The sequence below is a fragment of the Caballeronia sordidicola genome (genome assembly GCF_001544455.2).
Taxonomy (GTDB): domain Bacteria; phylum Pseudomonadota; class Gammaproteobacteria; order Burkholderiales; family Burkholderiaceae; genus Caballeronia; species Caballeronia sordidicola.
In genome coordinates this window covers 401,319-516,171 of the sequence record NZ_FCOC02000003.1, presented here as the reverse complement: position 1 = coordinate 516,171, position 114,853 = coordinate 401,319, and the positions used below count along the sequence as shown (strand labels likewise).

At 59.9% G+C, this 114,853-nt stretch carries 104 protein-coding genes and 1 pseudogene (2 of these 105 only partly in view); 42 read left to right on the top strand and 63 right to left on the bottom strand.

Annotated elements, in window-relative coordinates; translation table 11 throughout:
- Positions 1-676: the 5' portion of a LysR substrate-binding domain-containing protein gene (locus tag AWB64_RS08645; protein WP_060818266.1), read on the bottom strand. 203 nt of this gene lie to the left of the window's left edge; the window shows 676 of its 879 coding nt (coding positions 1-676); the start codon lies at positions 674-676; its stop codon lies off the left edge, out of view.
- Positions 677-813: 137 nt separating this feature from the next.
- Between AWB64_RS08645 and argH the strand changes: the two genes are divergently transcribed.
- The 5 genes from argH to AWB64_RS08620 all read left to right on the top strand — a co-directional run bounded on the left by argH (position 814) and on the right by AWB64_RS08620 (position 5,625).
- Entirely contained in the window at positions 814-2,247 is a 1,434-nt protein-coding gene (gene argH, locus AWB64_RS08640; protein WP_060818265.1) for an argininosuccinate lyase, read from the top strand.
- Positions 2,241-3,137, top strand: coding sequence for an amino acid ABC transporter permease (locus AWB64_RS08635; RefSeq protein ID WP_060818264.1), 897 nt, complete (start codon positions 2,241-2,243; stop codon positions 3,135-3,137). Before argH ends, AWB64_RS08635 begins: the two co-directional genes overlap by 7 nt.
- 29 nt (positions 3,138-3,166) lie before the next feature.
- Complete coding sequence (locus AWB64_RS08630) at positions 3,167-3,931, top strand: amino acid ABC transporter ATP-binding protein (RefSeq protein ID WP_060818263.1); 765 nt, start codon at positions 3,167-3,169, stop codon at positions 3,929-3,931.
- 64 nt (positions 3,932-3,995) lie between these two features.
- Positions 3,996-4,844 (top strand): ABC transporter substrate-binding protein, encoded by an 849-nt coding sequence (locus AWB64_RS08625; RefSeq protein ID WP_060818262.1) that lies wholly within the window; start codon positions 3,996-3,998, stop codon positions 4,842-4,844.
- Between the two features lie 142 nt (positions 4,845-4,986).
- Complete coding sequence (locus AWB64_RS08620; protein ID WP_060818261.1) at positions 4,987-5,625, top strand: FMN-binding negative transcriptional regulator; 639 nt, start codon at positions 4,987-4,989, stop codon at positions 5,623-5,625.
- On the opposite strand, the gene amaB is transcribed toward AWB64_RS08620, so the two are convergent.
- The 3 genes from amaB to AWB64_RS08605 all read right to left on the bottom strand — a co-directional run bounded on the left by amaB (position 5,626) and on the right by AWB64_RS08605 (position 9,552).
- Entirely contained in the window at positions 5,626-7,140 is a 1,515-nt protein-coding gene (gene amaB, locus AWB64_RS08615) for an L-piperidine-6-carboxylate dehydrogenase (RefSeq protein ID WP_060818260.1), read from the bottom strand. It abuts the gene before it with no gap.
- 223 nt (positions 7,141-7,363) lie between these two features.
- Positions 7,364-8,608, bottom strand: a complete 1,245-nt coding sequence (locus AWB64_RS08610) for an aminotransferase-like domain-containing protein (RefSeq protein WP_244163992.1) — start codon at positions 8,606-8,608, stop codon at positions 7,364-7,366.
- Positions 8,605-9,552: a DUF1338 domain-containing protein gene (locus tag AWB64_RS08605; protein WP_374728609.1), complete on the bottom strand. Its 948-nt coding sequence runs from the start codon at positions 9,550-9,552 to the stop codon at positions 8,605-8,607. Before AWB64_RS08605 ends, AWB64_RS08610 begins: the two co-directional genes overlap by 4 nt.
- Before the next feature lie 257 nt (positions 9,553-9,809).
- On the opposite strand from AWB64_RS08605, the gene AWB64_RS08600 reads away from it, so the two are divergent.
- The 3 genes from AWB64_RS08600 to AWB64_RS08590 all read left to right on the top strand — a co-directional run bounded on the left by AWB64_RS08600 (position 9,810) and on the right by AWB64_RS08590 (position 14,228).
- Positions 9,810-10,721, top strand: coding sequence for a LysR substrate-binding domain-containing protein (locus AWB64_RS08600; protein ID WP_060818258.1), 912 nt, complete (start codon positions 9,810-9,812; stop codon positions 10,719-10,721).
- 73 nt (positions 10,722-10,794) lie between these two features.
- Complete coding sequence (prpF, locus tag AWB64_RS08595; RefSeq protein ID WP_060818257.1) at positions 10,795-11,961, top strand: 2-methylaconitate cis-trans isomerase PrpF; 1,167 nt, start codon at positions 10,795-10,797, stop codon at positions 11,959-11,961.
- Positions 11,962-12,281: 320 nt separating this feature from the next.
- Complete coding sequence (locus tag AWB64_RS08590; protein WP_060818256.1) at positions 12,282-14,228, top strand: SMP-30/gluconolactonase/LRE family protein; 1,947 nt, start codon at positions 12,282-12,284, stop codon at positions 14,226-14,228.
- Here AWB64_RS08590 and AWB64_RS08585 read toward each other — a convergent pair.
- Positions 14,176-14,637 carry a hypothetical protein gene (locus AWB64_RS08585; protein ID WP_060818255.1) on the bottom strand — a complete coding sequence of 154 codons (462 nt, stop codon included), beginning with the start codon at positions 14,635-14,637 and terminating at the stop codon, positions 14,176-14,178. The genes AWB64_RS08590 and AWB64_RS08585 overlap by 53 nt on opposite strands.
- A gap of 179 nt (positions 14,638-14,816) precedes the next feature.
- Here AWB64_RS08585 and dinB point away from each other — a divergent pair, with 179 nt between their 5' ends.
- From dinB to AWB64_RS08570, 3 genes are all read left to right on the top strand, one after another.
- Positions 14,817-15,971: a DNA polymerase IV gene (gene dinB, locus AWB64_RS08580; protein ID WP_060818254.1), complete on the top strand. Its 1,155-nt coding sequence runs from the start codon at positions 14,817-14,819 to the stop codon at positions 15,969-15,971.
- A gap of 9 nt (positions 15,972-15,980) precedes the next feature.
- A complete protein-coding gene (locus AWB64_RS08575; RefSeq protein WP_341845205.1) occupies positions 15,981-16,559 on the top strand; it encodes an alpha-ketoglutarate-dependent dioxygenase AlkB in 579 nt (192 codons plus the stop codon).
- A gap of 104 nt (positions 16,560-16,663) precedes the next feature.
- Positions 16,664-17,443, top strand: coding sequence for a hypothetical protein (locus AWB64_RS08570; RefSeq protein ID WP_060818252.1), 780 nt, complete (start codon positions 16,664-16,666; stop codon positions 17,441-17,443).
- Here AWB64_RS08570 and AWB64_RS08565 read toward each other — a convergent pair.
- On the bottom strand, positions 17,440-19,155 hold the full coding sequence (locus tag AWB64_RS08565) for a methyl-accepting chemotaxis protein (protein ID WP_075643258.1): 1,716 nt from the start codon (positions 19,153-19,155) through the stop codon (positions 17,440-17,442). The genes AWB64_RS08570 and AWB64_RS08565 overlap by 4 nt on opposite strands.
- Positions 19,156-19,356: 201 nt before the next feature.
- Here AWB64_RS08565 and arsC point away from each other — a divergent pair, with 201 nt between their 5' ends.
- Positions 19,357-19,779: an arsenate reductase (glutaredoxin) gene (arsC, locus tag AWB64_RS08560; RefSeq protein WP_060818251.1), complete on the top strand. Its 423-nt coding sequence runs from the start codon at positions 19,357-19,359 to the stop codon at positions 19,777-19,779.
- Positions 19,780-19,817: 38 nt separating this feature from the next.
- On the opposite strand, the gene AWB64_RS08555 is transcribed toward arsC, so the two are convergent.
- Positions 19,818-20,606, bottom strand: coding sequence for a class II aldolase/adducin family protein (locus AWB64_RS08555; RefSeq protein ID WP_060818250.1), 789 nt, complete (start codon positions 20,604-20,606; stop codon positions 19,818-19,820).
- A gap of 35 nt (positions 20,607-20,641) precedes the next feature.
- On the bottom strand, positions 20,642-21,592 hold the full coding sequence (gene speB, locus AWB64_RS08550) for an agmatinase (protein WP_060818426.1): 951 nt from the start codon (positions 21,590-21,592) through the stop codon (positions 20,642-20,644).
- 187 nt (positions 21,593-21,779) lie between these two features.
- Here speB and AWB64_RS08545 point away from each other — a divergent pair, with 187 nt between their 5' ends.
- The 4 genes from AWB64_RS08545 to AWB64_RS08535 all read left to right on the top strand — a co-directional run bounded on the left by AWB64_RS08545 (position 21,780) and on the right by AWB64_RS08535 (position 24,976).
- The gene (locus AWB64_RS08545; protein ID WP_060818249.1) at positions 21,780-22,670 is read left to right on the top strand and encodes a LysR family transcriptional regulator; all 891 of its coding nucleotides are present in this window, start codon (positions 21,780-21,782) and stop codon (positions 22,668-22,670) included.
- Positions 22,671-22,833: 163 nt separating this feature from the next.
- The gene (locus AWB64_RS32515) at positions 22,834-22,968 is read left to right on the top strand and encodes a hypothetical protein (RefSeq protein ID WP_279616251.1); all 135 of its coding nucleotides are present in this window, start codon (positions 22,834-22,836) and stop codon (positions 22,966-22,968) included.
- Between the two features lie 26 nt (positions 22,969-22,994).
- Complete coding sequence (locus tag AWB64_RS08540) at positions 22,995-24,581, top strand: FAD-binding oxidoreductase (RefSeq protein ID WP_060818248.1); 1,587 nt, start codon at positions 22,995-22,997, stop codon at positions 24,579-24,581.
- Positions 24,578-24,976 carry a hypothetical protein gene (locus AWB64_RS08535; RefSeq protein ID WP_060818247.1) on the top strand — a complete coding sequence of 133 codons (399 nt, stop codon included), beginning with the start codon at positions 24,578-24,580 and terminating at the stop codon, positions 24,974-24,976. Before AWB64_RS08540 ends, AWB64_RS08535 begins: the two co-directional genes overlap by 4 nt.
- 23 nt (positions 24,977-24,999) lie before the next feature.
- On the opposite strand, the gene AWB64_RS08530 is transcribed toward AWB64_RS08535, so the two are convergent.
- The gene (locus tag AWB64_RS08530; protein WP_244163991.1) at positions 25,000-25,401 is read right to left on the bottom strand and encodes a hypothetical protein; all 402 of its coding nucleotides are present in this window, start codon (positions 25,399-25,401) and stop codon (positions 25,000-25,002) included.
- Positions 25,402-25,843: 442 nt separating this feature from the next.
- Here AWB64_RS08530 and AWB64_RS08525 point away from each other — a divergent pair, with 442 nt between their 5' ends.
- The gene (locus AWB64_RS08525; RefSeq protein ID WP_060818245.1) at positions 25,844-26,698 is read left to right on the top strand and encodes a helix-turn-helix domain-containing protein; all 855 of its coding nucleotides are present in this window, start codon (positions 25,844-25,846) and stop codon (positions 26,696-26,698) included.
- A gap of 26 nt (positions 26,699-26,724) precedes the next feature.
- Here the strand turns inward: AWB64_RS08525 and AWB64_RS08520 are convergent, their stop codons facing one another.
- The 4 genes from AWB64_RS08520 to AWB64_RS08505 all read right to left on the bottom strand — a co-directional run bounded on the left by AWB64_RS08520 (position 26,725) and on the right by AWB64_RS08505 (position 31,500).
- Entirely contained in the window at positions 26,725-28,533 is a 1,809-nt protein-coding gene (locus tag AWB64_RS08520) for an ATP-binding response regulator (RefSeq protein WP_060818244.1), read from the bottom strand.
- Positions 28,530-29,030 carry a putative pterin-binding protein gene (locus tag AWB64_RS08515; RefSeq protein ID WP_060818243.1) on the bottom strand — a complete coding sequence of 167 codons (501 nt, stop codon included), beginning with the start codon at positions 29,028-29,030 and terminating at the stop codon, positions 28,530-28,532. The genes AWB64_RS08520 and AWB64_RS08515 overlap by 4 nt, the downstream gene beginning before the upstream one ends.
- Positions 29,031-29,035: 5 nt before the next feature.
- On the bottom strand, positions 29,036-30,673 hold the full coding sequence (locus tag AWB64_RS08510) for an ATP-binding domain-containing protein (protein ID WP_060818242.1): 1,638 nt from the start codon (positions 30,671-30,673) through the stop codon (positions 29,036-29,038).
- A gap of 155 nt (positions 30,674-30,828) precedes the next feature.
- A complete protein-coding gene (locus tag AWB64_RS08505) occupies positions 30,829-31,500 on the bottom strand; it encodes a glutathione S-transferase family protein (protein ID WP_060818241.1) in 672 nt (223 codons plus the stop codon).
- A 193-nt stretch (positions 31,501-31,693) separates the two neighbouring features.
- Here AWB64_RS08505 and AWB64_RS31905 point away from each other — a divergent pair, with 193 nt between their 5' ends.
- Positions 31,694-31,864, top strand: coding sequence for a hypothetical protein (locus tag AWB64_RS31905; RefSeq protein ID WP_167353910.1), 171 nt, complete (start codon positions 31,694-31,696; stop codon positions 31,862-31,864).
- Positions 31,865-31,910: 46 nt separating this feature from the next.
- On the opposite strand, the gene AWB64_RS08500 is transcribed toward AWB64_RS31905, so the two are convergent.
- The 3 genes from AWB64_RS08500 to AWB64_RS08490 form a co-directional block, all read right to left on the bottom strand.
- Positions 31,911-32,324: a response regulator gene (locus AWB64_RS08500; protein WP_099050499.1), complete on the bottom strand. Its 414-nt coding sequence runs from the start codon at positions 32,322-32,324 to the stop codon at positions 31,911-31,913.
- A gap of 374 nt (positions 32,325-32,698) precedes the next feature.
- Entirely contained in the window at positions 32,699-33,520 is an 822-nt protein-coding gene (locus AWB64_RS08495) for an AraC family transcriptional regulator (protein WP_060818425.1), read from the bottom strand.
- A 174-nt stretch (positions 33,521-33,694) separates the two neighbouring features.
- Positions 33,695-34,657: a 4-hydroxyproline epimerase gene (locus tag AWB64_RS08490; protein WP_060818239.1), complete on the bottom strand. Its 963-nt coding sequence runs from the start codon at positions 34,655-34,657 to the stop codon at positions 33,695-33,697.
- A 242-nt stretch (positions 34,658-34,899) separates the two neighbouring features.
- On the opposite strand from AWB64_RS08490, the gene AWB64_RS08485 reads away from it, so the two are divergent.
- From AWB64_RS08485 to AWB64_RS08475, 3 genes are all read left to right on the top strand, one after another.
- The gene (locus AWB64_RS08485) at positions 34,900-35,805 is read left to right on the top strand and encodes a dihydrodipicolinate synthase family protein (protein ID WP_060818238.1); all 906 of its coding nucleotides are present in this window, start codon (positions 34,900-34,902) and stop codon (positions 35,803-35,805) included.
- A gap of 269 nt (positions 35,806-36,074) precedes the next feature.
- Positions 36,075-36,578, top strand: coding sequence for a hypothetical protein (locus AWB64_RS08480; protein WP_060818237.1), 504 nt, complete (start codon positions 36,075-36,077; stop codon positions 36,576-36,578).
- Between the two features lie 164 nt (positions 36,579-36,742).
- Positions 36,743-38,122, top strand: coding sequence for a DUF2325 domain-containing protein (locus AWB64_RS08475; RefSeq protein WP_060818424.1), 1,380 nt, complete (start codon positions 36,743-36,745; stop codon positions 38,120-38,122).
- A 6-nt stretch (positions 38,123-38,128) separates the two neighbouring features.
- Here AWB64_RS08475 and AWB64_RS08470 read toward each other — a convergent pair whose 3' ends face one another.
- Both AWB64_RS08470 and AWB64_RS08465 read right to left on the bottom strand, forming a co-directional pair.
- Positions 38,129-38,452: a winged helix-turn-helix domain-containing protein gene (locus AWB64_RS08470; RefSeq protein ID WP_341845204.1), complete on the bottom strand. Its 324-nt coding sequence runs from the start codon at positions 38,450-38,452 to the stop codon at positions 38,129-38,131.
- A 117-nt stretch (positions 38,453-38,569) separates the two neighbouring features.
- Positions 38,570-39,124: a nitrogen fixation protein NifQ gene (locus AWB64_RS08465; protein WP_060818235.1), complete on the bottom strand. Its 555-nt coding sequence runs from the start codon at positions 39,122-39,124 to the stop codon at positions 38,570-38,572.
- Positions 39,125-39,354: 230 nt separating this feature from the next.
- Between AWB64_RS08465 and AWB64_RS08460 the strand changes: the two genes are divergently transcribed.
- Positions 39,355-40,530 (top strand): porin, encoded by a 1,176-nt coding sequence (locus AWB64_RS08460; protein WP_060818234.1) that lies wholly within the window; start codon positions 39,355-39,357, stop codon positions 40,528-40,530.
- A 75-nt stretch (positions 40,531-40,605) separates the two neighbouring features.
- Here the strand turns inward: AWB64_RS08460 and AWB64_RS08455 are convergent, their stop codons facing one another.
- Positions 40,606-41,094: a molybdopterin-dependent oxidoreductase gene (locus tag AWB64_RS08455; protein ID WP_060818233.1), complete on the bottom strand. Its 489-nt coding sequence runs from the start codon at positions 41,092-41,094 to the stop codon at positions 40,606-40,608.
- 189 nt (positions 41,095-41,283) lie between these two features.
- On the opposite strand from AWB64_RS08455, the gene AWB64_RS08450 reads away from it, so the two are divergent.
- The gene (locus AWB64_RS08450; RefSeq protein WP_063493173.1) at positions 41,284-42,225 is read left to right on the top strand and encodes an NHL repeat-containing protein; all 942 of its coding nucleotides are present in this window, start codon (positions 41,284-41,286) and stop codon (positions 42,223-42,225) included.
- 28 nt (positions 42,226-42,253) lie between these two features.
- Here AWB64_RS08450 and AWB64_RS08445 read toward each other — a convergent pair whose 3' ends face one another.
- The gene (locus AWB64_RS08445) at positions 42,254-42,682 is read right to left on the bottom strand and encodes a TOBE domain-containing protein (protein WP_060818231.1); all 429 of its coding nucleotides are present in this window, start codon (positions 42,680-42,682) and stop codon (positions 42,254-42,256) included.
- A gap of 291 nt (positions 42,683-42,973) precedes the next feature.
- Here AWB64_RS08445 and AWB64_RS08440 point away from each other — a divergent pair, with 291 nt between their 5' ends.
- On the top strand, positions 42,974-43,849 hold the full coding sequence (locus tag AWB64_RS08440; protein ID WP_060818423.1) for an extracellular solute-binding protein: 876 nt from the start codon (positions 42,974-42,976) through the stop codon (positions 43,847-43,849).
- Positions 43,846-45,669, top strand: a complete 1,824-nt coding sequence (locus AWB64_RS08435) for an ATP-binding cassette domain-containing protein (protein WP_060818230.1) — start codon at positions 43,846-43,848, stop codon at positions 45,667-45,669. The genes AWB64_RS08440 and AWB64_RS08435 overlap by 4 nt, the downstream gene beginning before the upstream one ends.
- 75 nt (positions 45,670-45,744) lie before the next feature.
- On the opposite strand, the gene AWB64_RS08430 is transcribed toward AWB64_RS08435, so the two are convergent.
- Positions 45,745-46,476, bottom strand: coding sequence for a response regulator transcription factor (locus tag AWB64_RS08430; RefSeq protein WP_060818422.1), 732 nt, complete (start codon positions 46,474-46,476; stop codon positions 45,745-45,747).
- Positions 46,477-46,833: 357 nt separating this feature from the next.
- On the opposite strand from AWB64_RS08430, the gene AWB64_RS08420 reads away from it, so the two are divergent.
- Both AWB64_RS08420 and AWB64_RS31525 read left to right on the top strand, forming a co-directional pair.
- Entirely contained in the window at positions 46,834-48,276 is a 1,443-nt protein-coding gene (locus AWB64_RS08420) for an MFS transporter (protein ID WP_060818228.1), read from the top strand.
- A gap of 116 nt (positions 48,277-48,392) precedes the next feature.
- A complete protein-coding gene (locus AWB64_RS31525) occupies positions 48,393-48,563 on the top strand; it encodes a hypothetical protein (RefSeq protein WP_157766600.1) in 171 nt (56 codons plus the stop codon).
- A gap of 77 nt (positions 48,564-48,640) precedes the next feature.
- Here the strand turns inward: AWB64_RS31525 and AWB64_RS08415 are convergent, their stop codons facing one another.
- A complete protein-coding gene (locus tag AWB64_RS08415; protein WP_060818421.1) occupies positions 48,641-48,913 on the bottom strand; it encodes a hypothetical protein in 273 nt (90 codons plus the stop codon).
- A gap of 128 nt (positions 48,914-49,041) precedes the next feature.
- On the bottom strand, positions 49,042-49,662 hold the full coding sequence (locus AWB64_RS08410; protein WP_060818420.1) for a hypothetical protein: 621 nt from the start codon (positions 49,660-49,662) through the stop codon (positions 49,042-49,044).
- Between the two features lie 316 nt (positions 49,663-49,978).
- On the opposite strand from AWB64_RS08410, the gene motA reads away from it, so the two are divergent.
- From motA to AWB64_RS08395, 3 genes are all read left to right on the top strand, one after another.
- Complete coding sequence (gene motA, locus AWB64_RS08405) at positions 49,979-50,848, top strand: flagellar motor stator protein MotA (protein ID WP_060818227.1); 870 nt, start codon at positions 49,979-49,981, stop codon at positions 50,846-50,848.
- Positions 50,849-50,883: 35 nt separating this feature from the next.
- A complete protein-coding gene (gene motB / locus AWB64_RS08400; RefSeq protein WP_060818226.1) occupies positions 50,884-51,891 on the top strand; it encodes a flagellar motor protein MotB in 1,008 nt (335 codons plus the stop codon).
- Positions 51,892-52,170: 279 nt separating this feature from the next.
- The gene (locus AWB64_RS08395) at positions 52,171-53,346 is read left to right on the top strand and encodes a porin (protein WP_060818225.1); all 1,176 of its coding nucleotides are present in this window, start codon (positions 52,171-52,173) and stop codon (positions 53,344-53,346) included.
- Between the two features lie 84 nt (positions 53,347-53,430).
- Here AWB64_RS08395 and AWB64_RS08390 read toward each other — a convergent pair whose 3' ends face one another.
- On the bottom strand, positions 53,431-55,086 hold the full coding sequence (locus tag AWB64_RS08390) for a bifunctional aspartate transaminase/aspartate 4-decarboxylase (protein WP_060818224.1): 1,656 nt from the start codon (positions 55,084-55,086) through the stop codon (positions 53,431-53,433).
- 542 nt (positions 55,087-55,628) lie between these two features.
- Here AWB64_RS08390 and AWB64_RS08385 point away from each other — a divergent pair.
- Positions 55,629-58,274, top strand: a complete 2,646-nt coding sequence (locus AWB64_RS08385; RefSeq protein WP_060818223.1) for an excinuclease ABC subunit UvrA — start codon at positions 55,629-55,631, stop codon at positions 58,272-58,274.
- 48 nt (positions 58,275-58,322) lie between these two features.
- On the opposite strand, the gene AWB64_RS08380 is transcribed toward AWB64_RS08385, so the two are convergent.
- The 3 genes from AWB64_RS08380 to AWB64_RS08370 form a co-directional block, all read right to left on the bottom strand.
- Positions 58,323-59,384, bottom strand: a complete 1,062-nt coding sequence (locus AWB64_RS08380; RefSeq protein WP_060818222.1) for an alkene reductase — start codon at positions 59,382-59,384, stop codon at positions 58,323-58,325.
- Between the two features lie 56 nt (positions 59,385-59,440).
- Complete coding sequence (locus tag AWB64_RS08375) at positions 59,441-59,737, bottom strand: ArsR/SmtB family transcription factor (RefSeq protein WP_060818221.1); 297 nt, start codon at positions 59,735-59,737, stop codon at positions 59,441-59,443.
- Positions 59,738-59,843: 106 nt separating this feature from the next.
- Positions 59,844-60,527 carry a RibD family protein gene (locus tag AWB64_RS08370; protein WP_060818220.1) on the bottom strand — a complete coding sequence of 228 codons (684 nt, stop codon included), beginning with the start codon at positions 60,525-60,527 and terminating at the stop codon, positions 59,844-59,846.
- A gap of 138 nt (positions 60,528-60,665) precedes the next feature.
- Here AWB64_RS08370 and AWB64_RS08365 point away from each other — a divergent pair, with 138 nt between their 5' ends.
- Positions 60,666-61,568, top strand: coding sequence for a LysR family transcriptional regulator (locus AWB64_RS08365; protein WP_060818219.1), 903 nt, complete (start codon positions 60,666-60,668; stop codon positions 61,566-61,568).
- A gap of 4 nt (positions 61,569-61,572) precedes the next feature.
- Here AWB64_RS08365 and AWB64_RS08360 read toward each other — a convergent pair whose 3' ends face one another.
- From AWB64_RS08360 to AWB64_RS08320, 9 genes are all read right to left on the bottom strand, one after another.
- Entirely contained in the window at positions 61,573-62,946 is a 1,374-nt protein-coding gene (locus AWB64_RS08360) for an MFS transporter (protein WP_060818218.1), read from the bottom strand.
- 85 nt (positions 62,947-63,031) lie between these two features.
- A complete protein-coding gene (locus AWB64_RS08355; RefSeq protein ID WP_060818217.1) occupies positions 63,032-64,768 on the bottom strand; it encodes a GMC family oxidoreductase in 1,737 nt (578 codons plus the stop codon).
- Between the two features lie 29 nt (positions 64,769-64,797).
- Complete coding sequence (locus AWB64_RS08350; RefSeq protein WP_060818216.1) at positions 64,798-65,604, bottom strand: enoyl-CoA hydratase/isomerase family protein; 807 nt, start codon at positions 65,602-65,604, stop codon at positions 64,798-64,800.
- Positions 65,605-65,607: 3 nt separating this feature from the next.
- Complete coding sequence (locus AWB64_RS08345) at positions 65,608-67,158, bottom strand: AMP-binding protein (RefSeq protein WP_060818215.1); 1,551 nt, start codon at positions 67,156-67,158, stop codon at positions 65,608-65,610.
- The gene (locus tag AWB64_RS08340) at positions 67,151-67,687 is read right to left on the bottom strand and encodes a (2Fe-2S)-binding protein (protein WP_060818214.1); all 537 of its coding nucleotides are present in this window, start codon (positions 67,685-67,687) and stop codon (positions 67,151-67,153) included. Before AWB64_RS08340 ends, AWB64_RS08345 begins: the two co-directional genes overlap by 8 nt.
- On the bottom strand, positions 67,684-68,499 hold the full coding sequence (locus AWB64_RS08335; protein WP_060818213.1) for an FAD binding domain-containing protein: 816 nt from the start codon (positions 68,497-68,499) through the stop codon (positions 67,684-67,686). The genes AWB64_RS08340 and AWB64_RS08335 overlap by 4 nt, the downstream gene beginning before the upstream one ends.
- On the bottom strand, positions 68,496-71,543 hold the full coding sequence (locus AWB64_RS08330) for a xanthine dehydrogenase family protein molybdopterin-binding subunit (RefSeq protein ID WP_060818212.1): 3,048 nt from the start codon (positions 71,541-71,543) through the stop codon (positions 68,496-68,498). Before AWB64_RS08330 ends, AWB64_RS08335 begins: the two co-directional genes overlap by 4 nt.
- The gene (locus AWB64_RS08325) at positions 71,540-72,184 is read right to left on the bottom strand and encodes a UbiX family flavin prenyltransferase (RefSeq protein WP_279616250.1); all 645 of its coding nucleotides are present in this window, start codon (positions 72,182-72,184) and stop codon (positions 71,540-71,542) included. Before AWB64_RS08325 ends, AWB64_RS08330 begins: the two co-directional genes overlap by 4 nt.
- Positions 72,185-72,189: 5 nt before the next feature.
- Complete coding sequence (locus AWB64_RS08320) at positions 72,190-73,674, bottom strand: UbiD family decarboxylase (protein WP_208603252.1); 1,485 nt, start codon at positions 73,672-73,674, stop codon at positions 72,190-72,192.
- Positions 73,675-73,924: 250 nt separating this feature from the next.
- On the opposite strand from AWB64_RS08320, the gene AWB64_RS08315 reads away from it, so the two are divergent.
- Entirely contained in the window at positions 73,925-74,839 is a 915-nt protein-coding gene (locus AWB64_RS08315; protein WP_060818209.1) for a LysR family transcriptional regulator, read from the top strand.
- A gap of 16 nt (positions 74,840-74,855) precedes the next feature.
- On the opposite strand, the gene AWB64_RS08310 is transcribed toward AWB64_RS08315, so the two are convergent.
- The gene (locus AWB64_RS08310) at positions 74,856-75,251 is read right to left on the bottom strand and encodes a VOC family protein (protein ID WP_060818208.1); all 396 of its coding nucleotides are present in this window, start codon (positions 75,249-75,251) and stop codon (positions 74,856-74,858) included.
- A gap of 155 nt (positions 75,252-75,406) precedes the next feature.
- Between AWB64_RS08310 and AWB64_RS08305 the strand changes: the two genes are divergently transcribed.
- Together AWB64_RS08305 and AWB64_RS08300 are read left to right on the top strand one after the other, a co-directional pair.
- Positions 75,407-75,817, top strand: coding sequence for a DUF6232 family protein (locus tag AWB64_RS08305; RefSeq protein ID WP_060818207.1), 411 nt, complete (start codon positions 75,407-75,409; stop codon positions 75,815-75,817).
- Between the two features lie 125 nt (positions 75,818-75,942).
- Complete coding sequence (locus tag AWB64_RS08300) at positions 75,943-76,287, top strand: hypothetical protein (protein ID WP_060818206.1); 345 nt, start codon at positions 75,943-75,945, stop codon at positions 76,285-76,287.
- A gap of 3 nt (positions 76,288-76,290) precedes the next feature.
- Here AWB64_RS08300 and AWB64_RS08295 read toward each other — a convergent pair whose 3' ends face one another.
- From AWB64_RS08295 to phnS, 8 genes are all read right to left on the bottom strand, one after another.
- Entirely contained in the window at positions 76,291-78,747 is a 2,457-nt protein-coding gene (locus AWB64_RS08295) for a glycogen/starch/alpha-glucan phosphorylase (protein WP_060818205.1), read from the bottom strand.
- 284 nt (positions 78,748-79,031) lie between these two features.
- Positions 79,032-79,595, bottom strand: coding sequence for a phosphonate degradation HD-domain oxygenase (locus AWB64_RS08290; protein ID WP_060818204.1), 564 nt, complete (start codon positions 79,593-79,595; stop codon positions 79,032-79,034).
- 1 nt (position 79,596) lies between these two features.
- Complete coding sequence (phnY, locus tag AWB64_RS08285) at positions 79,597-81,051, bottom strand: phosphonoacetaldehyde dehydrogenase (RefSeq protein WP_060818203.1); 1,455 nt, start codon at positions 81,049-81,051, stop codon at positions 79,597-79,599.
- Positions 81,048-82,316, bottom strand: coding sequence for a phosphonoacetate hydrolase (gene phnA, locus AWB64_RS08280; protein ID WP_060818202.1), 1,269 nt, complete (start codon positions 82,314-82,316; stop codon positions 81,048-81,050). Before phnA ends, phnY begins: the two co-directional genes overlap by 4 nt.
- A 140-nt stretch (positions 82,317-82,456) precedes the next feature.
- Complete coding sequence (gene phnV / locus AWB64_RS08275; protein ID WP_060818201.1) at positions 82,457-83,296, bottom strand: 2-aminoethylphosphonate ABC transport system, membrane component PhnV; 840 nt, start codon at positions 83,294-83,296, stop codon at positions 82,457-82,459.
- The gene (locus AWB64_RS08270) at positions 83,286-84,185 is read right to left on the bottom strand and encodes a 2-aminoethylphosphonate ABC transporter permease subunit (protein WP_060818200.1); all 900 of its coding nucleotides are present in this window, start codon (positions 84,183-84,185) and stop codon (positions 83,286-83,288) included. The genes phnV and AWB64_RS08270 overlap by 11 nt, the downstream gene beginning before the upstream one ends.
- Positions 84,163-85,251, bottom strand: coding sequence for a 2-aminoethylphosphonate ABC transport system ATP-binding subunit PhnT (gene phnT, locus AWB64_RS08265; protein WP_374728606.1), 1,089 nt, complete (start codon positions 85,249-85,251; stop codon positions 84,163-84,165). Before phnT ends, AWB64_RS08270 begins: the two co-directional genes overlap by 23 nt.
- A 39-nt stretch (positions 85,252-85,290) precedes the next feature.
- Entirely contained in the window at positions 85,291-86,394 is a 1,104-nt protein-coding gene (gene phnS, locus AWB64_RS08260; protein WP_060818198.1) for a 2-aminoethylphosphonate ABC transporter substrate-binding protein, read from the bottom strand.
- A 272-nt stretch (positions 86,395-86,666) separates the two neighbouring features.
- Here phnS and AWB64_RS08255 point away from each other — a divergent pair, with 272 nt between their 5' ends.
- Positions 86,667-87,782 (top strand): 2-aminoethylphosphonate--pyruvate transaminase, encoded by a 1,116-nt coding sequence (locus AWB64_RS08255; RefSeq protein ID WP_060818197.1) that lies wholly within the window; start codon positions 86,667-86,669, stop codon positions 87,780-87,782.
- 48 nt (positions 87,783-87,830) lie between these two features.
- Here AWB64_RS08255 and AWB64_RS08250 read toward each other — a convergent pair whose 3' ends face one another.
- A complete protein-coding gene (locus AWB64_RS08250; RefSeq protein WP_060818196.1) occupies positions 87,831-88,586 on the bottom strand; it encodes a DeoR/GlpR family DNA-binding transcription regulator in 756 nt (251 codons plus the stop codon).
- A gap of 209 nt (positions 88,587-88,795) precedes the next feature.
- Here AWB64_RS08250 and AWB64_RS32050 point away from each other — a divergent pair, with 209 nt between their 5' ends.
- Positions 88,796-89,059: a hypothetical protein gene (locus AWB64_RS32050; RefSeq protein WP_208603251.1), complete on the top strand. Its 264-nt coding sequence runs from the start codon at positions 88,796-88,798 to the stop codon at positions 89,057-89,059.
- Between the two features lie 160 nt (positions 89,060-89,219).
- Here AWB64_RS32050 and AWB64_RS08240 read toward each other — a convergent pair whose 3' ends face one another.
- Together AWB64_RS08240 and AWB64_RS08235 are read right to left on the bottom strand one after the other, a co-directional pair.
- Positions 89,220-89,702, bottom strand: a complete 483-nt coding sequence (locus tag AWB64_RS08240; protein WP_060818194.1) for an aconitase X swivel domain-containing protein — start codon at positions 89,700-89,702, stop codon at positions 89,220-89,222.
- Complete coding sequence (locus AWB64_RS08235; RefSeq protein WP_060818193.1) at positions 89,695-90,942, bottom strand: aconitase X; 1,248 nt, start codon at positions 90,940-90,942, stop codon at positions 89,695-89,697. The genes AWB64_RS08240 and AWB64_RS08235 overlap by 8 nt, the downstream gene beginning before the upstream one ends.
- Positions 90,943-91,362: 420 nt before the next feature.
- Here AWB64_RS08235 and AWB64_RS08230 point away from each other — a divergent pair, with 420 nt between their 5' ends.
- Positions 91,363-92,601: a metal-dependent hydrolase family protein gene (locus tag AWB64_RS08230; protein ID WP_060818192.1), complete on the top strand. Its 1,239-nt coding sequence runs from the start codon at positions 91,363-91,365 to the stop codon at positions 92,599-92,601.
- A gap of 139 nt (positions 92,602-92,740) precedes the next feature.
- On the opposite strand, the gene AWB64_RS08225 is transcribed toward AWB64_RS08230, so the two are convergent.
- From AWB64_RS08225 to AWB64_RS08205, 5 genes are all read right to left on the bottom strand, one after another.
- Entirely contained in the window at positions 92,741-93,559 is an 819-nt protein-coding gene (locus tag AWB64_RS08225) for a GntR family transcriptional regulator (protein ID WP_341845203.1), read from the bottom strand.
- On the bottom strand, positions 93,560-94,798 hold the full coding sequence (locus tag AWB64_RS08220; protein WP_060818191.1) for a metal-dependent hydrolase family protein: 1,239 nt from the start codon (positions 94,796-94,798) through the stop codon (positions 93,560-93,562).
- 57 nt (positions 94,799-94,855) lie between these two features.
- Positions 94,856-95,854, bottom strand: a complete 999-nt coding sequence (locus AWB64_RS08215; RefSeq protein ID WP_060818190.1) for a 4-hydroxyproline epimerase — start codon at positions 95,852-95,854, stop codon at positions 94,856-94,858.
- Between the two features lie 194 nt (positions 95,855-96,048).
- Positions 96,049-96,948, bottom strand: coding sequence for a dihydrodipicolinate synthase family protein (locus tag AWB64_RS08210; RefSeq protein WP_060818189.1), 900 nt, complete (start codon positions 96,946-96,948; stop codon positions 96,049-96,051).
- Positions 96,949-97,024: 76 nt separating this feature from the next.
- Positions 97,025-98,299 carry an NAD(P)/FAD-dependent oxidoreductase gene (locus tag AWB64_RS08205; RefSeq protein WP_060818188.1) on the bottom strand — a complete coding sequence of 425 codons (1,275 nt, stop codon included), beginning with the start codon at positions 98,297-98,299 and terminating at the stop codon, positions 97,025-97,027.
- A 428-nt stretch (positions 98,300-98,727) separates the two neighbouring features.
- On the opposite strand from AWB64_RS08205, the gene AWB64_RS08200 reads away from it, so the two are divergent.
- The 3 genes from AWB64_RS08200 to AWB64_RS08190 all read left to right on the top strand — a co-directional run bounded on the left by AWB64_RS08200 (position 98,728) and on the right by AWB64_RS08190 (position 102,475).
- Positions 98,728-100,050: an MFS transporter gene (locus tag AWB64_RS08200; RefSeq protein WP_244163987.1), complete on the top strand. Its 1,323-nt coding sequence runs from the start codon at positions 98,728-98,730 to the stop codon at positions 100,048-100,050.
- A gap of 69 nt (positions 100,051-100,119) precedes the next feature.
- A complete protein-coding gene (locus AWB64_RS08195; RefSeq protein ID WP_060818187.1) occupies positions 100,120-101,358 on the top strand; it encodes a metal-dependent hydrolase family protein in 1,239 nt (412 codons plus the stop codon).
- Positions 101,359-101,443: 85 nt separating this feature from the next.
- Positions 101,444-102,475: a proline racemase family protein gene (locus tag AWB64_RS08190; RefSeq protein ID WP_060818186.1), complete on the top strand. Its 1,032-nt coding sequence runs from the start codon at positions 101,444-101,446 to the stop codon at positions 102,473-102,475.
- Positions 102,476-102,603: 128 nt separating this feature from the next.
- Here the strand turns inward: AWB64_RS08190 and AWB64_RS08185 are convergent, their stop codons facing one another.
- The 4 genes from AWB64_RS08185 to AWB64_RS08170 form a co-directional block, all read right to left on the bottom strand.
- Positions 102,604-103,407, bottom strand: coding sequence for a pyrroline-5-carboxylate reductase (locus AWB64_RS08185; protein WP_060818185.1), 804 nt, complete (start codon positions 103,405-103,407; stop codon positions 102,604-102,606).
- Between the two features lie 110 nt (positions 103,408-103,517).
- Positions 103,518-104,057 carry a GAF domain-containing protein gene (locus AWB64_RS08180; protein ID WP_060818184.1) on the bottom strand — a complete coding sequence of 180 codons (540 nt, stop codon included), beginning with the start codon at positions 104,055-104,057 and terminating at the stop codon, positions 103,518-103,520.
- A 2-nt stretch (positions 104,058-104,059) separates the two neighbouring features.
- Entirely contained in the window at positions 104,060-105,472 is a 1,413-nt protein-coding gene (locus AWB64_RS08175) for an MFS transporter (protein ID WP_060818183.1), read from the bottom strand.
- Positions 105,473-105,655: 183 nt separating this feature from the next.
- Positions 105,656-106,795 (bottom strand): porin, encoded by a 1,140-nt coding sequence (locus AWB64_RS08170; protein WP_060818417.1) that lies wholly within the window; start codon positions 106,793-106,795, stop codon positions 105,656-105,658.
- 274 nt (positions 106,796-107,069) lie between these two features.
- On the opposite strand from AWB64_RS08170, the gene AWB64_RS08165 reads away from it, so the two are divergent.
- Positions 107,070-108,086 carry an Ldh family oxidoreductase gene (locus AWB64_RS08165; protein ID WP_060818182.1) on the top strand — a complete coding sequence of 339 codons (1,017 nt, stop codon included), beginning with the start codon at positions 107,070-107,072 and terminating at the stop codon, positions 108,084-108,086.
- Between the two features lie 187 nt (positions 108,087-108,273).
- Here AWB64_RS08165 and hutG read toward each other — a convergent pair.
- The 6 genes and pseudogenes from hutG to AWB64_RS08135 all read right to left on the bottom strand — a co-directional run.
- Positions 108,274-109,099 (bottom strand): annotated as a pseudogene (gene hutG / locus AWB64_RS08160) (N-formylglutamate deformylase).
- A gap of 232 nt (positions 109,100-109,331) precedes the next feature.
- Positions 109,332-110,864, bottom strand: a complete 1,533-nt coding sequence (gene hutH / locus AWB64_RS08155; protein WP_208603257.1) for a histidine ammonia-lyase — start codon at positions 110,862-110,864, stop codon at positions 109,332-109,334.
- A 74-nt stretch (positions 110,865-110,938) separates the two neighbouring features.
- Positions 110,939-111,727 carry an ABC transporter ATP-binding protein gene (locus tag AWB64_RS08150; protein WP_060818180.1) on the bottom strand — a complete coding sequence of 263 codons (789 nt, stop codon included), beginning with the start codon at positions 111,725-111,727 and terminating at the stop codon, positions 110,939-110,941.
- Positions 111,728-111,910: 183 nt separating this feature from the next.
- Positions 111,911-112,882: a cucumopine synthase-related protein gene (locus tag AWB64_RS08145; protein WP_060818179.1), complete on the bottom strand. Its 972-nt coding sequence runs from the start codon at positions 112,880-112,882 to the stop codon at positions 111,911-111,913.
- Positions 112,883-113,040: 158 nt separating this feature from the next.
- On the bottom strand, positions 113,041-113,829 hold the full coding sequence (locus tag AWB64_RS08140) for an amino acid ABC transporter permease (RefSeq protein WP_060818178.1): 789 nt from the start codon (positions 113,827-113,829) through the stop codon (positions 113,041-113,043).
- Positions 113,830-113,880: 51 nt separating this feature from the next.
- Positions 113,881-114,853, bottom strand: the end of a protein-coding gene (locus tag AWB64_RS08135) for a hydantoinase B/oxoprolinase family protein (RefSeq protein ID WP_060818177.1). Its footprint extends 1,010 nt past the window's final position; the window shows 973 of its 1,983 coding nt (coding positions 1,011-1,983); the start codon falls outside the window, past its right edge; its stop codon occupies positions 113,881-113,883.

The following is a 114,853-nucleotide window of genomic DNA, read 5'->3' as shown; positions in this document are numbered from 1 at the left end:
TTCCCACGTGCGCAATGCCGATCTCCAGAATGCGCAGTCCCGCCAGCTTGTCCGCGGAGGCTTCGGCGAGCCAGCGCATCCATGAACTGGCGTGCTCGCAGAACAAGGTCCGGTTCGCCAGGTCCTGCACCGTGCGCAACGCGCGCGGACCATTCATCAAGGCAGGACTCACGACCGGGAACAAGACCGGATGTGTGATCAGCTTTACGTCACGATCCCGCCAGCGGCCTTCGCCGTAACGCATGCAAAGGTCGACATCGGAGGAATAGATTTCCTTGTCGTCATTCGATGGAATCACCTTGAGGTTGACCGCTGGAAAGTGCTCCAGGAAGTCGCCGATATGCCGTGCAAGCCAGCGCGAGGTGAACAGCAGCGGCGCCGATACCACCAGATCGCCCGCAATTGCCGGGGAATCGAGCCTGACCACGGCGGTTGCGATCATGTCGAACGCGGCCTTGACCGGCTGGAGCAACGCTTCTCCCGCAGGCGTCAACTTTACGCGCGCCTTCGACCGGACGAACAATGCCACGCCCAGCGTGCTTTCCAGCACCCGCACCTGATGACTGACGGCGCTCGCGGTGACATTGAGTTCGTCGGCGGCGGACGCGACCGTGCCATGGCGGGCCGTCGCTTCGAAGGCGCGTAACGGGTTGAGCGGCGGCAATCTATGGCGCATGGGAAGTCCGGAGATGCTGAGAAAAATTTGATTGGAAGCGAATTAAATTCTCTGTACAAGCAGAAAATTTGTATGTTTAAGCTGGACGTAATCCTTGGACGCATCCACTCAGACTCGACCACATTCAGGCAAAACGCATGAACACGACCGCAGCAACCGAACGCCTCTGGGGCGGCCGCTTCAAATCAGGACCGTCGCTGGCGCTGGAAAATCTTTCGCGCTCGGACCCGAGCTTCTTTCGCCTTGCGCCCTACGATCTGGCCGGCTCGCGCGCCCACGCGAACGAACTGGAACGCGCGGGAATCCTGAACGCCGCCGAGCTTGAGCAGTTGCTCAACACGATGGATCAGATAGAGAAGGAGTTTCTGGCGGGAAAACTCCCACCCATCCTCGCCGATGAAGACGTCCACACGTTCCTTGAACGCGAGTTGACTCAGCGCCTGAAGGCGGTCGGCGGAAAACTGCGCGCGGGACGATCGCGCAACGACCAGGCCGCGAACGACCTGCGTCTGTATCTTCGGGACAAGGCGCGGAAACTCGCGGTGTCGGTGAACGAATTGCAGGATGCGCTGATTGCCCAGGCCGAAGCGCACGTGGAAACCGTCACGGCAGGCTTCACGCATTTGCAGCCGGCACAGCCGATTGTGTTCGCGCATCAATTGCTTGCACACGCGCAGTCGATCTATCGCGACGTGGACCGTCTGGTCGACTGGGACCGGCGCACGGCGCGCTCGCCACTAGGCGCGGCGGCGTTGGCGGGCTCCGCAATCTGCTTGCGCGCCGATCTGTCGGCCGCCGAACTCGGCTATGACGGCCCGTGCGAAAACTCGATCGACGCCGTTGCATCGCGCGATCACGTCGCCGAATTCACGTTCATCCTGAGCATGTTGTCGGTGAATCTTTCACGGCTCTCGGAAGAGGTGATCCTGTGGACATCGCGCCAGTTCCGCTGGGTCGAACTCGACGACGGCTACGCGACCGGCAGTTCGATCATGCCGCAGAAAAAGAACTCGGATATCGCGGAACTGACGCGCGGCAAGGCGGGCCGTTTGATAGGAAACCTGAGCGGTTTGCTTGCGACGCTCAAGTCGTTGCCGCTCGCGTACAACCGCGATCTGGCGGAAGACAAGATCGCGGCGTTCGACAGTATCGATACACTTGAACTCGTGCTGCCCGCCATGGCCGGTATGATCCGCACCATGCGCGTGAACGTGGACGAAATGCGGCGGCAGGCGCCGCTCGGGTTTACGCTTGCAACGGAAGTGGCCGACTGGCTCGCGCTGCGCGGCGTGCCATTCAGCGAGGCGCACGAGATCACCGGCGCACTGGTGCGCGCGTGCGAGCAGCAAGGCATTGAACTGGGCGACGTATCGGTCGCGACGCTTGCTCAAGTCGATGCACGGCTGGAAGCCAGCGTGCTCGATCACGTGACGCTCGACGCCGCGGTTGCAGCGCGCAGCGGTCATGGCGGCACGGCGCCCATTCGCGTGAAGGAGCAGATTGCGCGGCTGCGCGGTGCTATCGACAAACAGGCAGCCTGGGCGGCCGACTACAAGGGACCTTCATGCTGAGTGCCTCAAACGACCGTTCATCGAGTAGCCGCACCGCGCAGGATAGCGCTGGCGCCTTCGCCGATATCTCGCATTTCGAGCACGTTCCGCGACGTTATTACGGGCGCTACCTGGCGTCCGCCGTGATCCTCGCGATAGTCGGGTATATCGTCGTGGCGTTTGCGCGCGGGCAAATCGAATGGGCGGTCGTGGCGCGCTTCCTCACGGCCAAGTCGATCCTGACCGGCCTCGTCAATACCATCGTCATGACCGTCCTTGCGATGGCGCTTGGCATTGTGCTCGGCGTGATCGTGGCGATCATGCGTCTCTCGACCAACCCGGTGCTGCGCGGTGTCGCGCATGCCTATGTGTGGCTCTTTCGCGGCACGCCCGTGATCCTGCAGTTGCTGTTGTGGTTCAACCTGGCGCTGGTGTTTCCAGTCGTGGGCATTCCCGGATTGATCGAATTTCGCACCGTCGACATCATGACGCCGTTCCTCGCCGCATTGCTCGGGCTTGGTATCAACCAGGGGGCGTATACGTCGGAAGTCGTGCGCGCGGGTCTGCTTTCCGTCGATACCGGCCAGTACGAGGCCGCGAAGTCCATTGGCATGCCGAGATTGCAGGCGCTGCGCCGCATCATCCTGCCGCAGGCCATGCGCGTGATCGTGCCGCCCATTGGAAACGAATTGATTGGCATGGCTAAACTAACGTCGCTCGCAAGCGTGATCCAGTACGCCGAAATGCTGCACAACGCGGAGAACATCTACTACGCAAACGCACGGGTGATCGAGTTGCTGATGGTCGCGGGCGTCTGGTATCTCGTGATCGTCACCGTGCTTTCCATGCTGCAATCGCGCGTGGAAATCCGTTTTGCGCGCGGCGCCGGCCGTGCTTCCGCCAAGCAATGACGCAACCGAACACGGGAACCCACACAGTCATGAACCCTTTGGTCAAAGCCGTCGATCTGCGCAAGTCCTATGGCGAATTCCAGGCGCTGCACGGCGTTCATCTCGATGTCGAGCAGGGTGAAGTGCTTTGCATCATCGGGCCGTCGGGTTCTGGCAAGAGCACGTTCCTGCGCTGCATCAACCAGCTTGAAACCATCAGCGGCGGCGCGTTGTGGGTGAACGGCGAACTGGTTGGATACCGGCGCGTGGAGAACAAGCTCTATCCGCTGTCGGAAAAGCAGATGGCGCGACAGCGGCTTGCGACCGGCATGGTGTTCCAGCGCTTCAACCTGTTTCCGCACATGACCGCGCTGGAGAACGTGATCGAAGGGCCGGTCCAGGTGCTGAAGAAGAAGAAAACCGAGGCAATTGAAGAAGCGCGCGCGCTGCTGACGCGCGTTGGCCTCGGCCACAAGTGCGATGCGTTTCCGGTCGAATTGTCGGGCGGCCAGCAGCAGCGCGTGGCCATTGCGCGGGCGTTGGCGATGCATCCACAACTCATGCTCTTCGACGAACCCACTTCCGCGCTCGATCCCGAACTCGTGGGAGAAGTGCTGAGCGTGATGCGGGACCTCGCCAAAAGCGGCATGACGATGATCGTCGTTACGCACGAACTCGGCTTCGCGCGGGAAGTGGCGAACCGCGTGGTCTTCATGGATCAGGGCAGGATCGTGGAAACGGGCACGCCGGAACAGGTGCTGTCCCAACCGCAACAGCAGCGCACGCAGGACTTTATTTCGGCCGTGCTTTCCTGACAGGAAGAGCACGCGAGCAACGCAGTTCAACCTCAAACTCAATCCCTAGCTCAGGCGACTACTCATGATCGACTCCTTGTTCAGGCGCACCGTTGGCTGTTTCATGTTCGGGGCCATGACGCTGGCCGTGACGTTGACTGCGCCGTTTGCACACGCGCAGACGCCCGTAGGCGGCAAAGGCACGCTCACCGCCGCGATCGTCCCGAACTATCCGCCGTTCGAATACAAGGACCCCGCCACCGACGAACTGACCGGCTTCGACGTCGACCTCGGCCAGGCGCTCGCCGCCAAAATGGGCGTTAAGCTGAAGTGGGAAGAAACCAGTTTCGACCAGATGATGAGCGCGCTCACCACGCATCGCGTGGACGCAATCCTGTCGGGCATGACCGACTTGCCGGCGCGGCGCGAGTCGGTGAACTTTCTCGATTACATCAAGACCGGGCCGCAGTTCTATACGTTGAAGGCGCGTGGCGGCGAGTACGCGCAAATGGACGCGGTATGCGGCAAACGCGTGGGATCGAGCCGGCGCACGTCGTTTCCCGACGACACGAAACATTGGAGCGACGAGCATTGCGTGAAAGCCGGCAAGCCGGCGATCGTGGTAGTAGGCACGGACGGTTCAGCCGATGCCCGCCTGCAACTGCGTCAAGGACGCCTCGACGCCGCGGTGCAAGGCGGCGAGACCTTGCCATATCAGAACACGCTGGAAAAAGATGCATACGCGCCCATCGGGCAGCCGTTCCTCCTGCAATACACGGCCATCGGCATGGCGAAGGACAACGCCGCGTTGAGCGACGCCATGACGCAAGCATTCGGCAAACTGCTCGCCGATGGCACCTACAAGAAGATCCTGACGAAATGGGGCTTGCAGGACCATGCGGTAACGAAGGTGGTGATCAATTCGCAGGAGTGAGCGCTCGCACCCGGACAAAGTGGCTTGGTGAATTTTTCGAAATTGGCTCTTTTTCCGCTTTCCATAATTGGCGCATCATGGGTGATCGGCTTCTGGATTGCATCTGGAGCCGATTCAAGCCGCTACGGAAACAGGAGCCCGAATGTATTTACCCGCCCACTTTGCCGAAGATCGCGTTGAAGCGCTTCATCGGTTGATGAATGAGTACCCGCTTGCCGCGCTCGTGACCCATGGGCCGAATGGCCTCGACGCCAATCATGTGCCCTTTGAACTGGATACGTCGGCGGGCGGTCACGGCGTGCTGCGGGCGCATGTCGCGCGGGCGAATCCGGTATGGAACGATGTGACGGACGGCGCCGAAGTGCTGGTGATTTTTCGCGGACCCGAGCACTATATTTCGCCGAACTGGTATCCGAGCAAACACGAAGCGCATCGGCAGGTGCCCACCTGGAATTATCAGGTAGTGCATGCCCACGGAACGATCACGATCCGCGACGACGAGAAGTTCCTTCGCGGACTCGTCGGGCGGCTCACGAAAGTGCATGAAGCCGGCGAGGAAAAGCCCTGGAAAATGGGCGATTCGGCGCGCGATTATATCGATGCGATGCTGCAGGCGATCGTGGGTATCGAAATCGGGATTACGCGGCTTGTCGGCAAATCGAAGCTGAGCCAGAACAAGGAGCGGCGCGATCTTCAGGGCGCCATAGACGGATTGCGGAGCAACGGCGAACAGCCGCTCGCCGATGCAATGTCCGAAGCGCTTGCCGCCAAACTGGAGTGATCAGACGTCGAACCTGACGCCTTGCGCCAGCGGCAATTCGCGGCTGTAGTTGATCGTGTTGGTCGCGCGGCGCATGTAGCTTTTCCACGCATCGGAACCCGATTCGCGGCCGCCGCCCGTTTCTTTTTCACCGCCGAACGCGCCGCCAATTTCCGCGCCGCTCGTGCCAATGTTCACGTTCACGATGCCGCAATCGCTGCCCGCCGCCGACATGAATTGTTCGGCTTCCCGAATGTCGTTGGTGAAGATCGCCGACGACAAACCCTGTGGCACGCCGTTCTGCAACTGCAGCGCATCGGCGAAGTCGTCGTAGGTCATCACGTAAAGGATCGGCGCAAACGTCTCGCGTTCGACCACCGCCGTCTGCGCCGGCATGCGCACGAACGCCGGACGCACGTAATACGCATCGGCGTGGTCGCCCACTTCCACGCGCTCGCCGCCCTTCACGTCGCCGCCTTGCTCACGTGCATCGCGCAGCGCTTTTTGCATTGCATCGAATGCGGCACGGTCGATCAGCGGACCCACGAGCGTATCGCTTTCCAGCGGACTGCCCACCTTCACCGACGCAAACGCTTTCTCCAGACGCGGCAACAACGTGTCGACCACGCTGCTGTGAACCACCAGACGACGCAGCGTCGTGCAACGCTGGCCTGCCGTGCCGACCGCCGAGAACGTCACGCCGCGCACGACGAGATCCAGGTCGGCGCTGGGCGCCACGATCACCGCGTTATTGCCGCCAAGTTCCAGGATGCTGCGGCCCAGGCGCTTCGCCAGCACTTGCGCCACTTCCATGCCCATGCGCACGCTGCCGGTCGCGCTGACGAGCGGCACCTTCGCAGACTCGGTCAGCGCCTGGCCGATATCCCGCTCGCCGATCAACAACTGGCTCAGGCCTTCAGGTGCAACGCCGGGGTGGGTTTTATCGAATTCGCGGAGGGCTTTTTCGAAAAGCGCATGACATGCGATCGCCGTCAGCGGCGTTTTCTCCGATGGTTTCCAGACCACCGAATCGCCGCAGACAAACGCCAGCGCCGCGTTCCACGACCACACGGCAACCGGGAAGTTGAACGCCGAGATCACGCCGACCACGCCAAGCGGATGCCATGTTTCCATCATCCGGTGCCCCGGGCGCTCGGACGCGATGGTCAGGCCGTAAAGTTGCCGCGACAGGCCCACGGCGAAGTCGCAGATATCGATCATTTCCTGCACTTCGCCCAGGCCCTCTGACGTGATCTTGCCGGCTTCCAGCGTGACGAGACTGCCCAACGCCGCCTTGTGCTCACGCAGCACGTTGCCGAACACGCGCACGAGTTCGCCGCGCTGCGGCGCGGGCACGGTTCGCCACTTGAGAAACGCCGCGTGGGCTGCGTCGATCTTGCGGGCGGCACTACCGGGGTTGTCGACAGCGAGCTTGGCGAGCGTTGCACCGTCTAGCGGCGAGCGCGCCACGAGGGCGTCGCCCTTCCATTGGCCTAGGTCCACGCCGAGCGCGCCGAAAATATCGTTCAGTTCCATCACTTCCTCTCCAAGTCGGGTTGCTGCGGCGGGCGTTGCGCGCGGCGTGTCGCCACCGCGTCAATGCCCTTTTGAAACCTGCGCCAGCATGTCGATACATACACAATGGCACAGAGTTTCAAGGCCAGAAAAACCTGCTAAATACGGTTAAACCGGTTTGATCCAGTGCTTAAGCCTCACCCAATTAGAACGCGTTTCCGTTCATATGGCGAGACGCAAATGGTCAGCGGCTTGCCAGCGCGAGTTTGAGGCGGCGCACGCCCTCGAACACTTCAGCCTCGCCCGTTGCGGCGGCAAACGACAGGCGCATGCTGGATGCATCGGCGCGATGCACGTAAAAGGCCGGACCCGGCACGTAGATCACGTTCTGCTCGATTGCGCGCTTGAGAAGCTCGGCGGCGTTGCGTCCGCCCTTCAGCCGCGCCCACACGAACATGCCGCCTTGCGGCACGACGTGCTCGATGTCATCGGGAACAAACTGGCGCAACGCGCTCGACAGCGCCTCGTAGCGCTTTTTATAAGCCTGCACGATAACCGGCACATGCTCCGCCAGCCTTCCGCTTTCCAGATAAAACCGCGCCGTTTCCTGTGCGAGCGGCGACGTGCAGAGATCGCTCGTCTGCTTGGCAATCAGCATGCGGCGCGTGATGGCAGGCGGCGCAATCGACCAGCCAATGCGCAAGCCGGGCGCAACGATCTTCGAAAGACTGCCGAAATACACGACCCAGTCGCTCGCGCCGGGAATGGTATCGGCGAGTGCGATGACCGGCTTGACCGGCTCGCCGGAAAACCGCAGTTCGCCGTAGGGATCGTCTTCGACCAGCACGAAGCGAAACCGCATCGCAAGCCGGGCGAGCGCCTCGCGGCGCGCAGTGGTCAACGTCGCGCCAGTCGGGTTCGCGAAGGTCGGAACGGTGTAGAGCAGCTTCGGGCGCGCGACGGGATCGAGCGCTTCGAGTTGTTCGCTAAGCGCATCGACGTCGATACCGTGCACGTCCGTGCGCACCGCGATCAATTGCGCGCCGGCGAGACGCAGTGCCTGGATCGCTGCCGGATACGCCGGCTCTTCGATCAGCACCGCGTCGCCCGGTGCAACGAGTATCTTGATCAACAAATCGAGCCCTTGCTGCGAGCCTGTGGTCACAATCAGATCGTCGATTTCGCGATTCACGCCGCGTTCGTTCATCAAACGCACGATCGCGCGGCGCAAGGCGGGTGCGCCGGCGGTGTCGCCATATTGCAGACATGCAACCGGGTCCGAGCGATACGCCGCGTCCATCGCGTGCCCGATTCCCGCGCGGTCGAACAGATCCTTCGAGGGATATCCGCCCGCGAACGAAATCATTCCCGGCCGGCTAAGATACTTGAACAGCTCGCGGATCGCCGAACCTCGCGGCGACTTGAACGGCTCCGTGAAATCGCAAGGATCGGGTGTGGAGTTCGCGTCCGGATTCAGGCTCGCCGTCACGCCGCCGCCGTCATCTTGAAGATGCCGGTCGCGTTGCCGGCATCGAAACCGAGATCGAGCACGCTGCGGCCGGTCGCATCGTCCAGAACCGTATCGCGGCTGATGAATTCATAGAAGGAACCGGGCACGTCGCGCTCGATCCGGGCGCCGGTTGCATCGATAAAAGAACGGCGCACCGGATCCGCGCGGAACGCCGTCTGGCGCACGCGGCCCGACTTCGAGACTTCCACCGAATCCTTGATCGGACGGCCGAGCGCGCGCTGGGCATCGGCAACCGCGAAGACGTCGTCCACGCGGTCCGTTGCGTGATTGAACGCGTTGCCTTCGGTCGCGATCCACGCCATTTCCGCCGATTCCGCGCGCAGCATCTCATAGTCGGCAAGATGCGCAACCGCGTGCTGGCGCTCGAAACAACGCACGATGACCGGCAACAACTCGCACGCCATGGCGAGCGGCAGCGCGCCATCGCGCTCGAGTTCCGCTAGCGACGCCACCGCTTGCGGTGTCAGCGGGTCCACGCTTGCGCCGATCACGCGTGTCACCGCCTGCTGGAATTCCGGGCTGAAACGCTCCGGGTGCAGTTCGCTGACGAAATACTGGGCGATGTCATCAGGAGCATCGAGGTGCTTGTACGAACGCCCCGTCATCTTGATCCGATCGAGCGGATACGTGCCGTTCAGGACGAAGCCGAGCGGCCGCAGAATTCGCGTGAACGCGGCTTCTCCGGGCGGCAACGCGCCAGATTCGCTCCACCGCACCGTGCGCAGCGCGCCGTGGTCGAACTGCACGCGCGTTTGGGTGTGCTGCAAGTCGGCCGTGTAGGCACGGCCACTCGGCACACGCTCGAGCAAGCCGGCGAACAGCGCCATGTTCATTGCCTGCGCCAGTTCAGCCCGCGTAACCGCTCCCGGTGTGAAAATGTTGATTGCAGCGGGCAAGTTCATCAATTGCACTAACCCGGCAATTTCCGCTTCGGGAACAACAGTGGCGAGCAATGCGGCGAGGTTCGGATTCATTTTCTGGAGTTCCTGCTGGTCGGGCAATGCACATGCCTCAAAGCTTGATCGGGCGCGGTGCGCGATCAATAGCGGTCGATTCTGAGCCGCGTCAAAAAGCCATGCAATTGATATAAACTCATGACTTGGTTCCAAAAACGCACTAACTGGGCTTTTTATCGCCTTAGTGAGGCAACTAAAAAAACATGAGAAAGGGCATCCCCAACCTGGTCGCGTTGCAGATTTTCGAGGCAGCCGCGCGCCACGAGAGCTTCACGCGCGCCGCCAACGAACTTTCACTTACGCAGAGCGCGGTGTGCAGGCAAGTGGCGTCGCTGGAGAGCCGGTTGGGCGTCGCCTTGTTCCTGCGGATCAAGAAGCGCATTGTGCTGACCACGCACGGGCGGCAGTACGCGGCGCTCGTGCGCAAGAATCTCGACCGGATCGAACGTGACACACTCGAACTGATGGCGCAGCGCGGTGTCGGGCGGATTCTTGAAATTGCGGTGGTTCCGACGCTCGCGAGCCAATGGCTGATTCCGCGTCTGCCGCAATTTCGCGCGCGGCGCCCGGATATCACGGTGAACCTGTCGATCCGTACCGAACCGTTTCTCTTCAGCGATTCTCCGTTCGACGCCGCGCTGTACTTTGGCGACTCCGTATGGCCCGGCACGCAAGGCAAGCTGCTGTTTCGCGAAGGCAAGGTCGTGCCTGTGTGCAATCCGTCATTGCTGCCGGCCGCCGCACCGGTATCGCTCGATCAACTGACTGAATTGCCGCTGCTGCATTTATCGACGAGACCGGACGCGTGGCGCACATGGTTTCGCCTGAACGGGCTTGAACACGACGTGCGCGCGGTGCGTGGCGCACGTTACGAACTGTTCACCATGCTCACGAGCGCGGCGCAAGCTGGCTTGGGCGTGGCGTTGTTGCCGGAAATCCTGCTCGCGGACGAATTGTCGTCGGGAAGGCTGGTCGTGCCGCTCGATAAACCGATGACTGGCGAATCCGGCTATTACCTCGTTGCGCCCGATGAAATTGCGCATGACGAGCCATTCGTGGCGCTGTCGGAGTGGCTGAGTTCGGTTGTTCCGCGAGGACAGGAAGTCGCGGCGTGAGAACATGAAAACAATTAAGGCTTCAAAATAAGCGTAAGGGCACGCACTGCATCCCGCTTACCGGAGACTCATCTTGGCGCAAACAAAAATCCCCGCTGTCTACATGCGTGGCGGCACGAGCAAAGGCGTATTTTTTCGTCACGACTGGCTGCCTGAAGACGCGGCCTTGCGCGAGCGCATCCTCATGCGCGTGATCGGCAGCCCCGATCCCTACGCCCAGCATATCGACGGCATGGGCGGCGCCACCTCCAGCACAAGCAAGGTCGTGATCATCGGGCCGTCGTCGCGCGGCGATTGCGACGTGGACTATCGTTTCGGGCAGGTCGCCATCGATAAACCCGTGATCGACTGGTCCGGCAATTGCGGCAACCTGACCTCGGCGGTCGGTCCTTTTGCCATCGCGCAGGGTCTCGTCGACGCCCCGCGCGACGGACTCGCCATCATCCGGATCTGGCAAGCCAACATCAACGCGAGGATCATCGCCCACGTCCCCATGCGGGACGGCGAAGTAATGGAAGAAGGCGATTTCGAACTCGATGGCGTCGCTTTTCCAGCGGCGGAAATCCGGATCGAATTTCTGGACCCGGCGGGCGACAGCGAGCATTCGAATGGCGGCATGTTCCCGACCGGAAACGCACTGGACGTGCTGGAAGTGCCGGGCGTCGGGCCGGTCGAGATGACGATGATCAACGCCGGCAACCCGGCCATTTTCATCGATGCAGCGAGCCTGCAGCTCAACGGAGCCGAGTTGCAGCGAGACGTGAACGGCAACAGCGCGTTGCTTCAAAAGGCCGAAGCGATTCGCGCGCATGCGGCGGTCCGGATGGGTCTCGCGAAAACGCCTGACGAAGCCACGCAGTCGAGGCCGCATACGCCCAAGCTCGCGTTCGTTGCCAAGCCGAGCGATTACGTGGCGTCGAGCGGCAAGCAGGTCAAAGCCGCAACGCTCGATATCAACGCGCGCATTTTTTCGATGGGCAAGCTTCACCACGCAATGACCGGAACGGGCGCAGTCGCCATAGCCGTCGCGGCTGCGATTCCCGGTACGCTAGTCAACCGGCTCGTGCCAGATTCAAAAGGTGCGGTTCGCTTTGGGCATCCGTCGGGCAGCCTTGCGGTCGGCGCTGAAACCGTGCAGATAAACAATGACTGGGTCGTGACAAAAGCCATCATGAGCCGAAGCGCGCGCCGGTTGATGGAAGGCTTTGTGTTCGTACCGGCAACGATGTTTGCTTCGTAAGCATCCAGTCATACGATCGCAATTAGGTTGACTAAGTATTACCTGATAAGTGTTACCTAATTACCTGCATCGGCTCTGCAAATGGAAAGATTTCCTGTATTCCCTCGCGCCGATAGCCTCAAATAAAGCCGCGCCATTTATTTTTGATTTTTATCCGCGGCGCTTTCCAATATTTTCCCCGTACGATCAGCCATGGCGTGATCGCGGTTTCTGCATCACTCGCCTCGATCACAACGCCTTCGCCAGACGCCGCCCAAGGCACCCGGGCGCACTACGCGCCTTTGCCCCCGCCACCCGACACGTCCCGGAGAACATCGCTCATGGTCATGAAACGCATCCGCAATCTGTTTGCAGCCAGTGCGCTGTTTGCTGCGATTGCAAGTCCCATTCAGGCGCAATACACCACGGACTGGCTGGCAAACACGTATGGAACGAGTTCCACTTACGTGGGCAACGGCGCCCGCTCGATGTGGATAGCGCCCGAAGGCGTCATCTACACGGCGTCGCTCTGGGATGAAAACGAAGGCGGAATCGCAATCTACCAGAACCGCAAGAGCGCGGGTTCCATCGGCATTCACAACGAGTTCCAGGGCAGCGCCATTACGGGCAATGCAACCTCGATCTTCGCCGCCATGCAATACGACAGGAACAAGGGCAGCGGACTCGTGGGCCGATACAACCGCGCCACCAAGACCCGCGATTTTGTAATCGCCGTCAGCGCGACCACGACCGAAACGCGCGCCGATGTCATCACCGGACTCGCCACCGCCGGTTCCCTGCTCTACGCGAGCGACTTTCCGGGAAATCGTGTGCGCGTCTTCACGACCGACGGCGTCTGGCAACGCGACATCAACGTGACAGGCCCCGGCGCGCTCGCCCTCGATAACGCCGGCAACCTCTGGGTCGCGCAGAAAGATGCGGGCGCCATCGTGGAATTCAGTCCGGACGGCGCTGCGTTGAACACAATCCAGATGCCCGCTACATCGCGTCCGTCCGCATTGTTTTTCGACGCCACCAACGGGCAGCTCATGGTCGGCGATCAAGGGCCCGACATGAACATCAAGCTCTACCAGACCGCGGGCGCACCCGCCCAGGTCGGCACGTTCGGCATTCAGGGCGGTTATCTCGACACCACGTCGGGCATCAAGGGGCAGGTCGGCGACCGGCGTTTCACGCGCGTGGTGGGTATCGGCAAGGACGCGGCCGGCAATCTCTACGTGCTCAGCAATCCCTGGGGCGGTACCTGGGACCTCGCACGCAACGGCAACACGGACATCTACGTCTACGACACTTCAAGCATCCTTCGGTGGAGACTTCAGTCGCTCAACTTCGAAGGCAACGGCGAGCCAGACCCGGGCACAGACGGCGCGTACTTCTATGGCGGCTTCAACGTCTATACCGGCACTGCCGGAGGCACGTTCGTTGCGAACACGGTGAATCCGTTCGACTTTCCGTCCGATCCGCGAATCGACATCAACGATACCCAACGCGGCCAGCACTTCGCGCAAGTCGCCACGGTCGGCGCGAACCGCGTGATGGTCGCGGCCGGCCAGAACCCGGGCGTGTTCAATTTCTATCACTTCAATACGGCCAACGGTTACATCGCGATTCCGGACGGATCACTGCCGGGCGCGCTGTTCAACACGAGCACGCTGATCACGGGCGGATTCTCCCTCGACAGCAACGCGAACATCTGGGCGGGTCCGGACAGGACAAACCGCATTTACTACTATCCGCTGACCGGATTCGACGCCAACGGCAAACCCTCGTGGGGTCCCGGCTTCGCGTACGCCACGCCGAGGTCCATCCTGCCTCTGACGCGGATCATCTATCTTGCTGGCAGCGACACCATGATCCTCGCGCAAGGCATTATCGGCAGCACGGACTGGACGTCCATAGGAAAGCGCGTCGAGGTGTATCACGGCTGGCGCGCGGGCAATCAAACAGCGCCGAATCCGGTGATCAATCTCACGAGCGCCAATCCGAAATCGATCGCCGCCGCAGGCAATTATCTGTTCGTCGGATATGTGCACACGGCGCCGAACATCGACGCATTCAATCTCGCGACGGGCAGCCTCGACATCACGTTCACCAACAGCAATCCCGGGAATGTGGACGTGGGCAACGACGTGGATTCCATGTATGGCTTGCGGGCATATTTGCGCTCGACCGGCGAGTACGTCGTCACCAAGGATAACTACAACGAGTCGAGCATCATTGTTTATCGATGGACGCCCGGGGCCGCGGCGAATGCGGCTCAACGGTAGCGGGCGGCTGCGGATTGTTCGCCGGATTGGTGTCGAACTTGACGACGCGCTCTATGCCAACCGTGCCCGCGAGCGCCGACAATTCCGATTGCAGCGTGTCTGCAATGTCCCTGGCATAGACATCCTCACCGTTGACGTACGCCGTGAACGAGCGCAGATATCTGGCTTTTTTCTCGGGATTCTCAATCGTGTCCCGCGTCCATTGGTACAGCGGATACTTATCGGCGCCCGATTTTTCCGCCTCGGCCACATAGCCGGCAAATGCATCGAACTGGCATACAAGGGTGGCGCCATGCCGCCGCAGCACCTCGTCCAGTTGCGGCGGCATGCGCTGCGGATCGTCGCGCACGGTTCCGGCCAGTTCGGGTGAGGCGGTGATCCTGATCTGGAAGAGCCACGTGTCGACCATGCTTGCCTCGCTACAGGTGTGAAAGTTGAACGATCATGGCGCAAAACCCGCGCCAATTGGTACGCCATTACTCCCTGATTAGCGCAATCCAGTTTTCGATGTAAAATACTGTACATCCATACAGTTATTGATGCCATGTCCGATCCTGGCGGAAAAATCGGTGCACGCGGGGCGCCGCCATGACCACGCGCCGTATTGCGCATCTCGACATGGACGCGTTCTATGCGTCGGTCGAACTCCTGCGCTATCCCGAACTGCGTGGCCAGCCCGTGGTAATCGGCGGCGGAAAGAACGCCACGCCCGAAACCCTGCCAGACGGCTCCCGCCGTTTCGTCAGGCTGCGCAATTACGCCGGCCGGGGCGTGGTGACGACCTCGACCTACGAAGCGCGCGCGCTCGGCGTGTTCTCGGCCATGGGCATGATGAAAGCGGCGCAACTCGCGCCGGACGCCATCCTGCTGCCCACCGATTTCGACTCGTATCGGCATTATTCGCGGCTTTTCAAGGCGGCCGTCGCCACGTTCACCACGCAAATCGAGAACCGCGGTATCGACGAGATTTATATCGATCTCACCGCCCTGCCGGGAGATCCGGCGGAGATCGCCACACGCATCAAGCAGGCCGTGCGCGACGCGACCGCCCTGTCGTGTTCGATCAGCGTCGCGCCGAACAAGCTGCTGGCGAAAATCGGCTCCGAACTGGACAAGCCGGATGGCCTGACCATTCTCACCGCCGCCGACATCCCGGTGCGGATCTGGCCGCTGGCGGTGCGCAAGGTCAACGGCATCGGGCCGAAGGCGACCGAAAAGCTGGCGGCTATAGGCATAGAAACCGTCGGCGATCTCGCGCGCGCCGATCCGCAACTGCTTCAGGCAACGTTCGGGCGCAGCTATTCGGCGTGGCTCGTGGAAGTGGCGCAAGGTGTCGACGAGCGGCCCGTCGTGGTCAGTTCCGAGCCGAAGTCAATGAGCCGCGAAACCACCTTCGAGCGCGACCTGCATCCGCGCCAGGATCGCAGCGCGTTATCGGCGGCGTTCACGGATTTGTGCACGCGCGTTGCGGACGACTTGCGGCGCAAGGGCTACGAAGGGCGCACGGTCGGAATCAAGCTGCGCTACAACGACTTCAGCACGGTCACGCGCGACCTGACGGTGCCCGCGCCCACGGCCGACGCCACCGAAATCCGCCGCGCCGCCACCGAATGCCTGCGGCGCGTGCCGCTCGACCGGCGCCTGCGGCTCCTGGGCGTGCGCGTGACGGCGCTGGTGCCGGCGGGGTCGTATATCGCCGGGCCGGCGCCCGTTCAAGGCGAACTGCCGTTTGCCGCCGACTGAGGAAACATCGTGTATCAAAGCGATCTGTTCGATCCCGCGCCGCTCGATCTCATCACTGACGCCGAGTGCGGGATCCGCTATCTCCCGGATGTGGTCCCGGCCGCCACGGCGCAAGCGTGGTTCGAGCAAGTGCTCGGCGGCGTGATCTGGAGCAACCAGCGCCGCATGATGTACGAGCGCGAAGTCGATGTACCGCGCCTGACAGCGCATTTTTCGCTCGGAGCCGCGGACTTGCCCGAGCCACTGCAAGAGGCGGCGGCTGCGGTCAGCGTGGCGGCCGGCGCGGCGTTCAACAGCGTGGGACTGAACCTGTATCGCGATGGCAATGACAGCGTCGCGCCGCATAACGATCACACCCAGGAACTTGTGCCGAAAGCGCCCATCGCCATTCTTTCGCTGGGCGCAACGCGCCGCATGACGGTCCGCGCAAAATCGGGCAAAGGGCGCACGCTCAATGTGGATCTGCACGCAGGCAGCGTCCTCGTGATGAGTCATGCATCGCAATTCACGCACAATCACGGCATCCCGAAGATGGCGGAAGTCGCAGGTCCGCGCATCAGCCTGGCGTTTCGCTGCATGAGCACCTGAGCGCCGCAACGGCTGCTCAAACGGCGCGCGTGGGCGTACAGTCTCTACAGCGTCCATTCCGGGTGCTTGCCCAGACAACACTCGACGCACCGGGCCCAATTCTCATGCAGAAAGCGTATCTGAACCGTCTCGCCCCCGATGTTCGCGCGCTGGCCGAAGACCTTGAATACGCGCTTGGCTTCGAGATCATCGTGAAGGTGAACCAGCACTTGCCGCGCCGCGCCGCCGACGAACCCGGCGGACTGGAGTGCGAAGTGGATCAATCGGGCGCGCGCATTGTCATCCCGGACCCGGACTGGTTTCCGGATGGCTCCGTGCTGCACGAACTGTTTCACGTGCGCCGCTTCCTGCTCGAAGGAATCCCGCTTCTGGTCGACAACAAAGCGTACGTACGATGGAATCCGTGCGTGAGTTCGGCCGTGACGTATCACGACAACTGCATGGAGCATCTCGTGATCGTGCCCGAGGAATTGGGTCGGCGTCCTGAACGCTTGGCACATTGGGAGCGCGCGATAAAACAGGTTTGGGGCACGCTCGCCGTCACTGCATCGCACGAAGCCGATTGCCGGCAAGGCGCGCTGGTGAACTGGGCGTTCATTGAACATGTTCTGCCGGACAGCGCAACGCGGCGCGAAGCGGTGACAGTGCTCGACCGCCTCGGCTTCAGGGAAGCGGCCGCGTGTTTCGCGGATGCGCTAGCGCCGGTTCTCAACGATAAAGAAAAGCTCGTGAAGCGCTGGTTCGAGCATCTGCACCTTCAGCCAGAGATGGCGTCGCTCCGATATCTGAACGTGTGGGACAACGCGTGCCGGGAAACGCCGCTGAACATTGTTGCAGCAGCGGCGCGCTCAGGCGCGCAGCGCAACCAGCGCCCTGCCCGTTAAAACGCTTCCCAGTCGGCGGCGCCTGCCAATGCGACGGGCTTCGCCTTCTCGACGCCCACGAGCGGCGTTTTCAACCGGGCAAGCCGTTCGCTTGCAACCGCGCGGGTCGTCTGCGCGAGCGCCGCTGCACGAGCGGGTTTCGCCGCGGGCTTCACAAATTCCGCACCACCATCGTTCAACTGAAATACCGCCACCGCCGCTTTCAACGCGCCCGCCTGATCTTCCAGCGACTGCGCGGCAGCAGCCGCCTCCTCCACCAGCGCCGCGTTTTGCTGCGTCACTTCGTCCATCTGCGTCACGGCCAGCGCGACTTGCTCAATCCCGCTGCTTTGCTCGTGCGATGCCGCTGCTATCTCGCCCATGATGTCGGTCACACGCTGCACGGCGCCGATGATTTCGGACATCGTGCGGCCGGCGTCGCCCACCAGCGTTGTACCCGTCTGCACGCGCGCCACCGACGTGTTGATCAGTTCCTTGATCTCCTTGGCGGCCCCGGACGAGCGCTGCGCCAGGCTGCGAACCTCGGCGGCCACGACCGCGAAGCCCCGGCCCTGCTCGCCGGCCCGCGCGGCTTCCACGGCTGCGTTCAACGCCAGGATGTTGGTCTGGAACGCAATGCCTTCGATGATCGTGATAATGTCCGCGATCTTCGTGGAACTCTGGTTGATGTCGCCCATGGTATCCACGACTTGCGAGACCACCGTGCTGCCCTTGTTCGCAATCTCCGACGCATTCGCGGCGAGCGAACTTGCCTGACGCGCATTCTCCGCGTTCTGCTTCACCGTCCCCGTCAGTTCGTCCATGCTCGACGCGGTTTGCTGCAGCGCCGACGCCTGCTCTTCCGTGCGCGACGACAGATCGATATTGCCCGCCGCGATCTGCTTGGTCGCCGACGCAATCGACTCGCTGCCCGAGCGCACCGTGCGCACGGTATCGATCAGGCTTGCCTGCATCTTCGCCAGGCCGGTGAGCAACTGGCCCATCTCGTCACGCGATGTCACGACCAGTTCGCGGCGCAGGTCGCCGGAAGCGATAGCGTCGAATTGAGCGAGCGCTTCGTCAAGCGGACGTCCGATGGCGCGGCGCAACGACAGCCACGAAAACGCGGCGGCAATCAGCCCGATAATGATCGCCACCACGCTGATGGTCTGGAATTCGCTGAACTTCTGCTGCGAGAGTTCGAAGTCGCTCTTCGCAGAATCGAACTGGTACTTGCGCAGCGACTCGCCAATGGCCGCCATTTCGTTGAACTTGACCTGCATGGCTTCCGCCGATGCAACGATCTTTTCGGCGTCGTTCGCGCGCACGTTCGCATAACCATCGTCGAGCATCTTTTGAAGTTCGAGCCGCTTCGCCTGGAACGCCTCAGCCATCTCGTGCTCGCCGGGTCCCTGCGGCAGTGCGGCGTAACGCGCCCATTCCTTGTTCGCACGATCGCGCATCAATGCGCCGCGTCCGATCGCCGTCTCCGCCGCAGCCGGCTTGCCAACCAGCAAGGCCGCGCGGTCGAAACTCAGCCGCTCGCGCGCCGTGAACATCTCCGCATTGCCGGCCGCTACCGCGCTGGGCATTTCGTTGGTGAAAAGGCCGCGCGTGGTCTCGTTGCCGCGGTTCATGCCCCACAGGCCCAGGCCGCCGATTATCACCAGCAACACGCCCAGAAAGGCCATGGCGATCCCGAGGCGCCCCTTGATCGTAGAAAGTATGTTCATGTCTCACTTGTCTCAACACCGTTATTCAAGCGGCGGCGCATGTGGATGGCAACGCGCAAACCGGAGCCGGATAAGGTTGTCGGCCCATATGCTTTAACGGCAATCGCCCCTCTCACTTGAGCAAATTGTCATAGCATCGTGGTATGCAGCGTCAATGCACATGCTTTCATTTTTATTACTGGCAATACCGGAGACACACCCATGGACGTCACGATTTACCACAACCCGTCATGCGGAACGTCGCGCAATACGCTCGCGCTGATTCGCAACGCCGGTATTGAGCCGAACATAATCGAATATCTGAAGACGCCGCCGGATCGCGGCACACTGATCAAGTTGATTCAGGACGCGGGGCTTGGCGTTCGCGACGCGCTTCGTGAAAAGGAGGCGGTGTTCGTGCAACTCGAACTCGCCGATGCAACGCTTGCCGACGAGCAATTGCTCGACGCCATGCTCGCGCATCCCATTCTGATCAATCGTCCGTTCGTGGTGACGCCGGAAGGCACGCGGCTATGCCGGCCATCGGAAAAACTGCTGGAGATTCTTTCGGTCGCCCAGCAAGGTCCGTTCGCCAAGGAAGACGGCGAACGGATCATCGATGAAAAGGGCAACAGGGTTCGCTGATAACCGCGAGCCAGGTCACGCGAATCTCGCGGCGGTTGTCAGGAACGGTAGTCGGGTTGTGTATCGGCGATAAGACGCAGCGCCGCCTGCCATGCAAGTTCCGTGATGCCGTCCGACCCTTCGGATTCGAACTGGCGCGCCGTGAGCTCGCGCACATGTTCGGGCGGAAAACGCAATTGCGCGCCGCCTGCCATGGCCTGCACTTGTGCCTGACACGCGCGCTCGAGAAAGTAGATTTCATGGAACGCGTGTGCGGCCGTCGCGCCGCCCGCGAGCAGACCATGGTTGCGCAGGATCATCGCCTTATGCGGACCCAGGTCTGCTACAAGACGATCCCGTTCGCCAAGATCGAGCGCGATGCCTTCGTAGTCGTGGTAACCGAGCTTGCCGTAGAACTTCAGCGCATGCTGGCTGATGGGCAAGAGCCCGTGCTCTTGCGCGGATACGGCCGTGCCCGCCGCCGTATGCGTGTGCACGACAAACGCCAGATCGTGACGCGCCATGTGCACCGCCGAGTGAATGGTGAATCCCGCCGCGTTGACCCGGAAAAGCTCCGGCATGTCGCGCGCTCGGTCATCGATAACCTTGCCCTGATAATCGATCTTCACCAGATCCGACGCCCGCATTTCATGGAACAGCACGCCGTAGCGGTTGATCAGGAACGCAGGTTTTTCATCGGACTTGCCGGGCATGACGGGCAAGCGCGCGGTGATGTGCGTGTCGATCATGTCGGTCATGCGAAAGTGCGCCACCAGCCGATACAGCGCGGCAAGGTCCTCGCGAACTTTTTGCTCGGCGGCGGAAAGAGAGGTCGGGACGGGCTGCATCGTGAGGTCCTTTTTTGGGGCATCGAAACGCGAGCTTAACGCCGTATGACGCCCGGCAGCACGCACAGCATTTCATACAGCAGGTTGGCGCCAAGCAATGACGTGTTGCCGGTCGTATCGTAAGGCGGCGACACTTCCACCAGATCGCATCCGATCAGGTCCAGCCCGTGACAGCCGCGAATGATTTCCATGCCTTGAATCGTGGTCAGGCCGCCGATTTCCGGCGTGCCCGTACCGGGTGCCCAGGCGGGATCGATGCCATCGATATCGAAACTAAGATACACCGGCCCGCCTTCCACCTTGCGCCGCACTTCGGCCATCAGCGGGTCCAGCGATTTATGCCAGCATTCTTCCGCCTGCACGACGCGGAAACCTTGCCTGCGGCTCCAGTTGAAATCGTCGGCGGTATACCCCTGCGCCCGCAATCCGATCTGCACCACGCGCTCGCAATCGAGCAAACCCTCTTCCACCGCGCGGCGAAACGTCGTGCCATGCGCAATCTTCTCGCCGAACATATGGTCGTTGACGTCGGCATGGGCGTCCACGTGCACGAGCCCGATCTTGCCGTGCTTGCGGTGCAGGGCGCGCAGGATCGGCAGCGTGATCGTGTGATCGCCGCCGAGCGTGAGCGGTTTGACATCGTGCTTGAGAATGCCGTTGTAATGCTCTTCGATGATCCGCACCGCGTCGAGCAGATTGAACGTGTTGATGGGCACGTCGCCGATATCCGCCACCGACAGCGAATCGAAGGGCGCCGCGCCCGTCGCCATGTTGTAAGGCCGGATCATCACCGACTCCGCGCGAATGCCGCGCGGGCCAAACCGTGTGCCGGCGCGCAACGACGCGCCAATGTCGAGCGGCACGCCTATGAAGGCGGCGTCCAGTCCTTCTGCCGATTGCAGATGCGGCAAGCGCAGCATGGTCGCAATACCGCCAAAGCGCGGCATCTCGTTACCGCCCAGCGGCTGATGAAAGATCTTTTCCATGGCATATCCCTCGCATTCGTTCATCGAATAGTCTGCGTCCGATTCTGAAGGCATGCGCCACGCGAACAAAGTGCTGGCATGAAATATTTAGTTCAGGTATTTCTAAAGTATCGGTGCGCAGCCCTTCTTGCTTAACGGTTTCTTGCTGCGCACGTCCACCTCTTGTTGTCTTAGAGGAGCGCTCGTCGTGGCCACAGTTCTGCCTGAAGCACGCTTGCTGCGCATCTTTGCCTGCGTGGTGCGGCATCAGGGATTCGCCGCGGCGCAGCAGGAACTGAATCTCTCCACATCGGCAATCAGTACCTATATGAGCCAACTGGAATCGCTGGTCGGCGTGGTGTTGTGCCATCGCGGACGCGGAGGATTCAGCCTGACGCCCAAGGGCGAGGAGTTTCATCAGGAAGCGTTGCGGCTGCTGGGCGAAGTCGATGGTTTTGAGCGTTACGCCGCCGGCTTGCGCGGCGAGTTGCGCGGCAGCATCAAGTTGGGCGTGCTGGATTCGACCGTCAGCGACAAGGCGTTGCCCCTGTCCGAAGCAATCGGCGCATTCACGCGCGAACATCCCGCGCTGCATTTGCATCTGCATGTGCAAAGCCCTTACGAATTGCAACTCAGTGTGCTTGGCAACCGGCTCGATCTCGCGATCGGCGCGTTCCACCTGCGCATGAACGGCCTGATTCACCATGCGCTTTATCGCGAGCAGCATTGGCTTTATTGCAGCAACACACATCCGCTTTTCAACGAACAGCAGATCCCGCACGAAACCATCAGCCAGCAGCGGATGGTCGGCCGCGCTTACTGGAGCCAGACCGAGCTTGCACGCCACGGCTTCAAGCGCAGCGAGGCGACGGTCGACAGCATGGAAGGACAGTTGATCCTGATTCTGTCCGGCGCGTTCATCGGCTTTTTGCCTGAGCATTATGCGCAGGCCTGGGTCGAAAACGGCCGCTTGCGGGCGCTCGAACCCGCGGCGTTTGGCTACCAGGCGCCATTCGGATTGATCCTCAGGCGCGGGCGTTCGAAGGAACCGCTGATCCAGAAATTCCGCGAAACGCTCAAGGGTTATCTGCCTCGGTAGATCCAAGACCCGCAAACTCGGCTCACGCGTCGGATGCTTCCCGATTCGCCAGCCGCTCGATTCTTCCAGTCCTGCGCGGAATAAATCGAAATCTCCATCCGTTAAGACTTCAAGCGCCGCGCACGGAACGCAGCGCGTTTTAATCAACCCTTGGAGAATTCACATGAACATCAAACGCATCGCCTCGATGCTGCTCGCCGTCCTGACCGTCTCCCTCGCCATGTCGCTCGCCGGATGCCAGACCGACGGCACGGGCGGCGGCTCGGGATCGGGCTCGAGCAGCAGCGGCGGCTATTGAACCGGGTCGAACACGTTGATGGAGCCATGAGCGGACCGGCGCGTCCGCCGGGAATGTCCGAGTCCGATTTCCAGCGCGCGCTTGGAGAATTCGCCGCCGTCGTGGGCCGCGCTGCCGTGCTTTCCGGAGAGGGGGCGGCGCAGCCGTATCTCGATCCGTTCGATCCCTTCCCACCCGGCGACACTCGCGCCCATGAGGCATCGGCTGTCGTTCTGGTGGCGGACATTGAACAGCTTCGCGCCGTGCTGAACGTGGCGAACCGGTATGGCGTGCCTTTGTGGAGCGTGTCGACCGGACGCAATTTCGCCTATGGCGGCGCCGCGCCGCGGCTCAAAGGCTGCGTCGTGCTGGACATGCAGCGCATGAACCGCGTGCTCGAGATCAACGAGACGCTGGGCTTTGCGCTCGTCGAACCGGGCGTGAGCTACTACGATCTTTATCGCGAGCTGAAGGCAAGAGACAGCAAGCTCTGGCTCGATCCGCCTGCCGCCGGCTGGGGCAGCGTGATGGGCAATACGCTCGAGCGCGGCTTCGGCACGACGCCTTACGGCGACCACGCGTCGGCGCAATGCGGCATGGAAGTGATGCTGGCAAACGGCGACCTGGTGCGCACCGGCATGGGCGCAATGAGCGGCAGCCGCGAATGGCAGGTCTTCAAACCCGGTTTCGGGCCGTCTTATGACGCCATGTTCATGCAATCGAATTTCGGCATCGTCACGAAGATCGGCGTGTGGCTGATGCCGCGTCCGGCAGGCTATCTGTTGTGCCGCTATATGTTCCGTCATGACGCCGATCTGGAAAATATCGTGGAGACATTGCGCCCCCTCAAGCTCGACGAAACCATCCAGAGCAACGCGGTCATCGAAAGCGCCGTGCGCTGGGCCGCGGGCGTTTCCACGCGAAAGCAATGGTATGACGGGCCGGGCGCCATGCCGGATGCGCTGATCGACAAGATGGCACGGGCGCTTGGTATCGGCCGATGGAACCTGCGCTTTTGCCTGTATGGCCCCGAGCGTCTGGTCAAGGCGCGGCGCGATGTGATCCACGAGCGTTTTTCACGCATCGCGGACGCGCAGCTGATCGAGTTGCCCTATATCGATTCCAGCGTCGAACCGAAAGGCGGCGGGGACCGCAGCCAGGTCGGCATTCCGAACCTCGACGCGTTCAACCTGCTCAACTGGCGCGGCGGCTCGGGCGCGCATATCGACTTCTCGCCGGTGTGCCCGCCGGTAGGCCACGACGCCGTGCAGCAGGTGCGAATGGTGCGGGACCGGGCGGCGCAATACGGCTTCGATTACTACGGCGGGTTCACCGTCGGAGCACGCAGCATGCATCACATCTTCGCGGCCATTTTCAATCGCGACGACGCCGGGCAAACCACTGGCGCGCGCAACTTGCTCGAAACCTTGATAAACGACTTCGGCGCGGCGGGTTATGGTCAATACAGGACGCATCTGGAATACATGGACCTCGCGGCGTCGCAGTACGACTTCAACAATCATGCGCTGATGCGCCTGAGCGAGACTATCAAGCATGCGCTCGATCCGAACGGGGTCCTGTCTCCGGGGAAACAGGGAATCTGGCCCGGCAAGAACGGAGGCCGCGCACAATGAAACACACGCGGCGTGATTTCCTGGCGGCAAGCTCGCTGGCGGCTGGCGTGCAAACGCTATGGTCCACGAGGGCGCTGGCGTTGTCGCAACCGTACGAGCCGGTCGTACAACCGCTCATCGTCATATTCGATGAAGATCTCGCCGACAGCCGCGCGTTCGCCTTGAGAGCACAGGTAACAGGTGCGCGCAGCGTGCCGCTGAGCCGTGACGTCGGCGAACTCTGGTTCCAGCTTCAAAAGCGCAACCCGGACTCGCCGCAGCAGGGGTTCGCCGGACTGACACAACACGCCGATGCGTTCCTGCTTGCCCGCTTCGCGCAGGACGCAGGCATGCAGGTAACGCAACACGCCGTGGGCCCGCTGATCATGTGGCGCCTGGACCCGCCTGCCGCCTGAGACCGGTTGAACTCGGGCCGTCCTCACTCCGACTTGCAGACTATTGCAGTCGTCACGGGTGTTATTTCACGGACGATTGCGCTGCTTCCCGACTGGCGCACGCGTTCCTTGACATCGTCGGAAGGTCCTGTCACGACCACGCCATAAGCAGAATCCGCGATAGGCGTTCCCTTGCCTTGAGCGAAAAGGGGATCGTCCTTCTGATAGCCGAGCACGACAAACACCTTGAAGTCGTATGCCGTGAGCTTGACGCCGTGAGCCGGCCGGAACGCGTTGACGGAGTTGGCCTCGACGCGCATCGGCTTGCTCTGGATTTCGCCGCTTGCCAGAAGCGCGCTGATAAACGTATGCCCCGACGATTTGCAGTCGAGCTGTTCCTCGATCGCCTCAGCATGCGCGAGCGTGGGCAAGAGTACTGACAGCACGCATAGCGCAGTCGCAGACTTTGTCGCCATTCTGAGAGACTTGGTGATGCGCATCCCTGCCCCCGTTTTTTCGACATTGCATTAGGCAGCCACCAAGGTTTTTGGCCGCTGCTTCCGAATGTACATGCACGCCGGTTTTATTGCCGAGACGATGCGTGCCCTGCCGCTCACACGCCCGGGCGACCAGGCGCGCCGCATGACCGGAACCGCTCCAGGCGCACGGCAAAGGTGCAAGTCCGAAAACCTCGCCAACGTTTGCATGTTTTAGCGTGCTCCCCCGCCCGGCTCAAGGTCCTTCCCGCCATCCGAAATAAAACGCGCCAACATGTGGGCTACCCCATTTATCGGCTCAAGAGTTTTTTAAACAGGCTCGCGCTTGCGCCTACAATAGCCCCCTCGCAGCCTCTTGACACCTCAAGCGCTTTAACCGGTAAGCAGCAGCATGGTCACTGAAACCTCATCCTCTGATTCCCTCGCTGTCGCCCAGCGCGTACGCGACCTGATGAATCGCCACGGCATCGGCAAACGGCAGCAGACCGCCGAGCTCTGCCGCATTCTCGACCTGAGTTTTTCCCAGGGCCACCGCAAACTGCGCGGCAACAGTCCATGGACGCTCGCACAGATTCGCCGCGTGGCGGAAGCCTTCGACGAACCCGCGCTGCAGCTTTTCGACGCCAAGAATGCCGACGTCGACGACACCGAGGGCACGGCGCAGGACGCCGTCCTCAAGCTCGGCGCAGCCGAGATTGCGTGCGTTGCGTGGATAGGCGACGCGCTCGAACCCGGCAGCCGGCCGGATTTCATCGCGCAGAACATGAACGGGCGATGGCTCGTGACCACACACGAAGGCGTGTTGCTGCAGGCCGCTCATGACGTGCACAAGATCGAGATCCAGCCGCGCCGCACGGACATGGACAAGCCGCTGATCGCGGTCGTGGACGACGACCAGACTTCTGCTGACAATCTTCACGACTATCTTGAGCGCAGCGGTTTTGCGGCGGTGGCCCTTTACGGGCTCGACGGTTTTGCCGAAGCGCTGCAAACGCAAGTCTTCGACGCCGTGGTCATCGACTGGCTGTTCGGCTCGCACACGTCGGCGGAAGCGATTCGTGCGGTGCGCAATTCGGACAATCCGGATGCACCCGTGTTCGTGCTGACGGGCGAACTGACCACCGGCAAGGCCAGCGAATCCGAAATCAGCGACATAATTCAGCGCTACAACGTGACGTGTTTCGAGAAACCGGCGCGCATGGCCATTCTCGTTGCGGACCTTTCGAAGCGATTGTTGAGAGCGTGATGCTTGATCCGGACGCGGCACAGCGCTCAATGAATCCGCCGCGTCGCCGATAACGCCCGCGCCAGCGCGCTCTTCAACACTTCATACCGCACTGGCTTCAGCAGGTAATCGAAGAACAGGATTGCAGCGCTCGGGTCCACGAGATCGGGCGCATACGCGCTGACCGCGATGACCGGCAGACTCGCGCCGGAGGCGCGCCGCGCCCGGTACTCGTTGACAAACGAATATCCGTCCTTACCCGGCATGTGCAGATCCGCCAGGATCACGTCGACCTGATTTGTCTCCAGCCACGCGAGCGCGCTGTCCACGTCGCTCATCGCCACGCTTGCATAACCCAGATGCGCAAGCATTTCCGATAGCGACTCGCGAATCGAATTGTGGTCGTCTATCACCAGCACGCGCGCCTTTTTTAGCGGCGGCAAGTCGGCCGGCGCTCGCTCGCGTTCGGGCACATGCGCGACGGGCGCTGCTGGCAAGCTCACGCGAAACGCCGCCCCCTGTCCAATGTCGCTCGATACGTTCACCACGCCGCCCAGCAATTCGACCAGGCCGCGAACGACGGCGAGGCCCATGCCCGCGCCATCGAAACGGCGGGTCGTCGACGAATCCAGTTGCGTGAATTCCTTGAAGATGAGCGGCAACTGTTCGCGCGCAATGCCAGGGCCCGTATCCACCACGGAAATGTCGAGGCGCTCTAGCGTGCGCTCGAAACGGACATCAATGGAACCGGAATCCGTGTACTTGATGGCGTTCGTCACCAGGTTGGTCACGATCTGCCGCAGCCGGTGCTGATCCGATTCGATCAGCCCTGCTTCCCCTGCGAACTGCCCGCGCAGCACCAGGCCTTTGGCGCTCGCGGCCGGCGTGTTCGCATCGACGATGGAATCGAGCAGTTCCATTGGATCGAACACGGTCAGGCGCAATTCCAGTTTGCCCGCGCCAAGCCGCGCGAAGTCGGTGAGGTCACGCATCTGCGCCTCGAGATGGCGCGCGCCGGTTTCGAGCCGCTGGATGATCTTGCGGTCGCTTTCGCTATGCAGGTTCAGTTCCAGCAGTTCCACCGACGAAACAATGGCGTGCAGCGGCGTGCGCAGTTCATGACTGATCATGCCGAGAAACGCGTCCTTCGCCTGCGATGCTTCACGTGCGGCACGCGTCGCCTGATGCTGCGCCTCAAGCGCGGCACGTTGCTGATGAATCAGCCGCGAGCGGCGATACCCGTTGAGCAGCAGCATGGCCGTGGCGACCATGGAAAGCAGCGCGAGCAACATGCCGCCCGCGAACAGATAACGGCGCTTGGAAACGAAATCACGCACGATGTAGTCGCGCTCCGCCACATCCACCACACGGCGTCCGTTCGCCAGTTCGTTCACGGCATCCTGGTTCTGCCGCAACACGCCAATGATCCTGAGCGTGCGTGACGGGTCGGTACTCAATGCATCCATATCCGGTTCGATGGATGCAAGCGCGGCGTCGAGTTGCCGCAGGATTTCCTGCTGCCTGTTGCGAAGCGCTTCGCGGTCGGCAAGCATCGACGTGGAGGACGTGACAATGGCAAGCTTCGATTGCAGGATCTCGAAGCGAAGCTGAATCTCATCGACATTGGCGTCAATCCCGCTTCGGAACAGCAATACCTGATTGCCAAAGCGGCCATAGGCTATCTGGAATTGCGCGCCGTCCCAGTAAAAACCATCGTATGGCAAGGCGAGTTGCGCCGTACTCTGGTTGGCGAGCAAGCCCGTGTAAAGCAGATAACCCACGCCCGCGAGCGGCGGTGCAATGGCTGCCGCGAACAGCAACGCAACCTTCAGGCGGCGAAACGGCGCGCCGATCATTTAAGGACAAGCGCCTTGATTTGCCATACGAACTTCGCATCAGCCACTGAACCCGTCAGTTCGCGCGGGTACGCATCGCGTGGGTAGATCAGGAACAACGGACCGAAGTTGCTGACCTTCAAACGCGTGCCGTTCATGCTGTACGCGAGGATTGCGCCGTAGCGTTCGGCTTCCGAAACACGCACGGTGTAAGCGTAGTCGTCGAGCGTGCGAAGCTCCACCCACTCGGCATGCGCGTCCACGAGTTGCAGGATATCGGCGAGCCTGGGACCTGAAAACGTGGACTTGGGTGTCCATCTTGTCGAGGTCGTGATGGTGTGGATCGGCAACTTCATGAACTCGGCCTCGCTGATCCTGTACACGGTATGGTCGGGATCATTCGTGCGGCCAATCTTCCCCTCGACTTCCAGCGTCAATGGCGCTGCATGCGCCATGAGCGGCGCGCATGCAAGCGCCAGCAGCAACAAGATGCAACGGATCACGTCGAACTTTTTCATTACCGTCAGTGTTGTTCCTCGAAGGCGCGCGCCGCACGTTCGGACGCCACCACGATCAGCTTCATGGTCGCGCGCGTCGCGCCGACAAAAAACTTCCGCGCAACCTGTTCGTCGAAGGCGTCGAAGTCGACTTCCGTAAAGATCACGCACGGCGCGGACTGGCCCTTGAACCTGTAGATGGATTCGAGCAGCACGTCGCCTTCACGATATTCCGGATTCCCGAACAAATCGTAAGTCCCAGTAAAACTGCGCAAGCGATGCGGCCCGAGATGTTCGACCGAAGTCAGCACGGACCCCTCTCTGCCGCGAAACGACAGCACCGCAATATCCTGCTTGCGATACCCGAGCGCGAGCGCCTGCGTGATGGCGCGCTTGGTCGCTTCGATCACTTCGTCGGGATGACCGTTTTCATACGTCGACAAACTGACCTCCGAGCCGTCGAACGGACTGCCTGCGTCAAGCCGCACCTCGCGCCCGACAATCCGGCGGATGTACGCAAGCAAGTCACGCGGACTGCGGTAATTCGTGGTCTCGCGTAGCGTCGTCCATCCCGGCAGCGGCACGGGGTCGCGAAAATAGAGATTCTGCATCGGGTCTTCGAGCCACCACCACGCGCCTTCCGGCTTGAGAAGACGCGCGAGCGCGTCGACCCAGACCGCATGAAAATCCTGGCCTTCATCGACAATCAGCACGTCGAACTTCCAGTGCTCCGCAATATCCACATTCGCGAAGCGCTCTTCCAGCGTGGTGAACACGTTCGGCTGGCTGAAGTCGGGCGGCGCACCCGCGTCGCGCGTCACGGCGGCGCTCAGCTGGTGATAGTTGGCAATTCGCGCTTCGGGCGGCGCCACCAGCCGGATATGATCCGCGAGCGGCCGGTTGAAGCAGACGTAGAGCACGCTGCGGCCTTTCGCTACCGCGTCGCGCATGACCTGCACGGCAAGCTGCGTCTTGCCCGAGCCGGCCGTGCCGATCACGCGCAACCTGAACGGCTCGAACTCGAGGCGGCGCGCCCATGTCGCGAGGCCGCCCGACAGCCGGGTGACGAGCATGTCGGCCTGTCCGACCAGCGCGTTGGTATCGGGCGTGAGAGCGAGTTCGTCGGAGAGGAAATGGTGAATCCGCGCGGACGCTTCGAAGCGCGGCTCATCCGGCGGAAGAATCTCGAGGACGACCGAAGGCAATTTTGCCTTGCGGCTTGCATCGACGATCCGCGATGCCGGAACGCCTGCAATCGATGCATCCTTGACCGTATAGTCCGGGCAATAAAGCAATTCCTCGATGCGATACGTGCCCGCCCCAAACGCCGCCGTGAATCGCCGATGCAGGTTTTCAAGCGTGCGCGCCAGTTGAATGGCGACGTTGCGCTCCTTCTGCATGTAGACCTTCATCAGGCCGGCCGGCGTCTCGCGCAGGAACCCGGCTTTTTGTTCGATCACGAGCACGCGGCCCGAGGGCGCGACCACGACGAAGTCCGCTTCACCGAATACCGAAAAGCCTTCGTTGATACGCGTCCAGTGCACGCCGTGATACACGGTGTAGTCATCGGGAAGCCGGGCAAGCAGCGCGAGCGTGTCGAGCTCGCGCACGGCTGCGCCGGTCGCTTCCATATTCTTCCAGTCGTCGGGGACGATTCGAGCCATGCTTCGCCTTCGCGCTAAATACGGGGTTCGGGTGCTTGATCAAGGCCATCGGCGGACGTTTGCCACGTGACGCGCGCCGCCTGATTCAAGCCGGAGTCGGGATATCTGCGGCCATTGTACGCAAGCCGCGCGGGCACCCCGCACCGTGCGCCGTATCAGTCCGCGAAGTCATATTTGCCGCCGCGTTCGAGCGCGCGCTGATAGGCGGGACGTGCGTGAATCCGCTGCAGGAACGCCGCTACATGCGGCAGGGATTTGGCCCCGGCGCGCTGGCTGGCGGCTTCGAGCGGGAAGCTCATTTGCACGTCGGCGGCGCTGAACGTGTCGCCTGCAAACCATTCGGACTTCGATAACTCGCCTTCCACATACCCGAAGTGCAGCTTCAACTGCGGATCGATGAAGCTGTCCTGCATGGTCTGCGCGATCCGGCGCGCTATTGGCTTCACGAAGAACGGCATGGGCGCGCTGCCAATGCGCAATGCAACCAGCTTGAGCAACAGTGGCGGCATGGCAGAACCTTCGGCGTAGTGCATCCAGTAGTCATAGCGCAGCCGCTCGGGCGAGATGCCGTGCGGCGGCGCAAAGCGGCCCTCGCCATAACGCTCGTTCAGATACGCCAGGATGGCGCCCGATTCCGCGAGCGTGCGGCCGTCGTCGGTAATGACAGGGGACTTGCCAAGCGGATGCACGGCCCGCAGTTCCGGGGGCGCGAGCATGGTCTTTGGATCGCGTTGATAACGCTTGATGTCGTACTCGACGCCCAATTCTTCCAGCATCCAGAGCACGCGTTGCGAGCGGGAATTATTGAGGTGATGAACTGTAAGCATGTAGGCTTGGCCGTAAGGGTTGAGGTCCGGGCGCGACGCGCAAAGAATACAACACGGCGGCACGCGCGGGGCGCCACGCAAACCGAGCGGGTCCTCGGTTTCACGGTGTGTTGCCGGGCTGGGCCCGGTTTATGCGTGGGCGCAGTTCCGGCTTACAGCATTCATACCAACACGCAAATCAAAGGACAATTCAATGACCCTGGTAATTTATCTCGCCGGCTGGCTGATCCTGATCGGTGGCGTTTCGTGGGCGCTCGTCGCCATGCACGTGACGCAGCACACCATCCTGATCGTCGATGTGATCCTGCTCGGCATTGCGGTCATTACAGGCGCGACGCGCGCGCGCAACCGGGACCGGTCGTAGGTTCGTATCGCGTGAGCCAATGCCCGTCGCGCGCCAGAATTCGCTGCTAGGACAACACGCGCGCGCTGAGCGATTGCTGAATCAGCGTCACAAGCGCATCGGGATGTGCGGGCTTGGTCATGAAATGCTGGAACCCTTCGCCGATACTTCGCAACCGGTACTCTTCGCCGTCGTGGCCGGTCAGCGCGATCGCAACCGATGGAATCAGGTTGCCCCGTATTTCATGATCCCGCAAACGTTGGATCAGGTAGAAGCCATCCATCGCCGGCAGGTCGATATCGCAGATCACTGCATCGGGCAGCACGCGAATGGCGGTCTCCGCGCCCTCTTCGGCATCGGCGACGGCAACTACATCCGCGCCTTCTTCTTCCAGCAACATACGCAGTGACTCCCTGCTTTCCAGATCGTCCTCAATCAGCACAATCCGGGCATGCCCCAGTCTCGCTACTTCGTTCATCATTATCTTTTCGTACAGCTCAAACAGGATTCCGGTGCCAATGTCGCTACTGCGGTTTCTCACTCACTGCTGGCATTGGACTGCCACAGCACAACGGCGCGAGATCCATGCGACACCGTGTTATAAGCCGCGCACGCCGGTGTCGAACGGTACGCGGTTCAAGATTTTCAACGGGCGCAGTATGCCTCATTGCTTTCGAGCATCGATACAGCAAAAAACAGACCGACCACAGAAAGTGCTTGAGCAACTGCCGCGAAAAGCTTGCTGCACAAGCGTTTTCACCAGCGCAATTTTCGCCAGCGAAGATTCAGAAGTACGGGGCGCGAGGGCAAGCAGGTAACTTTTGGTGCACCAATTTGCATCGGCAAAAATCAGACCTATTGATTCGATCGCGCCGATGTAGAACTTTTGCCAACCGGCCCATGTGCGCGAAGCAGCGCGCGATACTCCGTTGGCGTGAGACCCACAGTCGCCTTGAACTGACGCGTGAATGCGCTGTGATCCGTGTATCCGCACAAGGCCGCCACGTCCGTTACCTTGTCACGCGTGACGAGCAGCGCCGTGGCTGCATCCAGCCTCGTCTTGAGCAGCACCTGTCGCGGCGTCAGGTGAAACACCTTGTGAAAATAGCGCTCGAGTTGCGCAATGGACATGTTCGCCATGGCCGCCAGATGCGGCATGTTCAACGGCTGCACAAAGTTGCACTGGATATGCTGGACTACCGCGGCAAGCCGGCTATATGCGGGGTGCGTGCTTTCATCCGCTTGCAGGTCGCGCGAGATGCCCGCGAGGCCGACCACATTGCCATTTGCATCATGCAGCGGCTGTTTCGATGTCATGCACCACCCAGGCTGCCGCGCCGGATAGAGATGCAGTTCGAGCTGGTCGATCATGGCGTTGCCCTGCGCCAGGACCGCCCTGTCCTGCGCCGTGTAGATGCGCCCGAAGCGCTGCGGAAACACCTCTTCGGCGGTCTTGCCCAGCAAGCCGAACTTGTCTTTCAGGCCACAGCGCGAAGCGAGCGCACGGTTCACAAGGGCGTAGCGCGCCTCCCTGTCTTTCACGAAAAACACAATGTCGGGCATCGCGTCGAAGACCGGTTCGAGCAGCCTGAAATGCTCCAGCATGGAATCGAGCGTGGGCGCGCCCGCGGGAGACCGCAGCGCGGCATGCAGGCCCGGCTGCCCGCTCCCGCTCATGTGCCCGTTCTGTTGCGCGCGCGGCGCCGGACGGTCTGTCGTGGTGATCATTCGCGTCTCGCTGGCGTCGTCGATGTCCGCGAGTGGCGCCTTCAGCACACTGCGTTGCGACCGATTATAGAGTCGGCTCGCGCGCGTCAAAATTGGTATTGACCGCAAGCGGCTCAGGTAGCCTCAGGCGGCCGCAATGCCCCGGACAAACGGATCGGTATCATCGAAACACAGCTGGCCTTGCGCCATGATGTGCGCGCGGCCCGTGATGACCGGAATCACCGCCGTTTTGTCCATGTCGTTCGTCTCGTTCGTGCGCCGGTAACTCGCTTCGAATACGCTGCCGATAATGCTTTCCTGCCGCCATATCTCTCCCTCGGCAAGCTTGCCGTCTTCCGCCAGACACGCGACTTTTGCGCTCGTGCCCGTGCCGCACGGCGAACGATCATAAGCGCTGCCCGGACACAGCACGAAGTTGCGGCTGTCGATGCCTTCACGCGGCGAGTCCGCAAACAGTTCGATGTGATCGATCAGCGCGCCATTTGCGCCGGTAATGTTCTGCGCTTGCAGCGCATTGCGTACGGCATTCGTAAATACGGTCAGCCTGCCGATGTTGCTTGCAGTAATTTCCTGGCCGTGGTCCGCTGCAAGGAAAAACCAGTTTCCTCCCCATGCAATATCGCCGGTTATGGATCCATGACCCGGAACATCTACAGTGAGCGCGTGGTGAAATCTATACGCGGGGACATTGCGCACGCTTACGCTGCCGTCGTGATTGAGCGTGGCTTCCACAACGCCCGCCGGCGTCTGGATTCTATGCGATCCAGCCCGAATTTTCCCAAGATATGCGAGCGATACAACCAGGCCTATCGTCCCATGGCCGCACATGCCGAGATAACCGACGTTATTGAAAAAGATGACCGCTGCCGCGCACTCGGGAGCATCCGGCTCGCACAACAATGCGCCGACGAACACGTCGGAACCGCGCGGCTCCGTGACAACGCCTGTGCGCCAATCGTCGTGTAGTTCCCGCAGGGTATGGAAGCGCTCGGCCAGCGTGCCGGCGCCAAGCTCCGGTCCTCCGGATACGACCAGGCGCGTAGGTTCGCCACCGGTATGGGAATCGATGAATTCGAGGGTTTTCATGCTGTCATCGTAGGAATTGGGGTGCGCGGCGTCTTGGTCGCACTAGGCGCGTTCCATGCCGATTTCAGCATAATTATTAGACTAGCCTGAATTCTTTAGCACCTTGCGAAGCATGCGTTTTATTGGATCGCCAACGAATTTTATTATGCCGAAATCGGCACTTTGCCTGCGTGCATGATGCAAGACGAGCCTTGATGCAATGCTTAGACTCGTTTCAATTCATTATTGTCAGGAGCGCTGCCGTGGCACATATCTGGGAAGGCGTCATGCCTGCCGTAACAACGAAGTTCAATGCCGATTTCAGCATAGATCGAGCGTGGACTGGGAAGAACATTGAAGCGCAAATTGCAGCGGGCGTAGATGGGATCATCGTGTGCGGATCGCTTGGGGAAGCCTCCACGCTGTCGCTCGACGAAAAGCTGGACGTGCTTGATATCGCCGTCGATGCAGCACGGGGACGGGTCCCCGTGCTGCTGACTATCGCCGAGAACAGCACGCTCGACGGATGCCGCCAAGCTGAGCTCGGCGTGAAGCATGGCGCAGCCGGGTATATGGTCTTGCCGGGCTTGCGCTACATATCGGATCGGCGCGAGACGTTGAATCATTATCGTGTGATCGCAAGCGCCAGTCCCCTGCCGATCATGGTCTACAACAATCCGCTCGCTTACGGCGTGGACGTGACGCCTGACATGTTCGCCGAACTCGCCGACGAAAAGAAGTTCGTCGCGATCAAGGAGTCGGCTGGCGACGTGCGCCGCTTCACCGACCTCATCAACGCAGTCGGCGATCGATATGCCCTCTTTTGCGGCGTCGATAACCTTGCGATGGAAGCCGTCCTGATGGGCGCGCACGGCTGGGTTGCCGGACTCGTGTGCGCCTTCCCTGAAGAGACGGTAGCCATTTTCAAGCTTCTCAAGGCCGGCCGCCTGGACGAAGCACGCACTATCTATCGTTGGTTTGCGCCAATGCTCGCACTCGATGTCTCCACGAAACTCGTGCAGAACATCAAGCTGGCGGAAGCAATCGCAGGTCTCGGCACCGAACCGGTCCGTCCTCCGCGCTTGCCGCTTGCGGGCGACGAACGGCGTGAGGTCGAAGCGCTGATCCGTCGCTCGATCGAGACACGCCCGGTCTTGCCCGCTTGTTAAACATCGCAGCGCCGGACAACTTCCGGCGCTTTTCCTGGATTAAGACACCGCACTTTCCCCTGCGCCCGCCGCACCTCGAAACGTCTTCATCATGAAGACGGCTTAAGCAACGATATCCCCGTCCCCAAGCTGCAAGAAACAAACAAGCGAGGCATAAAAATCGCTTTCGTTATATTCTTCCATATATCACGGTACTATCTCGCGAGCCGGATATCGTTCTTCCGGCTCGACGAAACATACGCTATCCAAAGCACTACAAGGAGTTCCCGATGTCCGGGCAACAGGCACGCTCACCTCGCATCGCAGCGTCGATATCAATCCCGCATGGTCTGTCGGGCGCAATCACACCGCTCAATACGGCGCGCGATCCGGAGCACACAGCGGCGATCAGGGAAGTTGTCGATGCGTTCCGGAACCTTCATGCAAGCGTCGCCCGCTTTGTACTGATGCTCGAAGACTTGCTCGGCGACGCCCGCTCGCTCGAAGCGACAACGGGGCAGTCACTGGGCGAGCTTTTATCGGTGCTCTACGATCATGCCCAAGCACTCGGCTTTGTGCGCCTCGACGATTTGCGCTTTGCCATAGAGACGGCGCGCTCGGCTGAACAGCAACGCGACCTGGTCTTCCAGATCATGCCGGGAAGCGGGACCGAAAGCCTGCAGCGCGTGGCCGCCAGCTTTCAACGTCTCGACGCAACCTTCGTCGGCCTTTGTGTCGAGCACGTGCTCGAGCAGCATTACCGCGACCGCGTGAACAGCGGCGCGTCTGTCTAGCAGCAATCCAGCGTCGTTTGATTTTTACCAGTACGGTCACGCCAGCACGGCCGTTCAGATTCGCACCGTTATATTCGATGGTATATTTCGATATCCATGCTTTGGACAGACATCATGTCAATTTTTGTCCAGACGCCTGAAATCCAGATCGATTCGAGGTGAATGTGCAATCCGTTCCCCCTTTCCGCCTTGCTCGTACGCCTTCCAGCGAATCCGGCAGCAGTACAGGCGCTTACAAAGGCTTGTCGGCTGACGCATGCTGCGCGCCTTCGGAAGCACAGCTTCGCAGCGCGAACCGCCGCGCGCGCCTGGTCGATCTGGATTCGCATTTGCATTGCTCGATCATTGGAACTTGCCTTAGCACCAACGAACTGAGGAAGCTCGTTCCCAAATTCACCGATCTCGACAAACAGCACGCAAGCGATCTGGAAATTCATCACGCGGCGGTCGAACTCGCCATAGACGGCGGTCCGGGCGCGAAGGCCTTGCAGAAAGCACTCGATACGCGTTATTCGGGCGCAGTGCGGCGCTTCGAAGTGGCGAAGAGTCCCGAAGCGTTATTGGCGCTGTGGAAAGAAGCGCTCAAGAGCGGCGACATTCCGCCCGCTTACTGGGCGTTGATGACGCATCCCCAAGCCATCATGAGTGTGCGGCAAGTCGCGTTCGGCGACTTGCACATGCTGTCGCATCTGGTCGGCGCCGCCAACCGGGCGGACATTCGCCGGCTGGTTGCACTGGAGGAAGAAAATGCGGCGCTCAAGGACAAGATCGAGCGCCAGCAAAACAAGCTGCACGAACAGAGCCGCGAGCGCGATGCCACCATCCGCGAACTGACGGAACAACTCGCGGAGTTGTCGGCAAAGGCACAGCGTGCACCCGATGTATCGGAGGGAAGTCTGGAAGCCGAAGTCCAGGCGCTTCGCGAAGCACTGGTTGCTCGCGACGAAAAGCTGGCAATCCACACGAGCCGGCGCGAAGCCGCAGAACAACGGGCAATCAGCGAGCAAAATTACGCGCGCACGCTCAGCGCGCGCCTTGACGACACCATTGCGACGCTCAACATCGTGCAGGCCGAATGCAGCGCACTGGAGCGCGCCGTGCTCGCCCAGGGAGACGACGCAGGATCGCGCGGCGCGGACCTCGACAATCTGGCAGGCAAGCGTGTGGTTTATGTTGGCGGCCGGCCAGGATCGAATGCCGCGCTAAGGCAACTGGTCGAATCGGCGGGTGGCGATTTCGTCGTGCATGACGGCGGGATAGAAGACCGAAAGGGCATGTTCGCGGCCGCGCTGCCGCGAGCGGATATCGTAGTATTTCCGGTCGATTGCATCGATCACGATTCCATGAACCTGCTCAAGCGCGTCTGTGATCGCCATCAGGTGGACTACCATCCGGTGCGGACCGCAAGCGTGGCAAGTTTTATGGAATTGATGGCGCGCCTGGGGCGAACCGCCGCCAGAAAGGACTCCCGAAGCGACTCCCGTAACGACTTCCAAACGGCCTCCCAACCGCCGGCTTCCCGCTTTTGCCTGAAGCACGGCTAGGGTCCGTCAGCGCTTCATCATCCGGATCAGCGAGGAAATCTGCGGTGAGCAGCTCCTTGCGGCTTCTTCTTCAATCTCGCGATAAAGCCGCACGATCTTTTCACCGACCGGGGTCAACACGCACCCACCACCCGACGACCCGCCGGTTTCCGAGGACGTCGCCGGCGTCTTTAGCGTGCCGTTCAATTCATCGATAAGCAGCCAGGCCCGGCGATAAGACATGCCAAGACTGCGTGCAGCGGCCGAAATGGAGCCATGCTCACGCACAGCCTCGAGCAGATCGATTTTTCCCGGTCCTATCGCAACTGCGTCCGCCTGGCGAATGCGCATGCGAAAACGCACCTCGGGGCGACCGGACGCGGATCGGGTTGGGTCTTTCGTGGAATTGGCCATGCGCGAAAGCATACACGAGCGAGGCATGACCGGCCCGCTACATGAGCGTTCGCGCTACGGGCCAGAACCAAAACAGTATGAAAAATCCTCGCAGTCCGGGCATCCAGGCGCGGGGCGGGGCGGCACGCCCAAAGACAACGCAAGTTCTCGCGCGAGAAATTTTTTCCATCGTGTCCCGTCGGTATTGCGGGCTACGAGCACTGGAAAATACCGTTGCAGCATGACGGTCACTTCATCACGTCCGCTCAATCCCAGATCGCGCCATAAATGATCGGGCCGCAAGCACGCATGCGCGATGATCGTGGCGAGGCATCGCGCCTCAGTTAAATCAGCGGAATCGGCAATTCGACTTAGCAAAAAACCGCTAAGCGCTTTAACGAATGCCGCATGTTCTTCGGAGTAGATCGGCATATCCGCGGCAGGCGCTGTCATTGCGCCGAAATGCCTGCTATAGAGCCACGACCTTTGCTCATTCGATAAGCCCAGTAAATGCGGTTCTTCGTGTGCACCAAGCAGCGTTGCAAATAGAACCGTGTCTGGAGAATGCGGATTCGCCGAGGCGGCAAGCAACTCGGCGCGTGTCGTACGCATTGAATGCAGAGGTGCCATTAATGAGCGTCAAGCATGAGTTAAGCCGCGCGGGCAACTAGTATGCCACGCCATGCGCGTCGTCAAGCGATTGTGTCGTGAACCCTACAAACTCAAAAATCACGTTTACCAATTGCTGACCCATCGCTATATTCCGGTCGATATTTCGTAATTGAAATACACCTGCACTAGAAAGCCTGATCGCTGCACACCTAAGCAGCATCGACCTAATACAAAACCAGGAAAAGACAATGAACAAGAAGATTGTTGCGGCCGCAGTACTGAGCACATTCGGGATAGCCGCACATGCACAAAGCAGCGTGACGCTATATGGCTTGATCGACGCGGGCGTGAGCTACGTCAGCAATGCTGCGACGGCGACGGGACATGATCATTTGTTCCGTTATGGCGATGGTGTCGCTCAAGGCAGCCGCTGGGGCCTGCGCGGTGCGGAAGATCTGGGTGGCGGCCTGCAAGCCATCTTCACCTTGGAAAGCGGCTTCAGCTCCGGTGACGGCACGCTCGGCCAGGGCGGTGCGCTGTTCGGCCGCCAGGCTTATGTAGGTATTGCAAAGAAAGACGTGGGCTCGTTCACGCTCGGCCGGCAGTATTCGTTCTCGACCGACTATCTTGGCGGCAGCTATTCAATGGGCGGCCAGACGCCAGCCGGCAACTATGCTTACCACATCAACGACCTGGACCAGCTCACGTCTAGCCGTATCAACAACTCGGTCAAGTTCAGCAGCGCCAATTTCGCGGGCCTGACCTTCGGCGCCTTGTACGGCTTCTCGAACCAGGCGGGATCGTTCGCAGGTTCGCCGACCACCACCGCCGGCACCACGACCACGCAAGGTTCGTCGAGCACGGTCAGCGCGGGCGTCAACTATGCGCAAGGTCCGTTTGGCATTGGCGCGGCGTACACGAATATCCGCTTCCCGAACGGCGCGACACCTGCGTTCAGCGTGAGCATCGCGAACGTGAACACCGGCGGCTTGCGTGACCTCGAAACCTTCGGCGTTGGCGCACGATACATGATTGGCGCCGGTACGGTCTGGGGTCTCTGGACGCACACCAGTTTCGAGCCGATCACCGGAGCGCAATCGAAGCTGAACAACTATGAACTGGGCGGAAAGTACGCATTTACGCCGGCATTGAGCGCAGGTCTGGGCTATACGTTCTCGAAGCTCGACGACAACTTCGAAGGCAAGTGGCACCAGATCAACAGCATGATCGACTACGCGTTCTCTAAGCGTACCGACGTATACGGGATCGTGGTTTATCAGAAGGCGTCGGGCAGCAATACGGTCAACGGCCGTAACGTTCCGGTGCAGGCAGAAATTGGTTCAAGCTCCAGTTTCCTTGGCAACTCGGGAACCGGTGCGAACAATCAGGTCGCGGTGCGTATTGGCTTGCGCCACAAGTTCTGATTAATGGTTCAAAGGCGAGCGCCACAACTGGCGCTTGCCCTTAATTTCCGCTTGCTCTCAAGTTTATTACGTAGCCTAGACTGTCAAAACACGGGCTACGATTCGCGCAAGCCGTTTCACATGACGCGGAGCAGGAAGAATGTCAGCGCCCGAAAACAATATGGGTGCGCCTTCCTCGCTGGTAATCGTCCGGCCGCCACATTCGTAAGCCACGATCACGCGCTCTCCCACGGGCGTATTGAACAATTCGTGCCACGAGAAAGTCACCACGTAGCCATCCTGCGCCACTGCCATGAATACCGTCCGCTTGAATTCGCCCGGCGGCTCGGGCCGCAAGCCGGCTTTCAGGATCAGATCCTTTAATAACACCCCACGATACGTATCCACGCTTCGAATAAAGCGATTGGTCGTATAGCAGCGAAGGTCGAAGGGGTCTGAGACAACAGTAGGCTGGTCCCTGAATTCCCCGAGGTCGACGCTCAAGGGACGCAGGAAATCACCCTCCAGCGAAATGACAATCCTGGCGTCTTCGACCACGAGTGCCTGAGCATTGGCATCACTCATTTTTTACCCTCCCCGGTTGCAGGCGACTGACATGCATTATATCCACGCGAATATTACGCCATCAGAATGCGGCGCCAACATTTGCCTGGACCATATTGACCATACAGGTTCTCGCATATGCGCCTTGTGTCCGGGAACGGACCCGCGGCCACGCGTTATATTAGGGGTCCCGTCGGAATGAGAACCACAATGGCATCTCCAAATTTACCCAAGCGCTTTGTCAGTTTCCCGAGTCCCTTTTCTTGCGCCTTGTCGGCAGCAGCGGCGTTATTCCTTGCGGGCTGCGGATCTGCGCAAGTCGCCAGCGCTCCTCAACGAATAGCGCTCGATGCTCGGCCAAACAGCGTTGCCATTGCCCCGGTCAATGGCCGTATTTTCATCACCGACGACAAAACCAACAGCGTGCTTGCATCGACCGATGGCAAGAACTTTGCACCGTACGCGGTCATTCCGGAAAACCCGGGGCAACCGAATGCCTTGAGTCAAGTAACCATTTCGTCTGAGGGCACGTTACTGGCCGGACGCTTCGGGTTTGGGACGTCAGGCGCCGTGCTTGAAATCGGCGCGGACAAATCCGTGTCGGCACTGACCGGGTTGGATCCCGCGCGGCGAAGGCTTGGACTGGCCTCTATCGGGCCGGGAAAACTGCTTTCTACATGGTTCGTCAAGAAAGCCAACGCGCCGGGAACAGGTGGCGTGAGTCTGATCACATATGATGAATCCACGCACGCGGCATCCGAACGCACCCTGTTATCCGGGCTGGCCAAGCCCGTGGGCGTTGTCGTGCAGGGTGACGCGGTGTTTGTTTCGGATCAGACGAACAACATGATTCTCAAGACCAGTCTTTCCGGCTTGCTAAATCACACACAGCCGGGCGGTCTCCACACCCAGGTCATCAAGATCAACGGTCCCGATCTGTTGGCTATCGATACGAACGGAACGCTCTACACAAAATGCAACGTGACAGCGGTGTGCCGGATCACTCCGGACAGCACCGTGACCGAGGTCGCAAACGATTTCGCCGACGCGCGCGGCGTGGCGCTCGACCCCACGCGCCACCTGCTTTATGTGGTGGACCGCGCAAAAGCCGCTGGCGAAGCCAGCAGCCTTGCGATCATTCCCCTGAACTAAAGCGCTTGCGGCCGCCGATTAATTCCGCTTAGTCATCTACGCCAATGATCACGCTCGACGCCTTGAAGATCGCCGTAGCCAGCTTGCCGGTTGCAAGCGCGAGGCGTTGAGCGCTCTCGTTCGTGACGATCGCCGCGATCTGCGCGCCGCCCGCGACCGTGATCACGACTTCGGTGTTCACGGCGCCCGGCGTCACGGCCGAGATAGTGCCGGCGAAGCTGTTTCTCGCCGACGTCTGGCTATTCGCCACGTCGACCATCACGATCACCGAAGACGCCTTGACCAGCGCAAACGCCGCCTTGCCAGCCACAAGTCCAAGCGATGTCGCGCTGCCATGCGTGATCACCGAGACGATCTCCAGGCCGTCTTTGGCGCGCAGCAGGATCTCGTCGTTCACCGCGCCATGTTTTACATCCACTACTTCGCCAACAAACTGATTTCGGGCGCTGGTACGCATATTCATCTCCGGTTGCGGCGTCCCTCGCCGGCATGAACGGCGCGACACAAGGACGCACGTTGTGCTGTGGTTGCCTCTGCAGGCAAGCCGTAAGTTTAACGGGGCGATGTGGCTGGCGCGAGTCAATTTGCACGTAAAACGCGCTTGCGCCGTGACGATGGCGTTAGCGAAATTCATAAGTCTCAGCGTAATATATCGCCCTTTATCACGCACTCTGTCATGCGCGCGATCAAGCAAGGTGCCACCCTGCTTGACACCCCTCAATCAACCTGGAAGAAAGTGGAGAATCAGATGATCCGTAAGGTGATGATGTCCGTTGCAGTGTCAGCCGCCGCCCTGTTCGCGCACGCCGCGGCAGCGGACGACAATGTGGTGAATGTTCTGTATGCGGGGTCGCTCGTCAACTTGATGGAGCGCAGCGTCGGCCCTGCGTTCGAGAAGGAAACCGGGCTGCATTTCCAGGGCTACGCGGCCGGTTCCAACAAGATCGCCAATGAGATAAAGGGCAAGCTGCGTCGCGGCGATGTCTTCATCAGCGCAAGCCCGAAGGTCAACACAGGCTTGATGGGCGCCGCCAACGGAGACCATGTCGCGTGGTACGTGACCTTCGCCGAGTCGCCGTTGATGATCGGCTATAACCCGCGCAGCAAGTTTGCCGGCGAATTCAAGACCAAGCGTTGGGACCAGGTGTTGCAGGAGCAGGGAATCAAGATTGGCCGCACCGACCCCAAGCTGGATCCCAAGGGCGCATTCACGGTCGAGATGGTGACGAAGGCGGCCGATCTCTATCACCAGCCGGATCTCGTCGAAAAGACGCTTGGCGCCGCCGAGAATCCCGATCAGGTCCTGCCTGAGGAAACGCTTGTGGGCCGCCTGCAATCCGGACAACTCGACGCCGGCTTCTTCTATTCCACCGAAACCTCGGACCTGAAGATTCCATCCATTCGTCCCGCGCCTGAATTGCAGGCGAAGGCAAGCTACACGCTGACCATCCTGAGCGACGCGCCGAATGCAACGGGCGCCACGCGTTTCACCGACTTCCTGCTGAGCGCGAAAGGACGTGAACTGCTCAAGGAACATGGCGTGGATGTGGTCAAGCCTGCCATAACCGGCAATGCGCAAGCCATGCCGCCGTCGCTCCAGGCCGTGATCGACGCCACTCGATGAAACACACTGCGGCGCGCCCTTTGTCATGGCTCGCAGCGCTGCTCGCGGTCTATTTATGCGCGCCGTTTCTGGCCAGCATTCCGCAGGTCGGCGCGGCGGACTGGCACGGCGTCGACTGGAACGCGACGTTATCCGCTGTCGCGGTATCCGCAGGAAGCGCCAGCGTCGCGTCGCTTGTTATCCTGATAGGCGGTGTACCGCTCGGTTATCTGCTCGCACGATCCACGTCGCGCCGGGCGGCGTTGCTGGGCTTCATCGTGCAATTGCCGCTTGCTTTGCCACCGCTTACCAGCGGCGTCTTGCTGCTGTTTCTTCTCGGGCCCTATAGCTGCGTCGGACAACTGACCGGCGGCGCGCTGACCGACTCGTTCGCGGGCATCGTGCTGGCCGAGACATTCGTGGCCGCGCCGTTTCTCATCATCGCGGCACGCTCGGCGTTCGCCGCCGTCGATCCCATGTTCGAGGACGTGGCGGCGACGCTCGGCCATCGTGCAGGAAGCCGCTTCTTTCGCGTGACGCTGCCGGTCGCGTGGCCTGCGATCAGCGCCGGTCTCGCGCTTGCGTGGCTGCGCGCGTTCGGCGAATTCGGGGCGACCGTGATGGTTGCGTACCACCCGTATTCGTTGCCGGTTTATACGTACGTGGTTTTTGGCGGACAGGGCTTGCCCGCCATGATGCCGCTGCTGCTGCCCACGCTCGCGATCGCCATTGTGTGCGCGGCGATTTCCATCTATAGCCGCAACGGGCGCGCCACGTCGAACGTGCAACGCGTCAATGCGGACGACGCCGACGAAACCCGCCAGGCGCACACCTTGATCGATACAGACGACCGCCGCTTGAGCGTCGCGTTGAAAAAGCGGTTGGGCAGTTTCAATCTTGACATCAATTGGGCGCCGCAAACGCGGCGTCTTGCGATCATCGGAACCTCGGGCTCGGGCAAGTCGATGACGCTGCGCCTGATCGCCGGGCTTGAGACGGGACAGCAGGCAATGGTGTCGATCGGCGGCACTTCCCTTGACGACCTTCCGCCCGAGGCCCGCAAAATCGGTTATATGCCGCAGGACTATGGCCTTTTTCCGCACATGACGGTGGCGCAGCAACTCGCGTTTCCGTTGAACGCGGATGCCGCCAGCGCCAGGCAATGGGTGGATCATCTAGGACTTTCAAGCTTGCTTGGACGCTTGCCGCACGAGCTTTCGTTCGGTCAGCGACAGCGCGTGGCGCTTGCCCGTGCGCTGACGCAACATAGCCAGCTCCTGCTCTTCGATGAACCCTTTGCCGCGCTCGACACGCCGCGCCGCCGACGCCTGCAGCAATCGCTGCGGGAGTTGCAGCGGGAAATATCGGCGGTCACGATCATCGTCACGCATGACCCTGATGAAGCAGCCCTTCTCGCCGACGAAGTCCTGTTGATCGAACACGGCCGCGTGCTGCAGGCAGGTAGCGTCATCGATGTCTTCGAGCGTCCAGCAACGCTGCGCGCGGCGGAGCTTCTGGGCTTGCATAACATCGGGCAAGGCACGCTCGTGGAACCTGGTGTAATTGAACTTGGCGGGTCGCTGCGTCTGCGCGTTGCGCACGCCATTCCAACAGGATGCGAAATCATGTGGCGTGTTCCAGCGCTTGCGATCAGCCGCGCGGAAAACGGCGCGTTCGAGGGCGTTGTGGAGCGGATCGAATTGCGTCGCGGCGAGCGCTACGCACGACTGAAGATCCTGGGTGTTGGGTTCGACATTCCCACCGATGATCCACAACTGAAAATGGGCACTTCACACCGCTTTTCCATCGACACAAACCGATTGACCGTCTGGTCCGTTTAGAAAATATCCGCTGCGCCCGCGCAATAAAAAAGCCGTCAGTTAAATTGACGGCTTTCTCATTTCCAGCAACACCGCTTAAGCGGTAGCTTCCTCTTCCAGCATATGTTGTGTGGCTTGTTCATCGCCATAAAGATGCAGCAAGCGATAGCCGCTCTTGTACACCGGCTGCAATCTAAAATGATTGATCGGCTCTATGCTCAGCGCAAGCCTCAACCGCGACACATGGCTGTCGATGGTGCGCGTGCTTTCGCGGAACTCGCGCCCCCAGACCATGGCGAAGATGTGATCGCGCGACAGCACGCGGCCGATGTTCGAAAAGAACAATAACGCGAGCCGGAACTGCGTGCCGCTCAACTGGACCGGTTGTCCGCGCACCGTCACGCTTTGCTGGCGCGAGTCGAACCGGTACGGACCGAGTTCCGTGATGGCCGCCGCGTTCGCCGGATAAGCACGCCTCAGCAATGCCTCCACGCGCGCGCCGAATTCCGCGCTGCGCACCGGGTGCGTGACAAAGTCGTCGGCGCCGGCGGTCAGCGCCCGCACGATGTTGCTCTCGCCGCCGTCGGCGGACGCAAACATGACGGGAACGCGTTCGCCAATGCCGGAACGCATGGACTTGAGCAAGTCCAGGCCGGACAAGCCCGTGCAATGCCAGTCGAGGATCAGCATGTCGACGGTTGAGCGCGACAGCGATTTCGACATCGCCAGGCCGTCGCTGAAGGGAATGCACACGTGGCCGAGCCGCTCGACGATTTCGCCGATGACATAACGGTGCTGGGGATCGGACTGCAGGATTGCGATACGCATGATGACGACGCCGGTGACGCTGCGCACGATGACTTCGGCCTGGTCGATCGAAGGCATCGCAAAAGGTCTCATGAAGCTCTACGAGACCGCTATGAACGCGCGAATTCTGCAGAGCGGCATCACCTTGTCCTATCGGATAACTCCCAATTTATCGTCCGATACAGTCACAAATGCTTTCGATATGTCGCGCGAAGTCACTGTTTGTGCCGACACGTGCCTGTATCGGTTCGTAGCGACGCGTGCCTGGCCTGTTTAATCGGGATGCACGAAAGCAACACGCGGGCGCCCGAAAAACCGCGCATGCATATTTCACGATCCGCGGAAACGTCGCGCGTTTCAGGCCGCTAAGCTGGTTGCATGAACTCGAACCTTCACGCCTCCCGCGCCGGGCTGAGCACACGCCAGGCGCTGATCGTCACCACGGCCAGCATGGGCTTCGTGGTCTCCCAACTCGATGTCACCATTGTCAACGTCGCGCTTGCGAGCATGGGACGCGACCTGCACGCGAGCGTCGCGAACTTGCAGTGGACCGTGGACGCCTACGCGCTGGCGTTCGCCGCGCTGATGCTCTCGGCAGGCGTGCTCGGCGACCGCTTTGGCGCACGGCGCCTGTTTGTGGCGGGGCTGGCGCTGTTCGCGCTGGCGTCGGCGGCGTGCGGCTTTGCTGTCGACGCCAGCCAGCTCATCGCCGCGCGCGCGTCGCAGGGCATTGGCGCGGCCGCCATGCTGCCGAACTCCCTCGTGCTGCTCAACCAGTCGTGCGGCCACGACGACGGCCTGCGGGCGCGCGCCGTGAGCCTGTGGACAGCGGCTGGCGCTGTCTCCATTGCGGCGGGTCCGGTTGCTGGCGGCGCGCTGATCGCGGCGTTCGGCTGGCGCAGCATTTTCTGGGTCAACGTGCCGCTGTGCGTGGCGGGTATTGCCGCGACCTACGCATGGATCGCCGATAAAAAACCAGCGCAAAACGCGCTTGGCATCGACCTTGGCGGCCAGTTGCTGGCAGTCGTGGCGCTCACGTCCTTCGTGGGCGCGATGATCGAGCTTCGGCCTTTGGGAGTGGCGCATCCGGTTGTTATTGGCGCGATGGTGCTGGCGCTGCTGAGCGCCGCCGGCTTCGTCGCGGTCGAGCGGCGCACTCCAGCGCCCATGCTGCCGCCCGCGCTCTTTCGCAACCGCACGTTCAATTCGGCAATTGCATTTGGTATCTGCGTGAATCTGACTTATTACGGCATGGTGTTCGTGTTGAGCCTTTATTTGCAGCGCGTTCTGGGGCTCTCGCCGCTTCACGCAGGCTTCGCGTTCCTGCCGCTGACAGGCGGTTTTCTGTTGTCGAATCTCGCGGCAGGTCCGGTCGTGGCGCGCTTCGGTTCCAGGCGCCCGATGATCGCCGGCGCATTGATCGATGCGATCGGATTCGCCGCGCTCTGTTTCGTCGATGCCGGCACGCCCGTGGCGCTGTTGCTGCTGCCTTTCCTGTTGATACCGACCGGCATGGGACTCGCTGTCCCCGCCATGACCACCGCGATGCTTGGGACCGTCGAGCCAGCGCGGGCGGGCACGGCGTCGGCGGTGCTCAACACGGCGCGGCAAGCAGCCGGCGCGATTGGCGTGGCGGTTTTCGGCGCGCTGGCGAGCCACGCCGCGGCGGCCGAAACCGCTCAGATCGTAATGGGCGTGGAGTTGTCGGCGGCGATCTCGGTCGCGCTGCTGTTGCTGGCAGCGGTGATGGCGCATCGAGTAAAGGAAAATAACCGCAAGGACGCGAGAGAAGGAAAGCCAGCGCAGAACATATCGCGCTGAACAAGCGCTGAACGGGCGCTGAACACACTGACACGCGCCGGGAACGCGCATTGCGAATTCGACCCTGCACCTCTCGTGCAACGCGCGGTCCGCAGGCCGCCTGTGAGGAATCGATCATGTCCACGCCGCCGGTAGACCCGACCCAATTGCCAATAGAACCCGATCCCGACGAACTGCTCGATCCCGACGCGCCGCCCAATCCCGACGATCCGGATCTCCCCGACGGCCCGGATTCCGCAACGCCTCTCGTTCCAGCCGATCCGAATAACGGCTCGCCACGTCTATAGGAAATACAGCGGCCGCCGTAAAAGAAATGCCCGTCTGCGCGAAAGCACAGGCGGGCATTTTCAAGCGTGGCAACTGATCAAAGCGTTACGGTCAGTACATCGCCGGACTTGAGCGCTTTCTCGATCAACCCGTCTTCCTGCGCACGGCGCACGGCGTCCGCGACGAATGACTCCGGGGCTTCGACCTCTGCCTTTATTGCGCTGATGATTCCCGATGCCTCGACGATCACCAGCGATTTCGCTGAATCGGCGCGGCTGATGATCACGCGCTGCGGGCTGCCGCCGTCTGCAATGCTGGCGCAGAACTGCATCGGCGTGCCGTCAATGGTTTGCTCGAAGGTCTGGATCATATTGAAGGTTCGCCTCTGATAGATGAACAATGGTTGTTTGCGGAGCGCATCATCCATGCCAGCTTGCCCTTTGCGCGCCCTCTCTGCAGTTATTGAACGTCAGGCGCGCGAAAGGTTCACGTCGAACTTCAAAACCGGTACGTCACGCCGAGTTGCACGACCGGATACCAGCGATACTTTTCCACGCGATCGGTAATGTTCTGCTTTTCCTGGTCGATATTGGCCTGCGTCGTAAACAGGCTATACACCTCCGGCACGAAGTAGGACACGCGCGGACGGCCGTACGCCACGCCAAGATCGAACATGAAACCAAATCCCTTCGATACCGGCTTGTGCCCGTATCCAACTCCCAGATAGGGCATGACGCTCGGCAAACGCACCGTTGCAGAGGGCGCGCCTCCAATGGCGGGCACAACGTCATCGCCAATTTTGAAGTTGCCTTGCGCGTCGGGAACGGCGTGCGCGTTGAGTTTGTCGTCGTTGATCAGCGCTCCGCCTGTTAGCCGGAAACCGCTGTTTGCAAATGGAAAAAGGTCGAGATAAAGGCCGCCTTGCTTAAGACTGAGATGACCGTCGTATTTATTGCCGCTGACGTTGAACGAGTGAGAAAAGCCAAGACCCTCCACTTCCGCGTGGACGCCGGCCCATGAGTTGAGCGAGTACGCGGCGCCCAAACCCGCGCCGAGCGTGCCGCCTTGTATATAGACCTCTTGTGCATGGGTCGTCTGCGTTGCCAGCATGATGATCATTGCGGCCGCCGCCGCGCTCAGGACTGTCTTCACTGCACCTTCTCCGTAAGTAGCCGGGCTCCATCCCGTGCCGGAACTGTACGGTTTCGTTAAGCGATTCAATGGAATGAACAGTGGCCTTTATTGGCATCAATTCGATATCTCGACCGACATCCCGACTAAACCAAACGGTGCAATTTTCAGCGTAAATTTTTCTGATTTACACAAATCGGTAAGAAAAGATTCCTCATGCCTACCCTAAATGTGCGAGGCCGCCTGCCGTTAAGTTCCATGACAGCTTCATTTAACCGAGGCACGAAAATTACGCGGAGAGAGCATGTTTGTCGTTATCGGATGGGTCCTGGTGATTGGGTCGGTGATCGGCAGTTTCATGGGTGTGGGCGGCCACTTGAAAGCGCTGCTGCAGCCCTTCGAGCTGCTGTGTATTTTTGGTGCCGCAATCGGGGCATTCGTCGTATCAAATCCGGTTGCCACGCTCAAGAAGACGCTCAAGGTCATCCCGACCGCGTTCAAGGGCGGCGGCTACTCGAAAGAGAAATATGTGCAACTCATCGCGCTGCTTTACGAACTGCTTCAAAAGGCGCGCAAGGAAGGCATGATGGCGCTCGAAGTGGACGTGGAAGCGCCGGAAAAAAGCCCGACTTTCATGAAGTACGAACACGTGCTCAACGATCACCATCTGCTTGAATTCATCGTCGATTATTTGCGCATGATGTCGAGCGGCAACGTCAACGCGCTCGAGATGCAAGACCTCATGGACGAAGAGCTCGAGACGCATCACGCGGAGGCGTCCGTCGCATCCGGCGCGATTCAGAAAATGGCCGATGGCCTGCCTGCGTTCGGCATTGTCGCGGCCGTCATGGGCGTTGTTCACACAATGGGGTCGGTCGGCGCAGCCCCCGCCATTCTCGGCGAAATGATTGCCGGCGCGCTCGTGGGAACCTTTCTTGGCATTTTGCTCGCCTACGGTTTCTTCGGACCGCTCGCCGATCTGCTCGCCGCAAAAGGACAGGCGGAGTCCAAGCCGTTCCAGTGCGTGAAGTCGGTATTGCTTGCATCGATGAACGGCTATGCGCCCGCCATTGCCGTGGAGTTCGGCCGCAAGGTGCTGTTCACCGCCGACCGTCCGAGCTTCAAGGAACTCGACGAAGCCGTGCGCGCCACCAAGCAGCCAAAATCAGCTTGATGCACGGCTTGCACGGCCAACTCACGGACTAGGACATGGCTGAAAAACCCAATCGCGATCCCTTGCAGTCGGTCCTTGCGCCGACCATTGTGGTGCGCAGGAAAAAGAAGTCGGGACACGCGGGTCATCATGGCGGCGCGTGGAAGATCGCCTACGCCGACTTCGTCACGGCCATGATGGCGTTCTTTCTGTTGATGTGGTTGCTCGGGTCGACGTCGAGATACGACAAGCAGGGCATTGAAGACTATTTCAACGCGCCGCTCTCCACGCTCTTCGGCGGCAACGACGGCAGCGGCGCGGCGCGTTCGAGCGTGATCAACGGCGGCGGCCGCGACCTTGCGAGTTCACGTCCTGGCGAAGTCACCAAGAGCCAGACCGAGCCTGTCTCCAAGACGCCCGAGCGCATCGCAGCCGAGAACGATGCCCGCCGCCTCAAGCAGCTTAAGGAAAAGCTCACGGCGTTGATAGAAAATACGCCGGCGCTGCGTGCGTTCAAGGACCAGATTCGTATCGATATCACGAGCGAGGGTTTGCGCATCGAGATCGTGGATTCGCTCAGGCGTCCGATGTTCGCATCAGGCAGCTCGAAGCTCGAGGGTTATGTGGGCGTGATACTCGCGCAGATCGGGGCATCCATGAACGATGTGGACAACCGCGTATCGATTGCGGGACACACCGACGCCGTGCCCTACTCCGGCGGTCAGGCCGGTTACTCGAACTGGGAGTTGTCGAGCGAGCGCGCCAACGCCGCGCGCCGCTCATTGATCGCGGGCGGCATGAGCGAAGGCAAGATCCTTCAGGTGCGCGGACTCGCCGACGTGCTGCCGCTGAACAAGGCGGTTGCCGACGAACCCACCAACCGGCGCATCAGCATTCTCGTGCTGAACAAGGCCGCCGAGCAGGCGTTCTTCGCCGACGGCGGCCGCACCTCGGTAGACGATTCCCAGCCTGCGAGCGCCGTGATTCCGCCGAAGGTCGCGCAACTGCAGCTCAAGCCGCGGCCGCCGCTGTCCACAGACGCCGAAGTCTCGTCTAAAGGCTAGCAAGCCGCGTTGTGCGCGGCGATACGCCATCCGCTCGCGGTTTCCATCCGCACGCTCACAGCGCTCAGTCTGCTTGAAACGGCACGCCGCCAAGCACCGCTCGTACCACAAGAGCGGTGCTTGTAAAGCAGTCGTCGCGTCAAAACAACTGTCATGGACCTTACATACGTGTCCGATAAAGTCCGCCCGTCGCAAGTCAATGGCCCGCAAGAGTCCGACGTACCAAAGCACTTGTTGCACAGACCACTCACGCTACCACCCACGCTCAGGGAGATTGTTTTGAATCGTAAATCACTGCTCGCCATCGCCGCGCTCGCTGCGTTTGCCGCATCGGCCGCACCCGCTCAAGCTCAAAGCAGCGTCACGCTGTACGGCCTGATCGACGCAGGTATCAGCTATGCGAACCACAGCGCCGCCGGCACCGGCAGCTCGAAGATTTTCAAGTACGACGACGGCGTATCGCAAGGCAGCCGCTGGGGCCTCCGAGGTGCTGAAGACCTGGGTGGCGGACTGAAGGCCATCTTCACGTTGGAAAGCGGCTTTAACAGCGGCAACGGCACGCTCGGTCAGGGCGGCGCGGAATTCGGCCGTCAGGCTTATGTGGGTATTTCGAAGTCGGACGTCGGCTCGGTGACCCTTGGCCGTCAATACTCGTTCTCGACCGACTACCTGGGTGGCGCGTATTCGATCGGCGGCCAGACGGTTGCGGGCAACTATGCGTATCACATCAATGACGTGGACCAACTGACGTCGAGCCGCATCAATAACTCGATCAAGTTCAGCAGCGCGAACTTCTACGGCGTGACGTTCGGCGGCTTGTATGGTTTCTCGAACCAGGCAGGCGCGTTCTCCGGCTCGCCCACGACCACGGCCGGCGGCGTGACCACGCAAGGTTCGTCGCGTGCATACAGCTTCGGTTTGAACTACGCTGCGGGCCCGTTCAGCATCGGCACGGCTTATACGGACATCCACTTCCCAGCTTCGGCTACGCCGGCGTTCAGCACGAGCATTGCAAACGTGGCGACGGGCGGCACGAAGGACCTGCGCACGTTCGGCATTGGTGCAAACTACAAGATCGCCGACGCAACCTTGTTCGCGTTGTGGACCAATACGCGTTTCGAAGCCATCGGTGGCGCGACGTCGAAGTTCAATACGTATGAACTTGGCGGCAAGTACGCGTTCACGCCGGCCGTGACGGGAAGCCTTGGCTACACGTACATGAAGCTGACGGACGCCGCACAAGGCAAGTGGCAGCAAGTCGACGCAAGCGTGGACTACTCGCTTTCCAAGCGTACCGATGTCTACGTGCTGGGCATTTATCAACACGCGTCGGGCTCGAACAACGGCACCGATGTGCAGGCGCAGATCGGTTCGAGCACGAGCTACTTCGGCACGTCGGGCCGCGGTGCAAACGACCAGATCGCTGCACGCGTGGGTATCCGCCACAAGTTCTAAGCACGTCTCTGAAAGCCAGGAACGGGCCGCTTTTTCCAGCGGCCCGTTTTTCATTCCGATGCTGGTTTCAGCGCGCGATGCACGTCAAAGCACCTTGTTCCTGTCGAGCGACTTGCCCGTTGCCTCGTTGTAGCGTTCGACGTATTCCGACATCAACTTGCGCATCGCGCGGCCAATCTGCTTGTAATCGCTCTCGTTGAGATTCGCGAGCGATACGCGGCCGGAAGGATGCTGCGTGCCAAAACCGCGTCCCGGCAAGAGCACGACGCGTGCTTCCTTCGCGAGGCGGAACAGCAACTCGGACGGTTCGGTGTTCTTGAACAGCCACTGCACGAACTCCGTTCCATAGGCGCGATTGCCGAGAAACTCGAGGTCGATGATCGTGTAGTAATCGACCTGGTTCACGTCGCTGTCGTCGAAGCTGATTCCGATCTCGCGATACAACGCCTCCTTGCGTCCACGAATCAGGCGCTTCAAGGCGTTCTTGTAGGCCTCGGGCGTATCCATCAGCGCGAAGAGCGAGAACAGGACCATCTGCACCTGCTGCGGCGTGGAAAGCCCCGCCGTGTGATTCAGCGCAACAGTCCGGCTGTCCGCCACAAGCCGGTCGATGAACTTGAGGTTCTCGGGCTCGGTGGTGATGGACTGGTAACGCTCGTGCAGTTCCTCGCGTTGTTCCTTGGGGAGCTTGCGGATCAATTCGTCGATCACGTTGTCCTGATGCGTCGCGATCGTGCCGAGCCGCCAGCCCGTGGCGCCAAAATACTTGGAGTATGAATATACGAGGATGGTGTTCCTCGGGCACAACGCGAAGAGCGAAACGAAATCGTCCGCGAATGTGCCGTATACGTCGTCGGTAAGAAGGATCAGGTCCGGCCGTTCCTTCACGATCTCCGCGATGTACTCCAGGCTTTCGGTATCGATCTTGACCGAGGGCGGATTGCTCGGATTGACGAGGAAGAACGCTTTGACTTTTGGATCGCGCAGCTTGTCGAGTTCTTCTTTCGAGTATTGCCAGTTGCGCTCAACGTCCGCATTGAGATTGACCACGTTCAACTGATAGTCGTTGAGCGTCGGGATTTCAATGTAGGGCGTAAAGATTGGCGAACCGAGCGCAATAGTGTCTCCAGGCTTGATCAGATGATTTTCGCGCAGCGTATTGAAAATGTACGTCATTGCCGCGGTGCCGCCTTCGGTGGCGAAGATATCGAAATCGCCAATGAACGGATGTTTGCCGATCATCTCCTTTTTTAGATACTGCGCCACGATCACTTCGGACAATTTCAACATCCGGTCGGGCACCGGGTAATTCGAGGCCAGAATTCCTTCACACATTTCGTACAGGAATTCACCGCCATTCAGACCCAGTTGGTCACGTACATAAGAGAGCGCGCCGCGCAGGAAGTCGATGCCGGGCACGCCCTTGTTGTCGCGCGCGAAAATCTCGAAGCGTTCTTCAAGTCCTTCATGCTTCGGGAATCCGCCCAGCCCTTCCGGCATGTGCGCAAATGAACGCTCGGATTCGCGCATGGCAAAGAGGCCCAATTGCCAGAAGCCGTGACGGGGAATGGTGGCAAGGAAATTCGGGTTGCCGCGGCCTGCATTGAGCATGGCGACGTTGGCGGGCCGGTCAACGGCGCCGCCGCCTGCGGCCTTGATCAGTTCGTCCTTCAATTCGAACGGGCTAAGCGCCGCAATTTTGGATTGCTCTTGCGAGCCCGCTTTCTTAGACTTGGCCATCCAGTACCTCCAGAAATAATTGACTGCTTGAATGAGAGCAGCGCCGGTTGCCCTGCGTTCGCGCCTTGCTCTTCGGGAGAAGCGACAATGAAATTCGGTTAAGCGTGCTGGGCCGCGACTAGTGATCAACGCATTCCACGTCTCCTTGCTGACTAAGTAGAAAGTTTTGCATTAGAGTACATATCCAATCGTCATACACGATCGCGATATTTATTTCTCACTTTGAAATAATCTTCGATCCATCGCGGGAAACAATCGCGATTTATCAGTCTAGGGGACAAAATCGCGGACGCAATTGCTTTAGGTCGTGTTTATGTCTTGTAGTACCGCCTGCGCAAATCCACGCACTTACTAATATCACGTCCGCGTCATGAAAACAGTTTCATCATTGCCGGAAATAAGCAGGCGTTAAATCAATGGATTAAATGCCAGCTTGCAAACCGCCGCAATCGGCTGATGTTGTTCCGTTACCGGGCACACGCTCTGCGTACCGTTTGGACTCATGGCAATGCCGACAAAACCACAAACCATCGAATGGACGCATGACAGCCCGAAACCGTAAATCCGAGCCATCCTCTGCCTATACAGGTTTCGTTCGCGTGCGAGGCGCGCGCGAACACAATCTGCGCAACGTCGACGTCGATATTCCGCGCGATGCCCTCGTGGTCTTCACGGGCGTGTCAGGGTCGGGCAAATCGTCACTCGCATTCGGCACGCTTTACGCCGAAGCACAGCGCCGATACTTCGAGTCGGTCGCGCCATACGCGCGCCGGCTTATCGAACAGGCCGGCGTGCCGGAAGTGGATTCCATCGATGGATTGCCGCCGGCGGTGGCGCTCCAGCAGCAGCGCGGCACGCCGAATGCACGATCTTCGGTGGGCAGTGTCACCACGTTGTCGAGCCTCGTGCGCATGCTGTATTCGCGCACTGGCACGTATCCGCCCAAACAACCCATGCTGTTCGCCGAGGACTTTTCCCCCAACACGGTTCAAGGCGCTTGCCCGGCTTGCCACGGTCTCGGACGCGTGTACGAGGTCACCGAAAAGTCGATGGTGCCCGACGATTCGCTGACCATCCGCGAGCGCGCGGTCGCCGCGTGGCCGCCTGCCTGGCATGGTCAGAACCTGCGCGACATCCTTGTCACACTGGGCTATGACGTCGACACCCCCTGGCGCGATCTGCCCCGGAAAGACCGCGACTGGATTCTCTTCACCGACGAAACGCCGACCGTACCCGTGTATGCGGGACTCACGCCGCAGGAGACGAAAGCCGCCCTCAAGCGCCGCGCCGAGCCGAGCTATCAAGGCACCTTCACCGGCGCGCGCCGCTATGTGCTGCATACATTCGCCAACACGCAGAGCGCTCTGATGAAAAAACGCGTCTCGCGGTTCATGGTAAGCAGCGCGTGTTCAACATGTCATGGCAAGCGGCTTAAGCTCGAAGCGCTGTCAGTCACTTTCGCCGGACTCGATATTGCGGAGCTGTCGCAAATGCCGATGGCGCGTGTCGCGGAAATTCTGCGTCCCGTTGCGCGCGGCGAATTGCCGTCTGACGTGCAGACTGGCGAAGTGCTGAACAAGGAGGAGATGCGTGAAGCGGTGCAACGGCGGGTTGCAGCGGGTGGATCGGCGCACAAGGCGTCACCCGATATCAGACGGACAACGAATCAATCGCGCGAGAAGCAGGTCGCAGCGCAACGCATGGCAAGAGAACTGCTGGAACGGCTCTCCACGTTGATCGATCTGGGTCTGGGTTATCTGGCGCTGGATCGGAGCACGCCGACGCTGTCGTCGGGCGAACTGCAGCGCTTGAGGCTCGCAACACAACTGGCGTCGCAGTTGTTCGGCGTCATCTATGTGCTCGATGAACCGTCCGCGGGCCTTCATCCGGCTGACGGCGAAGCGCTTTATAGCGCGCTGCAACGCTTGAAGGAAGCCGGCAATTCACTGTTCGTGGTCGAACACGATCTTGAGATGATGCGTCGCGCGGACTGGCTGGTCGACGTCGGACCCGCAGCGGGAACGGCGGGCGGAAGCATTGTGTATAGCGGGCCGCCTGCGGGTCTCGCCGACGTGGAAGCGTCGCAGACAAGGCTGCATCTCTTTGGAGAAAACCGGCCTGCTGTAAGCGTCAGGCGCCCGGCCGCAGGCTGGCTACGGCTCGCCAAGGTGACTCGCAATAACCTGGAAGCTCTCGATGTCGCATTCCCGCTTGGATGCTTTACAACGGTCACCGGCGTCTCGGGATCGGGCAAGTCGAGTCTCGTGAGTCAGGCCTTGCCCGAACTCGTTGGAGAGAAACTTGGACGGCCAATCTCAGCCGAACCCGAAGATGAACACGATCCTCTTATGGATGTGGAAGACATTCAAACCGACGGCGAGATCATAGAAGGCATGGAGCACATACGCCGTCTGGTAAGAGTCGATCAAAAGCCGATCGGCCGCACGCCGCGCTCCAACCTCGCCACTTATACGGGTCTCTTCGACCACGTCCGCAAGCTGTTCGCGGATACGCCTCAAGCGCGCCGTCACCGTTACGACGCCGGCCGGTTTTCATTCAACGTCGCCAAAGGCCGATGTCCAACGTGCGAGGGCGAAGGCTTCGTCAGTGTCGAATTGCTCTTCATGCCGAGTGTCTATGCGCCCTGTTCGACATGCGGCGGAACGCGCTACAACCCGGAGACGCTCGAGATTGAATGGAACGGCAAGAACATCGCGGAAGTCCTGCAGATGACCGTCGATACGGCCTGCGAGTTTTTCACCAACGAGCCGCAGATCATGCGCGCGCTTGCCGTACTGCGTGACATTGGACTGGGTTATTTGCGTCTTGGTCAGCCGGCAACGGAATTGTCCGGCGGCGAGGCGCAGCGCATCAAGCTTGCAACGGAGCTTCAGCGTGCGCAGCGGGGCGAAAACCTCTACATTCTCGATGAGCCCACTACAGGTCTGCATTCAGTCGATAGCGACCGCTTGCTGGTTCAACTACAGGGTCTTGTCGATGCAGGCAATACGGTGATCGTGGTCGAACACGATATGCGCGTGGCGGCGCAAAGCGATTGGGTCATCGACATGGGACCGGGCGCGGGAGAAAACGGCGGGAAGGTTGTTGCGAGTGGAACGCCCGAAGACGTGGTGAAGCAGGGAACGCGCGGGCAGACGTCGAAATATTTGAAGGCCTTCCTGATGTAAAAACCGGCGGCCTCAGGCCGCCGGTTTTCGTCAACGCAAACAAAAAAATCAGTCCATGGTTTCCAGCGTCGGGTAGTCTGTGTACCCTTCCGTCCCGCGCGCGTAAAACGTCTCCGGGATCGGCGCGTTCAACGGTGCATCGTTTTCGAAACGCTTTACCAGATCCGGATTTGCAATGAACAACTGGCCCCACGCCACCGCGTCCGCATCACCGCGGTCGAGCGCAGCCTGAGCGCTTTCCTTGGTGAATTTCTCGTTCGCGATATACACGCCGCCAAACTCTTTCTTCAACAACGGTCCGATCGAGTCTTCAGCCACGCGCTCACGTGCCGCGATGAACGCGATCTTGCGCTTGCCAAGTTCGCGCGCCACATATCCAAAGGTCGCGGCGCGATCGCTATCGCCCATGGTGTGTGAATCGGCGCGCGGCGCAAGGTGCATGGCGACGCGATCCGCGCCCCACACTTCAATGCATGCATCGACGACTTCGAGCATCAGGCGCGCACGGTTCTCAATCGGGCCGCCGTAGATGTCCGTGCGCTTGTTCGTGCTGTCCTGCAGGAACTGGTCGAGCAGATAGCCATTCGCGCCGTGAACCTCAACGCCGTCGAAACCGGCCAGCTTCGCGTTCTCGGCGCCTTTGCGGAATGCCGCGACCACGCCGGCGATTTCGTCGAGTTCGAGCGCGCGCGGCGTGACGTATTCACGCTGCGGGCGAACCAGGCTCACATGTCCTTGCGCCGCGATTGCACTCGGTGCAACCGGCAGGTCGCCATTGAGAAAGATCGGGTCCGAGATACGGCCCACGTGCCACAGTTGCAGCAGGATCGTGCCGCCCACGTCGTGCACGGCTTTCGTGACCAACTTCCAGCCTTCAACTTGCTCGTCCGACCAGATTCCCGGCGTTTCAGCGTAACCCACGCCTTGTGGCGTAACGGAGGTCGCTTCGCTCAGGATCAGGCCAGCTGCGGCGCGATCCGCGTAGTACTGCGCCATCATCGCGTTCGGCACGCGTTCTTCGCCTGCGCGCTGGCGCGTCAGCGGCGCCATGACAATACGGTTACGAAGGGTGAAGGCACCTGCTTTGAGCGGATCGAAAAGATTTGGCATGTTGAAAGTAATCCTAAATAGATTATAAGGAACGTCAGCCAATGCACAGGGCGCGATTAAAGCGTCCGGTGCAGCTGTTCGAGAAAAGCGTTGATCAACGCGTCGTTACGCTTGAAAAATACCCACTGGCCGATGCGTTTCGAACTCACCAGCCCTGCTTTGTGAAGCGTGGCAAGGTGAGCCGAGACCGTGGATTGCGACATATCGCAGCGCGCGTAGATTTGCCCTGCGCAAACCCCGTTCTCCAGCGGCAGTTCCTGTTCGCCAAAAAATGCCCTGGGTTCGTTGAGCCACGCGAGTATCTCGCGGCGCACCGGATTGGCCAGGGCCTTGTGAATGGCGTCGATATCCATTGGAACAGCGGCAAGTGCGGGATCGGGTAGGTTCGCCATGGTTCGAAGTATATTTCGTAAAAACCCGAAATACAACAAAGCCACTTACGTCGTTAGGGGTAATCCCTTACCGGGTTTTCCGCGCGTAGCGAAGCCAGACACCATCGTTGGCAACTTGTTCGACAGATGTCAGGGTCAGATAAGCGGGCTGTTGCCATGCGGACATCGCGACTTCGAACGACGATGGATGTTCACTGCGGCCATCGACCAGCGGCAGGATCAGTACGCTCACTTCATCCACGAGGCCGGCGTTCACGAAGGCGCCGCTCACATGGGAACCGCCTTCGACGATCAGCTTCTTGACGCCGAGTTCCTGCGCGAGCGTTTGCACGACATGATCCAGGTCGATGTCTGTCTTGCCGCCAAAAACGTACGACACGCCGATGGACTGAAGATACGCCAGATAGTCGTCGGCAACCTGCTCCGTCACGACTTCAATGACATGCGACTTGAGCGCCGTGTCAGATTTCCACTCGACCAGTCCTTTCGGATCGATAGAGATCGCGTACTGGTCGGCGTCACGTCTCGCGAAATGATTCGCGCGCGGCACGGGTTCCTCGGCGAGACCTTTTGGGTAGCCGTCGCCGTGTGCGATTTCCTGCATCGTGACGCGTCCGCAGATCCAGCCATCGGCCTGGAACGTGGCGGCGGTGTTTTCGTAGAGGTCGGAAGCAAAGTCGAGATGCCAGCCATCGGTAAGGCTGCGGCCGTCTACAGACGACATCATGTGGCAAACAATATAGGGCTTCATGTGGAGGTCTTTGAGTTGGGAGAGAACAACTGCATTGCAGCAAATAGCATTCCGCGATATCCGGAAATCTAGAGTCTGCTGGCATCGCGCAGCCGGTTATGGTTTCATTCGTGCTTCGATTCATCTCGCCGCCCGCTCATGGACCTGAAACAGATTCAATATTTCATCGCGCTGTTTGAAGACGGATCGGTCACGCGCGCGGCGAAGCGGCTCAATATCGTGCAGCCCGCGCTCAGCATGCAGATTTCGAAGCTCGAGGCAGAGTTGAACCAGCCGCTTTTCGAGCGCGGACCGCACGGCATGACGCCGACAGAAGCTGCGCGCCTGATGTACAGGCTATACGTGCCGATCATTCGGGATATCGAGCATGCACGCGAGCAGCTCGGCAGCACTGATGTGATTGTCACCGGACGCGTGTCGCTGGGCATGGTGGCATCGGAAGCTGAAAGCGTATTGCCCGAGTCGCTCGCAACCTTCAATGCCCTGTTTCCGCAAGTGGAGGTGTCGGTGGCCGACGGCTTCAGCGCACAACTGATCGATGCTGTGGAAGCAGGACGGCTCGACGCCGCTGTCATCAACAAGCCGCGCGGGCGCCTCGCGCTCGACACACGCGCGTTACTCGACGAGGAAATGGTGCTGGTCGTGAGCGCGGCTCACGGACGGGTCTTGCCCGAAGAGATCGACCTGTCGGCACTGGACGATCTTGAACTCGTGCTACCCACGCGACGCAACGGCCTGCGCGGTGCGCTGGACGCCGCCCTTCTGAACGCGGATATTGTGATCAAGCCAAAGTTCGAAATCGATCTGCTGACCACGATCGTGCAGTTCGTTGAACAGAGCGCCGTGGCGACCATCATGCCGCGCGTGGTCGTGCAGCGCAAAGTGGACGAAGGCGTGCTGCGGATTCACCGCATTGCGAACCCTGTCATCGTTCGGCAGATCGTATGCGTCAGTCATCCTAAACGACCGTTGAGTGCAGCGGCGAACGCCCTTATAGATATCATCACCGAGGACATCCGCCGCGTGACCACCTTGCCCTGAACGCTCAGCGCGCGACCTGCGCGTTGGTCTCCAGCCTGCCGCGCGTCTCAGGAACAATGAAAGCGCCAACCAGAAAGATCACGCTGATCACGCCCACGAAGATGGCCAGCGTCAACGGCAACTCGCTGGCGTCTTTCGCGACCAGCGACACAGCTGTGGGCATCATGCCTCCAATTGCGAAACCTATATTCCACGACAGGCCCGTACCCGTCGCCCGGATAGCGGTGGGAAAACGCTCGTTCAGAAAAATCAGGATAGGTGCATAGCCGGCACTGCCGAGCGCACTGAGTATCACGGCATACAGGCCGATCATCGTGATGCTTTGCGCGGTCGGCAGCAACAGGAACAACGCAGGCAGGGCGACCAGCCGCACCAGTCCGATCCAGATGAACGCGCTCTTGCGTCCAATGAACGTGCTGAGGTGCCCGGCCGCAACCGATGCCACCAGCACGCCCACGCTTGCGATCATCAGGATGGCAGCAGCCGCGCCGTTGGGCGCGTGGCTGACCACCTTGAGGAACGTCGGGAGATAGCCCGAGGTCAGGTAGTAGCCGCTGCCGCCGCCAATAGTAAGAAGCAGATTGACGAAAAGTATGCCGCGATATTCGCGCGAAAACAGCGTCTTGATCGGCGAACGGATCACTTCAACCGCAACCGACGGATCGCGAGCCAACGCCTTGGCAGCCTTCTCGACCGCGAGTTTCTTCCACAACGGCGACTCCTCGAGCGTGTTGAATACGAACAGGCCAAGGACCGAGCTGATGATTCCGGTGAAGAACATGCAGCGCCATCCCCATACATCGAAGAGATCGCCCGGGAAGATCGCCGACATGGTCAGGAATACGACCGATGCCAGCAACGCACCCAGCCCCGCCCCGCCGCCGCCGATCAGCCCCGACACCGCGCCGCGATACCTGGGCGCAACCGATTCCGTGCCGATGGTATGCGTCGACGCCACCACGCCGCCCACGAAAACGCCCTGCACGAGCCGCAGCAGGAGAAAGAGGATTGGTGCAATGAGACCGGCCTGCGCGACGGTCGGCAGCACGCCGAAGAGCGCAGTCGATATGCCTACGCCAACAACCGCGAGAATCATTGCGCCCTTGCGTCCGTGGCGATCCGCGTAAGAGCCGAACCACGCGGAGCCCAGTGGCCGCATCAGCAACGTCACGGCAAAGGATGCATACACCGCCGCCAATGAAAGCATCGCGTGTTCGGACGGAAAGAACAGCCGGCCGACCACCGGCGCCACGTACAAGAGCACGAACAGGTCGAACAGATCGAGCGCCCAACCCAGGCATGAGGCGACCACCGCACCCATGACCTGCCGCGTGTTGACTTCGGGCACCGCGGTGCTTTCCTGAGCTGCAACGGACATTGTTATCTCCTTGAAGGTCGCGGCGCTTCCTTGTGGAAGCGCTGTGTTTTGCGGCACGTGTCTTGGTTCGTGCTCTTGTTGGCGTTTAAGAAATCGTTGTATGCAAATAGACCGCATCGGGACTCGCAGCGCCGCGTGGCTGCTCGCGCAGCATCGTGTCCGCGATCTTTTCGGCGATCATGATGGTCGGGATATTCGTATTCGCCGAAGGCAGCCGCGGCATCAGCGACGCGTCGACTACCCGCAAGCCGTGGGCGCCGCGCACGCGGCCCTGGGTATCGACGACCGCATGACGATCGCTTGAAAGACCCATCCGGCATGTTCCGCTTGCGTGCCACACGCCGAACACGTTCTCCCGGATAAACGCGTGCAGCGCGTCGTCGCTGGCGAGCAAGGACGCCATGTTCTGGCCGCGCGTGAAAAATCGCCCGATCAGGAATCGGCGCACGGGCGCGGGTGAATCGAGCAACGCGCCAAGCACGGACGTCACGATTGCATTGCCGCGGCTCACGCGGCTCAACGCCTTCACCCGTGGCGAAAATGCTGCTGGAAAAAAATCTCGCCGATCTTCGCCGAGCCCCGATGCCTCGATCACTTTCGCAAGCATGCGAATGCCGGCCGCGAGCCGCGCGGTATCACGTTCATCGTCGAGAAGATTCAGGTCCACGCGCGGGGCAACGCCGGCATCAGGAGAAACGAGCTGCACCCGGCCACGGGAATACGGCCGGTTGCACCACAGGAAAAACAAGCCAAGGCGGTTTCCCAGCGCATGCCACGCCGCACGCGTGGCACTCGATAAATAGAGATCCGAACTATCGCACCCTTGCACGCCCGACGTGAATCGCGCAGCAGTCATGCTCGCGCGCCGACGCGTGAGCGGCATGCGGAACCGCGGCTCGAGGAAGTGGCAAAACGTGAGCGATGGATGGTCCTGCAGATTTCGTCCCACGCCAGGTGAATCGATCAAGCAGCGAAGGCCAAGCGCTTTAAGATCCCTGGAATCGCCAATACCCGCGCGCAACAACATGGCGGGCGATTGCAACGCGCCCGCCGCCAGAACGACTTCGCGTGCATCGAACCTGACCTGCTCGCCATTCTGCGCAACCGCGACCACGCCCTTCGCGGTAACGCCATTCATCACGATGCGCTCCACGCGCAGGTTCGCGAAGATCGACAAGTTGGGACGTCTGAGCGTGGCGGTGTCGAGATAAGCCGTTGCCGTCGTCACGCGGCGGTCATTGAGATTCGAAAACGCAGCGGGAAAAAAACCATCGCCGAATTCCGCATTCTGGTCTTGCAGCATGGCAAGGCCGTTGCTTCTCAAACCCTTTGCAAACGCGTGACAAAACGGCGGCCACTCGTCCGGCATGATGCGACGGATCGCAATGGGACCATGCTTGCCGTGCAGCGGGTTATCGGCAAAATTGACGTCGTGTTCGAGCTTGCGGAAATAGGGCAACACGTCGTCCCACGCCCAGCCATGCGCGCCGTTCTCGGCCCAGTCGTCGTAGTCGCGCGGCAAGCCGCGATTCGCCGATTGCACGTTGATGCTCGAACCGCCGCCCATCACGCGGCCCTGCTCGTACACGCGCTCGGCGGCCTGCTTCGTTGCGCGCGCTTTCAGACTGGGCCATATATAGGTATTGCCGCAGAACACGGGCATGGGATAGCTGTCGAGGATCGCTTCAGGCACCTTGCCCGGTGGCGTATCCGCGCCCGCTTCGATCAACGCGACACGCAACGACGGCACGGCCGACAGCCGATGCGCCAGCACGCATCCCGCCGATCCGCCGCCCACGATCACGTAGTCGAACGCTTCCATGCCCCTCTCCTGTTTATGTTCGTCCGCGATCAAGTGCCGCGAAACACGGGCTTGCGTTTGCCATGGAACGCCTCGACGCCCTCACGGAAATCATCCGATGTACGCAGCCGGCTATAACAATGCCCTTCAAGCTCGATAGCGATCGAAAGCGGCGCATCCTCAGTGTCGTTGAGCAATTTCTTGGCGGTGCGCTGCGCCAGGGGCGAAAACGCGCGCAGTTCATCGACCAACGCATCGGTCGTGGTTTCGAGTTGCGCGTCGGGCACGCACTCCACAGCAATGCCCCACTCGTACGCCTGCTTGCCCGGAATGCGGCGCGAGCGCATCACGATGTCCTTGGTCCTGCCAACGCCTACCATCTGCTGCAAGCGTGCCGACCCACCCGAACCCGGGATCTGCCCGAGCTTCTGTTCGGGCAGCGCGTAGAAAGTGGTATCGGTTGCAATGCGAAAGTCGCAGGCGAGCGACAACTCGAAACCCACGCCGAAGCAAAAACCGCGATTCGCCGCAATCACCGGCTTTGAGCAGCGCGCGGGCGCAGCAATGTTCCATGCAAGTTTTGACACGTGTTCTGGCGATGCTTCAAGAAAGCCCTTGATGTCGCCACCGCTCGAAAAATGCTCGCCATTCGCACGCACGACGATCACGCGAACACGATCGTCTTCATCGAGTGCCTCGAAGGCCGCGCGCAACTGGTCGCGGGCATGCATGGAGATGACATTCAACGGCGGCCGATGCAGGATGATGTCGGCGCGCTCGCGTTGTTCGTCGACTTCAATCGAGAAGCCATCCAGATCCTGCAACAGCGTCTGGCCGCGATGGGTCAGTTCGGTCATCGGTTACTCCTTCGTTGTTTCTGTAGGGTTGATCGTGGTATCCATTTCGTATTCGCCGGCCGAGAGCTTGCGGCGCAGGATCTTTCCGACAGGAGATTTTGGAATGTCATCGACAAAAACATAGTCGCGCGGACGCTTGAAATTCACGAGGTCCGACTCGCGGCACCACGTGTCGAGCATTGCCGCGTCCACATAGTCACGGCGCTTGATGAAGGCCACCACACGCTGGCCCCAGCGTTCGTCCTTGACGCCCGCGACCGCCACTTCATCCACGGCGGGATGCAGCGACAATACCGATTCAATGTCTACCGGCGAGATGTTTTCGCCACCGCTGATGATCATGTCGTCAACCCGGCCGCTTACGAAAAGGTCGCCGTCTTTGTCGAAGAAACCGGTATCGCCGGTGAAGTACCAGCCGTCGCGCAATGACTTCGCGTTCGCATCGGGACGATTCCAGTAGCCTTCGAACGCTTCGTCGCCAAGCAGGTCCGCAATGATCTGGCCTTCCTCGTTCACCGCCGCAAAATCCTCCGGCGAAGAGGCGTCCAGCCGGACAACACGCAGCCGCGTATTGATACCCGCACGCCCCGCGCTGCCGGGTTTGCGCATGGCGTCCTGGTCGATGCTGAACGTGTACACCTCGGAAGAACCGTAGTGATTCACGAAGAGTTCCGGCTTGAACGCCGTCGAAAGACGCTTCAGCAAGCCGTCGCTCATGGGCGCGCCTGCAAAGCCCAGCTTCGTGACGGAGCCTTTTTGTGCCTCGGCAAAACCGGGCGCTGCGAGCAGATCGTGATAGAGCGTCGGCACGAGATACAGGCACGTGAGTTCGAATGCGCTGATCGACGCAAGCGCCTGAGCCGCGTTCCAGCGGCGCACGCAGACGAACAAGCCATCGACCAGCGCCATGGCGAGCAGCGAACGCACGCCCATGGTGTGATAGAGCGGCATGACGCCGAGCGTGCGCTCGTTGTATCGATACAGGTTTTGAGCGACATGCGCGAGCGCCGCCGCCCGTTCATGACGATGCCGCCGTGGCACGCCTTTCGCTCGGCCGGTGGTGCCCGAGGTATAGAGGATCAGCGAGACATCGTCGGCGGTGACTTCACCAGGGATGATTGCCGCGTTCGCATTCAGAAGCGCATTGAAGGAAACGGTGCCTCGTGCATCATCCAGTGCAATGCGCGAGACCTTCTGCGCGGCCGCGCTTGCATGCACGGCGTCGGCGGAAACCGGTTCGAACACGACCGCTTTCGCGCCGGAGTCGGTCACGCAATAGTCCAGTTCTTCGGGCTTCGCGCGCCAGTTCAAGGGCGTCATGACAATGCCCGCGAACTGGCATGCCCAATGCAGCGTCGCCATTTCCCAGCGGTTTTGCAGGACGACAAGAAGACGCTCGCCACGCTTGATGCCGAGCTCACGCAAGCCGCCCGCCACGCGAAGAATGATCTCGTGCCACTGCGCGTAGGTCAGGCGTACGTCGCCATCAACAAGCGCGAGCGTGTTCGGGCTGCGCTCCACGCTCTGCAAGAAGGTTCGGCCGAGATCAAGCATGTTCCGGCTCCTTCGTGCTCTTGTTTGCATTGCGCCGCGCGGCTACGTCGAGCACTGCTGCGACTATTGGCGTATAGCCGGTGCATCGGCACAGATGGCCGGAAAGCATCTCGCGCACTTCGGTTTCGCTCGGGTCCGGTACACGCTTGAGATAATCCGCGCATGACATCAGGATGCCCGCCGTGCAAAAGCCGCACTGCAATGCATGGTGACGTTGAAATGCCTGCTGCAGATCTCCAAGCGTCTGGTCCGGCGCAAGACCTTCCACGGTATCAACGCGCCGTCCTTCCACTTGCACGGCCAGCATCAGGCATGAACGCGCCGCGACGCTGTCCACATGTACCGTGCACGCGCCGCATACGCCATGCTCACACCCTACATGTGTCCCCGTGGCGCCGAGTTCGTGGCGCACAAAATCGGACAACAAGTCGCGCGACTCGCAATATGCGGTGCGCTCGCGGCCGTTGAGCGTCAACGTGATCCGTCTGCGCTCCCCGCGATCCAGCGTGATTGATGATGTGTTGCTCACTTCGCCTCCTCGATTACTTGCCATCCGAGTTGCCGCACCAGATGCCGTCTGTATGGAGCGCTGACATGCGCGTCATCCTGCGCGTTCAGCTTCCAGCTCAGATCATTCAAGGCACCGCGCAGGTCGTCGCCTTGCAGGCGCGGCCATCGTTCGACCACAGGCCTGTCCGATACGCCGCCGATAGCAATGCGGATGGATGTATCGGTGACAATTGCAGCGCATCCGACCATGGCAAAGTCGCCGTGCCGTGCGGAGAATTCGGTGAAGGCGTATCGTTCGCCCGGTTTTTTCAGCGGGAAGCGCACCGCTTCCACAAGTTCATCCGGCTCGCGCGCCGTCATCAACATGCCCTGGAAAAAGTCTTGTGCCTTGAGCGAGCGCTTGCGTTTCTTTGATCGCAGCATCACGTCGCCGCCAAGCACGGAGAGCACGAGCGGCAGTTCCGCGCTCGGATCGGCGTGGGCGATCGAGCCGCAAACCGTGCCGCGATTGCGGATCTGGAAGTGCGAGATATGCGGAAAAGCGAGCGCAAGCAGCGGCACTTCATCGCGCAACGACGCACGCCATTCCACGCTGCCTTGCGTTGCTGCCGCGCCAACGACCAGATAGTCCTTTTCGATACGCACCGCTTCCAGATCCGCCGTGCGCGAGATGTCGATCAGCACACGCGGTTGCGCAAGGCGCATGTTGAGCACGGCCATCAGCGACTGGCCGCCGGCCAGGATGCGCGCGTCTTCTCCGGACTGCGCGAGCGCATCGAGTGCATCATGCGTGGTGGCTGCACGCAGATAATCGAACGGCGCAGGTTTCATGAGCGCCTCCTGAAACGGCCCAACAACCGGCCAAGCCACGATCCGCCGCTGGTTTTCACAGGTTTGCCAGCGGCCTGCCGTCCCAGCGATTCGAACAGTTGCCGCAACACGACCTTCGCCGCCCCTTCGAGCATCCGGCCGCCGACTGCGGCGACCTTGCCCGAGACTTGCGCCTCGTAGTCATAGGTCAACCGCGTGCCATTGTCCGTTGGCGCAAGCTCCACGAGGCCGTTTCCGCGCGCGCTGCCAAGCGACGACATGCCCGCGCCCGCAAGCCGCAATCGATGCGGCGGGTCGAGATCGGACAGGCCAATCTCCGCTTCGAAGCGCGCCTTGATCATGCCCACGCCAACGGTCACATCCGCGCGATACGTATTCTCGCCCTTCGCTTCGAGCGCGTGGCAACCCGGAATGACCTTGGCGAGCGCGTCGGGATTCATCAGTACAGCGAATATCGCTTCCGGCGATGCAGGCAGATCCACGCTGCCTTGCGCGGTCAGCGCCTTCGCGCCCGGCAACGCGGGTTTCTTCTGTTGCATTTCGCGATACTCGGGCCGCGATGGCTCCGGATCGTCGATACCGATCAAGCCCAGCACCTTCGACGGCGTCAGCGGCAAACGAATGTCGTCTACGCCAAGTGCATCGGCAACCGCGTTCGCCACGCACGGCGGCGTGCTCATGTTGTTGCCTTCGCCCAAACCTTTCGCACCCAGCGGCGTGAATGGCGACGGCGTTTCCAGATGCACGATCACCGGATCAGGCACTTCGCATGTGGTCGGCATCAGGTAATCGGCAAGCGTTCCCGACTGAAAGCTGCCGTCCGAGCCATAACGAAACTCTTCCATCAACGCCGCGCCCAGACCCTGCGCGAAGGCGCCGCGAATCTGGCCATCGGCGAGTGCGGGGTTGAGCAACGTGCCGGCGTCGTGCGTGGTTACATAACGGTCGATGCGAATCCTGCCCGTTGCGCGATCTATCTCCACGCCGCACATGTCGAATGCAAAACCATAGGCCGCAGAAGTGTTGATGCGGTCCTGTTCATCCGGCGCATCCATATTCGGCGGCGTCCAGAATACGGTCTCGCGCAAGCCCGGTTCTTCTCCTTCGGGCAGCAGCGCAGGCGCCCAATGCGGCGCATTGCTCGCGACGCGGCCAAAGGGCAGCGCCTCGCCTTCGCGGCCTTCCCTGTAGATACGCCCGCCTTCGAAGCGGATCTCTTCTGGCTTGCATTCCAACTGCGCCGAAACAATGCGCGAGAGCTTGTCCCGCACACGCATGGCCGCAAGATGAACTGTGCCCGCCACTGCGCCGGCGAAGCGGCTCGAATAATTTCCGGCTGCGACCGACCACGCGTCCTTGTGGGTATCGAACTCCACGTTCACCACGATCTCATGCGGCGAAAGACCGAGTGCGTCGGCCACGACCTGCGCGCACACGGTCATATGTCCCTGCCCCGCCGGCGTGGAAGCGATTGTCACCACAACGCCGCCCAGCAAATCGACGGCAACCGTTGCGCTCGCAATCGCGCCGCTCTTGGGGCCAGCCTTCTTGCGCGCCTCGACGGGCATCACCGTCGTGATGTAACCCATGTTGGACACCGACGGTTCCACGATCGCCGCGAAGCCAATGCCATACAGGCGACCCTCCCGGCGAGCGGTATCGCGGCGCGCCGTCAGCTCGTGGTAACCGCCTTCGTCAATCGAGCGCTTCAACGCCTCCTGATAGTTGCCTGAATCGAGCAGGGCGCCGGCCGCCGCACGATACGGAAATGCATCGGCGCGAACAAAATTTCGGCGATACACATCGAAAATATCCAGCTTCAACTCGACAGCAATGCGCTGCATCAGCCGTTCAAGCGCGAAGTAAACTTGCGGCCCGCCAAATCCGCGTACGAGACCCGTAGGCGTCTTGTTGGTCAGCACCACCCGGTTGCGAACCAGCAGGTTTGGAATGTCATAGGCGCCCGTCAAACACCCGTGCATGCGATAAAACGTGGCAGGTTCCGGCGCGCGCAAATAGCCGCCGCAGTCCTCGACCTGATCGTAGTCAAGCGCGGTGATCCGGCCATCGTTTTCGACAGCCGCTTCGAGTGTCGTGAAGCGTGCCGTGGCGGAAGTCGCTGCGCTCAGGTGTTCGAGCCGGTCCTCGACGTATTTCACCGGCGCGTTGGCCTTGCGCGAAGCGAGGCACATCAGCACCACATACGGAAACACGGCCTGCTTCACGCCAAAGCTGCCGCCGGAGTCACGCGGGGCTTTATGGCGAAGGCGGTTTGCCGGCACGTTAAGCGCGAGCGCCATGACGGCGTGCAGCGAAAAAGGGCCCATGAAATTCGACGTGACGTCGTAGCCTTCGCCGCCGGAAAGATACTCTGCAATGACCACGCCGCATTCGATCGGCGCGCACGTATTGCGGGGATAATGCGCCTCAATTTTCACGCGATGCGGCGCGTTTCCGAACGCGGCCTCTGGCTCGCCATAACGGAAGCTGCGGTCGCTGATCACATTGGTCTGCACGTTCGGATGCAGCACGCATGCATCATCCTTCAACGCACCTTCAATCGATGTCACCGGATCAAGCGTGCGATATTCCACCTTGATCAGATCAAGCGCGTCTTCGGCCAGCGCCCGCGATTCGGCCATCACCACCGCCACCGGCTCGCCCACGTAACGCACGCGGTCGGTAGCGAGCGACCATTGCTCCATCTTCGACTTCACACCGACCACGAACGGACGCGACCACGCAGGAAGGTCGTCGCGAGTCAGCACCGCCCGCACGCCCGCCGCATCCACGGCATTGCTCGCATCCAGCGAAACCAGTTCAGCATGTGCATGCGGCGAGCGAAGAATAGCCGCGTGCAAGGTGCCCGGCTTGATGCCGATGTCATCGCCATAACGGCCCCGGCCCGTAAGAATCGCGGGATCTTCCAGACGTTCGAGCGACTGGCCAACGTGACGCTTCGGCAGCGGGTCGTGCGCCGCCTCCACGACTTCTGCCGCGCGCGCGTTGATGGCGGCAAAGCCCGCCGGTTCGCGCTGGTTCATTCGTTGGCTCCGCCATTGCCACGGGCGCCGAATTCATCGGCGAGACCGCTCCAGCGCTTCTCAATCTCACGATGCTCGATACCGAATAAATCCAGGATGCGTCCAACGGTATGGGCCACGACGTCTTCGATAGTCTTCGGATGCGCGTAGAACGCCGGCACTGGCGGCATCACGATCGCGCCCATTTCAGTGGCGTACGTCATGTTGCGAAGATGCGCGAGGTTCAACGGCGTTTCGCGTGCGACAAGCACGAGCCGGCGGCGCTCCTTGAGCATCACGTCCGCGGCGCGCGCGAGCAGGTTGTCGGAGAGACCATTCGCCACTGCGGCAAGCGTTTTCATCGAGCAGGGCGCGATCACCATGCCGCTCGTGACGAACGAGCCGCTCGCAATCGATGCACCCACGTCGCGAACGTTATGCACGACATCGGCGAGACCGTCGAGATCGTTGCGGCCAATGCCAAGCTCCTGCGCGGCCGTCACGGCGCCCGATGCCGAGACGACCAGATGCGTTTCGTGGGTACCGATACGGCGCAGCGCCTCCAGCAGCCGCACGCCGATCATCGCGCCGCTCGCTCCGGAAATGCCGACGACAATGCGCCGTGGCGCTTGCGCATTTTCTTGCGCGTTCATTGGGCTCATCGCGTTCATCCCGCGTGGCCGAGGTAGGTATCGAAGGCGGCATTGTCGGTGGCGACGAGCCCTTGCAGATCGACCGCGTCGTAACCCGGGATACGCACGCGGGTAAACACGTGGCCCGGATACGCAACGGGACGAGTCGCATCGAGTCCCATTTTCGTGCTGATGCCTTGAAGGTGCGACGGCGCGTCGTCGGGTTGACCCACAGTTGTCGACGGATCGAGCGGCGAACCCTGTGCGCCTGAAATCAGCACGAGATCGCGGTCGGCCTGGAAGCGCGTGGCAATCGCCCATTCGATTTCCGAAGGATCGTGAATATCGACATCCGTATCCACGACCACCACTTGCTTGATGTCGTAGTGCGCGCCGAACGCGCACAGGATCACGTTCTTCGCCTCGCCCTCGCGCTTCTTCGCAAACTTCACCCAAAGGTGATAACGGCACACGCCGCCCACGGAAAGATGAACGTCGGTTACGCCCGGATGACTGCGCTGAAGATGCGACAACAGTGTGGCCTCACGCGGGATGGCGCCGAGCAGCAAGTGCTCCATCTCGGCCGGAATGATCGTGTGATAGATCGGGTTTTTCCGATGCGTCACCGCCGTCACTTCAATTACTTCGCGTGCTTCCTGGGCGCTGTAGTACTTGGGAAATTCGCCGAAGGGACCTTCGGCTTCGCGCACGTTCGGCAAGATACGCCCCTCGATCACAATCTCCGAATACGCCGGCACGCGTACGTCGTGAGTGACGCATTTCGCGACCGGCAACGGCACGCCATGCAATGCGCCGGCTATTTCGAGTTCATCGGAGTCGATGGCAGAGATCGCCTGCGACGCGAGCATCGTGAGCGGATCGACACCGATTGCGACAGCGACGTCCAGCGCATCGCCCGCAGCTTCCGCTTCTTTCTGGAACGCATGCAGATGCCGCGGCAATAGCAGGATCGCCATGCGGTCGCGCGCGTGAACCTGGATGCGATTGATCGACACGTTCTGCACGCCCGTGCGTGGATTGCGCGCGATCACGAGACCCGCGGTAATGTAGGGACCGTTGTCGTGTTCGCTATGCGTGGGAATGGGCAGCAATGCATGGAGGTCGATATCCCGGGTATGCCGCACCTGCTGGCAAGCAGCCTCGCCCGTAGCGACTTCCCGCCATGGCAGCGGGTTATCGGCGGCGTCGCGAAAACGCTTCAGCAGGTCGTTCTCGGCCACGCCCATTGCTTCCGCTATCCACGAGCGCTTCGACATGAAACCGCTGACCACCGGTATTTCATGACCGCCGGGCGAGAGGAACACTGCGGCCTGCGTGCCGTCGAGCCGCTTTGCGATAGCCGCGAGTTCATGTTTCAGCGATACCGGCTTGTCGATGGTCGCAACACGGCCCGTCGCCGAAAGATGCGCGAGCCAGCCGCGCAATGACAATGCGTCGAAGGCCCGCTTCGTGACCGGGCTTGTTGCGGTGCCGTGCGTTGCGGCTTCACGTTGGTTCATCTCGCGTCTCCTCATTACTGAAATGAAGCGTAGCGAGATCGCGATATAACTTCTAATATTGTTTTTTGATGTGATCGATCATTGCACGTGATATCCGTGTTTGCCCCAATGTAAGCGCTTCGTTAGTAGGATATCACTGGGGTAAGCCTCTAAAGGAATGATCACATCTAATGTGTCTGATAAAAACGTGCTGCATCATTAGACTTATTGATGACCCGACATCCGGGACCGATGCCTGTGAGCCGCCGACATGGACCTGAAGCAGATCCAGTATTTCATCGCACTATTCGAGGACGGCTCCGTCACGCGGGCCGCAAAGCGGCTGAATATCGTGCAGCCGGCGCTCAGCATGCAGATAGCCAAGCTTGAAGACGAATTGCATCAGCAGCTTTTCGAGCGCGGTGCGCACGGCATGGCGCCGACCGCCGCGGGACGCCTCATGTATCGCCTGTTCCTGCCGATCATGCGCGACCTCGCCCACGCGCGCCAGCAACTCGTGCAGCGCGACGAAGTAGTCACGGGGCATGTGTCGATCGGCCTGATTGCGTCAGTGACCGAGAGCGTGCTCGCCGATTCGCTCTCGCGTTTTCACGCGCGTTATCCGCATGTGGAAGTGACCGTAGCCGACGGTTACAGCGCGACGTTCATCGACTGGGTGTCGGGCGGTCAACTCGACGCCGCGCTCATCAACAAGCCGCGTGCGCGACTCTCGCTCGATTCGCAACCGCTGCTTGACGAAGAGATGGTGCTGGTGACGAGCGCCGTGCACGGTCCTGACTTGCCGCACGCAATCGAGCTTGCGCAATTGCCCGATCTAGAACTGGTGCTGCCCACCAAGCGGCACGGCCTGCGAGGCGTACTCGATACCGCCGCCCAGCACGAGGACGTATTGCTCGCGCCGCGCTTCGAGATCGACGTGCTGAGCACGATCGTCAAACTGGTGGTGAGCACCCGCTTTGCAACCATCTTGCCGCGCATCGTGGTGGAGCGCGCGGTCCGGCAGGGCACGCTGCGCGCCTATCCCATTCTTGCGCCACGAATCGTGCGTCACATCGTGCGCATCAGTCATCCGCGACGGCCGTTGAGCGCGGCGGCCGAAGCGCTGATCGCGACCATCGCGGATGAATTGCGGCTAGTGTCCAGCGAATCGGCAATACACGCTTGAGGCTCTGCTTGAAGCACTATTCGTCCGACTCCAGCACCGAAAGAATATTGCCCGCGGGGTCCTTGAACCATGCGATGACGGGGCCGCCCGAATCGCGGCAAATGCCTTTGGCATCGGTCTTCAACCGCGGCATGTCGTAGTGCTCGAAACGCACGCCGCGCGCGGTCAATTCGTCGACTGCCCGCTCCATCCTCGCGACAGGGAAATTGAGCACGGTGTAGGTCGCGGGTACGTGATCGGGCTTCGGGTATATCAACACACGGTTTCCGCCCGCCAGATGCAACTCAAGCACGTTCATGGAACCGGTGGTGACATCGAGTCCGAGCGTCTCGCTGTAAAACGCTTTGGCGGCAGCCAGGTCCGGCACGGCAAAGCCGCTGAACGCGCGGCTTTCTTTCAATGATGTTTGCATTCGTTGTCTCCAGTAGCGGGTTCACTGACACGACGAACGAGAACCGGGGAATTCGACCGCGAACGCAACATAAACCCCGGTGCGACAACGGGTGAAAGGGTCAAAACGTCCGCGTCTGGTAATCTGCGCCTTTATTCTGCTGAAGACTCCGCCACATGCAACACGATCTGCCCTTCAATGAACGAGGCATTACATTCGCCCGCGCGGGACTGAGCGCCGCGGGCCAGCTTTATCCGCTGCGCGATCTGCGTGGCGCAACCGTCAAAATGATTCCGCGACAAAAGCCGCTGCCCATCACCGTGAGCGTGGTCGGCTTGATCGCTGCAATAACCGGAGGGATTCTCGGATCAGGTCCCGCGCTGCTGCTTGGCGTCATGATCGTAGTGGTCGGGTATCTGTCTTGGATCACGCAGGACGTGATCTATCGTATGTACGTGACAGTGCCGGACGGCGAGCGTGAAGTGTTCACCACCAAGGACGAGGAGTTTGCGCAGCGCGTCGCGGCGCTCGTGCACGAAGCGGTGGCAGCGCAGGCAGCGGCGAAGGCTTCGACCGGGCCTATCTAAGCAACGAAGCGGCTCTTGATACTTTCTTTACGTGCGCGCGTCCGATCAATGCCCCGCGTTGATGCGCCGCTCGCTAAAGTGGTGACGTTTCGACCACCGCCCGTCGCTAGACGGTGCAACATCCGATGCTTCAGGCAAGCGTTGTTCAGGCAAGCGTTGCTTCCCCGTTGCGCTCATCGTCCCAGCCGGTGGCTCAGTCCATTGCACGAGCCACGCGCAAATCCCATACGGTAGTCGCCTTCGACATCACCCTGCCGGGCCTCGATTCCAGCGGACCTCGCCGCATCTTGCAAAGGGCGCTTGGCGGCGATGCACGCATGCAGGTCATGGCGACGGATCGCCGCCATGACTGCGTCACGCTTCATGTGGAAGCGCCGTCACGTTCGCTCGCGGACGTGATCGGCATTGTGACTTCGCGCTTCGAATCAGCGACGCTCGGCCGCGCAACGACCTATAGCCTGCGACGCTAATTGCTACGACGACACCACGAGCGGCTCCACGTGCCAGATATGCTTGGCATACTCCGCGATCGTGCGGTCCGACGAGAAAATGCCCATACCGGCCACGTTCTCGATTGCGCTGCGGGTCCACGCATCTTTATCGAGGAACTTGGCGTCGACCTCCGCTTGCGCGCGATCGAAGCTGTCGAAATCGGCGAGCACCATGTAATGATCGCCCCAGTCAACGAGCGTATGGAAGATGTCGTAGAACCGGTGCGGCTGGTCCGGCGAAAAGTACCCAAGCCGGATCTGGTCGAGCGCCAGCTTCAGTTCGGGATTCTGTTCATAGATCTGACGCGGACGATAACCCGTCGCGCGCAATGCATCGATCTCCTCAGTCGAGTGACCGAAGATGAACATGTTCTCGCGGCCAACGGCGTCGCATATCTCGATGTTCGCGCCATCCAGCGTGCCAATGGTCAGCGCCCCGTTCAACGCAAGCTTCATGTTCCCGGTGCCTGACGCTTCCGTGCCCGCCATGGAAATCTGCTGCGATAAATCCGCGGCCGGGATGATCAGTTCGGCCACGCTCACGCCATAGTTCGGAATGAACCCGACCTTCAGTCGATCGCCCACGAGCGGATCGTTGTTGACCATCTCGGCCACGTCGTTGATCAGCTTGATGATCGTCTTCGCCATCTTGTACGCGGACGCCGCCTTGCCCGCGAACATCACCACGCGCGGCGTCCATGCTTTCTCGGGCGCCTCGCGAATCCGGTTGTAGCGCACGATTACATGCAGGATGTTGAGCAATTGCCGCTTGTATTCGTGAATGCGCTTGACCTGCAGATCGAAAAGCGCGTTCGGGTCGATGATCGCTCCCGTTTCCAGCTTCGCGCGTGCGGCCAGCCGCACCTTGTTGGCCAGCTTGGCTTCGTGAAAAGCGTTCCTGAACTCGGGATCGTCGCGCCATTCGCGCAAGCGCGCAAGCTCGAACAAGTCGGTGCGCCAGCGCGTTCCAAGCCGTTCATCGATAAGAGACGAAAGCTTCGGACTCGCTTGCGACAACCACCGGCGCGGCGTGATGCCGTTCGTCACGTTCGTGAAGCGATCCGGATACATGCGCGCGAAGTCCGCGAAAATATTCTGCGTCATCAACTGCGAATGCAGCTTGGACACGCCGTTCACCGTATGACTTGCGACAATCGCCAGATGCGCCATGCGCACGCGGCGCTGGCCGTATTCATCTACAAGTGAAATGCGCCGGATCAGTTCCACGTCGCGGCCGAACTTCTCCCCGACTTGCTTGAGGAAATCTGCGTTGATGTCGAAGATGATCTCGAGGTGGCGCGGCAACAGGCGCGACAACATCTCCACGTCCCACGTCTCCAGCGCTTCGGGCATCAGCGTGTGGTTCGTGTACGAGAACATCTGCTGCACGAGTTTCCACGCCTTGTCCCAGGGCAGATGATGCGTATCCACGAGCAGGCGCATCAGTTCGGGAATGGCGAGCACCGGGTGGGTGTCGTTCAGATGCACCGCGACTTTCTCGGCGAGCCGCCCGAAATGCGTGTGCGTGCGCTGGTATCGGCGAATCAGGTCCTGCATGGTTGCCGATACGAAAAAATATTCCTGGCGCAAGCGCAGTTCGCGTCCGGCTTGCGTGGAGTCGTCCGGATAAAGCAGGCGCGACACGTGCTCCGAGGTATTTTTTGCTTCAACCGAACGGCGGTAATCGCCTTGATTGAACGCGGAAAGATCGAATTCGTCCGTGGCGCGCGCGGACCAGAGGCGCAGCGTGTTGGTCGCGGTCGTGGCAAAGCCCGGAATCACGGTGTCGTACGCCATTGCGTTCACGTGTTCCGTGTCGATCCATTCGGTGCGATCATCGTGACGAACGGTGCGGCCGCCGAAATGAATCACGTAGTTCACTTCCGGACGTGGAAACTCCCACGGGTTGCCCGCACGCAGCCAGTAATCGGGCGTTTCGACCTGGTTGCCGTCCACGATGGTCTGCTTGAACATGCCGTATTCGTAGCGAATGCCATACCCGAAGCCGGGAATGCCGACAGTCGCCATGGAATCGAGAAAGCAGGCCGCGAGACGGCCGAGGCCGCCATTGCCGAGCGCGGCGTCGGGCTCGAGGTTTTCGAGGGTGTTGATGTCCACACCCAGGCCGTTGAGCGCCTCACGGACTTCCTCGTGAATGCCAAGCGCGAGCAATGCGTTGGTGAACGTCCGGCCGATCAGGAACTCCATCGAAAGATAATAAACGCGCTTTACGTCCTGCTCGTATTGCTGGCGCGTGGTCTTCATCCAGCGGGCGACCAGCCGGTCGCGGACTGCCAGTTCCACCGCATGCAGCCAGTCGCGCGGTTGCGCGGTGACGGCATCTTTACCGACACCGTACATGAGCCGGTTTGAAATGGAGCGCCGCAGCGCATCGACGGTGCTATTGAGCTGTTCGAACTCCAGGTCGACGGATGTCATCGAACTCTCCAGAAAGCATTAATGCACAAAGCCTTGGGGCACACGGGCTGCGTCGGCCAGACCCAAGCGGGACGGCCGTGGGAACAGGCAGATTACGCTATTTTTATTTTTTTGGTAATGCCTGCGCGGGCCGCCCCGGCAGGCGTTGAATCTGCGCGACAACGCCGGGCTGTTCCATTTATTGTCGTATTTCCGTCATTCGCGATCGGATTTTTGCGGCACGCGCCGTGCCTTTATTTAATTCGGTTTCCTTAGTGACTTGTTTTTATCCTGGAGTGGAAATACTAATTCGTTGCGCAGTGCCGCGCGGATAATCTTTCAATTAACTGAATATAACGGTCGAGCGCCGGGGTCTTGCAATCAGGCTGCTTTGCAAGATCGTCCCATAGGCGTAATGAAAGCGCGTCCTGAGCAAAGGGTTTTTTCAGGAACACTTCTGCTTCTTCCTCGCTGAAAATGCCGCCCTGCAGCTTGAGGCTGCGTACGGAATCCGCCGAGAGCATGGAGAAATATTCCGGGTCGATTGCACATAAACAGCGTTTTGCATCGACGTGAAGTCGGATCGGTTCGAGCACGGCGTCGCTAAAAAGCGGCCGCAAAAAAGGCAGCGCGAAATATTGATGCAAGTCGTCAATACCGCGCTGACTTGGCGTCTCGCCCTGCAGGTTCAGCAAATGGCCCAGATCGTGCAGGAAAGCGGCGGCGACAAGCGCTTCGCCGGCGCCGGACGCTTCTGCCAGCGTCGCGGTCTGCAATGCATGCTGCAATTGCGTCACCGGTTCGCCGCTGTAGGCCATTGCGCCGTATGTGTTGAAAAGATGACGAATCTCAGGGACAGTCAAAGCCATGTTATTCCCATGGGAGCGAAAAAGTCTTGAGGCTCGTGAAGCTTTTCATGGCTTCCTGGACGCCTTCCTTGTAGCCGAGACCCGAGTCTTTTATACCGCCGAAAGGTGTCAGTTCTATGCGATAGCCGGGCACCTCCCACACGTTGACCGTGCCTACGCGCAGTTCATTCACGAAGCGCGTGATCAGGTCGGCGCGGTCGGTGCAGATACCGGATGACAAACCGAACGCGGTGCCGTTGCTGATGCGAATGGCGTCGTCGACCGTATCGAATTCGATGATCGGCGAGACAGGCCCGAAGGTTTCTTCGCTCACCAGCGTCATGGCGGGATCGACGCGATCCAGCAGCGTCGGCGAATACAGCGCGCCGTTGCGGCGGTTGCCACAGAGCAGGCGCGCGCCCTGGCGCACGGCCTCGTTCACGCGCGTTTCGAACGATTGCGCGGCGGCCACATCGATCACCGTGCCCATCTGGTTGGCGGTGTCGAACGGATCGCCGTAGCTCCATGCGCGCGTTTTCTCAAACACACATTCCGTAAAGCGCGCCGCTATTCCCTTTTGCACCAGCATGCGCTTGACCGCCGTGCAGCGTTGGCCAGAGTTCTTGTATGAACCTTGCACCGCGAGCGTGGCGGCGCGTTCGACATCCGCGTCGTCAAGCACGATCAGCGGATCGTTGCCGCCCAGTTCGAGCACCACGCGCCGGTATCCCGCCTTGGCGGCAATCGCCTTGCCGATCGCCACGCCGCCGGTAAAGGTGACCAGTTCCGCATGCCGGTGCGTAACGAGTTCATTTGCTATCTCGCGCGGGTCTCCAGTCAGGACCTGCAGCATGGGTGCGGGCAACCCCGCTTCGTAAAGCACGTCGGCGAAGTAGTACGCCGATAACGGCACCTTCTCCGATGGCTTCAGGATCACGCGATTGTTGGTCGCTATGGCAGGCGCTATCTTGTGCGCGACCTGGTTCATCGGATGGTTGAACGGCGTGATTGCAACAATGGCGCCAGCGAGCGGCTCGCGTTGCGAAAATACGCGCCGCGCCTTGCCATGCGGTGTGAGATCGCAGGAAAAGCTCTGGCCGTCATCGCGCAAGGCTTCCATCGCGGCGAATCTCAACACGTCGGCGACGCGGCCTATTTCATATCGCGAATCCTGTTTCGATAACCCCGACTCCAGCGAGATGAGATCCGATGCTTCCTCGGTGCGCTCACGCATGAGTTGCGCCGCGCGTTCGAGGATTTGCGAGCGCTCGTAGCGCGTCAACGTCGCGCGGTATTTCGCGGCGTACTCGAAGGCATCGCGCACGTCTTGCACGCTTGCCATTGGCACCGTGCCAACCCGGGTATTCGTGTAGGGATCGAAGACATCGATAGTGCGTGTACGCGCTGCACATTCGCCCTTCAGGCGCAGTTTTTCCACACGCAACGCGTGCTGTTCGACCGCGAGAACGGCGCTCATGATTCGATCACCAGATGGTTGAGCGCAATGCTGAAGACATCGAAATTACGCAGCCATTTTCCGTTGAGCCGCGATTCGAAACCATCGGTTTTTCGATTGAACAAGAGCGGCACTTCCTGCTCCGATACACCGCCATGCGAGCGCAATGGAACCGTGAGCCCGGACAGGTCGTGTTCCGCGCGACGCGTGCCGAGCGCCGTGTTGCGGCCGCTCACCACAACGAGGTCGCCCACGCGGTCGTTCGGCAGTTCGAAGCGCTCGCACGCGGCGGCGTTCTCCAGCACTATCTCGACGCCTGGCAATTGCGCAATGCGTTTTGCCAGCGCTTTTGCGTCGACGGAACGCGGCAGGTAGATGGTCGCGAACGAGCCGAGCGCGCCATGATGGACAACATACGGATCGGTGATCGGCAGGATCACGCGGGCATTGGGAACATCCAGCGTTTGATCGAGCCAGTCCTGCAGATACACCACGTTCGGCTCGCCCGTGGATGGATCGTGCTTCGCGTTCATGCCGTGGTCGGCTGTCAGACCGATTACCGCGCCAAGTGCGTTCAACCGCGCGAGGTAGCCGTCCATCATTGCGTAGAACGCGTTCGCGCCATCCGTGCCCGGCGCGAATTTATGCTGCACGTAATCGGTCGTGGAAAGATACATCAGGTCGATGTCGCGCGTCTCTGCAAGCCGCACGCCGGCTGCGAACACGAACTCCGAGAGCCCGGCGCTATAGACGTGGGGCACAGGCTTGCCGACGAGTTCCAGCACCTGGTCGATGCCATTTTCCGCCAGCGTCGCGGCGTCGGCTTTCTCGGCCGAGAAACAGATGCCGTCGAGTTGCCAGCCGAGCAAGCGCCGCAGCTTGTCCTTTGCCGTGACCACCGCGACCTTGTCGCCGCGTCGCGCTGCCGCCGCAAGAATGGTCCCGGCGCGAAGGTAGGCGGGATCGTTCATCATGACCTCGGCGCCCTTGCCGCCGTTCGCGTCCGGATCGAAGAAATAGTTGCCGCAGATGCCGTGCACCGAAGGCGGCACGCCGGTCACGATGGACAGGTTATTCGGGTTCGTGAACGACGGAATCACGCAATCCGCACGAAAAGCGGAACCGCCCGCGAGCATGGTGCCAATGAATGGCGCCACGCCCGCGGCGACCGCTGCTTCGAGATAGCCGTATTCGCAACCGTCGACACAGACAACAACCGTCAGCGCGCGCGCCGGGCCGTACACGCGGCCATTAACTTCAATAGACGTTTCGGTGAAAATGGACATGACGTTCCTTTTCAAGCGTGGACCGGTATTTTCCAATCCGGCGCGATCTGCATATTTTGACGTATAACGCCAATATTTGCCACATTTTTCGGCGTGAGAAAATATCCTGCGCAAACAGGATAGTCATCAAAAAGCCGGGTTCAGGTCATGCGCCTGCGCGGCACCTTCGCTGCAATCAGCAACAGCGCGGCCAACGAGACTGCCAGCAAGATCAACGAAAGTGCGGACGCGGGCAGGTAGTAGCCGCGATTCACCTGTCCGACCACTACGATGGGAACCGTTGCAAATCCCGGCGGATAAACGGTCAGCGTTGCGCCCAGCTCACCCAGCGACAGCGCGAATCCAAGCGCGAGGCTTGCGCGAATTGCGGGCACGAGTTGAGGCAGGACTATGCGCGACAGCACCATGGAAGGCGGCGCGCCAAGACTCGCCGCAGCTTCGCGCAACACGGTGAGTTCGGGGCGCAGCGCAGCGGCCGCACATCTATAGCAAAATGGCAGCACCAGCGCCAACTGCACCAGCACCACGATTGCTGCGGACCCCGAAATATCCAGGGGCTTCTTGTGATAAGCAATCAGCACGGCCAGGCCGAGCACGACGCTCGGCACGCCGTTGGGCATCATTGCAATGGTGTCGACCCATGCACCCACGCCGCGGCGGTCGCGGCCTTCGAGCGCCAGCGCCAGCCAAAGGCCCAGCACGGTGCCCAGCACCGCGACGCCAAAGCCGACTTCGAGGCTGGTCGTGAGGGCATCGAAATCGCTCGAGCCGAGACGTTCGAACCAGCGCATGCTGAAGCCATCGGGGAAGACCGTTCCCGACCAATGCGATGCCACGCTGGAAAGCGCCACCACGATCACGGGCAACACGAACAGCCAGAAACAAAGTAGCGCGGCAAAACCAGTGAAGATCCATGCGCCGATCCGCTTCAGCGAATGCGGCTTCGACGCGGTGACGGGCAACGAAAATTCAGTTGCCATCGCGGCCTCCCGTACGCCGGTTCACGCGCCTGTAGAGCGCGTACAACGACAGCGACATCGCGAGCATCACCACCGCGCCGGCCGCTGCTGTGGGCAAGTCGAGATCGACGGTCGCCGAGCTGTAGATCGCCATCGGCAAGGTGATCAGATGCGCGCTGCCGAGCACGAGCAGAATGCCGAATTCGTTGAGCGTCAGCAGGAAACACAGGATGGTGCCCGCCGCGATACCGGGCCATGCCAGCGGCAGAATCACCCTGAACGCGACCATCGATCCGCTTGCGCCGAGGCTTTTAGCGGCTTCTATCAGGCGCATGTCGAGTGTCGCAAACGACGCAAGCGTCGGCCGCACCACGAACGGCGCGTAGAACACGACCTCGGCCAGAATGACGCCGCCAATGCCGAACAGAAAGTCGAGCGGCGGATTCTGCAAGTTGAACAGGCGTTGCAAGCCGATGCTCACCGACCCTTGCGATCCATATAAAAAGATCAGCGTGAACGCGACCAGGAACGAGGGGAACGCCACGAATAATTCGAGAAAACGCGTGATCAGTTTCGCGCCCGGAAAAGGCTTGAAAAACAGCATCGACGCAAGCAGCACGCCAAGCAGAGACGCGAGCGTGGCGCTGGCAAAGAGGATTCCAAGCGTCGTGCCAATCACGCCGCTGGTTTCAGGATTGGTGAAGAACGCGGTGTACGCATGCAGGCTCAAGCCGTGTTTGCCGGTCACGCTCAGCCACAGCAATTGCATGAGCGGGTAGATCACCAGCGGCCCGAGCACGACTACTAGAATGAACCACAACTGCCACTGCGCCCTTCGCTCGCGGCGACGTTTCGCAACGACGTGCGCGGCGTCGTCGACTATGGGTTCACTCGCTGATAAGGACGACATCGTCAACCTCGTGGCGTAGTGAAACACGTGCGCCCTTCTCGGGCATCGGACCATGCGAGCGCTGCATGGCAATCAACACGGGCTGGTTGGGCAACGCGTCGAGCATGACGGAAACCGAAAGCGCCGCGCCATACCATTCAACCGAGAAAATGGTGCCGTGCAGTTGCGCGCTGCCAAGCGGCACGATCGACAAACACTCGGGACGGATGCAAGCAAGCTTGCCGCGTTCGTCATGCCGGGCGTCGCCGATGGGAAACATGATCGACGGCGGCAACAGGTTCGCCGCGCCGAGGTAGCGCGCGACGAACGCGTCTTTCGGATTGTCGTAGAGTTCGCGCGGCGTGCCGAGTTGCGCAATGCGGCCATCGCGCATCAGCAACGTGCGGTCCGAGAGCACGAGTGCGTCGTCCTGATCGTGCGTGACGCAGACAATGGTCAGGTTTGGCAAACGCTCGTGCAACGCCTTGAGCTCGCTGCGAACCGAGGCACGCAGGTTGGCATCGAGCGCGGAAAGCGGTTCGTCGAGCAGCAGCACGTCAGGCTCGATCACCAGCGCGCGCGCCAGCGCCACGCGCTGCTGCATGCCGCCCGAAAGCTGCGCCGGCATCACATGCCCTGCATCGCCAAGCTGCACGAGCTTGAGCGCGTCCGCCACGCGCCGCGCGATCTCGCCTGCTTTGAGACGCCGCGCCCGCAAGCCGAACGCGACGTTATCGAACACCGAGAGATGCGGAAACAGCGCATAGCTTTGAAACAGCAGCCCCAGATTGCGCTTGAACGGCGGCACATGCGTGAGATCGCGTCCCGCCACCGTCAGCCGGCCAGCGAGCCCGTCCGCTTGCACAAACCCCGCAATGAACCTCAGCAACGTCGTCTTGCCGCAGCCGCTGCGGCCGAGCACGGTCAGCAATTCACCCCGCTCGATAGTCAGCGAGAGATCATCGAGCACCGTGCGCGCGCCGAAGCGCACGCTCAGCCGGTCGATATGCACGCCGCCCGGCGCGGGCTTGATCGAGTCGGCTGCGGCGGTTTCACGGGTGGCCGGAGCCAGCGTCAAAGTGTTCACGGTTCGCATCCCTGTGAGCGTCGAAAAGAACGCAAGCGCTTAGGACTTCGGCTTGACCACGTCGAGCTGCTTGCCCGAATTGCCGATCACATCGTTCTTCCAGCGCGTGGTCCATGCTTCTTTCTTTGCCATGACCTGGTTCCAGTCCACCGGAATCAGCTTCACGCCCGCGATGGCCTGCTTGACCGCCTCGCCGTTCTTGCCCGCGAGCGGCACGTCGGTGCGGCCCGGAATGCCGTAGATGTCCGGCACCTTCGCCTGCACTTCCTTCGACATCAGATAGTCCACCAGCTTCTTGCCTTCAGCCTGGTTCGGTCCGCCCTTGATCAGGCCAATGGCGTAGGGCAACTGGAACGTGGTCGGTGCTTCGCCGGCCTTGGCCGAGAGGAAAATCGGCTTGAGCGAGAGGCCGCCATTGGTGGCGTCGTCCAGATCCATCTGCAGGTCGCCGTTGGCGAACGAGATTTCATTGCGCGAGAGCAAAACGTCGAGATAACCCGTGCCTTTCGTATGGAATTTCGCGCTCTTCTCGAGATCGGTCAGATAGGCAAAGGCCTTGTCCTCACCCATCAACGCGCTCGTCAGGATGATCACGGCCATGCCGTCGCCCGCTGTCGCGGGATTCGAATAGGCCACCTTGCCGCTGAAATCGGGATGCAGCAGATCGCCGAACGTCTTCGGCGCCGTCTTGGTGATTTCGGGGTTGATCGCGAACGAAAAATAGTTGTTCACGAAGGTGGCCCATGCACCATCCGGCGCCTTCGCGATTGCTGGCACGTTCTTGTAGTTCACGCTCTGATACGGCTGCAGCAAGCCGCTTTGCGATGCCTGCTGAATGAACGGCGGCAGTGTCACGAGCACATCCGCCTTGGGCGAATCCTTCTCCACCTGCGCACGATTCACTACTTCCCCGCTGCCCGCCGTGACGATGTTGACCTTCACGCCTTCCTTCTTTTCGAAAGCCGGCAAGACGTCCTTGTACAGGTTCTCCAGGCCATCGGCGGTGTACAGCACGACTGCGTCGGCGGCGTCCGCCTGCATGGCCGCCATGCTTGTGAGCGCGGCCACGGCCAGCGCCGGCAGCACGCGCGACGCGGCGAAACCTGAAGCCAGGCGAGCTGCGGAAAAGCGATTTCTTGTCATGTTGCAAGTTCTCCGGGAAGGCGAATTCAACCAGGTGGCGTGAGGACGGACGCACGGTTTTTCCAGATACCGCTTGCGTCCTTTGCGTCCGATGATTCATTGGCGCGGAGCCCGTTTCCGGGGCCATCCGCAGCCGATCGAAGCATCGCAGAACTTCATGACAGCACCATGACGATGCCACATTATTCCAACAAAGAACACATTTCGCCAATATTCGGCTTAGACTCCGGGTTGAACGATTAGCGTCCTTATGAAACCGACTGGAGAAGAACGTGATCAACGGAAGTGATCCGATATTGCTGACACCCGGCCCGTTGACGACCTCGCCCGCCACCCGGCAGGCCATGTTGCGCGACTGGGGATCGTGGGATGCGGCTTTCAACCAGATGACAAACACGATCTGCGTTGATCTGCTCGCCATCGTGTCTGGTCAAAAAGATTTTGTATGCGTACCCATGCAGGGAAGCGGCACGTTTTCGGTGGAAGCCGCGCTGGGTTCGCTCGTGCCGCACGAAGCCGTGGTGCTCGTGCCGAACAACGGCGCGTATTGCACGCGCATCCTGAAGATTCTCGGCCGGCTCGGCGTGGCGGCAATCGAGCTGAACTTGCGCGACGACGAACCGGCGAGCGTCGAACGTATAGAAGACATGTTTTTGCGCGAGCCGCGCATCACGCACGTGGCGCAGGTGCATCTGGAGACAAGCGCGGGCTTGCTCAATCCGCTGGAAGACATTGCCGCGTTGTGCGCGCGTTTTGACAAACGCCTGATCGTCGATGCAATGAGTTCACTCGGCGCATTGCCTATCGATGTGTCGAAAGGCGGTATAGATGCGGTGATTTCAGCGAGCGGCAAATGCCTCGAAGGCGTGCCGGGAATGGGCTTCGTGATCGTGCGGCGGAGCTTGCTGGAAGCATCGGAAGGCATTTCGCGCTCCCTCGCGCTCGATCTCCACGATCAGTATGCATACATGCTGAAGACCTCGCAATGGCGCTTCACGCCGCCCACGCACGTGGTCGCCGCGTTGCGCGCCGCGCTCGATCAGTTCATTGCCGAAGGTGGACAAGCCGCGCGCGGCGCGCGGTATCGCGGGAATTGCGCGACGTTGATCGACGCGATGGCGGTACTTGGATTCAAGCCGTTCCTGGACGCTTCGGTGCAGGCGCCAGTGATCGTCACGTTTCATGCGCCGCGCGATCCGGCCTACGATTTCAAGCGTTTTTATGAAGCCGTGCGCGAGGCGGGTTACGTGCTGTATCCGGGCAAGCTTACGGAAGTGGAGACGTTTCGCGTGGGCTGCATTGGCGCAATCGATGCCAACGAAATGCATAACGCAGTGGCCGCGATCGGCCGTGCTCTGAACGCGCTGCACGTGCGGCTTGCGGCATAAAACATAGGCATAGAGCAAGCCATTCATGCCGCATATGCAATCAGGCGATCAGGCGATCACCAGTTCCGGCCCGCGAGCGGCGATTGCCTTGCGCAACGTTTTATCGGGCGCGAGTTCGGTGATCAGATACCGCGCTTTCTCGAAACCGCGGATGCGCACCGGCGTGACGTTGCCGAACTTCGAATGATCCGCGACGATCACAGCGGCGCTCGCCGCCACGATCATGCGGCTGCGCACTTCGGCGGCGAGACGCGAATAGTCGGTCAGGAACGCGTCGGGCGTGATTGCGCCCGCGCCCACGAACGCAAAGTCCACGTGGTATTGCGAAAGCTGCTGAACGGTATCGAGACCGAGCACGGCGTCTTCATGATCCAGCAGTTCGCCGCCAAGCAGCGTGATCTTGTTGTCATTGCGCCGCCCAAGCAGCATTGCGATGCGCCAGTCATTGGTATAGACCGTCAAGCGATGCCGGTCGCCGAGCGCACGCGCGACCGCCTGTGTCGTGCTGCCCGAATCGATGATCACCGACGCGCCGTCTGGCACGAACTGCGCGGCGCGCTCGCCGATTGCGCGCTTGGCGGAAGCGTTCGCCGCTTCGCGCACGTCGAGGTCAGCCTCCCGGCGGTCGTTGGACAGCGCGCCGCCATGAGTGGTCGCAATCAGGCCGCGAACGGCCAGCGCATTGAGGTCGCGCCGGATGGTTTCACGCGATACGTCGAGCGCGCGCACGAGTTCGGCGACGGACAGCGCGCCGCTCTTCGACAACTCCGACAAGATGTATTGATGACGTTGTTCGGCAAGCATTGACAGCTCTTCCTTCATCATCCCGCGAGAGGCTCGACTCGCAGGGCAGTTTTTGATTAGATGCCCTTTAGATTTAAATCGCCTGCCGGCCTGTAATGGCTGCGACGCCGGAATCATACACGGTGCGAAAGCTATGTGAGGATTTCCCCACGGGCCACGTTGAACGGGTCCGCGATTCGTTTGGCGCCGCGCAGCCACGTCAACGCATCATGACAAAGATCGGCCCAATTGCTGGCTTGCCGGCCGCCTCGATCATGCGAAAACCGGCGTTTGATCTTCCCAATGGGGAGCGGCAGGTCGTGTGCGGCAAACTGAAAAGCGTGGGGCGAAAACGCGACGGAAAGTTGGAGAACGTCAAGCGGGTCAATGCACGAAACCACAACAACTGCGTTATCCGTCTTGAATTCCCGCAACAGCAGGCGCCCCGGCAAGACGCTAGCCGGCCCCAAATCAGGCCTTTTCTTCCCGATTGAAGCAGTCGATGTACCCTTGACGCAAACGCGCAAGCCTGACTTAGTCGATGGATTTGAACGTGTCGAGTTCCGCAGCGCTCCGAGCGTAATGCAGCAATCCTTTTGAGAGGAGATTAAGCGCTCGCGAAGAATGTGTGGGCTCGACCGTTCATAAGGTGTGTCATTCGTCGAGAAAAACCTGCGCGCCGCCCCCTTCAGCCGCCTCGATGCGCAGTGCTCCCTTGGAGCCCGCAATCCGGTCGAAGTCATTCGGCGCGAGACAGACGACGGGTACCACTAGCCCATAGAGCTCAGCCGCGACAATCGCACCTATTGCGATGATCAAATCCCGTTCCCCAAGCACGATTCCAACAGGCCCTGTTCCGTTTCGTATCGCCTCTGCAAGTACGCTGCTGCTGGAACTGGAACCTTTGGCGCGCGCCATGATCATGATTTTCCCTGCGAGACTTTCTCCGCATTGTGGATGTGTCCGGTCGATGATCGTGGCGGCGTTGCAGTCATATCCGCCCCAAAAACTCAAGGGCTTTTCCAGCACTATTTTGTCGGCGCTGGCGACGCCGGGAATCAGGACGTCGCCAAACAGAGATTCCCCTGCCTGTAGATGGGTACTATCCGAAACCGGAACAGGCGGATGCTTAGCCATGGAAAATTACCTTTCCTTTGAAAGCCGATTGCACGCATTCGCTCATGCTTCCATATGCGACACTGACGCCGATGTTCGCTGGCGCATACGACGCCCATTTACCTGAATTGGTCATCACAAGTCCGGTCAGTTTTTTCATGACAGGCGTGATGTACGTGCATGTATCGACGACGATCTGAATGCCACGCTCCTCGAATTTGCTTGCCAGTCCAATCTCGTTCAATTCCCAAAGAATAAACCGGCTTGTATTTACGTAGAAGTCAGTCTTTGGGCGCCCTTCGTGGCGATCGAGCAGATGGCCTAGTTGATGAAACTCAGCCAGAGAGAAATGAGGAGTTCCAAGCGAGACAGCGACGAGATCATCGCCTTCGCGTCCTCCATTGAGCGCTTTTCGTATTTCATCGAGGTCCGAGAACGAAACGCTCACGCTTTTTAGCGGCGCGCGATTTTGCAGCGCAGCTTCAAGCGTCGGCGCTTCCGGCGTGATACCGACAGCGTGAAACAATGCAACCGAGCCGCTTGATGCCGCCGCCGCACCGAGCGCTTTCAATTCGTCCTCGGTCGTGTCTTCGGGAAGGCCGACAATAACCGGAACAAATGCACCCGCGACCTTTCCGACAAAGAGCCCAAGCGCTGCAAAGTAGATATCGCGCGAAGTCACACGCCTGAAGTCCGTCAGTTCAAAAACAATTTGTCCCGCGCGGTTTGCTTCGACATGCAGACCAGCGTACGGTGCGCGACCCGTGATGGCAGCCGCCAGGTCGAGAAAATCGCCGTAACGGCTGGTCCGCGCACCAAGCACGGAATTGGCGAAAACGATCGCATTGGATTCCGCCCACGCAATCTGTTGTCCTTTCCCTGGCCGGTTTTTCGCTTGATAAGGCGCGCAAGTGAAGGTCGGTTCACATCCAAGCAGAAGATGTGCGTCCATCAACCTTTGTGCATCGCGCTGGATAGAAGGGTCACCGTGGTAGAGCTCAGGATGAATCAGGTCCAGCGAACCGACGTTCAGGGTGGTGGGCACCGCAACCCTCGCACCCGTACCCACGAAGAATTCGACGAAATCAAGGCTTGCCTGTCCGTGATAAAGGCAACCGTCAATATGGGCCGACGTAATGTCGATCAATTGATTCGCGACCATGACCTCGGCAGTACGCTTGACAATACGCATTGCGCGCGCCGCGCCCTCTCCCAACTCGCCATTCAACATCGCGTTATCGCGCTCGTTCAACTGCAACATCTGATGTTCCTCACCCGTGCAAGAAAGTCCCAACTGGACTCCAGCTAAAACGTTTAGCCGGAAATCACGAGCACTCATATTGACTTCAATGAAATCCAAATTCAAGTACATTTGGACCGCAGTACGTTTGTATTTTGAACGGACTTCTGATTGCTCACTGCATAGCCCTGAAGTTTTGAACTTGCTTGTTTGTTGATTCCCCATGGACTACGATTGGACCGGGATTCAATTGGTCATCGGCCTCTTGCACTTCTGTTCTGTTTGCAACCTGCAAGGGCTATGTCCGCCGGCATAGTGCCGGTTTTCCAGACAACGGACCGGTGCAATTACATTCAAGCCGGCCGCGTCAGATCTCTTCACATTGGTCCGTCGAGGCACCCTTGCGGGTCTCGGCAATCCGCATTCGCAACCAAGGAAACCATGCTCATTCTTTTTAAAAGTGCTCGCATAGTCGACGTCAATCACAATGAAGACGACCAACCGTACGACGTTTTGGTTGAAGACGGTGTCATTCGTGAAGTCGACACTCACGTTGGCGTCAGCTCGGAAGCAACGGTTCTCGACATAAAAGGTAAAACCTTGATGCCGGGGCTGATCGACTGTCATGTCCACGTAATGGCAAGCATGGCAAACCTTGGAACGAATGCAAAGCTCCCGAACGCCTTCGCATTGTTCCGCGCCATCCCAATCCTTCGTGGCATGCTGGAGCGGGGCTTCACGAGCGTTCGCGACGCAGGGGGCGCCGACTACGCGCTGGCTCAAGCCGTGGAAACAGGACTTGCGGAAGGCCCGCGTCTTTTTACTTCAGGCAAGGCAATTTCTCAAACCGGTGGCCACGCGGATTTCAGAGTCAGGTTAGACCACAGTCCCGATAACTGCCCGTGTTCGCAATACTACGGCGCGATCGGCCGCATAGTGGACGGCGTCGATGAGATTCGCCGGGCCATCCGGCAGGAAATGCGTCAGGGCGCCACGCAAATCAAGATCATGGCGTCTGGAGGCGTATCCTCGCCGAGCGATCCGATTGGCAATCTCCAATTCTCCGAGGACGAGATCCGCGCCGCAGTCGCGGAAGCACGGCAACACCAGACCTACGTCATGGCTCATGCCTATACGGCTCAGGCAATCAGGCGCGCGGTGGATTTCGGGGTTCGCACGATCGAACACGGCAACCTGGTCGACGACGAAACCGCGAAAGTGATGGCCGATCGAGGCGCCTTCGTGGTGCCGACTTTGATCACATACGAAGCGTGCAGGACTGACGGTGCGCAAGCGGGCTTTCCAGAGGATTCACTCGTAAAGAATGCTGCCGTGCTGCAGAAAGGGCTGGATTCGCTGGAAATCTACAAACGAAACAAGGTCAGGATGGCCTATGGTTCCGACCTTCTGGGCACGATGCATCAGCGCCAGAGCGAAGAACTCATGCTGCGAACCCGCGCGTTTTCGAACCACGAGGTAATCTGCCAGGCCACGTCGGTCGCAGCGGAGGTTTTAAACAGGGCACACGAGCTTGGCGTTGTGGCGGCTGGGGCCATCGCGGACTTGCTGGTTGTCGACGGAAATCCGCTGGCGGATATTGGAGTCCTGGGTCAGCAGGGCCGCCACCTCGATGTAATCATGAAACAGGGGCAGCTTTTCAAGAACCGTCTGGCTGCGTAAAGGACGCAAGAACCGCTGATTGCCGGGACGTTCCTGCGTTCTGGCAATCAAGATAGATCACAAAGAACAAACTGGCGCTAAAGCACAGGTTTTAGCAGCACGAGACATAACGAAGAAATCAAGCCGCTTTTTCGATTGCCTAGCGGATATTCTCAGCCTTCGCCATTACACCTTCGACAATTCCCACAATCTGCTGGCTTGCAATTTTCAGATGTGTCTCGAGCCGCTTGATTCCAAGCTTTACGTCGCGATTGCGGCACGCGTCGATGATATGCATGTGTTCTGTATGAGACTGCTCCCGAATAGGTACTTTGACTACCTGGAAGCGGAAATATCGATCACACCTGTCGTGCAATACACGTAGCATCTGCAGCGTGATTTCGCACCGGGCCGGCCGATAAAGCGTCTCATGAAGTTTCCAGTTCAACGAGCCCCATTCTCCGCCCGTCGCCTTGTCCATGTCCTTGACGATTCGCTCTGCCCGGTTGATTTCAGCATCCGTGATCAAAGGGATCGCCTCGGAGAAAACCCAGGGCTCGAGACGAAGCCGAATGTCAAACGTCTCACGCACTTCGTCAACCGACAACTCCTGAACGTAGGCACCCTTGTGCGGTACCACGTTCAGTAACCCTTCGGAGTGAAGCCGCGTGATCGCCTCGCGCACAGGCACCCTGCTCACGCCCAGTTCCTCAGCAAGGACTTCCTGCCTGAGAACACTGCCGGGCGAAATCCGGCCGCTCAGGATCATCTGGCGGATTTCATCAGTAACGAGTTCTACGGCGGTCGGCCGGATGATTTTTCGCGTTAGACGCCCAGCGAATTCAGGATCGGGAACATCCGTTGTCCTGGCAGGTTTTTTCTTCAGCGTTCCCGTGGTCATTGCGGACAGTCTTGTTGGAAAATGGATGTCTTGAATGTACCATAAATCGGCTTTCGTATCCAAAATCCAATCTGCCATTCATGCGAACGCGCTGCGTATCCAGACTCCGTCTTTCATGACCCCTGCAATGCCTTCCCCCTGATTCGAAATCAGAACGCTGATGTCGTCCAGAGGATCGCCATCCACAACCAGCAGGTCCGCGAAAGCCCCTTTCGCCACGATTCCAAGCTTGCCTGCCATTCCGACAATTTCAGCGCCGATCTTGGTGGCCTGGCAAATGGTCTCAAACGCGCCGACGATAGCCGATCGAATCGACAATTCATCGCTTTGAAACTGATGCATGTCACCCAGCAGGTCCGTTCCCAAACCGATTTTGACCCCATGGCGCTTGAGAATACCGAGCGCTCGCAAGCCCTGCGTGCGCACGTCTTCATTTTTCTTCAACGCACTCTCGGATACTCCTGCCCGGGCGCCGACCTTGCTCATCGCGTCGTACGTCACTAGCGTCGGCACCGCGTAAGCGTTGTGCTTCGCCATGACAGCCGCGGCTTCGTCGTCAATCAGATTTCCATGCTCGATCGTGCGAACGCCCAGCTCGACCACGCGCCTGATCGCGGCGCCGGTGTAGGCATGCGCCATCACGTAGGTTTGATGCGAATGGGCCTCTTCGACGGCGGCCTTGATTTCATCGACGGAAAACTGAAAATTGCCGATGGGATCCGTTGGTGACGCCACGCCCCCCGACGCCATGATCTTGACGTGATTGGCGCCTGCGCGCATTTCCTCCCTCACTGCTTTGCGCATCTCATCGACGCCATCCACGATCCGGCCAATCGCGCCAAGGTTGCGGCTGCAGCCGCACGGATCCGGGTCGGAGTTGTCGAATCGTTCGCGGAAGTCGCCGTGTCCGCCCGTCTGGGACAACGCCTTCCCGGCAATGAACAAGCGGGGACCCGCTATGACGCCTTCGTCAATCGCTTTTGCGAGTGCGTAATCCGCACCGCCCGCGTCGCGCACGGTGGTGAACCCGCGATTGAGCATGCCTTCAAGGATGGGAACCGCCTTCAGGACAGCGAAGGTATTGGGCAAGCGGCTGTTCGATCCGAGATGAGCCACCGACGCAATCACATGCGCATGGCAGTCTATTAATCCAGGCATGACGGTGCGGCCGGCTACATCGATAATATCGGCCCCCGGTTGCGAAACCGGTTCACGCGACACGTCCGTGATCAGATTTCCCTCGATCACAATTGAATAAAGACTTTGGTCGGATTCGTGATTCGCATCCAGAACCCGCGCGTTTTTCAGAATGATCATTCCCTGTCCCAGTGAAATATGACCGCTGGGTTCCTGGCGAACGCAGCGCTGTGGATATCATTTGAGCAAAAAGCCTTTCGCAAGCGGATCCCGGTCATCGACGAAGATCGTATTGAAACCCGTGACTCGAGCCCAGCCTTCAACGCTTGGAATGATCGCGTCATACTCGCCGACCTTCGTTGCTTGTGTAGCCACGCCATTGAACAGCGTGCCGATAATGCTCTCGTGAACAAACGTCTCCCCGAGCTTCAGCTTGCCCTTGGCCACGAGCTGCGCCATGCGGGCGGACGTGCCGGTTCCGCAAGGCGATCGGTCGATGGCCTTGTCGCCATAGAACACGGCATTGCGTGCGCTTGCGCCGGCGACGGTCGGTTCGCCGCACCACATCACATGACTCAAGCCGTGGATCTCGGGTTGCTCCGGATGAACGAACGAATATTTCTCGTTGGCCTTCTTGCGCAGAATCGGACTAAGCCGCTGGATATCGCCTGGCCGCAACGTACGCATGTCGGCGAAATTTTCCTGCGGCTCGACAATCGCGTAGAAATTTCCCCCATACGCGACATCGAAGCGGATCTCGCCAAGCCCTTCCACATCAACGCTCAAAGCAGTCGAGTGGAGATACGACGGAACGTTGATCAACTGCACCGAAGCCACGTGGTCGCCATCCAGCTTGTAGCGGGCGACCACGAGACCGGCGGGCGTATCGAGCCGGACGACGCCCGGCTCACGGGGACGCACTAGCCCGTTCTCGATCGCGGTGGTGACCGTGCCTATTGTGCCGTGCCCGCACATGGGCAAGCAGCCGCTTACTTCAATGAACAGGATCGCAATGTCGCAATCCGGCCGCGTCGACGGATACAGAATGGAACCGGACATGACCTCGTGACCACGCGGTTCAAACATGAGGGCGGTCCGGATCCAGTCGAACTCGTGCTCGAAACAGGCGCGCCGCTCGATCATGTTCGCGCCCTGGAGCATGGGTGCTCCGCCCGCTACCACGCGTACGGGATTGCCACAAGTGTGGCCATCGATGCAAAAAAACGTGCTTCTCATGAATGACCTCGAATGCTTCTCAAGCGCTTACCGGCTCTATTGACGACGGGTCCAGACAGTCATTGCGATTTCCGCGAGGCATAGCCGGTTGCGCCCCGAAACCGAGGGGTCGATCAACGGTACGCCCCTCGCCTGTCCAATCTGTCTCTATCGCCAACTCCCGATCGCTTCCATTTCGCTTGCCGGAAAAATGCCTAAGATAACGCTTTCAGGTCCTTCATGGTCTTTTCCACAATGGCGATCACTTTCTGACGCTCATCGCCTTCGAGCTTGAGGCGCGGCGCCTTGACGTTCTCCGAATATCCGGAAGTCATGTTTTCAGCAAGCTTGATGTATTGAACCAGCTTGACGTGCACATCGAGATGGAACAATGGCGTCAGCACGCGGTACAGCTTGCGGGCTTTTTCAAATTCGCCTTTCACCGCCAGATCCAATAACTCCACGGATTCCTTCGGCACCGCGTTGGCCATGCCCGACACCCAACCCGTCACGCCAAGCGCAACCGACTCCAGTACCAGATCGTCAACCCCGCAGAACACAACAAAGCGGTCGCCGAACTGGTTGTAGATATCGGTCACGCGCGTTGTGTCGTAGGTTTCTTCCTTCACAGCGACAATATTGGCTTCGTCCTTCAACTGCTCCAGCAGATCCGGGCGCATGTCGACGCCGTAGCCGCGCGGGTTGTTGTAGATCATGATGCCAAGATGGGTCGAGCGCGCCACCGAACGATAGAACTCGACTGTTTCGCGATCATCGGACTTGTAGGTGAGGCCGGGGAAGACCATCAGGCCCTGTACGCCGATTGCTTCGGCATCCTTCGCAAACTGCGTCGCGCTGGCGGTATTCGTTTCAGCGAGACCCGATACGACCGGAACCCGGCCGTTCACGGTTTCAACCGCAATCTTGAGGACGGTACGCTTTTCTTCCGGCGTGAGCTGGGCGTTTTCGCCAACCATGCCCATCATCACCACGCCGCCTACGCCATTGTCGATAAGGCGGTTCAGGCCGGCCTTGATGGCTTCCTGGTCAAGCGAGCCATCATCCTTCAGCTTCGTCGTCACTGCGGGGAAAACACCCTTCCAATCAACTTTCATGTCAAACCTCCGGGAATGAATATAAAAACATCTAGCGGACTGCACAGCGGGAAACACTGTCGCCGGCACGCCGCGCTTATTTGCGGAATCGCTCGATGGAATACGCGCCGAGCGGCGTGCCGGGCGTCCTGTTGACCAGCAGATCCGCTACCAACGCGCCAGTCGTTGCGGACTGTGTAAGACCAAGATGCCCATGACCAAATGCATAGATCACCGCAGCCGCGGAGGGCGATTTGCCAATGACCGGGAGCGAGTCTGGCGTTGCGGGCCGATGTCCCATCCACTGAACCGCGCCGTGGTCCTGGATCCCGGGCAGGAACCGTTTTCCCAATTCAAGCAGCGCCTCGCTACGCTTGTAATTGGGTTGCGCCTTCAATCCGGCGAATTCCGCGGCGCCGCCAATCCGGATGCCGATATCAAGCGGTGTTGCCACGAACTTGCGTTCGGCAAAGATCACTTCCCGTGACAAGCCGACGCCCGGCTGCGGCAAAGTCGTGTTGTATCCGCGTTCGCTTTCAAGCAGCACCGTGTCGCCGATCGACTCCGCGAGCGATGCCGACCATGCTCCGGCCGCGACCACAATCTGCCGCGCGGCGATTGTCGCGCCCGTATTGAGCACCGCCGATGGGGTGTCGCGATCGTTCGCGTCCAGTCCGGCCACCACGCCTTGAACCAGTCGGGCTCCCAGCGCTTTGACCCGTGTCCTGATCTGCGAGACCAGCTGCCTCGGATCTCCAATATGCGACCAGTCTTCGAGGAACACACCGTGCTTGAATACGGGTGCGAGCGCAGGCTCGAGTTCTTGAACTTCCCGCTGATTTAACGCGCGCCAGCGCACGCCGAGTTCCTGCTTGAGCTTCCACTCGGTCGCATCCGCCCGGAACGCTTTGTCGGTTTCATACAAGGTTATCGCGCCACGACGGTAAAACGTGCTCATTGCGCCAACGTCCTCGAATAGCGGAATCAGATCGTCGTAGACGCGATTGTTGAGTGCCGCAAGCGCCAGCGAAATCTGCCTGAATCTATCGAGATTGCTTGCGCGCCTGAATTCGATGAACCACGGAAGAGCGCTGGGTACATGCCTCCAATCAAGGGACAACGGCCCCAACGGATCCAGCATCCATTTCGTCGCCTTCAAGAAAAGCCCGGGCACCGAAATGGGCGTGCTTTCACTTGCCGCTATGCCCCCGGCATTGCCGTGCGAGGCGCGGTCTCCGTCGAAATCGCGATCGACGATCGTAACGGTCAGCCCTTCCCTCAGCGCAGACCACGCGCAAGCCAGTCCGACAACGCCCGCACCTACCACGAGGACGTCAGGCGTGCTTGCATTAGAGGTAGTCTGGTTTGTCATTGCTTGATCGATTAGTAGCAGCCGCTCGGAATCAGGAGTGTCGTGAACGCTCACGCAGGCGCGGCGCGGTCATCACGCCTTCGACATCACCGCATTGTTCGCACAGAACGCAGGCGTGATCCGATAAGAACATGCCGTACTTCGAACAAACATATTGTATCCAATATCCGCTCATGAAATTATCATGGCGTTCTCGGCGATACGTGTCAAGTGTTTTAAGAGCGCTTGCAGAAGCGTGTTCTTTGATCTTGCACCAGTTTTAGCCGTGCTTCGCCGACTCGCCGATGGCGTGCGCCCCCGAGACTATCGCAATCGAGCGCAGCCGACGCGATATTTCGTACAAGCGAGCATTGACTATTTTTTATGCACTCAATATTCTGGATCCAATTCTTGATACATGAAATGTTCGAACCAATACGGGAGGTCTCATGAGCATGGGAAACGAAATAGGCGCGCAAGGGTTGTCATCGGCGCCGAATGCTTACGCCGGTGCCAGAACCAGAGCGCAGTCAATGCGCGCCGTGCGGGCCGCCATTGTCGGCAACGTTCTCGAGTGGTTCGACTTTGCGACGTATGCTTTTCTCGCTACGTCGATCTCCAAGAGCATGTTTCCGGCGGGCGATGATTTCGTCGCCATGCTCGGCACCTTCGGCGCGTACGGACTTGGCTTCGCTTCCCGGCCACTCGGCGCGATCGTCTTTGGCTGGCTGGGCGATCGCAAAGGCCGCAAGTGGACGCTCTCGTTCGTCATGCCCTTGATGGCGCTTGGAACCCTCCTGATGGCGCTGATTCCGTCGTACGCGTCAATTGGCATTCTCGCGCCCATTCTCCTCGTGCTCGCGAGACTCCTTCAGGGATTCTCGGTCGGCGGAGAACTGGGTAACGCGATTGCCTTTCTGGTCGAATGGGCGCCCAAGGGCAAGCGCGGTCTGTATGGCAGCTTCCAGCAGTGCAGCACGATTGGCGGCAGCCTGCTTGGCTCCGGCGCGGCAGCCTTGATGTCAACGTGGATATCGCCACAAGGCATGGTGGACTGGGGTTGGCGTGTCCCGTTCATTGCGGGTGCACTGATTATTGGGCCGATCGGCTGGTATATCCGCCGCAAGAGTGAGGAGTCACCGCTTTTCGAGGCGGCGCATGACGCTGCCGTCGAACCCGACACGCGTTCGCCGCTGCCCATGGCGCTTCAGGCATGCGGCCTGGTGATGGTGTGGACCGTATCGCTTTATGTAATTCTCAATTACCTGCCGAGTTTCGTGCAGAAGTACGTGGGACTCAGTGCTTCCGCATCGCTTTGGTGGAACACCGGCGGATTGCTTCTGATGACGCTCGCCATTCCTTTCTGGGGTGCGCTGTCGGACAAGGTGGGGCGCAAGCCGCTGTTGCTGCTCGGCTGTCTTGCGTTCATTGTCTTGCCCTACCCGCTCTTTGCCTGGATGCTGGCGACCAAATCCGCGCTGCTCGTTGCGGTCATCCAGTTGGGAAGCGGCATTCTCATCGGCATATTTTCGGGTGTGGCACCAGCCGCGCTGTCCGAGATCTTCCCGACGAAGATGCGCACGACCTGGATGTCGATAGGCTATGGCATTGCTAACGCTATCTTTGGCGGATTCGCCCCGTTCATTGCGATCTGGCTCATCAAGGCAACCGGCTCTCCCCTTTCGCCGGCGTTTTACGTGATCGTGGCTGCCGTCATGTCGACGATAACAGTACTGACCTTGAAGGAAACCGCTCACAAACCTCTGCTTTAACGGTAGGACCCCGGTCGCGGATCAGATCGGCAGCAAGCTTTGGATCACGGGTTCATCAAGGAAAAAGCAATGACAATTACCGTGCTCAGGAATGCAAGACTGTTCGACGGCCTGTCACGGGATATCCGTGCGGGCATGGGCGTGATCGTCGAGGACGCATTCATTCGCGAAGTGTTCGAAGGCGAGCCATCTGTTCAGGGCGACATCGCCATCGATTGCGGCGCGAGGACGCTGATGCCCGGACTCATCGACGCCCACGTCCATATTCTGGCAACGGACGTGGATCTCGCAAGCCTCGACAAGATTCAAAAATCGCTGCTTTACGCGCAGAGCCGCCACGTCCTCGAAGGCATGCTGGCAAGAGGGTTCACGACCATCCGGGACGCCGGCGGTGCCGATGCGGGATTTGCCGCCGCCGTCGAGCAGGGTTTTATCGACGGTCCGCGAATGTACGTGGCGGGCGCCGCGCTCACGCAGACGGGCGGACACGCGGACATGCGCGCCCGGATGAGTTTCGGCTGCGCCTGTCACGGGCTGTCACAGGGCAGCATTCTCGGGCGCATTGCGGACGGCGTACCCGACGTACGGCATGCCGCGCGCGATGAACTGCGCATGGGCGCGACTCATATCAAGGTCATGGCCTCTGGCGGGGCGGCATCGCCCACCGATCCCATCGAGAACACACAGTATTCACTCGATGAACTGCGCGCTATCGTGGAAGAGGCCGAGGCCTGGAACACCTATGTCATGGGGCACGCGTACACACCACGCGCGATCATCCGCGCGATCGAGTGCGGCATTCGCAGTATCGAGCACGGCAATCTTCTCGACGAAAGCGCAGCCATCCGAATGAGGGAACTGAATGCGTTTCTCGTGCCGACACTCGTTTCCTCCGACACCCTCGTGCGCTTTGGCGCCGAGCTGGGCTCGCCTGCGGAAAGCATGCGCAAGATCCGGCAGGTACGGGACAAGGGTATCGAGGCACTCGACATTGCGCGGCGCTGCAAAACGAAAATCGGTTTCGGCACCGATATCCTCGGCCTGAAACTGCACTACTACCAGGGTGAGGAGTTCATGCTGCGATCGCGTGTAGAGGACCCGGTGGACACGCTGATCTCGGCTACGAGCATCAACGCCGACATGATGATGCAAAAGGGCAGGATCGGCGAGATCACGGCCGGCGCCCGTGCCGATATTCTCGTCGTCAACGGGGACCCCGCGAGCGACGCCACCACGTTCAATCAGCAAGGCGTCAATCTCGATGTCATCATGAAGGACGGACGCTTTTTCAAGAACACCCTGTGCTGAGCTCGCGGCCTCGACGTTGCCATTGGCCCATGGCTCGGCTGTCAGCCGCGCCTGCATCGCGGCTTCATCGCTCAAGGAAGGCAGCATGAAACTGGAACGGAACGTGACCGTCGTCGGCGCTCATGCGGAAGGCGAGGTAGGACGTGTGATTACGGGTGGTATCCTGAGCCCTCGCGCCGGCACCATGTTCGAATGCCAGCAGACCCTGATTGCCGAAAAAGACTGGCTTCGCGGCATGCTGCTCTCGGATCCGCGCGGAAGCGTCAACGCTGCCGTCAACCTCATCACGCCACCCATCGACGCCGAAGCCGATTTCGGCATGATCGTGATCGAAGCCGACTATTACCCGGCGATGTCCGGCTCGAACCTGATGTGCACCGTCACCGTCGCGCTCGAAACGGGCATCGTTGCCATGCATGAGCCCGTTACCACGCTGGTCGTCGATACGCCGGCCGGGCTCGTGCGCGTCCAGGCCGAGTGCGCGAACGGCAAGTGCCGCCGGGTCTCGTTTGCCAATGTTCCGTCCTTCGTGATGCATCGCAAAGCCGCTGTCGAAGTGCCTGGCTTCGGCACGCTCACGGTCGATGTGTCCTACGGCGGCATGATCTACGTGATCGTCGACGCAAAAGCCCTCGGCTTCATGCTCGACAGGTCCGAGGCGCGCTCGCTAGTCGAGGCAGGCGAGCAGATCAAGCTCGCCGCGGCCGCGCAATTACCTTCGATACATCCGGAAAACCCCGGCATCCACACCATCAACCAGACGCTTTTTGCAGGCCCGGTCGAACATCGAGGCGATGAAGTCGTCTCCAGGAACGCCGTCGTGGTGTCGCCCGGGCGCCTCGACCGGAGTCCTTGCGGTACGGGAAGTTCGGCACGCATGGCCTTGCTGGGTGCAACCGGCGAACTCGCCGTCGGCCAGACGTTTCGCCACCGGTCGATCATCGACACCGAGTTTCTTTGCCGCATCAATGCAGAAACGATGGTCGGCCAGACCCCCGCTGTCCTGCCGAACGTCAGTGGCCGCGCCTGGCTCACGGGTATTTCGTATTACGGGGTCGATCCCGAGGATCCTTATCCAGAGGGTTATCGACTCAACGACACTTGGTTTGCAACCTGATTTCCAGGGCAATGACCAGGCACAGGAATCATCAGGCATCCGTAATTCACCGGCGCGCCAATTCACGTCCTCCGGGGACCAAGCCAATGCTTTTTGCTCCTCTCGATTCGACAAACCGGGTCGATGATTTACAAGCGCCGATTGGGCTCGCGTGTCGCGACAAGCCGCTGTTCAATGCTGTCATAAGCCGCGTCGATATTCTCGAACAATCCGGCATGCGTCATCAGCGACACGACCTGCTCATTGATGCCCCCGCCAGTCGAATACTGCTGCGATAGTGCGTCGAGCGGAATGTCGCCGAGCAGCGCCGCACTGGCGAGGCCCTTGCATAGCGACATGAGATAAGAACGCGCAACCTCGTAGTCCACACCTCTGCGGCACGCCCAACTACTCTGCGCGTGAGCCGTCGCAAAGAAGAGACCCATGCTTGCGCTCAACGCCAGCATGGTGTCGAACTGGTCTTCCGAGGCGACGCCGAGCGAGCCGCCGATTGAATCGAAGATGTCGCGCACGCGTGCCTCCTTGGGGTAGAGAACCGTTTGACTTGCGGCTTGTGCGACCATTGGCAGCGGCAGCGCCCGCACGATCCGCCCGGGCGCTTTGCGCAACGAATCTCGCACCTTTTCGGTTCCATATCCGGCAATGAGACTCACCGCGTACTGATCAGGGTTGAAACTCAGCGTGCCCAGCACCTCGGACGCTATTTGCGGTCGAACTGCGAGAAACACGATCTCCGCCTGATCGACGACATGCTGATTGTCCCGAGCCACATGAACACCGGGATATCGATCAGCCAGTTCTTTGGAAATGTGCGCATTGCGCGGGGACAGCCAGACTTCATAGCGTTCCCGCGCCTGCGCAAAAATGCCGGTAACGATGGCGTGCGTAATGTCGCCACTCCCGACGAATCCCAACGTTACTGTTTCGGTCATGCTTGATTACTCCAGCCGAAGATGGAATCGAACAACAGGCTCTCGGCAATCTTATATGCGATCTGGGTATCGGGCCGGTTGTCGGGCTGCGTGCCGGACTGGTAACTCAATTAAACGCTTTCCAGACCGCGCGTGTCCGTACTGTCGAGCTGAAGGGTGTCGCGGCACGCTTCCAAAGGCGAGACCGCAAGTTGCGCGAATACATACGCGAGTTCGATACGCGCTTCGTTGTAGTGCCCGGCGCCACTGAGCAGATTAAGCGAGCCAACGACCATTCCTCGCTTGACGACCGGAATGTTCAACACACTCTCGCAGCCTATCGACCACAACACCTCGTAGTCGGAAAATACCGCCTTTATGTCCTCGCGCGTTTCGCCGCGAAATACTTTCCCTTCTTCAAGCACATGCCTGGTCCATCGACTGTCCGTCACGCGCTTTATTCCACCAACGGGGTTGATGTCCAACTGCGTGCTGTACACGCGGCACAGCAGGCGGCTTGAAACGTCATAAGCGAGTACAGTGAACAACTTATGACCGAAGATGTCCTGCAGCGCGCCATCCAGCTTTTTCCAGAACGAATCGGCTGGCTCGTTCCGGTGCAGCGACAACGCTAGCGAACTGAAAATTCCTGTTGGGCGATCGCTGGACATGTTCAGATCCTGGCCTTTGTGTGCGGGAGCCCTGCGGCCGGATCGCGGTCGTCTCCGTATTCGTCGGCCGTGATTTGCTCGAGCGTTTTGCCACTTGTCGAGATGCCCAGGAAGATGACTGCAAGGGCTCCGATCAGCAATATGCCGGTCGTCATTCCAAACACCCCGGCAAATCCCCAGATCGGAAAAACATAGCCCACCAGCATTGGCGAACAGATAGCGCCGATCCGGCCGAACGCCGATGCCGTTCCCATTCCGGTGGCCCTGAGATGGGTCGGAAATACCTCTGGGGTGTATGCATACTCGCCAGCGTTCACGCCATTCATGGCGAACGACATGAAGATCGATGCCGCCACAACAGCGGTATCGCCTTGCGCGTATGCCAACCAGATTCCGGCAATGCACGCGAGCGCCATATACGTAACGATGGTTGCCTTCCGGCCGATCTTCTCGCAAAAGAAAGCAGACGAGTAGTAGCCCGGAATCTGCGCCAGATAGATCAGGATCGACACCGAAAAGCTTTTCGTGATGGTCATTCCGCGCGCCACGAGCAGGCTTGGAATCCAGACGAAGAAAGCATACGAGCAGAAAGTGACCGCGAGCCACAAACACCACGACATGGCGGTCGTCTTCGCGAGAGGCGGTCTCCACAGGAGTTTCAGGTTACTGAAAAACGAACCTGTTTCCCGCATTTCAAAAACATAGCCAGGGACGGGAACGACCGGGGGAAGCGTGACGCCCGTGCGCTCGATCCGGCGTTCAATATCTGCGACGACGGCCGCGGCTTCGCCGTGTCGGCCACGCATTTCCAGCCAGCGCGGCGACTCGTGCAACGACCGGCGCCACCACAGCAGGACGATCACCGGCAGCGAAACCACCACCAGCGCGTAACGCCATCCTTCAGGGCTCAAGGGAATCACGAAATAGCCGATCAACGCCGCGGCAACAAACCCGAACGAGAAAAACCCGGCGAGTGCACCCGTGAAAGCGCCACGGTAGCGGTTGCTCACGAACTCCACGAGAAACGGGGCGATGATCGCGCCTTCGGCGCCCATGCCGATCCCTGAGATTGCCCGCAATACGGCAAACGTGTGCCAGTCATTGACGAATGCGTTGGCGAACGTCAGCACGCAAAAGAAGGTCAACGCCCACATCATCACAACTTTCCGGCCGACCCTGTCTCCGAGCAAGCCGGCAAAAAGAGCGCCTATGAGGAAGCCCACGTAGGTGCTGCTGCCGAGAATTCCTGTTTCAAAACTGGTGAGATGCCACTTGGTACGCACCACCGGAAGGATGAAGGCGATGATGCCGGCATCGACGGCCTCGAACATGAATCCCAGGCCGCCCATGATGAGCAGTGTGAAGTGAAAGCGGCTGAACGGAAGCCGTTCCAGGCGCGCTGCTATAGGTGACATAAAAACTCCGCGTAAGGGAAATTGCTGCCGCCTGCGCAGCAGCGGACGTCAGGCGTTAGATCAGAGTCCAATGCTTGAATCGCAAACACTCCGCTGAACGGGATTAGCCTCGAAAGCGGATCAGGCGATGAGTACGCTCTTGGCCCGGCGTCGCCGATAGTCGAATCGGAAAACGACTCCGGACTAAAATGCGTGACGAACGCCGACGCGCACGGCGACCTGATTGGCTGTGGTCGATGGCGTGAGGAACGACAACGCCGCGACCGCCCGGTTGCCTGTGGAGTCAATGCCAATGGCGTGCTCCCAAACCGAGATTGCATAGAACAGCGTGCGCTTGGAGATCGAATACTCCGTGCCAAAGTTCACCTGGCCATACTTCGCCGTCTCGGCTTTCGTATAGTCATAACTCAAGCCCATCAGCCAGGCGGGCGTCAAGTTATAGGTGCCCAGCGCTTCGAAATTGTTGAACGTCGCCGTCCCGGAAAAGGGGGTCGTCGAGGTGCGGACTACGTCATCGAAACGCGTGTTCGTATAAATGAATCCGAGTTGCGCCGATCCGAGCTTGTAGTTGACACCCGCGCCCGCGACCTGCAGCGTTTGTGCCGATGTGTACCCGCTGAAGGTGGGATTCGTGATCGGATTCGCAAACGCAGCGCCTGTTACGGGTTCGGCGGTTGCATCGTAGATCGACGTGCCCGGGTTCCTGACGCGCGAAAACACGGCGCTGGCGCTCAGTGCGTTGTATGCGTAACTCAAGCTCACAGATTCCTTGCGCCCGTTGGCAAAGTTTCCTGCTACACCGCCAAGACTCAGCAACGCCGACAGCCTGACGCCGCCATATACCGGCGATAAATATTTGATCGAGTTACTGAGCGAATAATCGCCCCACATGTTGTCCACATCGGCCGCGTGCGTGCCGAGGATGCCGGAGAACTTCAGCGCTCCTGACAGAGGAAGCAGCGAATCAAGCACGAGGTCGTATTGACGACCGAGGAGAACCGACCCAAAAGGGCTGCCGATGCCAACATACGCCTGCCGCCCGAATTCGCGTCCCCCATTGTTGAATTTCCCGGTGTTCACATCGAAACCATTTTCCAGGCGTGCGATCGCGCTGTAGCCGCCTCCAAGGTCCTCGTTGATCAGGAAGCCCCACTTGCTGCTGCCTAAAGCGCCGTTGGACGCCTGATAGTTGTGGTGGCCGCCCTGATTGTTAGTGAAGGTAATTCCATCGTCCACGATACCGTAGAGCGTGACCGAACTTTGCGCGTGGCTGGCGGCGGAAGATGCCATCAGCACAGTCAATCCCATCAGCTTCAACTTCACGAAAATCTCCTCGGGATCAGTTAGACAAAAGATGCGCGCCATCTGCGATTGCGTTCAATATCTTGGATCCAATATAAGAGGTCAAGCGTTTTTTACCAAGTGCTTTCTCTCGGGTTTCCGTTGGCAGATCGCACATAGGTGCCTGCCGTGCGCTTTCATGCCGGTCTTTAATGCCTTGGCAAACGGCATCAAGGTGTAATATCCTCGATTGAATATCGTATCCAATATTCTTCAAGAACATTCTTTGAGCGCAGGAACGACTAGTGGACCAGCAATGGACGACATCGCATACTTCAGTTTCTCCGAGCTTCTCGATCTGTCGAATCGAGTCCTTCTCGCGAACGGGATGGCGCCCGACCACGCCCGCGCAGTCGCAAAAGTGGTCGCCGCCGGGCAGCGGGACGATTGTCAGTCTCACGGGATCTATCGACTGATCGTGTGCGTGAATACGCTGCGCAACGGCAAGGTGGTTCCAGATGCACGGCCCGAATTGACCGACGTTTCACCGGCGCTCGTCCGTGTGAATGCCAACTTTGGTTATTCTCAGTTGGCGTTTGAAATGGGCAGCCGAGTGCTTGTTCAAAAAGCCAGGCAGACCGGGATAGCGGCGCTTGCAATCAACAACTGCTTCCACTTCTCCGCGTTGTGGCCAGAGGTTGAGTTCCTTGCCAGCGAAGGCCTGGCTGCGTTGGCAATGACGCCGAGCCATAGCTGGGTAGCCCCGGCGGGAGGCACGAAACCACTTTTCGGCACCAACCCTGTTGCGTTCGCGTGGCCTCGGACGGGGCGCTTTCCTTATGTGTTCGACTTCGCGACAAGTGCGGTCGCGCGTGGCGATATCGAGCTGCACCGGCGCGCGGGCAAGCAGATTCCTACGGACTGGGCGATAGACGAAAACGGCAAGCCCACTGACGATCCCACCGCAGCCATGCGTGGTGCAATGATGACGTTCGGCGGACACAAAGGCTCAGGACTATCCGCGATGGTCGAACTGCTGGCCGGGCCGCTCATTGGCGACCTGACCTCGTCGGAATCGATGGCTTTCGATCAAGGCGCTGGCGCGACTCCCTGCCATGGCGAGTTGATTCTCGCCTTCAATCCCCCGATGTTTTCCAGTGGTGACAGTGCCAACGACCTGGAAAGAGCAGAAGCTCTTTTTGCTGGCATTGTTGACCAGGGCGCGCGGTTACCTTCACAACGACGATTCGACTCGCGGCTTCGAAGCGAGACCAACGGCATAGCTGTACCTCGTCAACTTCTGAAAGATGTATTGGCGCTCATTCCGGAATAAGCGCTCCGAGACAGATGTTCGAACGTTCTTTATTGGACTACGATAGCCGAATCGACGACTATCTGACTTCGGGACGATCAGTTTGGCGGAGTTCACACGCCAGCGCCGCCACCATGGTCTTGCAGCGTTGTCCTACAATGGTTAGAAAACACAGTTGCTAAAGAAAGCAGTCCGTTGCATGACGATCCTACTTACTCCACTCTTCACCCGTGACAAAATCCAGTGCCGCCCTTATAAGGTTCTGTAGAAGCGGCTGGATCATTTCCGCACGATCATCGTCGTACCGATACGGCATCTGCTCTTCCATGTAATTGCGTTGTGAAAGCTCAAGTTGCACAGCATGGACGTTCTGTTCCGGTCGCCCGTATTGGCGTGTGATGTAGCCCCCGGTAAAGCGACCATTTGCAACAGCGGAATATCTGCCATCCAGGTGGACGATCCGGGCGAGGTTTTCCGCGAGTCCGGGCGCTGCACTGCTCCCGCCGCCGGTGCCCCAGTTGAAGTCGGGAAGAACGCCATTGAAAAGGCGCGGCACCCGGGAGCGTATTGAATGGGCATCCCAAAGCAATGCGCCCCCCATGCACTTCTCATAGACGCGCCAACTCTTGCATCAGCGCCTCGTGATAAGGCTTCCAATATTTCTCGCGTCTCCGGGCGACCTCCTCTTGGGACGGTGCACGTCCGTCGGGATAAAGAGGTTTTTCATCAAACGTATCGATCGGGACCAAACCCGTCGTCTTTTGCCCCGGATATAAGTTTTGTCCGTCGGGCGGCCTATTAAGATCGATCACATAGCGCGAGCAGGTTGGTGTGATCACCGACGCACCCAGTTCTTTGACAACGGCATACAGCCTGTCCAAGTGCCAATCGCAATCGTCGTTATTAGCGGCGACCGCGGACATGCTTGCTGATATTTCGGAAGGAATCTCCCTTCCAAGATGAGGAATCGACACCAGCATGGGAAGGGTCCCGCGCTTGAGCGTAAAAACCGGGAGTGAAATATCGTCAGTCAAGATTGCTCTCCCGAAAGCGGATTTCGCTGAATGCTTGGAAACTTCTGAAGATTCGCTCGTCAGAGCACTTAAGCGTCGCAAAGTCCGCGTGCGTACAAAAACACCCGGTTCTATAGGCAGCATCGGCTATGCATGTTCTGCAAACATTCTTCGCTGCATGGGAATCCAACGGTGCGCGCGGGATCCAAGCCCGGGGCAAGAATCCGGGCATTGCTCATGGCGTCGCTTCTGCTCAGATCACGTTGCCTTCCGAAGGGAAAGACAAGGGGGAGAATCTGGCGATTGCCCCAAAGCGGACCTGGTCGGCGATTGCAGCAATGTCCGGTGCAAAATACCGATCTGCGTCGTAGTACGGGACGTCCTGACGAATGACCCGCACAACCTCTTGCAAGCATTCGCTCGTGACACGAGGAGAGCGCATTTCAATGCCCTGGGCAGCCGCGAGCAGTTCAATGCCAAGAATGTTCGTCACGTTTTCCGCAATATCACCAAGTTTGCGCGCAGCAAAAGTCGCCATGGACACGTGATCTTCCTGGTTCGCCGAAGTGGGCAGCGAGTCGACAGAAGCTGGATGAGCAAGGGTCTTGTTTTCTGATGCGAGTGCAGCAGCGGTTACGTGAGCGATCATGAAGCCCGAGTTGAGCCCCCCATCCTTCACAAGAAATGCCGGAAGGCCTGACATGGTCGCGTCGACCAACAAAGCAATCCGGCGCTCGGAAAGTGCACCTATTTCCGCTGCAGCTATTGCCAGATTGTCAGCCGCAAAGGCAACCGGCTCCGCATGAAAATTTCCGCCCGAGATTATTTCACCCGTTTCCGGGAAGATCAGCGGATTGTCAGAAACTGCGTTCGCTTCAATCAGCAAAACACGGGTCGCATGGCGGATCTGGTCAAGACACGCCCCCATCACTTGGGGTTGGCAACGCAGGCAATATGGATCCTGTACTTTGTTGCAGTCGAGGTGTGACACGTTGATATCTGAATTGTCCAACAAGCTGAGGTACGCGGCAGCGGCATCTATTTGTCCCTGGTGACCGCGCAGTAAGTGGATGCGCGAATCAAAGGGCTTGATGGATCCCATGGCTGCATCGACTGACATCGCGCCTGCAACCAATGCGGTGCGAAACAGGTCCTCAATAGCGAACAGGTTAAATAACGCTAACGCCGTCGACGCTTGCGTACCGTTCAGCAGTGCCAAGCCTTCTTTGGCCTGGAGCGATATTGGCGACAATCCACAGCGCTGAAGCCCTTCGCGCGCACCGATGCGCTCGCCTTGGGCGAAAACGTCGCCTACGCCAAGCAAGGTCGCGGACATATGGGCCAGAGGAGAGAGATCGCCCGATGCTCCTACTGAACCTTTGACCGGTACTACAGGCAACACGTCCGCATTAAACAGCGCGATCAGCGCCTGCATGACCTCTCGCCGAATACCGGAGTTGCCACGCCCGAGGCTGGATAATTTGAGCGCGATCATCAAGCGGACAATGGGAGCCGGCATCGGCTCGCCCACGCCAACGGAGTGCGACAAAACAAGGTTCTTCTGCAACAGCTCAAGACTGTCGCGCGGAATATGAGTGCTTGCCAGCAAGCCGAAGCCGGTGTTTATTCCGTATGCGGGCTTGCCTTTCGCGACGATATCTTCCACGGTTTTAGCGCTTGCATCGATTGCAGCGAAGCTGGAGGGATCCAACTCCAGCAACACATTGGAACGTGCAATTTGGCGCAACTGAGCAAGCGTCACTTTACCGGGCGTGAGAATCATGATGAAGTCCTGTTCGTTGTTTGATGCAATGGATCGCGTAGATGATCCAAGGGAAAACATGGTGCGAATCGCACGCTTTACTTTGCGGCGGGGCCACGCCCCGCCATAAATTGTCTTAATTGCCGGGAACGATCGCAGCTAAAGACCTCTTCGGGCGTTCCGCTAACATCGACCAGGCCCTGGCTAAGAAAAATCACGCGGTTGGATACTTCACGCGCAAAGCCAAGTTCGTGGGTGACGACCAGCATCGTTCTTCCTTCTTCAGCTAGCGTACGCATGACTCGAAGTACTTCTCCAACCAGTTCCGGATCCAGCGCCGAAGTCGGCTCATCGAACAACATGACCTCGGGGCGCATCGCAAGAGCCCTCGCAATAGCCACTCGCTGTTGCTGTCCCCCGGAAAGCTGGCTCGGATAATGTCCACTCTTGTTGCTTAAACCCACTTTGGCCAGGAGCACTTTGGCTTCGTGAATGGCTTCGTCTTTAGGCCGCTTCTTAACGCGCGTGGGGCCTTCGATAATGTTTTGCAACACGGTCATGTGAGACCACAGATTGAAGCTCTGGAAGACCATTGCCAGATTGGTTCTGATCCGGTGGACTTGTTGCCGGTCGCTGCGCCGCAGGGTGCCGCTCCTGTGCCGGGTAACATCCAGATGTTCGCCGGACACTGCAACCGATCCCTCATCCGGCGTCTCCAGCAAATTCAAACAGCGAAGAAAAGTGCTTTTTCCGGAGCCGCTGGCGCCCAGAATCGAAATCACTTCACCTTGCTTCGCGTCGAGCGAGACGCCCTTGAGGACATGATTGTCGCCAAACCATTTGTGGATATTCCTGGCCGACAGCGCGGCGACTGCTGCGTCATTCATGATGAGTTCCCACGGCGATGCCTACCTGCCGAATCGAGTATTGCCGGCCCTTGAATCATTGGCCTTCACAAGGTTGAGCTGCCGCCCGTAGCAAGAGCCAAACGACCCGATTAAGCCGAATGTCACTCACGATAGCAGCGCATATTGGTCGACAGGGAAGGCATCCCTCCCCTGATCTGAATGTCACTCAGCAAGCTCGACCGTCATCCAGATAAGTTCTTTCGTCTCGAAGGTCGACTTCCAGACCGCCTTGCCTACTTCTTCCAACTTGGCCGCGTCTGCTTCGTCGATCTCACCAAGCACTGGCTGTGAAAGATCCTCGGTCGTTGGGCCATACTGCACAATGAATTTTTGACCAGTCGATTGCGAGAATCGAATACGTCCGATTGGCGCGTCGCAAATGCGTTCTCGCAGGCGAATTGGCGCTGTACTCACAAACGGCGACCAGGAGTACATTGACTCGCCGGTGACAACGGCGTGGTCCTGAATAGACGTGAAAGGAAGTGCGCCTACAAGGTCCGCGCAAAGCTCCGGATTTTCGTTTGAAGCAAGGGTAGCGTTGACCGAGATGTTCAGCGGCTTCCAACTGATACGGATCCGCTGCCCCGTCCTGATGTACGCACGCGTTGCACCCATGTCCGAGACAGGTGCGGGGGCCGAAAGTAGACGCTCTTCCGGGTACTTGAAGTGTTGCCCGAGTCCCCAGGGAAAGTAGTGAAACGACCACGCCTGGAGCCTGTTCGTGTAGTCCGTGAACGCACGCAGTGCGGCGACGACGTCGGCTTTCGAAGGTTCATCCTTCAAGTGGGCGCGTAGTTCCAGGGCCAGTGCGCCCATCTTCGGAAAACCGCTATAACGAAGATAGTTGCTGTAAGACTGGTCGAGGGCATCCACGACCTTCGACAAGGATTTCGTGCTGAGGTCCGGGTCTTCAGCGAGCACGACCAGCGGATACATTGTGTACATTGAGTAATCGCGGAGCATGCCGTGCGCGATATCCCATGTCCCGAAATACTGACCATAGCTGCCCGCCGGAATATCCATTTCGCCAAGACGAAGATCGGCAATTTCTTTAGGTTCGACGGTCATTATGCGAGCAGTTAAAAACTTTACTTCTGCGATAAATTCGCTCAAATTCCTTTGATGCTTGGACATTCGTTTTTCTCCATTGGTAAATCGGATACTCAGTCGCATTACCAAAAAATTGGTAGTGCGAAATACTTGCAAATACAGACTGCGTGGTTTATCCGACGACAAGGGCAGTGGCTAAACGCGGACCCGTAGCAAAACTGTCGTACTACCTTGAAAGCAACCTAGTGAGCCGTGTCCGGTAGCGTTGCCTTGACGGCCTTGATGGTCCCGCGGCTACCCTGCCGAAGATGCCGGGACATCCGCTTTTCAATGAAGTGCTGCGCAACCGTCCACAAACCCGTCAACGCCAGGTAATACACCGACACGCCAAGGTAGACTTCGAAGGTCATGAAGGTCGCAGCCTGCATTTGCTCGGCGACGCGGAACATTTCGGCCACGCCAATGACGCTGAGCAGCGACGTCGTTTTCAGCATGTTGTTGAACTGGTTTCCCAAAGCGGGAACAAGCAAAGGCAGCGTCTGCGGCAGGATGATTCGGCGCATTGTCAAGCCAGGGCTCATTCCATAAGCTTGCGCCGCTTCCCACTGCCCTCGTGGGATGGACGTAATGCTCGCTCGCGTTATTTCGCTCATATACGCGCCCTCGTGCATCCCAAAGGCGATAATGCCCGCGGTCAAAGCACCACTAAAGGCGAGCGGTCCAAAATGCATGACGCTTGGAAAAAGATCAAAGCCGACGAGATAAGGCAACCCAAAGTAGATCAAGACCAGCTGAACAAGTACAGGAGTGCCACGGAAAAACCATATGTAGACTTGATTAAACCCGCGGGCGATCCTACTAGGTGACATGCTGGCAATGCCTAAGACCAACCCGATAACTGTCCCCAGGCACTGTGAAATAGCTGCGGCCATAACGGTCGCGACAAGTCCTTTTAATAGTGCGGGACTCGGCGAGAACACAAATTTTAGAAAAAAGCCTGGGTCGAAGACAACGCCTATGTGTTCCAACATGGTCACCCCTTTCCTTTGATCGCCTGAGTTGTTCGCATCAACGGGCCGACGTCAGTACAGAACATCATCGCCGGCCAGTACAGCCGCTTCTTCATCGATCGCCCGTTGGAGGGTTTCATCAGTTACGGCCTCATCCGCCGCTGTGAGGCGCGTGCGCACGGCATCAACAAGAAGCTGACGATGCGCTTTGGGCTGTAGCAACGCCAGTCTTGCGAAGCGCGTCCGTACCGTGTCCGGCCAGATTGCGTCGTACGCTCTGCGCTCAGGTCCCATGTCAAATGGTGCCGGGGCCTGCGTCGAGCGTCTTGATGCTCGTTTGCGTTCGGTGGCCTCCGCGTCGATCGATCCGTCATTCGCAAATACAACGCCATAGTCCTGCGATGCAGCGTCGACGGATAACATGCCCCGCTTCAGGTCACGTGCAATCGCAGCAAGATCGCGGTCGAGCGGATCTCCAAATCCCCCGCCTGCGGGCGTCACTAGCCGAAGCACATCGCCACGTTTGAGCTTGAGAACCGTAACGCGTGCCAGGACTTCCGCGTTTTCCTTGCCCGGATTCAACGTCACTTCGGCCAGGCGCCCGGGATACCCCCCGTCGACGCTCCAGGGTCGGAACGAAAAGCGGTTCATGCCGCGTATCGTCATCGTCGCCTCTGCATCCGTGTTTTCGATTTCCATCAATAGCGCCGCGCCCCCGCGCCAGCGGCCGGCCGAATAACTGTCTTCGACGAGCCGGTTTGCGTGAACAACAAGTACTGTTTCCACTTCAATGACTTCTGTCGGGACGCTCTTGAGGTATCCGGAGCGCGAATCGATTGCATCGGTACCGTCGCTGCCGGCGCGGCCGCCACCGCCGCCGCAAAGCGGGTTGATCACGCTGACCTGGCGCTTACCACTGCGCGGGTCTCGCGCGCTGAGCACGATGACACCCGACATTCCAGGACCGGAAGCGCTCAACCCTCCCTTGACCGCCTTTTGCAGACATCCGAGTAGAACGTCATAAACCCGCGTACTGGCAGCCACT

What these genes read in the sequence shown, in the direction of transcription:
- argH (WP_060818265.1), top strand. Translation starts at nt 814, where the DNA reads ATGAACACGACCGCAGCAACCGAACGCCTCTGGGGCGGCCGCTTCAAA.
- AWB64_RS08635 (WP_060818264.1), top strand. Translation starts at nt 2,241, where the DNA reads ATGCTGAGTGCCTCAAACGACCGTTCATCGAGTAGCCGCACCGCGCAG.
- AWB64_RS08630 (WP_060818263.1), top strand. Translation starts at nt 3,167, where the DNA reads ATGAACCCTTTGGTCAAAGCCGTCGATCTGCGCAAGTCCTATGGCGAA.
- AWB64_RS08625 (WP_060818262.1), top strand. Translation starts at nt 3,996, where the DNA reads ATGATCGACTCCTTGTTCAGGCGCACCGTTGGCTGTTTCATGTTCGGG.
- AWB64_RS08620 (WP_060818261.1), top strand. Translation starts at nt 4,987, where the DNA reads ATGTATTTACCCGCCCACTTTGCCGAAGATCGCGTTGAAGCGCTTCAT.
- amaB (WP_060818260.1), bottom strand. Translation starts at nt 7,140, where the DNA reads ATGGAACTGAACGATATTTTCGGCGCGCTCGGCGTGGACCTAGGCCAA.
- AWB64_RS08605 (WP_374728609.1), bottom strand. Translation starts at nt 9,552, where the DNA reads ATGAACTTGCCCGCTGCAATCAACATTTTCACACCGGGAGCGGTTACG.
- AWB64_RS08600 (WP_060818258.1), top strand. Translation starts at nt 9,810, where the DNA reads ATGAGAAAGGGCATCCCCAACCTGGTCGCGTTGCAGATTTTCGAGGCA.
- AWB64_RS08590 (WP_060818256.1), top strand. Translation starts at nt 12,282, where the DNA reads ATGGTCATGAAACGCATCCGCAATCTGTTTGCAGCCAGTGCGCTGTTT.
- AWB64_RS08585 (WP_060818255.1), bottom strand. Translation starts at nt 14,637, where the DNA reads ATGGTCGACACGTGGCTCTTCCAGATCAGGATCACCGCCTCACCCGAA.
- dinB (WP_060818254.1), top strand. Translation starts at nt 14,817, where the DNA reads ATGACCACGCGCCGTATTGCGCATCTCGACATGGACGCGTTCTATGCG.
- AWB64_RS08570 (WP_060818252.1), top strand. Translation starts at nt 16,664, where the DNA reads ATGCAGAAAGCGTATCTGAACCGTCTCGCCCCCGATGTTCGCGCGCTG.
- AWB64_RS08565 (WP_075643258.1), bottom strand. Translation starts at nt 19,155, where the DNA reads ATGAACATACTTTCTACGATCAAGGGGCGCCTCGGGATCGCCATGGCC.
- arsC (WP_060818251.1), top strand. Translation starts at nt 19,357, where the DNA reads ATGGACGTCACGATTTACCACAACCCGTCATGCGGAACGTCGCGCAAT.
- AWB64_RS08555 (WP_060818250.1), bottom strand. Translation starts at nt 20,606, where the DNA reads ATGCAGCCCGTCCCGACCTCTCTTTCCGCCGCCGAGCAAAAAGTTCGC.
- speB (WP_060818426.1), bottom strand. Translation starts at nt 21,592, where the DNA reads ATGGAAAAGATCTTTCATCAGCCGCTGGGCGGTAACGAGATGCCGCGC.
- AWB64_RS32515 (WP_279616251.1), top strand. Translation starts at nt 22,834, where the DNA reads ATGAACATCAAACGCATCGCCTCGATGCTGCTCGCCGTCCTGACCGTC.
- AWB64_RS08540 (WP_060818248.1), top strand. Translation starts at nt 22,995, where the DNA reads ATGAGCGGACCGGCGCGTCCGCCGGGAATGTCCGAGTCCGATTTCCAG.
- AWB64_RS08535 (WP_060818247.1), top strand. Translation starts at nt 24,578, where the DNA reads ATGAAACACACGCGGCGTGATTTCCTGGCGGCAAGCTCGCTGGCGGCT.
- AWB64_RS08525 (WP_060818245.1), top strand. Translation starts at nt 25,844, where the DNA reads ATGGTCACTGAAACCTCATCCTCTGATTCCCTCGCTGTCGCCCAGCGC.
- AWB64_RS08520 (WP_060818244.1), bottom strand. Translation starts at nt 28,533, where the DNA reads ATGATCGGCGCGCCGTTTCGCCGCCTGAAGGTTGCGTTGCTGTTCGCG.
- AWB64_RS08515 (WP_060818243.1), bottom strand. Translation starts at nt 29,030, where the DNA reads ATGAAAAAGTTCGACGTGATCCGTTGCATCTTGTTGCTGCTGGCGCTT.
- AWB64_RS08510 (WP_060818242.1), bottom strand. Translation starts at nt 30,673, where the DNA reads ATGGCTCGAATCGTCCCCGACGACTGGAAGAATATGGAAGCGACCGGC.
- AWB64_RS08505 (WP_060818241.1), bottom strand. Translation starts at nt 31,500, where the DNA reads ATGCTTACAGTTCATCACCTCAATAATTCCCGCTCGCAACGCGTGCTC.
- AWB64_RS31905 (WP_167353910.1), top strand. Translation starts at nt 31,694, where the DNA reads ATGACCCTGGTAATTTATCTCGCCGGCTGGCTGATCCTGATCGGTGGC.
- AWB64_RS08500 (WP_099050499.1), bottom strand. Translation starts at nt 32,324, where the DNA reads ATGATGAACGAAGTAGCGAGACTGGGGCATGCCCGGATTGTGCTGATT.
- AWB64_RS08495 (WP_060818425.1), bottom strand. Translation starts at nt 33,520, where the DNA reads ATGAGCGGGAGCGGGCAGCCGGGCCTGCATGCCGCGCTGCGGTCTCCC.
- AWB64_RS08490 (WP_060818239.1), bottom strand. Translation starts at nt 34,657, where the DNA reads ATGAAAACCCTCGAATTCATCGATTCCCATACCGGTGGCGAACCTACG.
- AWB64_RS08480 (WP_060818237.1), top strand. Translation starts at nt 36,075, where the DNA reads ATGTCCGGGCAACAGGCACGCTCACCTCGCATCGCAGCGTCGATATCA.
- AWB64_RS08470 (WP_341845204.1), bottom strand. Translation starts at nt 38,452, where the DNA reads ATGCGCATTCGCCAGGCGGACGCAGTTGCGATAGGACCGGGAAAAATC.
- AWB64_RS08465 (WP_060818235.1), bottom strand. Translation starts at nt 39,124, where the DNA reads ATGGCACCTCTGCATTCAATGCGTACGACACGCGCCGAGTTGCTTGCC.
- AWB64_RS08460 (WP_060818234.1), top strand. Translation starts at nt 39,355, where the DNA reads ATGAACAAGAAGATTGTTGCGGCCGCAGTACTGAGCACATTCGGGATA.
- AWB64_RS08455 (WP_060818233.1), bottom strand. Translation starts at nt 41,094, where the DNA reads ATGAGTGATGCCAATGCTCAGGCACTCGTGGTCGAAGACGCCAGGATT.
- AWB64_RS08450 (WP_063493173.1), top strand. Translation starts at nt 41,284, where the DNA reads ATGGCATCTCCAAATTTACCCAAGCGCTTTGTCAGTTTCCCGAGTCCC.
- AWB64_RS08445 (WP_060818231.1), bottom strand. Translation starts at nt 42,682, where the DNA reads ATGCGTACCAGCGCCCGAAATCAGTTTGTTGGCGAAGTAGTGGATGTA.
- AWB64_RS08440 (WP_060818423.1), top strand. Translation starts at nt 42,974, where the DNA reads ATGATCCGTAAGGTGATGATGTCCGTTGCAGTGTCAGCCGCCGCCCTG.
- AWB64_RS08435 (WP_060818230.1), top strand. Translation starts at nt 43,846, where the DNA reads ATGAAACACACTGCGGCGCGCCCTTTGTCATGGCTCGCAGCGCTGCTC.
- AWB64_RS08430 (WP_060818422.1), bottom strand. Translation starts at nt 46,476, where the DNA reads ATGCGTATCGCAATCCTGCAGTCCGATCCCCAGCACCGTTATGTCATC.
- AWB64_RS08420 (WP_060818228.1), top strand. Translation starts at nt 46,834, where the DNA reads ATGAACTCGAACCTTCACGCCTCCCGCGCCGGGCTGAGCACACGCCAG.
- AWB64_RS31525 (WP_157766600.1), top strand. Translation starts at nt 48,393, where the DNA reads ATGTCCACGCCGCCGGTAGACCCGACCCAATTGCCAATAGAACCCGAT.
- AWB64_RS08415 (WP_060818421.1), bottom strand. Translation starts at nt 48,913, where the DNA reads ATGATCCAGACCTTCGAGCAAACCATTGACGGCACGCCGATGCAGTTC.
- AWB64_RS08410 (WP_060818420.1), bottom strand. Translation starts at nt 49,662, where the DNA reads ATGATCATCATGCTGGCAACGCAGACGACCCATGCACAAGAGGTCTAT.
- motA (WP_060818227.1), top strand. Translation starts at nt 49,979, where the DNA reads ATGTTTGTCGTTATCGGATGGGTCCTGGTGATTGGGTCGGTGATCGGC.
- motB (WP_060818226.1), top strand. Translation starts at nt 50,884, where the DNA reads ATGGCTGAAAAACCCAATCGCGATCCCTTGCAGTCGGTCCTTGCGCCG.
- AWB64_RS08390 (WP_060818224.1), bottom strand. Translation starts at nt 55,086, where the DNA reads ATGGCCAAGTCTAAGAAAGCGGGCTCGCAAGAGCAATCCAAAATTGCG.
- AWB64_RS08385 (WP_060818223.1), top strand. Translation starts at nt 55,629, where the DNA reads ATGACAGCCCGAAACCGTAAATCCGAGCCATCCTCTGCCTATACAGGT.
- AWB64_RS08380 (WP_060818222.1), bottom strand. Translation starts at nt 59,384, where the DNA reads ATGCCAAATCTTTTCGATCCGCTCAAAGCAGGTGCCTTCACCCTTCGT.
- AWB64_RS08375 (WP_060818221.1), bottom strand. Translation starts at nt 59,737, where the DNA reads ATGGATATCGACGCCATTCACAAGGCCCTGGCCAATCCGGTGCGCCGC.
- AWB64_RS08370 (WP_060818220.1), bottom strand. Translation starts at nt 60,527, where the DNA reads ATGAAGCCCTATATTGTTTGCCACATGATGTCGTCTGTAGACGGCCGC.
- AWB64_RS08365 (WP_060818219.1), top strand. Translation starts at nt 60,666, where the DNA reads ATGGACCTGAAACAGATTCAATATTTCATCGCGCTGTTTGAAGACGGA.
- AWB64_RS08360 (WP_060818218.1), bottom strand. Translation starts at nt 62,946, where the DNA reads ATGTCCGTTGCAGCTCAGGAAAGCACCGCGGTGCCCGAAGTCAACACG.
- AWB64_RS08355 (WP_060818217.1), bottom strand. Translation starts at nt 64,768, where the DNA reads ATGGAAGCGTTCGACTACGTGATCGTGGGCGGCGGATCGGCGGGATGC.
- AWB64_RS08350 (WP_060818216.1), bottom strand. Translation starts at nt 65,604, where the DNA reads ATGACCGAACTGACCCATCGCGGCCAGACGCTGTTGCAGGATCTGGAT.
- AWB64_RS08345 (WP_060818215.1), bottom strand. Translation starts at nt 67,158, where the DNA reads ATGCTTGATCTCGGCCGAACCTTCTTGCAGAGCGTGGAGCGCAGCCCG.
- AWB64_RS08335 (WP_060818213.1), bottom strand. Translation starts at nt 68,499, where the DNA reads ATGAAACCTGCGCCGTTCGATTATCTGCGTGCAGCCACCACGCATGAT.
- AWB64_RS08330 (WP_060818212.1), bottom strand. Translation starts at nt 71,543, where the DNA reads ATGAACCAGCGCGAACCGGCGGGCTTTGCCGCCATCAACGCGCGCGCG.
- AWB64_RS08325 (WP_279616250.1), bottom strand. Translation starts at nt 72,184, where the DNA reads ATGAGCCCAATGAACGCGCAAGAAAATGCGCAAGCGCCACGGCGCATT.
- AWB64_RS08320 (WP_208603252.1), bottom strand. Translation starts at nt 73,674, where the DNA reads ATGAACCAACGTGAAGCCGCAACGCACGGCACCGCAACAAGCCCGGTC.
- AWB64_RS08315 (WP_060818209.1), top strand. Translation starts at nt 73,925, where the DNA reads ATGGACCTGAAGCAGATCCAGTATTTCATCGCACTATTCGAGGACGGC.
- AWB64_RS08310 (WP_060818208.1), bottom strand. Translation starts at nt 75,251, where the DNA reads ATGCAAACATCATTGAAAGAAAGCCGCGCGTTCAGCGGCTTTGCCGTG.
- AWB64_RS08305 (WP_060818207.1), top strand. Translation starts at nt 75,407, where the DNA reads ATGCAACACGATCTGCCCTTCAATGAACGAGGCATTACATTCGCCCGC.
- AWB64_RS08300 (WP_060818206.1), top strand. Translation starts at nt 75,943, where the DNA reads ATGCTTCAGGCAAGCGTTGTTCAGGCAAGCGTTGCTTCCCCGTTGCGC.
- AWB64_RS08295 (WP_060818205.1), bottom strand. Translation starts at nt 78,747, where the DNA reads ATGACATCCGTCGACCTGGAGTTCGAACAGCTCAATAGCACCGTCGAT.
- AWB64_RS08290 (WP_060818204.1), bottom strand. Translation starts at nt 79,595, where the DNA reads ATGGCTTTGACTGTCCCTGAGATTCGTCATCTTTTCAACACATACGGC.
- phnY (WP_060818203.1), bottom strand. Translation starts at nt 81,051, where the DNA reads ATGAGCGCCGTTCTCGCGGTCGAACAGCACGCGTTGCGTGTGGAAAAA.
- phnA (WP_060818202.1), bottom strand. Translation starts at nt 82,316, where the DNA reads ATGTCCATTTTCACCGAAACGTCTATTGAAGTTAATGGCCGCGTGTAC.
- phnV (WP_060818201.1), bottom strand. Translation starts at nt 83,296, where the DNA reads ATGGCAACTGAATTTTCGTTGCCCGTCACCGCGTCGAAGCCGCATTCG.
- AWB64_RS08270 (WP_060818200.1), bottom strand. Translation starts at nt 84,185, where the DNA reads ATGTCGTCCTTATCAGCGAGTGAACCCATAGTCGACGACGCCGCGCAC.
- phnS (WP_060818198.1), bottom strand. Translation starts at nt 86,394, where the DNA reads ATGACAAGAAATCGCTTTTCCGCAGCTCGCCTGGCTTCAGGTTTCGCC.
- AWB64_RS08250 (WP_060818196.1), bottom strand. Translation starts at nt 88,586, where the DNA reads ATGCTTGCCGAACAACGTCATCAATACATCTTGTCGGAGTTGTCGAAG.
- AWB64_RS32050 (WP_208603251.1), top strand. Translation starts at nt 88,796, where the DNA reads ATGACAAAGATCGGCCCAATTGCTGGCTTGCCGGCCGCCTCGATCATG.
- AWB64_RS08240 (WP_060818194.1), bottom strand. Translation starts at nt 89,702, where the DNA reads ATGGCTAAGCATCCGCCTGTTCCGGTTTCGGATAGTACCCATCTACAG.
- AWB64_RS08235 (WP_060818193.1), bottom strand. Translation starts at nt 90,942, where the DNA reads ATGTTGCAGTTGAACGAGCGCGATAACGCGATGTTGAATGGCGAGTTG.
- AWB64_RS08230 (WP_060818192.1), top strand. Translation starts at nt 91,363, where the DNA reads ATGCTCATTCTTTTTAAAAGTGCTCGCATAGTCGACGTCAATCACAAT.
- AWB64_RS08225 (WP_341845203.1), bottom strand. Translation starts at nt 93,559, where the DNA reads ATGGCAGATTGGATTTTGGATACGAAAGCCGATTTATGGTACATTCAA.
- AWB64_RS08220 (WP_060818191.1), bottom strand. Translation starts at nt 94,798, where the DNA reads ATGATCATTCTGAAAAACGCGCGGGTTCTGGATGCGAATCACGAATCC.
- AWB64_RS08215 (WP_060818190.1), bottom strand. Translation starts at nt 95,854, where the DNA reads ATGAGAAGCACGTTTTTTTGCATCGATGGCCACACTTGTGGCAATCCC.
- AWB64_RS08210 (WP_060818189.1), bottom strand. Translation starts at nt 96,948, where the DNA reads ATGAAAGTTGATTGGAAGGGTGTTTTCCCCGCAGTGACGACGAAGCTG.
- AWB64_RS08205 (WP_060818188.1), bottom strand. Translation starts at nt 98,299, where the DNA reads ATGACAAACCAGACTACCTCTAATGCAAGCACGCCTGACGTCCTCGTG.
- AWB64_RS08200 (WP_244163987.1), top strand. Translation starts at nt 98,728, where the DNA reads ATGAGCATGGGAAACGAAATAGGCGCGCAAGGGTTGTCATCGGCGCCG.
- AWB64_RS08195 (WP_060818187.1), top strand. Translation starts at nt 100,120, where the DNA reads ATGACAATTACCGTGCTCAGGAATGCAAGACTGTTCGACGGCCTGTCA.
- AWB64_RS08190 (WP_060818186.1), top strand. Translation starts at nt 101,444, where the DNA reads ATGAAACTGGAACGGAACGTGACCGTCGTCGGCGCTCATGCGGAAGGC.
- AWB64_RS08185 (WP_060818185.1), bottom strand. Translation starts at nt 103,407, where the DNA reads ATGACCGAAACAGTAACGTTGGGATTCGTCGGGAGTGGCGACATTACG.
- AWB64_RS08180 (WP_060818184.1), bottom strand. Translation starts at nt 104,057, where the DNA reads ATGTCCAGCGATCGCCCAACAGGAATTTTCAGTTCGCTAGCGTTGTCG.
- AWB64_RS08175 (WP_060818183.1), bottom strand. Translation starts at nt 105,472, where the DNA reads ATGTCACCTATAGCAGCGCGCCTGGAACGGCTTCCGTTCAGCCGCTTT.
- AWB64_RS08165 (WP_060818182.1), top strand. Translation starts at nt 107,070, where the DNA reads ATGGACGACATCGCATACTTCAGTTTCTCCGAGCTTCTCGATCTGTCG.
- AWB64_RS08150 (WP_060818180.1), bottom strand. Translation starts at nt 111,727, where the DNA reads ATGAATGACGCAGCAGTCGCCGCGCTGTCGGCCAGGAATATCCACAAA.
- AWB64_RS08145 (WP_060818179.1), bottom strand. Translation starts at nt 112,882, where the DNA reads ATGTCCAAGCATCAAAGGAATTTGAGCGAATTTATCGCAGAAGTAAAG.
- AWB64_RS08140 (WP_060818178.1), bottom strand. Translation starts at nt 113,829, where the DNA reads ATGTTGGAACACATAGGCGTTGTCTTCGACCCAGGCTTTTTTCTAAAA.